The 89,701-nt window shown below is 68.2% G+C and carries 81 protein-coding genes and 1 riboswitch; of the genes, 31 read left to right on the plus strand and 50 right to left on the minus strand.

Annotated features, from left to right (window positions below):
- A partial coding sequence (locus D0C15_RS18865) for an adenosylhomocysteinase (RefSeq protein ID WP_162830148.1) occupies positions 1 to 571 on the minus strand: 571 nt, incomplete at its 3' end.
- A gap of 136 nt (positions 572 to 707) precedes the next feature.
- On the opposite strand from D0C15_RS18865, the gene D0C15_RS18870 reads away from it, so the two are divergent.
- Positions 708 to 3,098: a hypothetical protein gene (locus tag D0C15_RS18870; RefSeq protein ID WP_245975991.1), complete on the plus strand. Its 2,391-nt coding sequence runs from the start codon at positions 708 to 710 to the stop codon at positions 3,096 to 3,098.
- On the opposite strand, the gene D0C15_RS18875 is transcribed toward D0C15_RS18870, so the two are convergent.
- The 8 genes from D0C15_RS18875 to D0C15_RS18910 form a co-directional block, all read right to left on the minus strand.
- On the minus strand, positions 3,042 to 3,815 hold the full coding sequence (locus D0C15_RS18875; RefSeq protein WP_116047202.1) for an LPXTG cell wall anchor domain-containing protein: 774 nt from the start codon (positions 3,813 to 3,815) through the stop codon (positions 3,042 to 3,044). The genes D0C15_RS18870 and D0C15_RS18875 overlap by 57 nt on opposite strands.
- Positions 3,816 to 4,131: 316 nt before the next feature.
- Positions 4,132 to 5,703: an amino acid permease gene (locus tag D0C15_RS18880; RefSeq protein ID WP_116047205.1), complete on the minus strand. Its 1,572-nt coding sequence runs from the start codon at positions 5,701 to 5,703 to the stop codon at positions 4,132 to 4,134.
- A gap of 89 nt (positions 5,704 to 5,792) precedes the next feature.
- Positions 5,793 to 6,704 (minus strand): cation diffusion facilitator family transporter, encoded by a 912-nt coding sequence (locus D0C15_RS18885; RefSeq protein ID WP_116047208.1) that lies wholly within the window; start codon positions 6,702 to 6,704, stop codon positions 5,793 to 5,795.
- A 113-nt stretch (positions 6,705 to 6,817) separates the two neighbouring features.
- Positions 6,818 to 8,056: a mannose-6-phosphate isomerase, class I gene (manA, locus tag D0C15_RS18890; protein WP_116047210.1), complete on the minus strand. Its 1,239-nt coding sequence runs from the start codon at positions 8,054 to 8,056 to the stop codon at positions 6,818 to 6,820.
- 64 nt (positions 8,057 to 8,120) lie between these two features.
- A complete protein-coding gene (locus tag D0C15_RS18895; RefSeq protein WP_116047212.1) occupies positions 8,121 to 9,224 on the minus strand; it encodes a hypothetical protein in 1,104 nt (367 codons plus the stop codon).
- Complete coding sequence (locus tag D0C15_RS18900) at positions 9,199 to 9,432, minus strand: Trm112 family protein (protein ID WP_116047215.1); 234 nt, start codon at positions 9,430 to 9,432, stop codon at positions 9,199 to 9,201. Before D0C15_RS18900 ends, D0C15_RS18895 begins: the two co-directional genes overlap by 26 nt.
- Before the next feature lie 184 nt (positions 9,433 to 9,616).
- Complete coding sequence (locus D0C15_RS18905) at positions 9,617 to 10,975, minus strand: phosphomannomutase/phosphoglucomutase (RefSeq protein ID WP_116047217.1); 1,359 nt, start codon at positions 10,973 to 10,975, stop codon at positions 9,617 to 9,619.
- A 141-nt stretch (positions 10,976 to 11,116) separates the two neighbouring features.
- Positions 11,117 to 11,470 (minus strand): DUF3499 domain-containing protein, encoded by a 354-nt coding sequence (locus tag D0C15_RS18910; RefSeq protein WP_116047220.1) that lies wholly within the window; start codon positions 11,468 to 11,470, stop codon positions 11,117 to 11,119.
- 157 nt (positions 11,471 to 11,627) lie between these two features.
- Between D0C15_RS18910 and D0C15_RS18915 the strand changes: the two genes are divergently transcribed.
- On the plus strand, positions 11,628 to 12,092 hold the full coding sequence (locus tag D0C15_RS18915) for a metallopeptidase family protein (protein ID WP_116047375.1): 465 nt from the start codon (positions 11,628 to 11,630) through the stop codon (positions 12,090 to 12,092).
- Here D0C15_RS18915 and D0C15_RS18920 read toward each other — a convergent pair.
- Both D0C15_RS18920 and D0C15_RS18925 read right to left on the minus strand, forming a co-directional pair.
- Positions 12,053 to 15,493, minus strand: a complete 3,441-nt coding sequence (locus D0C15_RS18920) for a glycosyltransferase family 2 protein (protein WP_116047223.1) — start codon at positions 15,491 to 15,493, stop codon at positions 12,053 to 12,055. The genes D0C15_RS18915 and D0C15_RS18920 overlap by 40 nt on opposite strands.
- A gap of 173 nt (positions 15,494 to 15,666) precedes the next feature.
- Positions 15,667 to 15,951 (minus strand): WhiB family transcriptional regulator, encoded by a 285-nt coding sequence (locus D0C15_RS18925; RefSeq protein ID WP_162830149.1) that lies wholly within the window; start codon positions 15,949 to 15,951, stop codon positions 15,667 to 15,669.
- Positions 15,952 to 16,292: 341 nt separating this feature from the next.
- Here D0C15_RS18925 and D0C15_RS18930 point away from each other — a divergent pair, with 341 nt between their 5' ends.
- A complete protein-coding gene (locus D0C15_RS18930) occupies positions 16,293 to 17,066 on the plus strand; it encodes a site-2 protease family protein (protein WP_116047228.1) in 774 nt (257 codons plus the stop codon).
- Between the two features lie 338 nt (positions 17,067 to 17,404).
- Here D0C15_RS18930 and D0C15_RS18935 read toward each other — a convergent pair whose 3' ends face one another.
- Genes D0C15_RS18935 through mshB form a run of 3 tightly spaced genes read right to left on the minus strand, consistent with a single transcriptional unit; the run spans position 17,405 to position 19,489 of the window.
- On the minus strand, positions 17,405 to 18,220 hold the full coding sequence (locus tag D0C15_RS18935; RefSeq protein WP_116047231.1) for a hypothetical protein: 816 nt from the start codon (positions 18,218 to 18,220) through the stop codon (positions 17,405 to 17,407).
- Entirely contained in the window at positions 18,213 to 18,641 is a 429-nt protein-coding gene (locus D0C15_RS18940; RefSeq protein ID WP_116047378.1) for a hypothetical protein, read from the minus strand. Before D0C15_RS18940 ends, D0C15_RS18935 begins: the two co-directional genes overlap by 8 nt.
- 5 nt (positions 18,642 to 18,646) lie before the next feature.
- Positions 18,647 to 19,489 carry an N-acetyl-1-D-myo-inositol-2-amino-2-deoxy-alpha-D-glucopyranoside deacetylase gene (gene mshB / locus D0C15_RS18945; RefSeq protein ID WP_116047233.1) on the minus strand — a complete coding sequence of 281 codons (843 nt, stop codon included), beginning with the start codon at positions 19,487 to 19,489 and terminating at the stop codon, positions 18,647 to 18,649.
- Between the two features lie 110 nt (positions 19,490 to 19,599).
- Between mshB and D0C15_RS18950 the strand changes: the two genes are divergently transcribed.
- The gene (locus D0C15_RS18950; protein ID WP_116047236.1) at positions 19,600 to 21,375 is read left to right on the plus strand and encodes an ABC transporter ATP-binding protein; all 1,776 of its coding nucleotides are present in this window, start codon (positions 19,600 to 19,602) and stop codon (positions 21,373 to 21,375) included.
- A 101-nt stretch (positions 21,376 to 21,476) separates the two neighbouring features.
- Here D0C15_RS18950 and D0C15_RS18955 read toward each other — a convergent pair whose 3' ends face one another.
- The 7 genes from D0C15_RS18955 to typA all read right to left on the minus strand — a co-directional run bounded on the left by D0C15_RS18955 (position 21,477) and on the right by typA (position 32,178).
- Positions 21,477 to 21,983 (minus strand): hypothetical protein, encoded by a 507-nt coding sequence (locus tag D0C15_RS18955; protein WP_162830144.1) that lies wholly within the window; start codon positions 21,981 to 21,983, stop codon positions 21,477 to 21,479.
- Positions 21,984 to 22,175: 192 nt separating this feature from the next.
- Positions 22,176 to 23,096, minus strand: coding sequence for an ABC transporter permease (locus D0C15_RS18960; protein WP_162830150.1), 921 nt, complete (start codon positions 23,094 to 23,096; stop codon positions 22,176 to 22,178).
- A gap of 1 nt (position 23,097) precedes the next feature.
- On the minus strand, positions 23,098 to 24,114 hold the full coding sequence (locus D0C15_RS18965; RefSeq protein ID WP_116047243.1) for an ABC transporter permease: 1,017 nt from the start codon (positions 24,112 to 24,114) through the stop codon (positions 23,098 to 23,100).
- A 174-nt stretch (positions 24,115 to 24,288) separates the two neighbouring features.
- Positions 24,289 to 26,058 carry an ABC transporter family substrate-binding protein gene (locus D0C15_RS18970; RefSeq protein ID WP_116047245.1) on the minus strand — a complete coding sequence of 590 codons (1,770 nt, stop codon included), beginning with the start codon at positions 26,056 to 26,058 and terminating at the stop codon, positions 24,289 to 24,291.
- Positions 26,059 to 26,383: 325 nt separating this feature from the next.
- Positions 26,384 to 28,156 carry an ABC transporter family substrate-binding protein gene (locus tag D0C15_RS18975; protein ID WP_116047247.1) on the minus strand — a complete coding sequence of 591 codons (1,773 nt, stop codon included), beginning with the start codon at positions 28,154 to 28,156 and terminating at the stop codon, positions 26,384 to 26,386.
- Positions 28,157 to 28,301: 145 nt separating this feature from the next.
- A complete protein-coding gene (locus D0C15_RS18980; RefSeq protein ID WP_425455405.1) occupies positions 28,302 to 30,041 on the minus strand; it encodes an ABC transporter family substrate-binding protein in 1,740 nt (579 codons plus the stop codon).
- A gap of 193 nt (positions 30,042 to 30,234) precedes the next feature.
- Positions 30,235 to 32,178: a translational GTPase TypA gene (gene typA / locus D0C15_RS18985; RefSeq protein ID WP_211323259.1), complete on the minus strand. Its 1,944-nt coding sequence runs from the start codon at positions 32,176 to 32,178 to the stop codon at positions 30,235 to 30,237.
- Between the two features lie 203 nt (positions 32,179 to 32,381).
- Between typA and D0C15_RS34535 the strand changes: the two genes are divergently transcribed.
- Positions 32,382 to 32,534 (plus strand): hypothetical protein, encoded by a 153-nt coding sequence (locus tag D0C15_RS34535; RefSeq protein ID WP_170161347.1) that lies wholly within the window; start codon positions 32,382 to 32,384, stop codon positions 32,532 to 32,534.
- A 9-nt stretch (positions 32,535 to 32,543) separates the two neighbouring features.
- Here the strand turns inward: D0C15_RS34535 and D0C15_RS18990 are convergent, their stop codons facing one another.
- Positions 32,544 to 32,843 (minus strand): YciI family protein, encoded by a 300-nt coding sequence (locus tag D0C15_RS18990; protein WP_116047253.1) that lies wholly within the window; start codon positions 32,841 to 32,843, stop codon positions 32,544 to 32,546.
- A gap of 258 nt (positions 32,844 to 33,101) precedes the next feature.
- On the opposite strand from D0C15_RS18990, the gene trpS reads away from it, so the two are divergent.
- Positions 33,102 to 34,154, plus strand: a complete 1,053-nt coding sequence (gene trpS, locus D0C15_RS18995; RefSeq protein ID WP_116047255.1) for a tryptophan--tRNA ligase — start codon at positions 33,102 to 33,104, stop codon at positions 34,152 to 34,154.
- Here the strand turns inward: trpS and D0C15_RS19000 are convergent.
- The 3 genes from D0C15_RS19000 to D0C15_RS19010 are packed head-to-tail and all read right to left on the minus strand — an operon-like array spanning position 34,128 to position 36,632.
- A complete protein-coding gene (locus D0C15_RS19000) occupies positions 34,128 to 34,532 on the minus strand; it encodes a (deoxy)nucleoside triphosphate pyrophosphohydrolase (protein ID WP_170161348.1) in 405 nt (134 codons plus the stop codon). The genes trpS and D0C15_RS19000 overlap by 27 nt on opposite strands.
- Positions 34,533 to 34,590: 58 nt before the next feature.
- Positions 34,591 to 35,928: a sensor histidine kinase gene (locus D0C15_RS19005; protein WP_116047256.1), complete on the minus strand. Its 1,338-nt coding sequence runs from the start codon at positions 35,926 to 35,928 to the stop codon at positions 34,591 to 34,593.
- The gene (locus D0C15_RS19010; protein ID WP_245975994.1) at positions 35,925 to 36,632 is read right to left on the minus strand and encodes a response regulator transcription factor; all 708 of its coding nucleotides are present in this window, start codon (positions 36,630 to 36,632) and stop codon (positions 35,925 to 35,927) included. The genes D0C15_RS19005 and D0C15_RS19010 overlap by 4 nt, the downstream gene beginning before the upstream one ends.
- 206 nt (positions 36,633 to 36,838) lie before the next feature.
- On the opposite strand from D0C15_RS19010, the gene D0C15_RS19015 reads away from it, so the two are divergent.
- From D0C15_RS19015 to D0C15_RS19025, 3 genes are all read left to right on the plus strand, one after another.
- Positions 36,839 to 37,882 (plus strand): LolA family protein, encoded by a 1,044-nt coding sequence (locus D0C15_RS19015; RefSeq protein ID WP_116047261.1) that lies wholly within the window; start codon positions 36,839 to 36,841, stop codon positions 37,880 to 37,882.
- Between the two features lie 76 nt (positions 37,883 to 37,958).
- Complete coding sequence (locus D0C15_RS19020) at positions 37,959 to 38,954, plus strand: ABC transporter ATP-binding protein (RefSeq protein WP_116047263.1); 996 nt, start codon at positions 37,959 to 37,961, stop codon at positions 38,952 to 38,954.
- The gene (locus D0C15_RS19025) at positions 38,951 to 39,820 is read left to right on the plus strand and encodes an ABC transporter permease (RefSeq protein ID WP_116047265.1); all 870 of its coding nucleotides are present in this window, start codon (positions 38,951 to 38,953) and stop codon (positions 39,818 to 39,820) included. The genes D0C15_RS19020 and D0C15_RS19025 overlap by 4 nt, the downstream gene beginning before the upstream one ends.
- Here the strand turns inward: D0C15_RS19025 and D0C15_RS19030 are convergent.
- Genes D0C15_RS19030 through D0C15_RS19040 form a run of 3 tightly spaced genes read right to left on the minus strand, consistent with a single transcriptional unit; the run spans position 39,801 to position 43,512 of the window.
- Complete coding sequence (locus D0C15_RS19030; RefSeq protein WP_116047267.1) at positions 39,801 to 40,841, minus strand: ABC transporter ATP-binding protein; 1,041 nt, start codon at positions 40,839 to 40,841, stop codon at positions 39,801 to 39,803. The two genes, D0C15_RS19025 and D0C15_RS19030, sit on opposite strands and share 20 nt — an antisense overlap.
- Positions 40,841 to 42,472, minus strand: coding sequence for an ABC transporter permease (locus tag D0C15_RS19035; protein WP_425455406.1), 1,632 nt, complete (start codon positions 42,470 to 42,472; stop codon positions 40,841 to 40,843). The genes D0C15_RS19030 and D0C15_RS19035 overlap by 1 nt, the downstream gene beginning before the upstream one ends.
- Positions 42,451 to 43,512, minus strand: coding sequence for a thiamine ABC transporter substrate-binding protein (locus D0C15_RS19040; RefSeq protein ID WP_116047269.1), 1,062 nt, complete (start codon positions 43,510 to 43,512; stop codon positions 42,451 to 42,453). The genes D0C15_RS19035 and D0C15_RS19040 overlap by 22 nt, the downstream gene beginning before the upstream one ends.
- Positions 43,513 to 43,532: 20 nt before the next feature.
- Positions 43,533 to 43,644, minus strand: a riboswitch (TPP riboswitch).
- A gap of 32 nt (positions 43,645 to 43,676) precedes the next feature.
- Between D0C15_RS19040 and D0C15_RS19045 the strand changes: the two genes are divergently transcribed.
- Entirely contained in the window at positions 43,677 to 43,967 is a 291-nt protein-coding gene (locus D0C15_RS19045; protein ID WP_116047271.1) for a 4a-hydroxytetrahydrobiopterin dehydratase, read from the plus strand.
- Positions 43,968 to 44,156: 189 nt separating this feature from the next.
- Complete coding sequence (locus D0C15_RS19050) at positions 44,157 to 44,408, plus strand: hypothetical protein (protein WP_116047274.1); 252 nt, start codon at positions 44,157 to 44,159, stop codon at positions 44,406 to 44,408.
- A gap of 327 nt (positions 44,409 to 44,735) precedes the next feature.
- Here D0C15_RS19050 and D0C15_RS19055 read toward each other — a convergent pair whose 3' ends face one another.
- The 6 genes from D0C15_RS19055 to D0C15_RS19080 all read right to left on the minus strand — a co-directional run bounded on the left by D0C15_RS19055 (position 44,736) and on the right by D0C15_RS19080 (position 48,816).
- Complete coding sequence (locus D0C15_RS19055) at positions 44,736 to 45,581, minus strand: phosphoribosylaminoimidazolesuccinocarboxamide synthase (RefSeq protein ID WP_116047276.1); 846 nt, start codon at positions 45,579 to 45,581, stop codon at positions 44,736 to 44,738.
- Between the two features lie 197 nt (positions 45,582 to 45,778).
- The gene (locus D0C15_RS19060) at positions 45,779 to 46,138 is read right to left on the minus strand and encodes a type IV toxin-antitoxin system AbiEi family antitoxin domain-containing protein (protein WP_116047279.1); all 360 of its coding nucleotides are present in this window, start codon (positions 46,136 to 46,138) and stop codon (positions 45,779 to 45,781) included.
- A gap of 199 nt (positions 46,139 to 46,337) precedes the next feature.
- Positions 46,338 to 46,754 (minus strand): type II toxin-antitoxin system death-on-curing family toxin, encoded by a 417-nt coding sequence (locus tag D0C15_RS19065; RefSeq protein ID WP_116047281.1) that lies wholly within the window; start codon positions 46,752 to 46,754, stop codon positions 46,338 to 46,340.
- Entirely contained in the window at positions 46,751 to 46,954 is a 204-nt protein-coding gene (locus D0C15_RS19070; RefSeq protein ID WP_116047283.1) for a CopG family transcriptional regulator, read from the minus strand. The genes D0C15_RS19065 and D0C15_RS19070 overlap by 4 nt, the downstream gene beginning before the upstream one ends.
- Positions 46,955 to 47,475: 521 nt before the next feature.
- Positions 47,476 to 48,558 (minus strand): redox-regulated ATPase YchF, encoded by a 1,083-nt coding sequence (ychF, locus tag D0C15_RS19075; RefSeq protein WP_116047285.1) that lies wholly within the window; start codon positions 48,556 to 48,558, stop codon positions 47,476 to 47,478.
- Between the two features lie 36 nt (positions 48,559 to 48,594).
- Complete coding sequence (locus tag D0C15_RS19080; protein WP_116047287.1) at positions 48,595 to 48,816, minus strand: hypothetical protein; 222 nt, start codon at positions 48,814 to 48,816, stop codon at positions 48,595 to 48,597.
- A gap of 222 nt (positions 48,817 to 49,038) precedes the next feature.
- On the opposite strand from D0C15_RS19080, the gene D0C15_RS19085 reads away from it, so the two are divergent.
- Entirely contained in the window at positions 49,039 to 50,598 is a 1,560-nt protein-coding gene (locus D0C15_RS19085) for an AlkA N-terminal domain-containing protein (protein ID WP_116047389.1), read from the plus strand.
- A 40-nt stretch (positions 50,599 to 50,638) separates the two neighbouring features.
- Complete coding sequence (locus D0C15_RS19090) at positions 50,639 to 51,142, plus strand: methylated-DNA--[protein]-cysteine S-methyltransferase (protein WP_116047290.1); 504 nt, start codon at positions 50,639 to 50,641, stop codon at positions 51,140 to 51,142.
- Between the two features lie 12 nt (positions 51,143 to 51,154).
- On the opposite strand, the gene D0C15_RS19095 is transcribed toward D0C15_RS19090, so the two are convergent.
- Together D0C15_RS19095 and D0C15_RS19100 are read right to left on the minus strand one after the other, a co-directional pair.
- Complete coding sequence (locus D0C15_RS19095) at positions 51,155 to 54,136, minus strand: AAA family ATPase (RefSeq protein WP_116047293.1); 2,982 nt, start codon at positions 54,134 to 54,136, stop codon at positions 51,155 to 51,157.
- A gap of 150 nt (positions 54,137 to 54,286) precedes the next feature.
- Positions 54,287 to 55,444, minus strand: coding sequence for an exonuclease SbcCD subunit D (locus D0C15_RS19100; protein ID WP_162830145.1), 1,158 nt, complete (start codon positions 55,442 to 55,444; stop codon positions 54,287 to 54,289).
- A 182-nt stretch (positions 55,445 to 55,626) separates the two neighbouring features.
- Here D0C15_RS19100 and rmuC point away from each other — a divergent pair, with 182 nt between their 5' ends.
- Positions 55,627 to 56,544, plus strand: a complete 918-nt coding sequence (rmuC, locus tag D0C15_RS19105; RefSeq protein ID WP_116047304.1) for a DNA recombination protein RmuC — start codon at positions 55,627 to 55,629, stop codon at positions 56,542 to 56,544.
- 284 nt (positions 56,545 to 56,828) lie between these two features.
- Positions 56,829 to 57,827, plus strand: a complete 999-nt coding sequence (locus D0C15_RS19110; protein WP_245975996.1) for a DUF6542 domain-containing protein — start codon at positions 56,829 to 56,831, stop codon at positions 57,825 to 57,827.
- Between the two features lie 132 nt (positions 57,828 to 57,959).
- On the opposite strand, the gene D0C15_RS19115 is transcribed toward D0C15_RS19110, so the two are convergent.
- The gene (locus D0C15_RS19115) at positions 57,960 to 58,997 is read right to left on the minus strand and encodes a 4-hydroxy-3-methylbut-2-enyl diphosphate reductase (RefSeq protein ID WP_116047393.1); all 1,038 of its coding nucleotides are present in this window, start codon (positions 58,995 to 58,997) and stop codon (positions 57,960 to 57,962) included.
- Positions 58,998 to 59,137: 140 nt separating this feature from the next.
- Here D0C15_RS19115 and D0C15_RS19120 point away from each other — a divergent pair, with 140 nt between their 5' ends.
- The 6 genes from D0C15_RS19120 to D0C15_RS19145 all read left to right on the plus strand — a co-directional run bounded on the left by D0C15_RS19120 (position 59,138) and on the right by D0C15_RS19145 (position 63,936).
- Entirely contained in the window at positions 59,138 to 59,899 is a 762-nt protein-coding gene (locus D0C15_RS19120; protein ID WP_116047307.1) for a lipid droplet-associated protein, read from the plus strand.
- On the plus strand, positions 59,896 to 61,158 hold the full coding sequence (gene xseA / locus D0C15_RS19125; protein WP_116047309.1) for an exodeoxyribonuclease VII large subunit: 1,263 nt from the start codon (positions 59,896 to 59,898) through the stop codon (positions 61,156 to 61,158). The genes D0C15_RS19120 and xseA overlap by 4 nt, the downstream gene beginning before the upstream one ends.
- A 91-nt stretch (positions 61,159 to 61,249) precedes the next feature.
- The gene (locus D0C15_RS19130) at positions 61,250 to 61,711 is read left to right on the plus strand and encodes a hypothetical protein (RefSeq protein ID WP_116047311.1); all 462 of its coding nucleotides are present in this window, start codon (positions 61,250 to 61,252) and stop codon (positions 61,709 to 61,711) included.
- Positions 61,708 to 61,971 carry an exodeoxyribonuclease VII small subunit gene (locus D0C15_RS19135; protein WP_116047314.1) on the plus strand — a complete coding sequence of 88 codons (264 nt, stop codon included), beginning with the start codon at positions 61,708 to 61,710 and terminating at the stop codon, positions 61,969 to 61,971. The genes D0C15_RS19130 and D0C15_RS19135 overlap by 4 nt, the downstream gene beginning before the upstream one ends.
- 85 nt (positions 61,972 to 62,056) lie before the next feature.
- Positions 62,057 to 63,121 (plus strand): class II fructose-bisphosphatase, encoded by a 1,065-nt coding sequence (gene glpX, locus D0C15_RS19140; RefSeq protein ID WP_162830146.1) that lies wholly within the window; start codon positions 62,057 to 62,059, stop codon positions 63,119 to 63,121.
- Positions 63,121 to 63,936, plus strand: a complete 816-nt coding sequence (locus tag D0C15_RS19145; protein ID WP_116047316.1) for a S1 family peptidase — start codon at positions 63,121 to 63,123, stop codon at positions 63,934 to 63,936. Before glpX ends, D0C15_RS19145 begins: the two co-directional genes overlap by 1 nt.
- A 12-nt stretch (positions 63,937 to 63,948) precedes the next feature.
- Here D0C15_RS19145 and D0C15_RS19150 read toward each other — a convergent pair whose 3' ends face one another.
- Positions 63,949 to 64,938 carry an NAD(P)/FAD-dependent oxidoreductase gene (locus D0C15_RS19150; protein ID WP_116047318.1) on the minus strand — a complete coding sequence of 330 codons (990 nt, stop codon included), beginning with the start codon at positions 64,936 to 64,938 and terminating at the stop codon, positions 63,949 to 63,951.
- 128 nt (positions 64,939 to 65,066) lie between these two features.
- On the opposite strand from D0C15_RS19150, the gene D0C15_RS19155 reads away from it, so the two are divergent.
- Complete coding sequence (locus tag D0C15_RS19155; protein WP_116047321.1) at positions 65,067 to 66,464, plus strand: class II fumarate hydratase; 1,398 nt, start codon at positions 65,067 to 65,069, stop codon at positions 66,462 to 66,464.
- 72 nt (positions 66,465 to 66,536) lie between these two features.
- Here the strand turns inward: D0C15_RS19155 and D0C15_RS19160 are convergent, their stop codons facing one another.
- Complete coding sequence (locus tag D0C15_RS19160; RefSeq protein WP_425455407.1) at positions 66,537 to 67,106, minus strand: TetR/AcrR family transcriptional regulator; 570 nt, start codon at positions 67,104 to 67,106, stop codon at positions 66,537 to 66,539.
- A gap of 81 nt (positions 67,107 to 67,187) precedes the next feature.
- On the opposite strand from D0C15_RS19160, the gene D0C15_RS19165 reads away from it, so the two are divergent.
- The gene (locus D0C15_RS19165; protein WP_116047325.1) at positions 67,188 to 68,138 is read left to right on the plus strand and encodes a DMT family transporter; all 951 of its coding nucleotides are present in this window, start codon (positions 67,188 to 67,190) and stop codon (positions 68,136 to 68,138) included.
- 10 nt (positions 68,139 to 68,148) lie between these two features.
- Positions 68,149 to 69,660: an ATP-dependent DNA ligase gene (locus D0C15_RS19170; RefSeq protein WP_116047327.1), complete on the plus strand. Its 1,512-nt coding sequence runs from the start codon at positions 68,149 to 68,151 to the stop codon at positions 69,658 to 69,660.
- Positions 69,661 to 69,749: 89 nt separating this feature from the next.
- On the opposite strand, the gene D0C15_RS35085 is transcribed toward D0C15_RS19170, so the two are convergent.
- From D0C15_RS35085 to D0C15_RS19190, 4 genes are all read right to left on the minus strand, one after another.
- Positions 69,750 to 70,109 (minus strand): hypothetical protein, encoded by a 360-nt coding sequence (locus tag D0C15_RS35085; RefSeq protein WP_245975997.1) that lies wholly within the window; start codon positions 70,107 to 70,109, stop codon positions 69,750 to 69,752.
- Between the two features lie 29 nt (positions 70,110 to 70,138).
- A complete protein-coding gene (locus D0C15_RS19180) occupies positions 70,139 to 70,543 on the minus strand; it encodes a cupredoxin domain-containing protein (RefSeq protein ID WP_116047329.1) in 405 nt (134 codons plus the stop codon).
- Positions 70,544 to 70,726: 183 nt separating this feature from the next.
- The gene (locus D0C15_RS19185) at positions 70,727 to 71,608 is read right to left on the minus strand and encodes an NBR1-Ig-like domain-containing protein (protein ID WP_116047332.1); all 882 of its coding nucleotides are present in this window, start codon (positions 71,606 to 71,608) and stop codon (positions 70,727 to 70,729) included.
- A gap of 122 nt (positions 71,609 to 71,730) precedes the next feature.
- Entirely contained in the window at positions 71,731 to 72,945 is a 1,215-nt protein-coding gene (locus D0C15_RS19190; protein ID WP_245975999.1) for an NADH:flavin oxidoreductase/NADH oxidase family protein, read from the minus strand.
- A 136-nt stretch (positions 72,946 to 73,081) separates the two neighbouring features.
- Here D0C15_RS19190 and guaB1 point away from each other — a divergent pair, with 136 nt between their 5' ends.
- The 3 genes from guaB1 (at position 73,082) to D0C15_RS19205 (ending at position 76,389) form a co-directional block, all read left to right on the plus strand.
- The gene (guaB1, locus tag D0C15_RS19195; RefSeq protein ID WP_116047334.1) at positions 73,082 to 74,521 is read left to right on the plus strand and encodes a GMP reductase; all 1,440 of its coding nucleotides are present in this window, start codon (positions 73,082 to 73,084) and stop codon (positions 74,519 to 74,521) included.
- A gap of 72 nt (positions 74,522 to 74,593) precedes the next feature.
- On the plus strand, positions 74,594 to 75,574 hold the full coding sequence (locus D0C15_RS19200; protein ID WP_116047336.1) for an ABC transporter ATP-binding protein: 981 nt from the start codon (positions 74,594 to 74,596) through the stop codon (positions 75,572 to 75,574).
- On the plus strand, positions 75,571 to 76,389 hold the full coding sequence (locus D0C15_RS19205) for an ABC transporter permease (RefSeq protein WP_116047350.1): 819 nt from the start codon (positions 75,571 to 75,573) through the stop codon (positions 76,387 to 76,389). Before D0C15_RS19200 ends, D0C15_RS19205 begins: the two co-directional genes overlap by 4 nt.
- A gap of 148 nt (positions 76,390 to 76,537) precedes the next feature.
- On the opposite strand, the gene phoH2 is transcribed toward D0C15_RS19205, so the two are convergent.
- Positions 76,538 to 77,824 carry an RNA 5'-3' helicase PhoH2 gene (phoH2, locus tag D0C15_RS19210; protein WP_116047352.1) on the minus strand — a complete coding sequence of 429 codons (1,287 nt, stop codon included), beginning with the start codon at positions 77,822 to 77,824 and terminating at the stop codon, positions 76,538 to 76,540.
- Positions 77,825 to 78,643: 819 nt separating this feature from the next.
- On the opposite strand from phoH2, the gene D0C15_RS19215 reads away from it, so the two are divergent.
- Positions 78,644 to 78,973 carry a hypothetical protein gene (locus D0C15_RS19215; RefSeq protein ID WP_116047354.1) on the plus strand — a complete coding sequence of 110 codons (330 nt, stop codon included), beginning with the start codon at positions 78,644 to 78,646 and terminating at the stop codon, positions 78,971 to 78,973.
- 112 nt (positions 78,974 to 79,085) lie between these two features.
- On the opposite strand, the gene D0C15_RS19220 is transcribed toward D0C15_RS19215, so the two are convergent.
- Positions 79,086 to 79,862: an isoprenyl transferase gene (locus D0C15_RS19220; RefSeq protein WP_116047356.1), complete on the minus strand. Its 777-nt coding sequence runs from the start codon at positions 79,860 to 79,862 to the stop codon at positions 79,086 to 79,088.
- Between the two features lie 94 nt (positions 79,863 to 79,956).
- On the opposite strand from D0C15_RS19220, the gene trhA reads away from it, so the two are divergent.
- Positions 79,957 to 80,634 carry a PAQR family membrane homeostasis protein TrhA gene (gene trhA, locus D0C15_RS19225; RefSeq protein ID WP_116047358.1) on the plus strand — a complete coding sequence of 226 codons (678 nt, stop codon included), beginning with the start codon at positions 79,957 to 79,959 and terminating at the stop codon, positions 80,632 to 80,634.
- Here the strand turns inward: trhA and D0C15_RS19230 are convergent.
- Together D0C15_RS19230 and D0C15_RS19235 are read right to left on the minus strand one after the other, a co-directional pair.
- On the minus strand, positions 80,631 to 81,905 hold the full coding sequence (locus tag D0C15_RS19230; protein ID WP_245976005.1) for a tannase/feruloyl esterase family alpha/beta hydrolase: 1,275 nt from the start codon (positions 81,903 to 81,905) through the stop codon (positions 80,631 to 80,633). The genes trhA and D0C15_RS19230 overlap by 4 nt on opposite strands.
- Before the next feature lie 231 nt (positions 81,906 to 82,136).
- Positions 82,137 to 82,937 (minus strand): alpha/beta fold hydrolase, encoded by an 801-nt coding sequence (locus D0C15_RS19235; protein WP_245976000.1) that lies wholly within the window; start codon positions 82,935 to 82,937, stop codon positions 82,137 to 82,139.
- Positions 82,938 to 83,087: 150 nt separating this feature from the next.
- Between D0C15_RS19235 and D0C15_RS19240 the strand changes: the two genes are divergently transcribed.
- Both D0C15_RS19240 and D0C15_RS19245 read left to right on the plus strand, forming a co-directional pair.
- Positions 83,088 to 83,426: a YciI family protein gene (locus D0C15_RS19240; RefSeq protein WP_116047364.1), complete on the plus strand. Its 339-nt coding sequence runs from the start codon at positions 83,088 to 83,090 to the stop codon at positions 83,424 to 83,426.
- Positions 83,423 to 84,670: an RNA polymerase sigma factor gene (locus D0C15_RS19245; RefSeq protein ID WP_116047366.1), complete on the plus strand. Its 1,248-nt coding sequence runs from the start codon at positions 83,423 to 83,425 to the stop codon at positions 84,668 to 84,670. The genes D0C15_RS19240 and D0C15_RS19245 overlap by 4 nt, the downstream gene beginning before the upstream one ends.
- An 8-nt stretch (positions 84,671 to 84,678) precedes the next feature.
- Here D0C15_RS19245 and D0C15_RS19250 read toward each other — a convergent pair whose 3' ends face one another.
- From D0C15_RS19250 to D0C15_RS19260, 3 genes are all read right to left on the minus strand, one after another.
- On the minus strand, positions 84,679 to 86,604 hold the full coding sequence (locus tag D0C15_RS19250) for an acyl-CoA dehydrogenase family protein (RefSeq protein ID WP_116047368.1): 1,926 nt from the start codon (positions 86,602 to 86,604) through the stop codon (positions 84,679 to 84,681).
- 88 nt (positions 86,605 to 86,692) lie between these two features.
- Positions 86,693 to 87,253, minus strand: a complete 561-nt coding sequence (locus D0C15_RS19255; RefSeq protein ID WP_116047371.1) for a hypothetical protein — start codon at positions 87,251 to 87,253, stop codon at positions 86,693 to 86,695.
- A 169-nt stretch (positions 87,254 to 87,422) separates the two neighbouring features.
- The gene (locus D0C15_RS19260; protein ID WP_116047373.1) at positions 87,423 to 89,435 is read right to left on the minus strand and encodes a thioredoxin domain-containing protein; all 2,013 of its coding nucleotides are present in this window, start codon (positions 89,433 to 89,435) and stop codon (positions 87,423 to 87,425) included.
- Positions 89,436 to 89,701: the final 266 nt, after the last annotated feature.

Consider the following 89,701-nt stretch of genomic DNA (forward strand, 5'->3'; position numbering starts at 1 on the left):
ACAACTCCAGGAAAACCTGCCACTCCTCCGGATCATCGGACTCCGACGACGGCACCACCCCAGCACGCTCGAACTCCGCACCCTTGTGCACCAGCATCGTCGCGTCCCCACCATCATCAAGAATCATGTTCGGGCCCTCGCCCTCCCACGACAACATCCGCTCAGTGCACCACCAATACTCCGGCAGCGACTCACCCTTCCACGCGAACACCGGAACCCCCCTCGGCTCCTCCGGCGTCCCATGCGGACCCACCACCACCGCAGCCGCCGCATGATCCTGCGTCGAAAAAATATTGCACGACGCCCACCGCACCTCGGCACCCAACGACACCAACGTCTCGATCAACACCGCCGTCTGCACCGTCATATGCAACGACCCCGCCACCCGAGCACCCCGCAGCGGAAACACCTCCGCATACTCCCGCCGCAACGCCATCAACCCCGGCATCTCATGCTCAGCAAGCCGGATCTCCTTACGGCCGAACTCCGCCGCACCCAGATCCGCCACCGCGAACTCCACCCCATTACGGGTCTGATGCAGTTCACGGGTGTTTACGCTTTCGGGGGTCATAAGGGTTTTCCTCCAAGGATCGACGACAGTCAAACAGTACCGTTGTCCGTTCGACCTACGGTCCGTCATGTGAAACGGCGGACACCGGCGCCACCGCCGGAGCGGGTCTGCCAGATATTGTGAAGGAGATCACGTCGTGCCACTCCCCGGTCCCGACACCCGCGTCGTCGAACTGCGCGTACCCGGGTTGATCGGTACGAGCGGTGAGACGCTGCTCGACTCGGTGGGGGTCGTCGACGTCGCAGGCGACGGCATCGGACGGGTCATCCGCCCTTCGGACCGCCTGCGCAGGCCCGCGCCCGGCCCGGTACTCCAAGCTCTCGGCAGGGCGATCCCCCGAACGCTCGAGGGTTACCTGTGGAGCGGAATGACCTCGGGCGGGGCCGCCAAGGCCGCGTGGGCCCTGCTGTTCCCGTTCTCCCTGGCCAATGTCGCGTTCTGGATGCTGCCGCCGGCCGGCCCTTCGGGAACGGCACGCGGCAGGGCCGCCTCGATCTTCCGGGGCGCCTGCCGGGTCCTGCTCAGATTGGCCGCCCTGCTGCTGACCATGCTGCTGGTGAGTCAACTGGCCGTGGTCAGCCTCGACCTGCTCGCGACCCAATGCCTCGCGGCGGGGTCCGGCTGCCTTCCCTCAGCACCGTCCTGGCTGCGTGAACTCCCGCCCGCCCGGACGCTCGTCGGCGTGCTGCCGCTCCTGCTGCTGGTGTACGTCCTGTACCGGGTATCGCTCAAGGAATGGGCTGTGACGACCGAGGAAGGGCCGGCGAGGACCGGCTCCGCCCTGCCCGGCGACGAGCTGCGCAGTGACAGGGGCACACCAGTACTGCGCTGCCTGCACGTGGTGGGCGCGCTGGCGGTCATCGCCGTGCTGCTACTCGGCGGTCCGCTGCACGTTCCCGGAACGACGGCATCCGCCGTGGTCTGGTGGACGTCGCTGGCACTGGCGCTGACCGCGCTGGTCGCGGCGGCCATGCCGATGTACCGGCTGATCGGGCGAACAGTCCGGGGCGCGCTGCTCCTGCTCGCACTGGCCGCGGTGACGGTCGCCGCGGTACTCGTCACTCCGCTGCCGCCCACACTCGCCGGCACGGACGCGACCGTGGAAGGTATCGGCGCCGCGCTCGTGGTCGTCTGCGCGTTGTTCTTCGTCCTGCTGGCGCCGGCAGCACTACTGGCAAGGCCGAGCTGGAGCGGGCTGCCCAGGCGGTTGCGACCGTGGGCAGGCGGCTGGCTCGCCGCGCCCGTACTCGCCCTTGCGGGTCTGCTCGGCGGCGGTTTCGGCGCGGGGCTCGCGGTGGCCGGGCAGCATCTGGTCGGACAGGATCTGCGGCTGCCGGAGTCCTACGAACTGATCACCATGCTGTGGGGCGGCGGCCTCGCGGTGTCGGCGGTGCTCGGGCTGCTGGGTTTCGCGGTTGCCGTCCCGTTGCGCCGGATCCGCAGAGGAATCCCCGAGGTGGTGCGGATGCTGCAGCCCGACGAGCGCGACCAGGAAGCGGCGGCCACCGCCTGGGCGCGCTCCAGCTGGGAGCGCAGGCATCTGCACCGGATCGTGCTCGCGGTCGCACTGGCGATGTCCGCTGGAGCCGCCGCACTGGTGATCGTCAGGTACGGCTTCGGAGCGGTACCGTCGTGGCTCACTCCGCTGTCCGGGGTCGGGGTCCTGACCCTCGGCGCACTCGCCGCCGGACTGCTGCGCGTGGTGTACACGGCGGCGACGGGCCCGGAGCGCAGCAGGCACCTCGGCGCACTGGCCGATCTCGTGTCGTTCTGGCCCCGCGCGTCACACCCGGTGGTGCCGCCCTGTTACGCACTGAAGGTGATGCCGGAACTCGCCGCTCGGGCTCGCGAACACCTGGCCGAGCCGAATACGCGCGTGGTGCTGGCCGGGTACCACCTCGGTGGGCTGCTGGCCGTGATCGCGGCGGGCAGGCTCGCTGCGGACCTGACGGAGGCCGAGCGCGAACGTCTCGGGGTGCTCACCGCAGGCTCCCCGCTGCAGTGGGGGTACCAACGCGCGTTCCCCGCGGTGTTGCCGCACGAGACCCTCGCCGGCCTGTTCGGCAGGCTGGACGGCCGGTGGCGCGGACTGTGCCGCGGTACCGACACGTTCGGCGGTGGAGCCACCACCTGGCGCCACCAGGTGGCTGCGGGGCGGTTACTCGGTGTCGGTTACCAGGCTGATGGCGGGGTCGGGCCGCTGCCGCCCGCCGCTCAGGGGCCTACCGGTGCACTACTGCTCGGCGGTGATCACTGGCTTCCCGATCCCATGCGGGCACCGATCGTGGGACGCAGGTGGGTCGCCGGGGTTCGCAAGCACGCCGACTACGTCGCGGACCCGGAATGGGACCGGGCGGTGGCGATGGCCGCAGGACTGGAGACACCTGGCAAGCCGCCGAGGTCGCTGGCCGAGCAGGTGCCGTTGTTCGGCGACCTACCCGGCCAGGGGCGACCTCGGCGGCGTTCCGTGTCAGGCGTTGCGGCGGATGCGCAGCAGGACGAGAACGGCGGCGCCACCCAGCACTAGGAGCGCACCGACCCACAGCAGCCAGCTGCTGCCGAATCCGGTGGAGGCGAGGTCGTCGTTGTCGCTCGCGTTCTCCACGACCATCGGAGCCGAGGTCGTGGTCGTGTCGGTGCCGCCGGGGGTCGAGACACTGCTCGGCGCGGTGCTCTGCCCTGGGGTGCTGGGCTTGGACTCGGTCGGCTCTGTCGACTCGGTCGGCTCGGTGGAGCTGGTTTCCGGCGGCGCTGTCGTCGAGGAGTCGGTGGTCGGCGCCGTGCTGCTGGTGGAGGGGACCGTAACCGTGCCGCAGGCAAACCAGTGGCTGATGGCCGGGATTTCGCCGCCCGGGTTCAAGGGCGAACGAAGCTCCGTCCACGGCGGGACATCGGACAAGCCGTTCTCGCCGGGCACGTACACGTTGTAGGCGGGGCCGCCCTTGACCACGATGCCGCTCACGGTGACGCCTTCGCCGACCCCGGTGATGGTCAGGTATTGGTCCACGTTCTCTTGGCCACCGGTGAAGTCCAGGTCGTCTTCGTTCAGCGGCTCCCCAGCCAGACCCGCTCGCTCGCAGGCTTCCTTCTGCCCCGCGTCCACATTCTTCTCGCTCCCAATGGTGGCGCGAGGGTCTTCGTCATAGGTGGCGTGCGCGACGCCGGCGGTGCCGAGTGTGACGGCGAGAGCCATCGGGACCACGGCCAGAGCGGCACGGATCGAAGACTTCCGGGCAACGGGCATTCTTGGACTCCTGTGCAGGTGGGGACGAGAGATCGGGAACGCCGAAGCGCACCCCCAGTGGTGCGCGGCGCGCGAAGACTACCTCACACGGTCTACACAGCCACACTTTCTGTAGCCCTTGAGCCCGATCGACTCACAACGGTGATCTTTTCGAGTCCTGATCGGTCGTTTTTGGACACTGAGAGTGAGCATCCTTACTGGACGTACAGGGAGCGGCGTTTGGCGCGCAAACGTCGCCGCCTTCCGCTGCCGGGTTGGGCTGTTGGCAGCGGAAAGCGGCGACTTCGATCTTGCTTGGTGGTACTTGCAGACGCTCCTACTCCGGGGGCTGGGAGGTGCCTGGAGTGGATGCTGCGGGAGGCTCGGTGGAGTTTTCGTCGGTGGGATTGTGCTCGGCGGTGCGGTGGCGTTGGCCGAGCAGGGAGTGTCGCCTGCTGTACGCGAAGTAGACGACCACGCCGAGCACCATCCAGCCGAGGAAGCGCAGCCAGGTCAGCACCGTGAGGTTCAGCATCAGCCACGCACACGCGGCGATCGCCAGGATCGGGACGAGCGGCACCAGTGGAACGCGGAAGCCGCGCGGCAGGTCGGGCCGCTTCTTCCGCAGCACCATCACCCCCGCCGAGACCAGGATGAACGCGAACAGGGTGCCGACGTTCACCATCTCCTCGAGCTTGTCCGCCTCGAAGAAGGTGGCCGCGAGCGCGACCACGACGCCGACCAGGATGTTGACCCGCACCGGCGTGCCGTGGGTACCGGTCTTGGCCAGCGCCTTGGGCAGCAACCCGTCCCTGGACATGGCGAACAGCACGCGCTGCTGACCGAGCATCAGCACCATCACGACCGTGGTGAGCCCGGCGAGCGCACCCACCGAAATCACGTTCGCCGCCCAGTCCACGCCGTTCGCGGAGAAGGCCGTGGCCAGTGTCTTGCGCCCCTCCGGCTCCGCATCGGTGGCCAGGGATTCGAAGGGCACCATCCCGGACACCACCAGCGAGGTCGCCACGTACAGCACGGTGACGATCACCAGCGAGCCGAGGATGCCGCGCGGAACGTTGCGCTGCGGGTTCCTCGTCTCCTCCGCGGTGGTGGCGACGATGTCGAAGCCGATGAACGCGAAGAACACCAGCGAAGCGCCGGCCAGCAGGCCGAAACCGCCGTAGACACTGCCCTCGCTGCCGAACAGTGCGGAGAGCAGCGACTGCTCGACACCGCCGCCCGCGGCTGCACCCTCCGCGGCGGGCGGGATGAACGGGGTGTAGTTGTCGGGGTTGATGTAGGCGATCCCCAGCACGATCACGAAGAGCACGATCAGCACCTTGATCAGGGTGATGATCAGGCTGAATCGGGACGAGAGCTTGGTCCCCATGGTGAGGATCGTCGCGAGCACGATCACCAGTAGTAGTGCACCCCAGTCGGCGGTGAGCCAGCCGATCTCCACCCGCGTGCTGACGTCCTCGCCGAACACCGTCCGCAGAACCGTCTGCAGGTAGACAGACCAACCCTTGCCGACGGCCGCGGCCGCGACGGAGAACTCGAGAATTAGGTCCCAGCCGATGATCCAGGCCAAGAACTCGCCGAAGGTCGCGTAGGAGAACGTGTAAGCGCTACCGGCGACAGGGACCGTCGAGGCGAACTCCGCGTAACACAGTGCGGCCAACGCACAGGCGATGCCGGCGAAGACGAACGCAAGGGAAACTGACGGCCCGGCGAGATCTCCTGCCGTACGCGCCGTCAGGGTGAAGATCCCCGCACCGATCATCACCGCTACCCCGAAGACCGTGAGGTCCCAGGCGCTCAGATTTCGGCGTAACTTGGTATCCGGTTCGTCAGTGTCCGCTATGGACTGTTCGACCGATTTTGTCCGCCATATACCGGTTCCGGGCAACGCCGACCTCCTGGGTGTCCTGGATCTCAGGGTTGGAGGTCACCCTAACGGTTGACGGAAAGTTTCCCACGCCGGGACTGGCCGGCCAGTCACCGGCTGCGATCGAGGTCGGGTTCGAGGTAGATGAGCCTGGCGGCGGGCACCCTGGCGCGTACCCGACCCTCGACCTCATCGATGGCAGCGGCGATCTCCGCGGTCTGCATTCCAGGTGTCAGCGCGAGTTTCGCGGCGACCAGCAACTCGTCCGGGCCGAGGTACTGGGTGCGGATGTGAATGACGCGCTCCACGTTGCCGCCGGTCAACTCGTCGACGATCATTTCGTGCTCGCTCGGAGTGGCACCCTCACCGATCAGCAGGCTCTTCATCTCGATGATCAGGACGATCGCGATGACGCCGAGCAGGATGCCGATCATGATCGTGCCGATACCGTCCCAGATCGGCTCCCCGGTGATCACCGAGAGACCGACACCCATGAGCGCGAACACCAGGCCGAACAGCGCGCCCGCGTCCTCGAGGAGCACCACAGGCAACTCCGGCGTGCGGGACTGCCGGATGAATCCCCACCAGGTGGCATCGCCCTTGATCTTCTTCGACTCGACGATCGCCGTGCGGAAGCTGTAGGTCTCCAGGGCGATGGCGACCACCAGGATCACCACCGCGACGATTGCCGAACTCAGCTCCTCCGGATGCTGAACCTTGTGGATGCCCTCGTACAGCGCGAAAGCCGAGCCGAGCGTGAACAGCATCAGCGCGACGATGAACGAGTAGAAGTACCGGTCGCGACCGAACCCGAAGGGGTGTTGCTTGGTGGCCGCGCGCTTGGAGGTCTTCTGCCCCAGCAGCAGCAGTCCCTGGTTCGTCGTATCGGCCACCGAGTGCACGGACTCGGCGAGCATCGATGACGAGCCGGTGATCAGGAAGCCGACGAACTTGGCCACCGCGATACCGGCGTTGGCGAACAGTGCCGCCAGGATCGCTTTGGTCCCACCGTTTGCCGCCACATGTCCCCCTGGGAATCCGTGCCCACATCGTCCGCGTGCAGCCTAGAGGGAGGCGGCGATCGTCGCCGTGCGGGGCGGCGATTCGCCGGCGAGATTTCCCAAGGATCGGCGCGTCAGTCGGGACAGGTTCCCGGGGTCGCGCGGAACAATCGTGCGCCCGTGGCGGCCCGCTGCCGGACGGTCACCGCCGGATCCGCCGCGGAGAGCCACATCGACTGTCCCCTGTGCAGTTCGAACTCCGGCCCGTCGTCGGCGCTCACCAGCAGTTCACCCTGGGTGCAGAGCAGGATCTGCGGTCCGGTGCAGTCGAGTTCGATCGCGGCGCCGTCGTTGTCCGCCCACTCGATCCTGGCGAGTTCGAACTCCGGTGCGTCCGTGCGGTAGACGGCCATCCGCGCGTCCGGTTCGGTCGCCTCCCCGAGCAGCACCGGCATCTCGCCACAGGCGAAGTCCACGACGCGCAGCAGTTCCGGCACGTCCACGTGTTTCGGGGTCAGCCCGCAACGCAGGATGTTGTCCGAGTTGGCCAGGATCTCCACCGCGGTCCCATGGAGGTACAGGTGCAGGTTTCCGGCGGGAAGGTAGATCGCCTCGCCCGCGCTCAGCGTCAGCCGGTTCAGCAGCAGGGCGGCGAGCACACCCGCGTCGCGCGGGTGGGTCTCGCCGAGTTCCAGCACCGTCCTGCACTCCGTGTCGAATTCACCGTGGTCCTTCACGTGCAGGACACAGGCGTCCAGCACCTCGGGCAACAGATCGTCCAGTGCGGACTGGGGCAGCGTGATCCAGGTGGTGAACAGCGCGCGCAGCCCGTCGGGATCAGGCTGTCCCGCCAGCAGTTCCGTGTACTTGGTCAACCCCGGCGTATCGATGGCGCGGAGCAACGCGACCGTGCGGTGCGGATCACGGAATCCGGCCAGCGCGTGGAACTCGGTCAGCGCGCAGACGAGCTCCGGCTTCGCTGTGGGGTCCGGGTAGTTACGGTTCGGCGCGTCCCTGGGGATGCCTGCCGACTCCTCCCGGCGGTATCCCTCGGCCGCCTGCGCGGCGGAAGGATGTGCCTGCATGGACAGCGGCTCCTCGGCCGCGAGAATCTTCAGCAGGAACGGCAAGCGGCCGCCCCAGTGATTCGCGCAGCGTTCACCGAGCTGACCGACCGGATCCGCCTCGACGAGTTCGAGCAGGTTGCGTTCGGTTCCGGCGGAGTCGACGAGCCAGGACGGGTCACCGGGATGGGCTCCCATCCACAGCTCCGCCTCGGGGTGCGGTGCCGGAACCGGTCGGCCAAGCAGCTCGGGAATCGTCGTTCTCGATCCCCACGCGTACGGCCGCACGGCGCCTCGCAGCAGCTCCACTTCTCACCTCAACTCTTCGCCGGCAGCTCGCCGGCCCAGCACTGGTCTCGCCGGTCCGCCTCGGTCAGGCCGGGGCGTACCGGCCGGCCCCGCCGATGGTTCCCGCCGCGAGACCGAGGTAGACGGCGGCCAACTCGAAGCGCAGTGCGAGCACCGCTGCCCTGCCCGCCACATCGGCCTGGATCTGCTCCGCGGGGGCGATGACCTCCACGCCGGGCAGCACCTCCGCCATGCGGTGCCGAGCCGTGTCCGCCGCGGGCCCGGTCTGCACGGCCAGCAACAACACCCTCGGATCCAACCCCACCGAGCCGGACTCTTCGTCCGGATCGGCGAAAATGTTGTGCTCGGCACTACCTTCGACCGCGGTTCGCAACAGCGCGGGACGAGCCAGTGCCTGGTGGTAGTCCGCGACATCACAGGTTCGTGCGGCATGGGTGGCGAACGCGTGCGCCGCATGCTTCCCGACCGCGACGGCCACCTGGTCCAGGCCCCAGAGCAGCGGAGTTCGGTCGGCAAGGCGGAGCGCGAGCATCTTCGCGGGGTTCACGAAGGACTCGTGCGTGGGATGCCCGCGTTCGGCCTCGCCGTCGAGCTGATCGGCGAGCGATTCGACATCGGCGACCAGCAGGCCCAGGGTGTTCGCGGTGAGCAGTCCCGCGGTCAGCGCCCGGGGGAAACCCAGCTCGGGCGGCACCGGCAAGCGCGGCGCCAGCAGGAGTCCTCGCCCGGCCACCGACGAGGCAACGGGGCCCTCCGGCGGCGCGGAGAGCACGACCGTCGCACCGAACCTGGCTGCTCGTTCCAGGGACGCGGCCAGCTCGCGATCGTGCGGATCGTCGGTGTGGGCGAACACCACGTCCAGCGCCCCGATCCAGCTGGGCACGACGGGGCAGACCACCACGGGGACCGGACAGCCAGGACCGAGCAGGCTCGTGAGCAGGTCCACCGCCGGCTTGCCGACACCGGGGCGGGCCACCAGCACCAGTGCTCGTGGCCTGCCCAGATCCAGTCGATCGCTCAGTTCCAGCTCGGCTGCGGCCTCGACCGTCGCACGCACCTGCGCTCCAGCCATTGCGACCGCGCGCAACAGCCCGGCGACATCGGCCTCCGCGAGGCGGGCCGGGTCGTCGAGCAGCGAGTCGTCAAGCGCCGTCGACACTGGAGTCATCCTGCTTTCCCTCGGCGTCCGGCCCCGCCACGACCTCGTCCAGCAGCAGGACGGGGATGCCGTCGCGCACCGGGTAGACCCGGCCACAGGACGTACAGGTCAGGGCATCGGCCTGGGGATCGCCGGGCGCACCGACGCGCAGCGGGGCGTGATCCGGCGCGGGGCAAGCGAGGATCTCCAGCAACTGCTCGTCAAGAGTGACAGCCATGGTTCCTCCATACCATTGCTTCCAGCGCCGCAAACGCGTCGTTACGTGCATGAGACGCAAGGGCGCCGCTGTTCGTGGCCGTGTGATCGCTGCCCGTGTTCAGTTCCTGCGGGGAGACGCTTCGGGAGCGAACCCCACCGGCACAGGCCAGTTCGGTTCTCAGACGCACTGTCAGCATGAACGATCACGCACGGACGATCGCCAGCACTTCCTCCGTGAGTGCCCGCACCGCGTCCTCGGTTGGCGCCTCGGCGTTCAACCGGAGCAGCGGTTCGGTGTTGGATGGACGCAGGTTGAACCAGCGTCCGTCGCCGAGGTCGATCGTCAGTCCGTCGAGCTCGTCGATGCTGACACCGTCACGGCCGGCGAACGCGTCCTTGACCGCCAACTGGCGCGCGACCTGGTCGTCCACCATCGAGTTGATCTCGCCGGACGCCGCGTAACGCTGGTACTCGGCGGTCAGCTGGGACAACGGGCCATTCTGCTCGCCGAGCGCGGCCAGCACATGCAACGCGGCCAGCATTCCGGTGTCGGCGCGCCAGAAGTCGCGGAAGTAGTAGTGCGCGGAGTGCTCCCCGCCGAAGATCGCCCCGGTCTCGGCCATCTTCTCCTTGATGAAGGAGTGCCCGACGCGCGTCCGAACCGGTTTTCCGCCGTGCTCGGCGACGATCTCGGGCACCGACTTCGAGGTGATCAGGTTGTGGATGACCGCGCTGCCCGGCTCCTTGGCCAGTTCCCTGACCGCGACCAGCGCCGTGACCGCACTCGGCGAAACCGGGTCGCCGTTTTCGTCGACGACGAAACAACGATCCGCGTCGCCGTCGAAGGCAAGGCCGAGATCGGCCCCCACCTCGCGCACCTTGGCCTGCACATCCACCAGGTTGGCCGGATCGAGCGGGTTCGCCTCGTGGTTCGGGAAGTTGCCGTCGAGCTCGAAGTACATCGGCACGATCTCGATGGGACCGGTCGAGCCGAACACCTCGGGCACCGTGTGCCCGCCCATCCCGTTGCCCGCGTCGACGACGACCTTCAGTGGCCTGCTTCCGGAGAGGTCGACCAGGTTGCGCAGGTAGTCAGCGTAGTCGGCGAGGACGTCGCGTTCGGTGACCGTGCCGTGCTGGCCGGCGAACTCGGGCACGCCCTGCTCCACGGTGTCCCTGATCTCGGCGAGACCGGAGTCCTGGCCCACAGGCGAGGCACCGGAGCGGCACAGCTTGATTCCGTTGTACTTCGCCGGGTTGTGACTGGCGGTGAACATCGCACCGGGCATGTTCATCGAGCCGGACGCGAAGTAGAGCTCGTCCGTGCTTGCCAGGCCGATCGAGATGACGTCCAGCCCCTGCGAGGTGACACCCTCCGCGAAAGCGCTCGACAGCTCGGGGGACGAGTCCCGCATGTCGTGTCCGATCACCACCGACGGTGAGTCGGGCTTGATCAGCAGCGCGAACGCCGCGCCGAAGTCGCGGACCAGCTCCGCGTGCAACTGCTCACCGACGACACCGCGAATATCGTAGGCCTTGACGATCCCCGACAGGTCTGTCACGCCTTCTCCCCGCATTGTCCGTTACCGGCCCTTGTGAGCCGTTCTTTTGCGACGCCGGAAAGCCTACCGGCGAGGTACGACGAGCCGAGGACGCACGTCCGGTAACAGCCACGGGGCCAGGGAAGGCGCGCGGGAGTTCGGTCAGCTTCGGCCGGGCAGAACGCGCAGGTGACCACGGCGGCCGGACGGACCGTCCGGTTCGGCCTGTGGCGCCGGGCGATCGGAGCGTCCGGCCTCCCGAACCGCCTCGGCGAGCGCGGTCAACTCGTCGCTCGAGGGTTCGGGCGCGGAGAAGTCGCCCTCGTGTCGCACGACCTCCCAGCCCTTGGGCACGGTCAGCCGCAGCGCATGCTCCTCGCACAGGTCATAGGAGTGCGGCTCCGACGCCGTCGCCAACGGCCCGACCACAGCGGTCGAATCGCTGTAGGCGTAGGTCAGCGTGGCGACAGCGGGCTCGAGGCAGCCCGTCCGCGAACACTTCCGTACGCTCGGCACGGTTGATCACGATAGCCGCTCCCTGCGCAGGAGTGGCGCAGGCGCACCGGCGACACAGTATTTTTGATAAGTGTCCACGTTTGCCCGCCGTTCGGACCATCCCCGTCGCCCCGTGCAGGTTCCAGGCCACTCCCGCGTACCCTTTCCGTTCGTGGCGATGGCTCGTGGTTCTCGTGGCTCCCGGAAGCGGATGCGGCGGGACAGGCACGGGCGCGGACTCCGCGGCCCGCTGTACCCGGCCTCTCTGCCTGCCGCCTCCAGCAGGGCGGAGCGCTTCGACGCGCTGGTACTGGACGCGCTGGAACCGATCGAGGCCCGCTGGCGGCACGAACTCACCAAACTCGACGTCGCGGTGGACGACGTACCCGAGGTCCCGCGCGGCACACGACCGGTGCCTCCGGAAGGTGTGCTGCTCGACGGCCTGGTGCCCCTGTCGCGGCTGGTGCCCGCCGGGGTCGACCGGGCGGGACTGCCCACCATGGCGCGCATCGTGCTCTACCGGCGCCCGCTCGAGGCACGGGCGAAGGATCCCGCCGAGCTCGCCGAACTCGTCCACGAGGTGCTGGTCGAACAGGTCGCCGGTTACCTCGGGGTGGAACCGGACATCATCGAGGGCGGCTGAGAGCTCGCCGGCCACCGCTGGTCCCCGCGCCGAGCCGGGATCGCCGTCAGCAAGGTGAACAGCACGGCGGCCACCTGGCCGAGCAGCAACAGGTCCCGCAGGGCCGAAGGATGCTCGGCAACGACCTCGGCCTCCCGGGTCGGTACCGCCACCGCGACCTGATGACCCCATGCGCGAACGATCGGCACCGGTTCGGAGTCCACCGTTGCCTGCCAGCCGGGTTCCAGGTTCGCGGCGAGGACCAGCAATCTGCCCGCCGGGCCGTCGGAAACCAGTACCCGCACGACGGGCAGATCGGCCTCGACCGGAGCGACCGAAGCGCCGGTCATCAGCTCGTCGCTTGGTGCCTGGTCGCTGATCGCCCGTCGCGCCTGCTCCGGGGACACGAGTACGACCTGCCCGGCCGCCGGCGTGAGCCGGAGCACCTGCCTGCCGTCGGCCGCCGGTGGCGCTTCGGTGACCAGATCCCCTGCGGACTGCCGCAGCGCCGCCCCGTTCTCCCCCGGCGGGAGCACGACGAAGAGCACGCCCGAGGCTGCCGCGGAGGTCACGGCCGCCCGCGATCCCCCGAGGAGGTCACGCTGCCAGGTCGCGAGCCGTTCGGGAGTTCCGGCGACCGGCGCGAGCGCGTCGTCCCCGTAGTGCGGCATCCTGCCGCCGACCTGGCGTACCCGCTCGCCCGCAGGAGCGAGCACCAGTACGTACCTGCCGGTGTCGGCGATCTCGGCGGACAGGGAGGAGGCGAGTTCCAGACCGCCATCCGCGCGCAGCGGCCCCTGCCTGCCGAGCACCACATCGGTCGCGGCAAGCGCGAGCAGGCACACCACGCCGCCCGCGGCCAGCAAGCGCGGGATCAGCACGGGCACCGGGGCCGCATCCCGGCTGACAGGGCCGGCGACACAGGCCGAGAGCACGATCCAGAGCAGGCCCGTCCCGGCGAACAGCAGTGGCACGCCCGCGTATCCGGAAGCAGGCTGGCCGCCGGACAGGGGGGTGACCTCGAGCAGGCGCACGGTCACCACCCCGGCCACTCCGAGCGCGAGTACTCCGAGCCCGGCCACGGCCGCCTTCCTCGGCCTTGCCACCAGCGCGACGAGTGCGGCCACGACCACAACGGCACCGATCGGCCAGGCACCCGGTCCTCCGGGGTCGAGCCCGAGCAGTTCAGCCGCCGTGACCGGACCCCGATCGGGTCCTGCCAATCCGTGCAGCAGCAGGGCCGGGTGGGCGAACAGCGCGGGTAGCCACGGCAGCAGCAGGGCGAGCGGGAGCAGGACGACGATCGCGATCGACGAGACGCGACGTGCCGTCGTGCCGGTCGACGGCAGCAGCACGAAGCCGATGATCAGACCAGCCAGCGCCAGCGCGTGCGCCTGCGGCGCGAACGCCGCGATGACGGCGAGGGTCAGCGCCGTCAGCACCGCGGTGCTCAGCCAACGGACGCCGGTCCGGGTGAGGACCGCGAGCAGCCCGGCGATCAACGCGGGCAGCAGGATATGCGCCACCACGACGTCGAGCCGCCCCTGTACGGCACCCGCCACGCCCGCGGGCAGCAGGGCATACGCGGTGGCGACGCCGGCCCTGACCCACCGGCCGACCCGGATGCGGCGCGTCGCGGCGTAAGCGACCAACGCGGCCAGTGGCAACTGGCCGATCAGCAGCAGTGACACCAGAGCCGCGGGACCACCGATCGGTTCGACGAGGACGCCGAGCGCGCCGAGCACGGCCAGCGCGACCGGCGCGGGCGCGGCGGCGCCGCCGCCGACCGGGTGCCAGGTCGACAGGTACGTGGACCAGGTCTCACCGAGGCTGCCGACCGGGAGCAGCTCTCCGCCGGAGTGGTCGAGGCCGAGCCTGCCCGCGTGCAGCAGCAGACCGAGCCCGGTCAGCGCGAGGAACAGGACGACCGGCGGCGAGAACAGTGTCGCCGCGAGGATCCGGCGCCGGTCCACCTCGACGAAGACGAGGTCGTTCTCCCTGCCTCCGGCGTCGCCGCGGCGAACGGGCGAGGGTCTGGCAGAGCGCTCGTCGGAGGTGAGACTCTTCGCGTCAGCTGTGGCCTGCTCGTCCGGCAGCGCGACGGCGACGGTACGAATGCCGTGTCCCGGGCGGCGCAGTCCGGAACCGCGGGTCGCCCCAGCTCGCAACGCGCCCGCGGGCAGTGCATCCGGGCCGACAGGTCGCGGAAGTTGCTCGTCCAGCCCAGCCTGTGCCGACTCGGGCGGAATCCACGCCGAAGCACCTGACGTGCCCGCCACCGCGTCCGGCAGGCGCCCGAGTGCCGCCTCCCGCTCAACGCCACGCCGCACCAGGTGCACGACCCCACCGCGCAGCGCGTTGCGCAAACGGGTAACGCGGCTGGTGAACAGGCCGCGTACCGAGGCCGCCGCACCTGCGCGCCTGCTCCGGCGTTCGACACGCGCCGAACGCAATCCACCGCGCCCGCCGACGAGGTAGCCGATGGCGGCGAACTCGGCATGTGCGCGTGCACCATCGCGCACCACCGCGAAGGCCAGCCCCCGCAGCAGGCACAGCAGAACCAGCCGGGGCAGCCCGAACACGAACGAGAACCCGGAGCAGTTGACCAGGAAGGTCCGCAGGCCGTACGCACGATCGGCCGCCGCCAGCGAACCCGGCAACGCGGCACCGTGCCTGCGACCGGTGGTCAAGGCGCGGGCATGCCGGATGCGGGCCCTGGGTACGGAGAGCACGAGTGAGCCGGCGGCGTTGGCCCGCCAGCCGAAGTCCACGTCCTCGCGAAGCAGTGGCAGCTCCGGATCGAAACCGCCGACCGAGTCCCAGAGGTCGCGAGCGATGAGCGCTCCCGCACTCGGGACGGCGAGGACCTCGGTGCTCTGTTCCGGCGACTGTGCTTCGGCAGCCCCGCGCTCGCCGAACACGTGTTGCCGATGTCCGGAAGCATCCGTGGAAAGGCCTGCTTCCACGATCAGCCGTGGGTCCGCCCAGTCCACCGCCAGCGGTCCGAGCACACCGGCCGATGGTGCCGCGTCGGCGGCCCGCAGCAGTGTGTCGAGGCAGTCGGGTTCAGGGGCGGAGTCGTCGTGCAGGACCCAGAGCCAGGCACCGGGGTCGCCCCAGCGCTCGGTGGCGTGGCGCACGGCTTCGGCGACCGCGCCGGGGAAGCCGGTTCGCGCGTCCAGGGTGATCACCCCGGAGAGCACTGGATCCACACCCGCGCTCTCGTCACCTGCGGCCTCCGCGAGCAACGCGGCCGTGCGATCGGTAGATCCGGTGTCGACGGCGAGTACGTGTCTTGGCCGGATGGTGCTGCGGCGCAGAGCCGACAGGGTGAGGGGTAGCCACGCCTCACCGTTGTGACACACCAGGATCGCCAGGACGGGCGCGCTGCGCAGCGCCGGTGATGCGGGAGTGCGGGGCAAGAACCCCTCCGGTCAACGAGTCGGTCGGTGGATGACGATCACCCTACGACCTAGTAGGTCGGTACCGGGTGACCGACCAGACACACAACGAGGCCGCCTGATCGAGGCAGGCAGGTCCTGGGGCGCGGAAACGTCGAAACCAGCTGGTCCGCCCGCGCGCTCCCAGGTCCTCGTCAAACAGCGCGTTTCTTCAGCTTGCGACGCTCCCGTTCGGACAGTCCGCCCCAGATACCGAAGCGTTCGTCGTGCGCGAGGGCGTACTCGAGGCAGTCGTCCTTGACCTCACAGCCCTGGCAGATCCGCTTGGCCTCGCGGGTGGATCCGCCCTTCTCCGGGAAGAAGGCTTCCGGATCCGTCTGCGCGCACAGCGCACGGTCCTGCCACTCCTGCTCTTCCGGCTCGTCGAACAGATCGGTCAGAACACCCAGTTCCTGCTCCGGGCGCTCTCCCCAATCCATGACGTGCCCCCATTCCTTACCATCTGCTTCCAACCGCACGTCCGCCTCCTCGCTTCCACGCACTCCCCAGGCTGGCGGTGTTGAATCGGCACCGGAAAAATGGCGTTCTCCCGGTGCTGTGCAACACCTTCGGCGGGCCGCTTACGCGGAGTTCACGCCCTGCTCCCGCCTCCGGTGGTGCCACTCGACGCCCCCCTTCCGGCGACGAATGACATCAATGTGATTACACCCGTGTCATGGGGCTAGGTCAAGCGGAGTAGCAAGTTTGGGGGATACCTGAGGCCCGACACGCAAGCGGACACGCCGGGCAGTACCCAACCGGGATACGGAAGACTGGAGTCGTGCAACGTTCAGCAGTCCGCCCCAGCCCCCTGTTCTTCGCGATCCTGGCCGTCACCACGGCGGCAGGCGTGCTGGCAGCCTTCGTCGACCCGGTCACCCAGTCCTTCGAACGCGATCCCCTCGGCACCGCGGGGGTGTTCTTTCTCGTCATCGGCGGCTGGGCTTTGTCGCTGATACTGCACGAATTCGGTCACGCGATCGTGGCGTATCGGGGCGGCGACCACTCGGTCGCGGCCAAGGGCTATCTGACGATGGACATCCGCCGGTACACCGACCCGGTGCTCTCCCTCGTGCTACCGCTGCTGATCCTCGCAATCGGCGGTATCCCGCTGCCAGGTGGCGCGGTCTGGATCAACCGGGGGATGCTGCGCTCCCGCAACGTCTCGTCGTGGGTGTCACTGGCCGGGCCGCTGAGCAATCTGGCGCTCGGCATCGTGCTGACGATGGTGATCGCGTTCGTGCAGATGCCGGTCGGGCTCACCGTGGGACTGTCCTACCTGGCCTCGGTGCAGATCCTCGCCTTTGTGATCAACATCCTGCCCGTTCCCGGCCTCGACGGGTACGGAGCGATTGAGCCCTACCTGTCCCCACAGGCGCGCGAACTGGGCGCGAAGGCCCGGCCGTGGGCGCCCCTGGTGCTGTTCGCCGTGATCATCGGGATCCCCGGTATCGGCAGGCTGCTCTTCGACTTCACCGATACGGTCTTCGGCGCCATCGGCGGCGAGGCGGCGTACGCCGACCTCGGCCGCGCCGTCTTCATGTTCTGGCGCTGACCCCCAGGCCCCGAACCCCCTCCCGCACTTTCCCGGAAAAGCGCAGCTCCCCAAATCGCACTTTCCCGGGAAAGCGCGACACCCACGCACTCCCGCACCAGGTCACAGGGTTCCCCACCCGCACTTTCCCGGGAAAGCGCGACACCTCCACGCTCCCGCACCAGGTCACGGGGTTTCCCTTGCGCACTTTCCCGGAAAAGTGCGACGCCTGCGCGCTCGCGCACCAGGTCGCGGCGTTTCCCTCGCGCGCTTTCCCGGGAAAGTGCGAGGCCTGCGCGCTCGCGTACCAGGTCGCGGGGTTCCCCTCGCGCACTTTCCCGGGAAAGTGCGAGGTGCTTCTAGCGGGGGGCGGGTCGTCCGGGCTGCTGTTGTTCCAGCCACCTACGCGCCCTGCGGGCCACCCGCTTGAGTCCGGAACGTTCGCCGAAGTAGTCGGCCACCATGCCCACTACCGGCAGCATGCCGAAGAACCGGTGGTAGAGCCGCCCCCTCGGCCGCTTCTCCAACTCGCCGGGGAAAGCCAGCAGCGAGCGGCCGAGTCGCCAGAGCGTGCGTCCGCAGGCACGGATGGTCACCTTGCCGTGCTTACGGGATGACTCCGAGAGCTCCTCGGTCAACTCGTCGGCCTTGGCGTCCTCGGCGGCGGCGTCGTGTTCGCCGGTACGGCCGGCCGCCAGTTCCGGGTCCACATCGCGTTCGAACAGCACCCAGGCCAGCAGTCGCACCCGATCACCGACTTCGGTGACGCCGTGCTCGCCCGCTATCGCACAGAGCAGCAGCCCCTGCGCGGCCGCGCCGAGTGCGTCCTGGACCGGCAACCGGTCCGCGAGCGCCCCGCCGAGCCCGGGGATCGCGGTGAGCAACGACGTGAACCGGCCCACCCTGTTGATCCACCAGTTCGTGCGCTGATCCGGGCCCATGTCCGCCCATGCCGAGGTACCCGGCACCTTGACGGAGGTCAGCGCGTTGAGCAGCTTCTCCCTGGTGCCCGGATCGACCTTGTCCAGGTCCTCGTTGCCGTCGGCCTGGTGCGCCGCCCGTGCCCGCAGGCCGAGCGGGTCGGATTCGCGCAGGGCGTCGAGCAACGACCCTGTCGCCCGCACGAACGGTCGGAGGACGCCCACCACCTGGGCGTCGCTGATCGCCTCAGCCACCGCGCCCCGCTCCTCTCGTCCCAGCCTGTCCGCGTCCCACCGCACCACCGAGCACCATTGCCGCGGGCAAGGCTCCCCCGGCGAGCAACAGCAGTGTGCGCCAGTCTGGCAGGAGCACCCGGTCTCCGCCCGGTCCGAACACGCCGATCACGACGAGGGTGGCGATCCACACCACCAACGGCAGCATCGCTGCGCGCCGGTGCACCAGCCGCGCCGCGAGGAAGACCAGCAGGGGGGTCGTCACGGCGGCGAGCAGCACCGTCGCCGGGACGGGAGCATCCTCCAACCGGGGCAGGATGGTCCCGTCCAGGCGTAGTGGGAGGTAGAACAACTCAAGGGCGGCGAGCACGACGGTGTCCACGAGCAGCACCGCGAGCAGTAGTCCACGCCATACGACGCCCTCGTTCCCTGTTTCGACCACGCCGTTCACGCGTCGAGTCCGCCGAACAGGTCGTTCTCCGCGCCATCGCCACGGCCGTGGGCGAGCACGAAGTACTCGGTGCTCAGCAACGGCTGTGCGATGCCGTTGGACAGCGCGAAACAACGGGGGTCATCCAGCACGGTGACCTGCGTCGTATGTGCCCGCAGCGCGGCCACCTTCGCTCCGAGATGCCCCTCGACGTCGATGGCCGTACCGGCGTGCTCGTCGGGGACGGTGGGCAGCTCGCCGTCGTCGGGGATCCGGAAGGGGTTCTCGCCAGCCGCCCGCAACGCCGCGAGCCCGCGCCGGGTCGCCCCCTCGGGTGCCGCCGTGTGAAATATCCGCCGGACGGAGGCCGCCGAGGTGGCAGCGGCCATGGTGACCTCATGCGCCCTGATGTGATCCGGATGCCCGTAGCCGCCGGATGCGTCGTAGGTGACGACGACCTGGGGCCGCACCTCGTCGAGCACCATCGCGAGCTGGTCTGCCTGTTCACTCACCGATCCCCGGGTGAAAGCGCGTGGGTGCGCCGCCGAGGCGGTACCGGCCATGCCGGAGTCCCGCCAGCGGCCGATCCCGCCGAGGTAGTGGTGGCGCGTTACTCCCAGCTTCGCGCAGGCTGCCGCCAGTTCCCCAGACCGATAGCCGCCGAGCTGGTCGGCCGCCCAGGCGCCCAGCTGTTCCAGAGCCGGCGGGATGACCTCACCCTCCTCACCAAGCGTGCAGGTCACCAGCGTCACCTCCACCTCTTCGGCCGCGTACCTGGCCATCGTCGCGCCCGTCGTCAGGCTTTCGTCGTCGGGGTGCGCGTGGACAAGCAACAGCCTGCGAGTTTCTCCAGAGATCACGGGTTAAGATTAATTCTTTCGTCGCTGGTCACACCCGGCGGTGCCTCGGTTATCCTCGCGCGAGTCACGCTTACCTTCCGTGACATGTGTACCCCCACGAAGGGCAACTGGTGAGCACTGAAGCAAACACGACGATTCCCGTCGGCACGTCGAGTTCCGTCCTGTCCATCTCGGATCTGCGAATCTCCTTCCCAACGGAAGAAGGAACCGTCGACGCGGTCAAGGGAATCGGATTCGACGTCGCCCCCGGCGAGATCGTCGCCGTAGTCGGCGAATCCGGCTCGGGCAAGTCGGTGACCTCGATGTCCGTGCTCGGTCTGCTGCCGAAGACGAGCCGGATCAATGGTGACCGTAAGCTCGGCGACGTCAATCTCGGCGAACTCGCGGAGAAGGACATTCGCAAGATCCGCGGTAACGATATCGCGATGATCTTCCAGGAACCGATGACGGCACTCAACCCCGTCTACACCGTCGGCTGGCAGCTGCGTGAGTCACTGCGAACCCACCAGGATCTCGCCAGGAGCGCCGCGGACAAGCGGGCGATCGAACTGCTCGAGATGGTCGGCATTCCGAACCCTGCGGAGCGGTTCAAGCAGTACCCCCACCAGCTCTCCGGAGGGCTGCGGCAGCGTGTAGTCATCGCGATGGCGATCTCCTGCGACCCCAAGGTGATCATCGCCGATGAGCCGACCACGGCCCTCGACGTCACCGTCCAGGCCGAGATCCTCGGGCTGCTGCGCAAACTGCGGGACACGTTGAACACCGCGATCGTGCTGATCACGCACGACATGGGTGTCGTCGCCGACCTCGCCGACCGCGTCGTCGTGATGTACAACGGCGAGATCGTCGAACAGGCTCCGGTTCGTGAGCTCTTCGCCAATCCGCAGGAGGAGTACACGCAGAAGCTGCTGGCCGCGGTTCCGGTACTCGGGCACCGCCCCGAGGGGCAACGCCTGCTCGAGGAACCGGCACAGGACGAGTCGGAGGCAGCCAAGGCCGCGGAGGCCATCCGGCTCGCCGACAAGGAGCTGGAGTCCCAGATCGAGGCCGACGCGCCCGCGCTGGAGATCAAGAACCTGGTACTGGAGTTCCCCGGCCGTCGCGGACAGGCCAAGAACCGTGCGGTGGACGACGTCTCGCTGAGCATCCAGAGGGGAGAGATCCTCGGCCTGGTCGGCGAGTCGGGCTCGGGCAAGTCCACAGTGGGCCGTTGCGCGATTCGGCTGCTCAGTCCCACGGAGGGCACCGTCTCGATCGCGGGGCGTGACATCACCACGATGCCGGCGAAGGAACTGCGCCCACTGCGCCGCTACTTCTCGATCGTCTTCCAGGATCCGGCGTCCACGCTGGATCCCAAGATGACGATTGGTGAGTCGATCGGTGAACCGCTGATCCTGCACAAGGTGCTGGCCGGCAAGGAACTCGACGAGCGCGTCACCACGCTGCTGGACAAGGTGGAGCTATCCGGGCACTACCGCAACCGCTACCCGCACGAACTCTCGGGCGGCCAGCGGCAGCGGGTGTCCATCGCCCGTGCCCTCGCACTCGACCCGCAGCTGCTCATCGCGGACGAGCCGACCTCGGCCCTGGACGTGTCGGTGCAGGCGCGGGTGCTCGACCTGTTCCTCGACCTGCAGCAGACACTGCAGTTCGCCTGCCTGTTCATCAGCCACGACCTGGCCGTCGTCGACCTGCTGGCCGATCGAGTCGCGGTGATGCAGCACGGCAAGCTCGTCGAGGTCGGTACCCGCGACGAGGTGCTGCACTCGCCGAAGGAGGACTACACCCGCAGGCTGCTCTCGGCCGCTCCGGTAGCCGACCCGGTCCTGCAGGCGGCCCGCCGCAAGGCTTGGGAGCAGGGCAAACTCGCCCCAGTGGCGGACTGACGCCAGCGATAAGTGAACTGAGCTCAAAAAGAAGCCATACGGGGACCCGCTGCGAGTCCCCGTATGGCTTCTTTTACCGAACTACTGTCACCTGAACGACGCTAGCCGCGTGGCTTGATGAACCAGTCGTTCGACCCTTCCGCGCCGCACGCCGCGTTGCCGACCAAGATACCTTGAGCCCATTGCATGTTTTCGCCACCGAGGTGGCGATCAATCCGAAGTCTTGTACTTTGGTAGTTTTTGAGGCTTCGCGTAGGCAACTCCAGCCGGAAGTCCTTGTCATACATTCGGCTAAAGTGCTGGTAGAAGACATACCCAGGCGTTCTGTTCTCGATGAAGATGTCATGGATGTAAGCCTTGCGACCGACAGCCCAGGTGCCCCGAATAATATACGTCACGTAGCCACTCGGAATAGGTGCGCACTCGGCGTCGGAGTCGAGTATGATTGTCACCTTTGTCCAGCCTTCAGAATCCTTACCGTAAACTGAGGCGTCAAATACTTTCTGCCCACTGCCGGACTCGATTTCGGCAGATGCAGAAGTCATGGCCGACGATAGAAAAATAGCGCAAAAGACAACTGCGGCCAGGCCTCTCAGTACTCTTTTCATAACTCCCCCCTGGAAGTCCTATGATCAAGTAAGTTCCAGTAAGTTACCATGTGAATACTGTGCGTGCCTAGCAGTCGTTCGCCGCGCCGGTCCTCGCAGATCCGGCGGGAGGCAGGGCCAGTGCAAGCAAACGGCCCGTGGTTGTTCCGACAACAACCACGGGCCGATAGCGCTCAGTACGCTACTTTCTTATCACTTCATGCGCTTCTGCCTGGGATCGAATGCGTCCCGCAGACCGTCACCGATGAAGTTGATCGACAGCGAGATCAGTACCAGCACCACGAACGGTCCCCAGAACAACCAGGGCCGAGAGCCAAGTTCGGCATAGTTCTCGAAGATGACCCGGCCCAGCGAGGTGTCCGGCAACTGGACACCGAGACCGATGAACGACAGCGCTGCCTCGGCCAGTACGGCCTGCGCGACCGTGAGCGTCGCGTTCACCGTGATGCTGCCGACCATGTTGGGCACCAGGTGCTTGAACACGATGCGGCCTGTGCCCGCCCCCGAAGCCCGTGCGGACTCGATGAACTCCCGCTGGGACAACGACATCGACTCGGCACGAGTGATCCTGGCGATCTGCATCCAGCCGAATGCCGCGAGCACCAATGCCACGACGTACCAGCTACCGCTGAACACCTTGACCAGGATCGCTGCAGCGGCGATCTGCGGCACGATCAGGAAGAGGTCGGTCAGCCGGGAGATCGCTGAATCAGTGATCCCCTGCAAGTAACCTGCGACCGCACCGAACACCACGCCGAGGGCGGTGGCCACGATCGACACAGTCAGCGCAATGATCAGTGAGTACTGGGTACCCCGCAGGACCTGCGAGACCATGTCCTTGCCGACCTGGGTGGTACCAAGAGGGTGATCGGCGCTCGGTTCGAGGAAACCGCCGACCGTCTCGGTGTAGCTGTACGGCCAGAAGATCGGCATGAGCGTGACGATCAGCACGATCAGCAGAAGCACCGCCGTGCTCGCCATGGCCAGCTTGTGCCGGAGAAACTTGCGCAGAACAAGCTGGCCCTGGCTCCGAGGCTTCGGAAAGTGCTCAGGTTCCTGGTCGCCAGGCCCCGCAGGGTGGTCTGTACTGGCGCCAGCGAGTAATGAATTGATGTCAGCCAACGCGAATCCTCGGGTCCAGGATGCCGTACAGAAGGTCGGCGATCAGATTGAAGGCGACCACAGTCGTCGCGACGAGGACCATCCAGCCCATCATGACGTTCGGGTCGTTCTTGTTCACCGCTTCCACGAGCAGCGTGCCCATACCGTTCCAGCTGAACACTCGTTCGGTGATGATCGCGCCGGTCAGCACCAGCGCGAAGTTCAGTGAGAACAGCGTCGTGACCGGAATCAGGGCGTTTCGGAACGCATGCCGGAAGACGACCCGCGAGGAGGAGAGGCCCTTCGCTCGTGCCGTGCGCACGTAGTCCGAGTTCAGCGTGTCCAACATCGACGCACGCTGGAACCGGCTGTAGGCGGCGAAACTGATCGCGGCGATGGAAAGCGTGGGCAGCAGGAACGCGCCTGTGTAGTCGACGACGAAGTCACCGAAGCCATCGAACTTCAGGTTCTCCGGACTCGTCGTCCGCAGCCAGGGGTTACCCAGCCAGTCGCTCAATCCGAGGTCACGGACCACGGCGTTCAGCTCGATCGCGTACTGCTTGAGCACGATCGCGACGCAGAAGATCGGCATCGAGAACATCAGGAAGGCCAGCGTCGTCGCCACGTAGTCCACGATGGAGTACTGCTTGACCGCGGCCAGCACGCCGACCACGACACCAAGGACAATCGCGACGAACTCGGCGCCGATGACCAGCTTGATGGTCACCTCGTAGGCGCTGATGACCTTGGGAAACACTTCCTCCCGGGCAGAGCCCTGCGCGATGGAAATTCCCCAGTCGCCGGTCAGAAAGCTACCGAGCCAGTCGAAGTATCTCGGCACCAGTGGCTTGTCGAGGCCCAGTTCGCTCGCCGTGGCCGCGATGGCCTCCGGGCTCACGCCGGGCAATGAGTACAGCTGCGCAAGTGGGTCGCCCGCGCCGGCGACCATCAGGAAAACGCCGAAGGTACCGATCAGCAAAATTGGAATTGAGATCGCCACACGGCGTAGTACGTACAAAACCAGATTCAACGGAGTGCTCCTCGTCCAGGCCGGAGCTGGATTTCACGCCCACGCCCGGTTGTCCACCGTAGTGGCGGTCGGCCCACGGTCAACAGCTACTTCCGGAGGGGATCGAAACCAGGCTGTTGGCCCGGTTCCGATCCCCTCCGGAACATTCAGTCAGCAGAAGCGGACAGGAAGTGACTACTCAGTCTTTTCCCACTCGCCGACGTTCCACAGCGCACCGTTGTACGACTGCATGTACACCCGGTCGATACCGCGGAAGGCCCACATGGACGGGGTCGCGAACAGCGGCACCGTCGCGTAGGACTCGGCGAGCGCGGCGTCGGCGGCCTGGTAGGCCTCCAGCGCGACCTGCTCATCCGTGGCCGACACGGCGGTTTCATAGGCAGCGTCGATGTCCGGGTTGGACAGACCCTGCCAGTTCTGGTTGCCTCCGGTGGTGTAGATCGCCTTGCTCTCGGCGTGGAACGGTGCCGAGGACCAGCCGAAGAGCGCGACGTCGTAGTCGCCCTTGTCGACGCGACCCTTCAGGAAGTTGGCGTCGGTGTCGTCCTTGACCTCGATGCCCGCTGCCTTCATCTGCGGAATGAGGATCTCCACGGTCTGGCTACGACGGGCGTTCTCGTTGTGCGAGATCTCGACCGACAGGCGCTTGCCGTCCTTGACGTAGATACCGTCCTCGCCCAGCTTCCAGCCGCCCTCCTCGAGGGTCTTCTTGGCTGCCTCGGCGCCCTGGTTGGTCTTGTCGCTGTAGACGTCCTTCGCGCCCGGCTCACCCTCGAAGAAGATGACGTTGTTCTTCGGCTCGGCATCGGCCTGGACCGGCTTGATCAGCTTGTCCACGATCTCCTGCCGGTTGATCGCCTGGAAGAACGCCTTGCGGGCGGCGTCGTCGGCGAAGATCCGGTTGAAGTTCAGGTCGAAGTGCTCATAGGTGAGCTGCGGGGCCGAACCGTAGACAACGCCCTGCGAGGACAGACCCTTGAGCGTCGAGGCAGCGGTGGCGTCCGGCTGGGTCGAAGCGGCGACGTCGATCTCGCCGTTCTGCAGCGCGGTGGCCATCGCCTTGGTGTCCGGGATCGCCCGGACGGTGATCTTGTCCGGACCACCCTTGGCGCCGATCCACTCGGGGTTGCGCTCCAGGACGATCTGCTCGGTGTTCGCGTCGAAGGACGCGATCTTGTACGGGCCCGAACCCGGCATGGTCTCGGCGTTGAAGCCGCCCCACTCCTTGGTCCAGAAGTCACCAGCGGCCTTGAGCTTGGCGGCGTCGCCACCCGGCTTCAGGGCGGTGATGTCCTCGACGCCTGCCTGCTTCTCCACGATGTGGGCGGGCAGCAGCATCTGGTCGCTGAACATGCCCTTGTAGTCCAGGTACGGCTCGCTGTACTTGGTCTCGAAGGTCAGGTCGTCCTTGCAGGTGACGTCCATGAGCTCGTAGCCGGTGGTCGAGGCCGAGGTGAAAGATTCGACCTTGCCACTGTGCGAGAGCCAGCCGAGGTAGAAGTCGTCGCAGTCCCAAGCCTCGCCGTCGGACCACTTGACGCCCGGCTTGATCTTGTACTCGACGACCTGCGGATCCTGGGAGGTGACCTCCACCGACTCCATCACGTCGGCGTTGAGCAGGACCTTGTTGTTGCCGTCCAGGACGAACGGGCCGGTGATCGCAGCGGTCAGCACGTAGTTGTTGTACGAGCTGTTCGCATCCGGCGTCTTGTTGTTGTACGCCGAGAAGCCGTCATCGATCGCGACAATGGCCTCGTCGAACGGCTCCGCCTCGGCCAGCTTGAACTGGTCGCCGTCCTGTGCCTTGCCCGTAGCCATGCTTTTGACATCGCTGGTCGAGCCGTTGTTCGAGTCGCCGCCGTCGTCGCCGCCACCACAAGCGCTCAGAACGAGCGCAGAGGCCGCGACGATCGATGCAGCGGAGACAACCTTGGATCTCCTCATGTACGTGTGCCCTCCTAGCACTGGGCCCTGACATCGGACCATGGACCCACAAGGCTCCGGTTAGATGAGCCGGAGCCTACGACACGCCAACCGACACTCATTTGGCGCACTGATCGAGCACGCTAGAAACCTTCAGCACTATCAGTCACCATTTCCAGCGCGATCGTGACCAAAGGGTGACATCTGGCTTGCTTCTGGAAATGCGCCGGTTACCTGCTGGAATCACCCAGACGCCTGACCGACCGAACGTTCAGGTCCCGATCACCCCAGCATGTCCGCTTCGGTAGCGTCGAACGCCACCGAAGCGGACATGGCACCGCCATTCCTAGCTCGTTTTCTCCCATTCCCCGAGGTTCCACATGGGGCCGTAGTAAGACTGCATGTAAACCCGGTCAATACCCCGGAATCCCCACATCGAGGGAGTCTGGAACAACGGAATCGAGGCGTACTGCTCGGCGAGCGCCTTGTCCGCCGCCTGGTAGGCCTGGATGGCCGCGGCCTCGTCAGTCGCCGACACGGCCGCCCCGAAGGACTTGTCGATCGTCGGATCCGCCAGTCCCTGCCAGTTCTGACTGCCGTCGGAGGTGTAGATCGGCTGTTGCGAGGACTTGAACGGGGTGGAGGACCAGCCGAACAAGGCGACGTCGTAGTCACCCTTGTCGACCCGGCCCTTCAGGAAGTTGGCGTCGGTGTCGTCCTTGACCTCGATACCGGCCGCCTTCGCCTGTGCGATGATGATCTCCACCGTCTGGCTGCGGCGGGCGTTGTCGTTATGCGAGATCTCGAACGACAGCCGTTTGCCGTCCTTGGCATAGATGCCGTCCGATCCCTTGGTCCAGCCACCGTCTTCCAGGGTCTTCATGGCCGCCTCGGCGCCCTGACCGGCCTTGTCGCCGTAGAGGTCGACGAAGCCTTCCTCGCCCGGGAAGAAGATGATGCTGTTCAGCGGGATCGCGTCGGCCTGGACCGGCTTGATCAACTTGTCCACGATCTCCTGCCGGCCGACCACCTGGAAGAACGCCTTGCGCGCGGCGTCGTCGGCGAAAATCCGGTCGTAGTTCAGATCGAGATGCTCGAACGAAAGGCGCGGGGCCGACCCGTACGTCACGCCCTGAGAGGACAGACTCTGCAACGTGGCCGCGGCGGTCGCGTCCGGCTGCACCGAGCCGATTACATCCACCTCGCCGTTCTGCAGGGCCGTCGCCATGGCCTTGGTGTCGGGGATCGCCCGCACGATGACCTTGTTCGGTCCGCCCTTCGCACCGGCCCACTCCGGGTTCTTCTCCAGCGTCACCTGGTCGGAGTTCTGGTCGAACGCGGTCAACATGTACGGACCCGAACCCGGCATCGTGGCCGGGTCGAAGGCCTTCCACTCATTGCTCCAGAACTCACCGGCGGTCTGCAACTGGCCGGCGTCGCCGCCCGGCTTCAAAGTCGTGATGTCGGCGATTCCGGTCTTCTGCTCCAGAATGTGCGCCGGCATGATCGCGGTCGGCTGGAACAGGTCCTTGTAGTCGAGGTACGGCTCGGCGTACTTCGTTTCGAACGTGAGGTCGTCCTTGCAGGTTCCGTCGGCGATCAACTCGTAGCCCGCCGTCTGCGCCGCGGTGAACGACTCGACCTTGGCGGTATGCGACAACCACGCGAGGTGGAAGTCGTCGCAGTCCCAGGCCTGCCCGTCCGACCACTTCACGTCCGGCTTGATCTTGTACTCGACGATCTGCGGATCCTGGGAGGTGACCTCCACCGACTCCATCACATCGCCGTTGAGCAGGACCTTGTTGTTGCCGTCGAGGACGAAGGCACCGGCCAGCACCGGGACGAGAACGAACGTGTTGTAGGACGTGTTCGTATCCGGGGTGTCGTTGTTGTACCCCGAATAGCCCTGGTCGATCGCCACAATGGCCTGGTCGAACGCGGCGGCCGCACCGACCTTGAACGTATCGCCCTGTTGCCCCTTGCTCGTCGCCATGCTCTTCACGTCGGTATCGATCCCGGCGCTCGAATCGCCGCCCTCGTCATCCCCTCCGCACGCGCTGAGCACCAAGGCCGAAACAGCCGCCAGCGACAAGACGGAGAATGCTCTGGATCTCCTCATGGACCTGTGCCCTCCTGACACCGAAAGAACACGCCAGAGATTGTGGCCTGGCGTGTTGCGGGGCAACGCTAGGAACTACCTGTGTGCCCGGTCACTCTTCTGGAGGCAATCGTGACCAAAGGGTGACGCACAGGTAGCGGACCTACTACTTGGCGCCGCGAGTCCAGTTGACCGCTGCTCCGAACGGACCAGCCAGCGGTGGTCCAGGTGCGACACCGATGACACCGTCTCCCACAGCCAGCGTGTCGGCCAGTTGGAAGAGTGGGATGACAACGTTCTGCCGCCAAAGTTCCGGTTCCAGCTCGGCGAGTGCCTCGGCGGGCTCGGTCGCACCGGTGAGCGCGGCCTCGATCGAGGGTTGCAGGCTTTCGACGCAGAACGCGGCCGGGTTCGCCGGCATGTCCGGGGCGTTCTCCGTCTGCTCTTCCCGGTCAAGCCCGCAACCGAACAGCGACGCCAGCGTGGAAGCGGGGTCACCACCGGTCGGTTGCGGCACCACGGCGATATCCACCCCGACATTGCCAGTGTTGGTCGCATTGCCCTGACCGGACTCCACGGGCATCGCGAGTTGGCTCGCGAACAGTTCCCGCGCGGGTGGGGTCACCAGCCGCACCTCCACCCCGGCTGCGACCAGCTGGCGCTGCAGTTCCTGGGCGATGGTGGTGTAGGGCCGCTCTTCCCGCGGCGCTGCCAGCACGACGGACAGTGTCTCACCGTCCCGGCTCCAGGTGCCGGCCTCGCGCTCGTAACCGGCCGCGGTGAGCAGTCGCTCCGCCTCGGTGGAGTTCGCCTCGGCGATGGGCGCTCCGTCGTCACCGGTCGGCAGTGTCGGGGTGTATGCGGGATCCGACGGGGGCGTCACCTGAGCGTCCGCCCGCAGTGTGGCCGAGGGGCCACCGTCGATCCCTTCCTCGATCAGCTTTGTCCTGTCGATGAGGGCGGCGATACCGGCCCTGACCTGGTCGTCGGTCAGGGCGCCGACCGGCCGAAGCAGCAACGAAGCCGTCCTGGGCCTGGCGATCCGATGCAGGTCGATCTCCTGCCCCAGTTCACCGAACAGGTTGAGGCCGGTGGCGTCGGTACGGGCTATCGCGAACTGGTCGTTGCCACTGCGCAGCGCCGCGGCCATCCCAGCCTGGTCCGCACTGCGCAGCACCAGCCGATCGACCGCCGCGGGCTTCTCCCAGTACCGCTCGTTGCGTTCCAGGATGATCTCGCCGCGACCCTTGTCCAGCGTCTTGATCGAGAACGGGCCACCGTAGGCTGGGAAGCTTTCGGCGAGGGCGCCCCGCCAGCCGCCGGGGGCGTCCTTGAGCAGGTGTGCGGGCAGCAGGTTGTCGAACAGCGTGCGCCAGCCCGGGTACGCCTCGGCGAAGGTGACCTCGACCCGCTTGCCACCCTCCCTGGACTCGATGCCGGAGATCAGCCGGTAACCCGCGGGCTGCACCACACCTGGCTCGGTGCGCATCGCATCGGCGAGATAGATGAAGTCCTCGGCGGCGATCGGCGCCCCATCCGACCAGGAGGCATCGGGACGGATCTCGTACGCGACCGTGAACGGGGATCGGCTGGTGACCTCGGCCGAGACCATCAACGTCTCGTCCAGAGCGAGGCTGCCGTCGTCCTCCGGCCGGAACACCGAAGGGAGCAACAGCTGTGACAGCGCCGAGGTCACGGTGGAACCGTCCGCGATGTTGTGCGGGTTGTACCCACCGCTGATGTCGTTCACGCCGACGACGATCTGCGACGCGGTCTCCTCCGGTGCGGGAGACGATTCGGCGACGGGGGTGGTCACCACCGGCGGAGGCGGAGCGTTGGTGCAGCCGGTAAGTGCGGCCAGACCCAGGGCAAGGCCCAGTCCCGCACGTGACAATCTCGTCCGCACCGAGTCGTCCCTCCTCGCCTCACTTGCCGGCGGGGACCCGTCCTGCTCCACGCGGATCTCCTGCCAGCGGTACCGAGAGTGCCAGACAGGCATACGCTCCGGCTTTCGGTACCGCTAACTGGCGGACGTTTCACACCCCGTCCAGGTTCCCTTCACCGTGAGTTCGCGCCTTGGGAGACCGCATCACAGCAGGTCAGGAAGCGTTGTCGCGGCTCTTCGCGCGCGAGCGCTCCTTGGCCCTGGTGTTGACGTCCAACGTCACCTTGCGCACCCGGACGACCTCGGGCGCCACCTCGACGCATTCGTCGACCGAGCAGAACTCCAGCGCCTCTTCCAGACCGAGCTTGCGCGGCCTGGCCAGCCGCTCCAGCTCGTCACCTGTGGAGGAACGCATGTTCGTGAGCTTCTTCTCCTTGGTGATGTTGATGTCGAGGTCCTCGGCGCGCGGGTTCTCCCCCACGACCATGCCCTCGTACACCTCGGCACCAGGCTCGACGAAGAAGGTGCCGCGGTCGGCGAGCTGGATCATCGCGTAGGCGGTGATCGGGCCCGACCGGTCGGCGACCAGCGAGCCGCTGTGCCTGGTGCGAATCTCGCCCGCCCAGGGGAAGTAGCCCTCGAACACGTGGTTCGCGATTCCGGTGCCGCGGGTCTCGGTGAGGAAGTCCGTGCGGAATCCGATCAGTCCGCGTGCGGGCAGGACGTACTCCAGCTTGATCCGGCCGGTGCCGTGCCCGCCCATGTGCCCCATCTTGCCCTTGCGGGCGGCGAGGAGCTGGGTGATCGCGCCGAGGTACTCCTCGGGCGAGTCGATGTAGAGGCGCTCGTACGGCTCGTGCAGCTTGCCGTCGATGGTCTTGGTGACCACCTGCGGCTTGCCGACGGTGAGCTCGAAGCCCTCCCGGCGCATCTGCTCGACGAGGATGGCCAGCGCCAGCTCACCTCGGCCCTGCACCTCCCAGGTGTCCGGGCGCTCGGTGGGCAGCACGCGGATGCTGACGTTACCGATGAGCTCCTGGTCGAGACGGGCCTTGACCAGCCGGGCGGTGACCTTGTCGCCGCCACCGCGGCCCGCGAGGGGCGAGGTGTTGACGCCGATGGTCATCGAGATCGCCGGCTCGTCCACGGTGATCCGCGGCAACGCCTCGGGGTCCTCCGGGTCGGCCAGCGTGTCGCCGATGGTGATGTCGGGGATACCCGCGATCGCCACGAGGTCGCCAGCGGAGGCCTCCTGAGCGGGCACGCGAGTGAGGGCCTCGGTGACCAGCAGCTCGGAGATGCGGACGGACTGGATCGTGCCGTCCTCCCGCATCCAGGCCACGTTCTGCCCCTTGCGCAGTTTGCCGGAGTGGATGCGGATGAGCGCGATGCGGCCGAGAAAGTTGGACGCGTCAAGGTTCGTCACCAGCGCGCGCAGCGGGCCTTCGGGATCGGCCACCGGCTCGGGGACGTGCTCGAGCAGGGTCTCGAACAGCGGGTCGAGGTTCTCGCTGTCGGGCTGGCCACCGTCGGCGGGCTGGGTCAGGCTCGCCCTGCCGTCGCGGGCCGCGGCGTAGACCACCGGCAGCGTCAGCAGCGCGTCGAGCGCGTCGTCGTCGATGCCCTCGATGTCACCCGCCAGGTCCAGCAGCAGGTCGTGGGTTTCGTCGACCACCTCGGAGATACGAGCGTCGGGACGGTCGACCTTGTTCACCACGAGCATCACCGGGAGGCTCGCCTCCAGTGCCTTACGCAGCACGAACCGTGTCTGCGGCAGCGGGCCCTCGCTGGCGTCCACCAGCAGCACGACACCGTCGACCATGGCCAGACCGCGCTCCACCTCGCCACCGAAGTCAGCGTGGCCAGGAGTGTCGATCACGTTGATCGTGATCGGGCCGTCAGCGGTCTGCCTGCGGATGGCCGTGTTCTTCGCGAGAATCGTGATGCCCTTTTCCCGCTCCAGCTCACCGGAGTCCATCACGCGGTCAACGAGTTCGGCCCGCTCCGCGAAGGCGCCGGACTGGCGGAGCATCGCGTCGACGAGCGTGGTCTTGCCGTGGTCGACGTGCGCCACGATCGCGACGTTGCGCAGATCGGGTCGGGTCCTGCCGGACGTCGACTCCTCGGCGCGTGCTGCGGTTACGCTGGCTGCGGGCACGAATGAGCTCCTGAGACTGGGTATCGGGTAGTCGATCGCGACAAGCACTTGAAGCCCGGTGACCGACTCTGGTCACACGCGATCTCGTACCAGGATACCTGGTGCCCGGCTGTGACGAGGCCCACGCCCAAAAGTCGGTTAGCCTCACCTAACGTGGGAACCCGTCCCGGACAGCGGGGAGACGCCTAGATCAGGAGTGTGGCGTGGGTAAGAAGCACGACGGCGACGACCCACAGGCAGTGGTGCGCAAACTGGTCAAGTCCGGCAAGGTCAAGAAGAAGTGCTGCAAGTCGAAGCCGCGCTGCAAGAAATGTCCGGTGCTCGCCCTGAAGAAGGCGAAGGCCAAGGCGGCCTGATCTGCGCCGCTAGTGCGCGACCGCCTCGTTGAGGGCGTGCAGTTCGTGGGCCGTTCTGGTCGCCACGAACTCGATCACCTCGTAGTGCACCAGGTGCCCCACCACGAACGGATCCGTGGCGAGGATGGCGTCCAGCTTGCCCCGTGACATCGGCTTGGCGATGATCACCCCGCCGGTCCGCGGCTCGCGCCTGCCCGAGGCCAGGAAGTTGCCGCGCTCGTACTGTTTCGCCAGCCACTCCGCGTGATCTGGCAGAACCAGGTCGATCTCCTCGACGGGCGCGATATGAGTCAGCAGTACGACGAACATGCCCTATACCATAAACCTTCTGCGCCTGGATTCGGGCCTCGAGAACAACACGATCGCTCATCAACGGCCAGCGATTCATCGCCGGGACCGCCCGCGGCTACACTCCGACCCGTGCACACCTGTCTCGCCCAGTGGTGGCCGCCAGCAGGCGGCAACCGAACTGTGCACTGACACAACAGATGGCCGCCCAGGAGGGCGGCCGTCTCGGTAGCGAAACGAAGCCCTTTCCCGGGCGGCACGACCAGGGAAAGGCATTCGATGACCAGGCTCTCCGGCATCACCCCGTCCGGCCGTGTTCAGCTCGGGAACTACCTCGGCGCGATCCGGCACTGGGCTGAGCGGTCGTCTGAGAACGGCGACCTGCGCGCCCACGGTGATCCGAGTTCTCGGACAAGCCCCGGCAACGGCGACGATCTGTACTTCGTCTCGGACCTGCACGCGATGACGACGCCACACAACCCCGCTCGACTGCGCTCACTCACCGCGGAACAACTGGCGGTGCTGATCGCCGCCGGAATCCCGGTGGACTCGGTCTTCGTTCAGTCGGATCTGACCCGGGAACTGGGCGCGCTCGCCTGGATCCTGGAATGCACCTGCACGTACGGGGAAGCGGCCCGGATGATCCAGTTCAAGGAGAAGGCTCGGGCCAAATCGAGCAAAGGGCGGACGGGCGCACGGCTGAGCCTGCTCACATACCCGGTGCTGATGGCCGCCGACATCCTGCTGCAGGGCGCTTCGGAGGTACCGGTCGGCGAGGACCAGCGCCAGCACGTCGAACTGGCCAGGGCACTGGCCAGGAGGTTCAACGCCACCTACGGGGAGGTCTTCACGGTCCCCCGCGCGGTTCTGCCGCCGGTCGCGGCGCGGGTACGGGACCTGAGCGACCCTTCGCGCAAGATGTCGAAATCCGCCCACGACTCGGCGGGCGTCGTCTTCGTGCTCGACGAACCCGATCTGGTCCGCCGCAAGATCCGCCGCGCGATCACCGACGGCGGCACCGCGACCGAGACGATCGGTGTCTCCAGCGATCCGGCTCACGCCGGGGTGACGAACCTGGTCGAGATCCTCGCCGCCTGCACTGCCACCGCGCCGGAAACCGCGGCGGACGGGATCGGCTCGTACCGGGAACTCAAGGAGACGGTGACCGAAGCCGTGCTCGAAACCCTGCGACCGGTGCGCGAGTCCGCGCTGGCCCTGCTCGCCGATCCCGCCGAACTCGGCAGGGTGCGCAAGGGCGGAGCGGTACGCGCTGCGGAACGGGGCGAGCACCGGCTGAACGCCGCGCTACGACTGGCCGGCGCCGGCCAGTAGCGCGCCAAGATCGGGAAGTAACACCCGGTCGGCCGGTAGCCACTCCACGGTGTCCAGTTCGGCGGCGGTGAGCCAGCGCAGTGCCCGGTGCTCCACCGGATGCGGCTCACCGTCGCCGGCCATCTCGGCCGCGTAGATCCGCAGCACGGAGCCCCCTGGCAGGTCGACCTCCGGCCCGACCCGGCTGCCCACCCGCACGGTCACGCCGAGTTCCTCCGCGCACTCCCTGCGCAGCGCGAGCGCATCGGACTCACCGGGTTCGACCCGCCCGCCTGGCAGTTCCCACAGACCCGCGGCCTCGGCCGGGTAGGAACGTTGCTGAGCGAGCACCGAACCGGAGCGCACGATCGCGGCTCCGACGATCACACGAGTCGTCACGAGCACGGCACCCTACCTGGGCCCGGCGACCAGCACTTCGACGCCGAACACAGAATGCTCAGACCCGCACGGCCGGCCAGATCACCTGGAACCGGGCGCCACCTTCCGGGGACTCACCGACCACCACCCTGCCGCCCCTTCGCCGTACCGCCTCCGCGACCATCGCCAGCCCCAACCCGGCACCACCGGACGAACGGGCTCGGTCGTCGCCGACCCGATAGAAGCGGTCGAAGACGCGGTCGCGATGCTCCGGCGGGATTCCGGGGCCGTCGTCGTCGACCACGACCCGAACCGTGGAGCGGGAGGCGAGCACCGAGAGCACGATCTGGCCCTCGGCGTAGCGGCAGGCGTTGCGCAGCAGGTTGTTCAGCACCAGCTCGACCTCCGCATGGGTGGCCCGAGCCCACGCGCGGGGCACCACACCGCTGACTCGTGCGTCCGGCGAGCCCTGCGGAAGCCTGGCCACGGCAGCATGCGCCTCGGAGATCAACTCCACCGGCTCGGCAGGCGGCAGCTCACCCGCATCGGCCCGAGCCAGTGCGAGCAGCCCGTCGAGCAGGGCGGACAGCCGTTCGGACTCCTCCAGGATGTCGGCCAGCGTCTCCTGCGCCAGTTCCGGATCCGGCGCCGCGACAGCCACCTCTGCCTGCACCCGGATCGACGCGACCGGCGAGCGCAGCTCGTGCGCCGCGTCCCCGGTGAACCGGCGCAGCCGCTCGCTCACCTCCTCGTGCCTGGCGAGCAAGCCGTTGAAATCCACCGCCAGTGCGCGCAACTCGTCGCGCGCCTCGGGCACCGGCAACCGCCCTCCCTGTGGCAGTCCGCGCACCGATCGCCGCATCCGGCCGACCGGCCGCAGCGCCGAGCCGACACCGAACCAGGTGGCCAGCCCCGCGGCCAGGGCACTGACCAACGCGACCAGCAACAGCCAGCGCGAGCCGTCGACGACAGCCGTGGTGAACCCCACCAGCGGCGTTCCGGCGATCACCAACCGCGGTGCGCCGTCCGGCGCGGGTACGACCTCGCCACGCCACCGCCAGCTGACACCCTCAGCGGATTCACTGTGCGCGGGAAGACCCGACTTCAGATTCCGGACAGCGTCCTCGCCGAGATCGGTGGGCGGCCCACCGTCCAGGGGCGTTCCGGCGGTGTCGACCACTCGCACCAGTGCCGAAGCGATCTCGGCAGGCTGCGCGCCCGCCGAGATCGCGGCCGTGGCGGGTGCCAGGGCGGCGTCGAGTTCCTCGTCCACCGAGTCGACGAGCAGGGGTCCGAGCAGTTTCCCGGCCAGCAGCGCGAGCCCGACCAGGAAACCAAGGGTGATCGTGGCCGCGATCAGGGTGATCCGGAACCGGAGGCTCCGGCCGCGCCACCACTGGCGTGGCGAGCGGGTCACCCTGCCCCGGTCCCGGTGGCCGCGGTGTTGTCGGAAGCGAGGTAACCGTGTCCCCGGACGGTGCGCAGCAGCGCACCCGCACCTGCCGCGTCGAGCTTGCGCCGGACGTAACCCACGTACACCTCGACGACGTTGCGGGTAGCGGCCTGTTCGTCGCCCCAGACCGCCCGCAGCAGCTCGTCCTTGGTCACCACGGTGCCGGCCCTGCCGACCAGCACCTCCAACAGCGCGAACTCGCGGGGGCTCAGCGCTATCCGCTCTTCGCGCCACCGGACGTCCCTGGTCGCCCTGTCCACGACGAGCCCACCGAGGCGTAGCGGCCCGCGGACGCCTTTCACCGCCGCCCTGCGCAGTACCGCGCGGACCTGCGCGACCAGCACCACGAACGAGAACGGCTTCACCAGATATCCGTCGGCGCCGAGGTCGAGTCCGTCGGCCTGGTCCACCTCGCCGTCCTTGGCGGAGATCAGCAGCACCGGGGTGCTGATCCCGTCGGCGCGCAGGTGCTGCAGGACGCGGTACCCGGAGAGGCCGGGCAGCATGATGTCGAGCAGCAGCACGTCGAACGAGCCGGTGCGCGCCAGTCGCAGCGCCGTTGGTCCGTCCGCGGCGGTGACGACGTCCATGCCCTCCGAGCGCAGGCCGCGATCCAGCGCCTTACGCACTCCGGGCTCGTCGTCCACGACGAGTACTCGAGGTTTCACGTTCTCAGCATGCCGTCTCCGCCGTTTTCGCGCGCCCACTCTCAGCGCACTCTCAGCCCCGCCCGGCCCCCGACCTCGCACTTTCCCGGGAAAGTGCGAGGTTCGGCGCGGGCGCCGCGGCGTTCTCAGGGTCATCTCAGGACGAGGGGAGCAGCCTCAGAGGTGGGAAACACGCACACTGGTTGCGTCGACACAGGGAGAGAATCGTGAATCCGAAGAAGAGAGCGATCACCGTGGCCGTAGCGGGGACGGCCGCAGGAGCCCTCGGGCTCGGCCTGATCGCGATGCCCGCGGGGGCGGGCGACGATCCGCAGCTTCCCGCCATCACCGCCGAGGAACTCGTCGAGTCCACGCTGCGGGCGGAAACGCCTGAGCTGGCGGGCACGGTCGAGGTGGACAACGGTCTCGGCATTCCTTCGGTACCGGGGGTACCCGCGCTGGACCTCGACTCGGCGAAGGTCTTCAGCGACGGCGAGGGACGCAGCAAGCTCATGCTGCGACAGGGCAACAGTGACCACACGATCGTGCAGGACGGGGCGACGATCTGGTCCTACGACTCCGCGGACAACGCCGCGACGCGGATGCGGCTCGCAAAGGATGGACAGCGTCCCGAGTCCGCGCGGCAGAGCGCCGATCCGGCCGCGATCGCCGCGGAAGTACTCGGCGCGATCCGGGAGAGCAGCACGGTTTCCGTCGACGGGACAGCCACGGTCGCGGGCCGCGCCGCCTACGAGCTCGTGCTCACTCCCAACCCCGACGAGCGCACGCTGCTGCGCGAGGTTCGCGTCGCGGTGGACTCGGGTACACGGCTGCCGCTGCGCCTCGATGTCATGGTCAACGGCACGACCGAGCCAGTGCTCGGCGTCGGCTTCAGCGAGATCACCTTCGGCGACCAGCCGGAGGAGCTGTTCCGCTTCACCCCGCCACCGGGCGCGACCGTGACCGAGAAGAGCACCGGGACCGATCCGGAGCAGCGGCGTGCCGCAGGCGCGGCAGCGGAGAACACCCGATTCGTCGGCGACGGCTGGGACACGGTGCTCGTGACCGAACTCCCGGCAGGCGTCACCGAGTCCGAGGCAGGGGAAACCGACGTGCGCGGCCTCCTCGACCAGATCGGCAGGCCGGTCTCCGGTCCGTTCGGCAGCGGCCACGTGATCAGCACGAACGCTGTCACCGCGCTGGTCACCGCGGACGGCAGGGTCGCCGCGGGTGCGGTTCCGGAGCAGGTGCTCATGGAGGCATTGACGTAATGAGCGACCGGCACCGTGACCGAGTCGGGTACGGCACTGAGCGATGTGCGGCCCGCCTGCGAATGAGGCAAGAGACATGAGCACCACCCTCGGCACTCCGGGCGCGGGCGTTCTCCAGGGGGAGACGCCCGCGTCCGGGGTCGCACCAGGCGCACTCGCCGCCCGAACCAGGGGCCTGCGCAAGACCTACGGCGAGACGGTCGCGGTCGACAACGTCGACCTCGACGTCCCGACCGGCGCGGTCCTCGGCATGCTCGGCCCTAACGGTTCGGGCAAGACGACCACCATCCGAATGCTGCTCGGCCTCGTGCGCCCCACCGGCGGCGAGGTCGAACTCCTCGGACACTCGATGCCCGATGGTGCGGGCAAGGCGCTGCCGGAGGTGGGCGCGCTGGTGGAGGGGCCAGGATTCCATCCGTTCCTGTCCGGCAGGGAGAACCTGCTCCGGCTCGGGGCCGCCGAACCGGGACTCTCGGGCACCGGCATCGCCGACGCGGTGAGCACGGCCCTGGAGCGCGTGGGGCTCAGCGAGGCCGCCCACCGTCGTTACCGCGGCTACTCACTCGGCATGAAACAACGACTCGGACTGGCCGGTGCGCTGCTCGCCCCGCGCAGGATGGTCGTGCTCGACGAACCGACCAACGGCCTCGACCCGGCGGGCACTCGGGAGGTACGGCGGATCATCGCCGAGCTGCACACTGCGGGCGTCACCGTTCTGGTCTCCTCACACCTGCTCGCCGAGGTGGAGGCCACCTGCACGCACGTGGCTGTGCTGAACGCAGGAAGCGTGGTCGCCCAGGGCGAGCTCGGTGAGCTGCTGGAGTCCGGCTCCCCCGCCCTGCTTGTGTCCACACCGGACGGCGAGGATGCGGTGAACGCACTGCGGGAGAAGAGGATCCCCAGCCGCTTGACCCCTGCGGGCGTGCGGGTGGACCTGAGCGCCACCACCGCGCCCGAGGTGCTCGCGGCGCTCGTGCACGCCGAAGTTCCGGTGTACGAGGCGAATCGGGCCCGGACCGGGCTCGAGGACCTGTTCGCCAGGCTGACACAGAACGGCGAGGAGCAGCCATGACTCAGAGGGTTTCGGAGAGCGCGCCGCCTTCCAGGACGACGGTTCCGCTGGTCCGGCTGCTGCGCGCGGAGCTGCGCTGGGTGTTCCGCAGGCCGCGCACGCTGATCGTGCTCGGGCTGATCGCGGCACTGCCGATCGCGATCGGTGTCGGGCTGACACTGGTCGACTCGTCCGGGCCCGGTCCGAACAGCGACCGCGAAGGTGCGGCGCTGCTCGCCGCCGCGGCAGGTAACGCGTTCGTGCTGCCCATCGCGGCACTCACGTTCAGCATGGGACTACTGCTGCCGTTGGCGGCCGCCATGGCAGGCGGGGACGCAATCGCGGGCGAACTGTCACACGGCACGCTGCGCGGCTGGATGCTGGCACCGGTGAGCCGCGGCAGGTTGCTCGTGGTGAAGGCCTTCGGTGTCGCGGTGGTGACGTTGACGGCGGTGGCCGCACTGGCGACGACAGGTGTGCTGACCGGCCTGGTGATCAACGGCACGGATGCCCTTTTCACCCTGTCCGGGACCAGCCTTTCCCTGCTGGACACGCTCGGCAGGGTCGCGGTGGCCGTGGGCTGGGTGAGCTTGCACGTCTGGGCGATCGGGGCAGTCGCACTGGCGATCTCCGCGTGTACGGAACACCCCATGCTCGTGGTGGCATCGGTGCTGGGCGGGACCGTCGTCTTCTCGGTACTCGGCCTGCTCGAGGCACTGAGCTGGCTGCACCCGTTCCTGCTCACCGAGTCTTACCCGGCGCTCGCCGACATCCTGCGTGACCCGATACCCGGCGCCGAACTGTCCGAGGGCGCGCTGCGTGCGGCCTGCTACGTCGTCATCGGACTCTCGCTGGCCTACGCCAGGATCACGACGCGGGACGGCTGAGCACCGCGACTCCGTCCGGGTCCAGCGCGAGCCGGACGTGGTCACCGCCGCGCAGGTCGGCGGCAACGGGGGCGATGGCGTCCAACGTGTCCACAGTGTCCATACCGGACACGTTCAGCGGTCGTACGCGCAGCCGCGCGTGGTCGCGGCGGTGCACGCTCGACAACACCTCCGCGGGCACGCCGGTATCGCGCACCCGGACCCCGGACGGGCGCAGCCCGAGGCGCACCGGTCCGTCGGGGTGACCGGCGAGCGGCACCTCGCCGAGCGCCGAGCGGGCGATGCCACCACTGACCTCCGCGTCCAGCACCGTGGTGACGCCGAGGAACCGGGCCACGCCCTCGTCGACCGGCCGCGTCCACACCTCGTGCACACTGCCCACCTGGCGAATGCGGCCACCGTCCAGCACCGCGACGCGGTCGGCGAGCGTGAACGCCTCCTCCTGGTCGTGCGTGACCAGCAGCGTGGTGATCTTCGCGGTGCGCAGCAGGTCGGCGAGGTCGATGGCGAGCTGTTCCCGCAGCCCGGCGTCGAGCCCGGACAGCGGCTCGTCCAGCAGCAGCAGGCGCGGCTCCGGCGCCAGGGCCCTGGCCAGCGCGACACGCTGAGCCTCACCACCGGACAGGCCGGTCACCCGCCTGCGCTCGTAGCCGGAAAGACCCACCAGCCCGAGGAGTTCGGTGGTCCGGCTGGCCCGCCGTTCGGCGGCGACGCCGTGCATCCGCAGCCCGAAGGCGATGTTCCCGGCGACGTCTCGGTGCGGGAACAACTGGCCGTCCTGGAACACCAGGCCGAAGCCACGCCGGTGCACCGGGACCGCCGAGAGGTCGGCGCCGTCCCACCGGACCGCGCCCGCCGTCAACGGCTCCAGACCGGTGATCGCGCGCAGCAGCGTGGATTTGCCGGACCCCGAGGGGCCAAGCAGGGCGAGCACCTCGGCGTCGGCGATCTCCAGCCGCACGTCCTCGACGGCGGTGAAGGCGCCGTACCGCACGGTCGCCCCGTCAACGAGCAGCGACATCAGAACTCCCCCAGTGTCGAACCGGCTCGCAACCGGTCGATGACCGCCACGACGAGCGCGGTGACCACCATCAGCATTGCGCAGGCCGCGTAGGCCATCTGGTTGTTGAGGATCCCCGGCCTGCTGATCAGCGTGGCGATGGCGACCGGCAGTGTCGGCGCGTCCGGCCTGGCCAGAAAGCTGGTCGCGCCGAACTCGCCGAGCGCGACGACGTATCCGAACGCCGCGGCGGCCACGACCGACCTGGCCGTGAGCGGCAGGTCGATCTCCCGCCACACCCGGAGTGGGCGCGCGCCGAGCGTGGCAGCGGCCTGGCGCAACCGTTCGTCCACCGAACGCAGGACGGGTAGCACCATCCGAACTATGAGCGGAATGATCACCAGCGCCTGCGCGAACGGGACCAGCAGCGGCGAGGTGCGCAGATCCCCTGGCAGCGCGTCGAGGCTGATCAGATACCCGAACCCGACCGTCACCGCGGAGACCCCGAGCGGGAGCATCAGTGCCGCGTCCAGCGTCTCCCCGGCGGCTCTGGCCGACCTGGCCGGGGTGCGGCGCAGCGAGACGAGCACCACGCAGGCCAGCAGGCCGACGGTCATCGCGAGCACGGTGGCGTCGGATGCGGTGCGCAACGAGTTCAGCGTGGCGTCCCAGCCGGAGACCGCGAGCGCACCGTTCTCGCCGGTGCCCGAGAGGGCGCGGTACCCGTCAAGACTCCAGCCCTCCGGACCGCTCACGGATCTCAGCAGTAGCGCGACGATGGGTGTCAGCAGCAGTACGAGAACGACCACGCCCGCGCCTGCCGCCCACCGTTCGGCACCCTCCGGTCTGCGCGCGGTCTCGACCCTGGCCCGCAGGCGAACCGCGCTCTCCCTGCGCTTGCGGGCCATCGCCCCAACGACCAGCGCGGCCACCACGGCGGCGAACTGGACCAGGGAGAGCGCCGCCGCACCGGAGAGGTCGAGCAGGTTGACCGTGCGCAGGTAGATCTCGGTCTCCAGGGTCCGGTACCTGGAACCGCCGAGCATCAGCACGACACCGAAGCTGGTGGCACTGAAGAGAAAGACCACGGCGGCCGAGGAGGTGAGCGCCGGAACCAGCGCGGGCAGGGTGACCGTGCGGAACGCCCGCCACGGCGAGGCACCCAGTGCCCGGGCCGCGTCCTCGGTCCGGCGATCGGTATGCGCCCACAGACCGGCGACCGTGCGGGCGACCACGGCCACGTTGAAGAACGCGTTCGCGAGCACGATCGAGAAGACCCCGCCGTCCGGGATCAGCGCGCGAAACGCGAGCCCGACCACCACCGTCGGGAGGACGAACGGAACGAGGATCAGGATGCGGACGGCGGCGACGCCGCGCAGCCGCACCCTGGCCAACAGGAACGCCACCGGCATCCCGGCGACGACCGCGACCGCGGTGGAGGCGGCGGCCTGCGCGACGGTGAAACCGGCCAACTCCCAGGTCTGCGCCTCGGCGAGGGTCTCCGCGACACCGCCGCTGGAGAAGCCGAGTCCGACGATGGCGACCACCGGCCAGGCGAAGAAGACGGCCAGAAATCCGACCGGGAGCAGGGCCAGCAGCGCAAGGCCCGCGACACGCCGCCGAGTGCCGGTCAGATACCCAGCGCGCGCCACTGTTCGATCCAGCCTTCCCGGCCCGCTTCTACCCGCTCACCGGGCAGCGCGGCGGGATCCTGCGGCAGCGGGGCCACCTCGGCCCAGCCGGCAGGCAGGTCGACGCCCTCCCGGGCCGGGTAGACGTACATGTTCTCCGCGACCGTCGCCTGGAACTGCTGGGACAGCAGGAAGTCGATGACCCGTCCTGCTTCCTCCTTCTGATCGCTGCCCTCGAGGACGCCGGCGTACTCCACCTGCCGATAACAGGTGTCGAGCAGTGCGCTCGTGCGTGGCTTGCCGTCCTCGCCGATCTCGGCGGCGGGTGAGGAGGCGTAGGAGACCACGATCGGCCGTGGCCCCGCACCGGACGAGCCGGAGAACTCCTGCGTGTACGCCTCGGTCCAGCCGCTGACGGACTTGACGCCGTTGTCCTTGAGTTCGGCCCAGTACTTCTGCCAGCCGTCCGCGCCGTACTCGGTAACGGTCGCCAGCAGGAACGCGAGCCCCGGCGACGAGGTGGCGGGGTTCTCCACGACGAGCAGGTCGCGATAGCGCGGGTCAGTGAGGTCCTCGAAGGTCTCCGGTTCCGGAATGTCCTGCTCGGCGAACCAGGTGGTGTCGATGTTCACGCAGACGTCGCCGAGGTCGACGGCGGAGAGCCGGTGTTCGGAGTCGATCGCATAGCGCTGTGGGCCGCGGTCGGCCTCGGGGCTGGTGTACGAAGCGAAGACGCCTTCGGCCAGCGCGCGCGAGGCGAACGTCGAGTCGACGCCATAGGCCACGTCGGCGATCGGGTTGGCCTTCGTGAGTACGAGCTTGTTGGTCAACTCGCCCGCGTCGCCCTCCTGGCGGACGACGAGGTCGATGCCGGACTGCTGCTCGAAGGCCTCGAGCACCTCCGGCGGGACAGCCCAGGACTGGTGCGTCACCAGGGTGACCTTGGTCGGCCCCCCTGGCTGCTCGTCGTCCCCGGCGAACAACGTACAGCCAGTGGCGAGCACTCCGGTGAGTGCGACCGCGACGGCGGCACGTGTCCTGCGCAGCGAGGTGTGAATCATGACGCTCCTTGTTCCCGCCGAGGCCAAGGAGGGGGCCCTCCCTGCGCCGGCATGATCCGGATCAGGTGCGAACGGTCGCGGGCTGGCGCCCGCCTCTCAGCCCGGCACTGCCGGACTCCCGTGGCGAATGTGCAGCGTACCTGTGTAGGTACCACCATGGGGACATGGCCGAATTACTGAGCGAGGACGCGATCAACGAAGCGCTCGAGCACCTCCCCGAATGGACGCGGGAGGGGGAAGTACTGGAACGCACCGCGAAGCTCGACAGCTTCCCGCAGGCGATCCAGGTGGTGAATCGCATCGCCGAGATCGCCGAGAACGAAAACCACCACCCCGACATCGACATCCGTTGGCGCACCTTGATCTTTCGGTTGAGCACCCACTCCGAGGGTGGCCTCACCGGCAAGGACACGGCGATGGCCGCGGAGATCGACGGAGTCATCTCCGCCGTGTGATCTCGCCGACCCGAGGCAACACTGCTAGGGGGCTCACGCGTTTCGCGTATGGGAGACACGCGAGGAGGGAGCGCTATGAGCGACCGGCACTGTGAGCGAGTCGGGTACGGCACTGAGCGATGTGCAGCCCGCTGGCGAGTGAGGCAAGAGGCGAGCAACAGTGTGCACAGGGGGCACCGATCGAGTGCGGTGGCCGTTCAGCGGGTTACCTCGTTCGTGGCGGCAGCGGGCATGGTGCTCGCGGTGCTGCTCGGATCGGTACCGCAGGCGGCAGCGTCACCTGCGGATCAGCAGCGCGAACGCGCCGCCGTGCAGCAGAGCGGCGAGACGCAGGCGTTCGTCGTCGGCGGCCTCGCCTTCGTGCTGATGGTCGGTGCCGCGGGGGCGGTGCTGTGGTTCACCGCGAAGGGCCGCAACCACTCGAGCCACGGACACAACTGATCGCACTTTCCCGGGAAAGCGCGGGTCCCCGATTCGCACTTTCCCGGGAAAGCGCTCGCAGGAAAACTCTCGTCCCAGGTCACCGGCCTTGCCCCTCGCACTTTCCCGGGAAAGTGCGAGGAAGGTGATCTTGATCACAAGTGGCCGGGGATGCTAACGACGGTCATGATCGTGGCGTTGTTTCCGTCGACAGACCTCGACGACCTGCAGGGAACCCGCCGCCATGAACCGCACCGCACCCGCTCTCACCCCCATCCAACAGGCCTGGGTCGCGGTCCTCGCGGCGACCGTGACACTCGTGCTGGTGTTCCTGCTGGGCGCCGTGGCCTAGTCGGTGCTCGGCTGCCAGGTGTTGCCGGTGATCCGCTCGTAGACCTCGGCGTAGCGCTGCCTGGTCGCCTGGACGATCTCCTCCGGCACCTCCGGGCCCGGCGCGGTCTTGTCCCAACCGGTGCCTGCCGCCCAGTCGCGCACGTACTGCTTGTCGAAGGCGTACTGCGGACGGCCGGGCTCCCACTGGTCCGCGGGCCAGAAGCGGGAGGAATCGGAAGTCAGCACCTCGTCGCCCAGATTGAGCACGCCGTCGGCGTCCCGGCCGAACTCGAACTTCGTGTCGGCGACGATGATGCCCTTGCTCGCGGCGTGCTCCGCGCCCCTGCTGTAGATCTCCAGGGTGAGGTCCCGCAGCCGCTCCGCCGTCTCCCGGCCCTCCTGGTCGACGACGTCCTGGAAGGTGATGAACTCGTCGTGCCCGGTGTCGGATTCCTTCGTCGTCGGCGTGAAGATCGGCTCGGGCAGCCTGCTCCCCTCGACCAGCCCGGGCGGGAGCGCGACGCCGGACACTGTGCCGTACTTCTGGTACTCGCGAAGGCCGAGACCGGCCAGATAGCCGCGGGCGATGCATTCGACCTTGACCATCTCGAGCTGCTTGCACCGGATCGCCCGCCCGGCGAAGTCCGCGGGCACGTCAGTGGCCGACAGGAGGTGGTTGGGCACGACGCCGGCGAACTGCTCGAACCACCACACGGACAGCTGCGTCAGGAGCGCGCCCTTGTCCGGGATCGGTGTCGGCAGGGAGACGTCGTAGACCGAGACCCGATCCGACGCCACGAGCAGGATGTCGCCCCTGTCCTCGTAAAGGTCGCGCACCTTGCCCGCGTGGATGTGCTTCATCGCCCGCCCTCCATCATGTCCTCGCCGCGCTCAACGTGACCTCGCTACCAGCGCGAACGTTCGCCTGAAGCCGCACTGTAACCAGCGGGACGGCACGCCGGTGCCTCGGGTGGGAGTCGCCCGTGAGCAGCAGCCGAGCGAGTAGGGAAACGTAACGCCCCAGGCGCTGCCTGCCGTGGTCGCGCGGGAAACAGGTGTCATAGAAGAACCTCCAAGGCATGACGCAGCGCGGGCGCACCCTTGCGGAACTGGGTGGCCATCCGCAGCAGGGTTGATGGTTGTCCACCCCTGCGCAGCCAGCGGCGCAGCGCCTCGTTACCCATTTCTGGCCCCTCGTGTTCACGGAACCGGAAGGCGTCGATGATCGACCGTTCAGGGTTGTAGGTCCCGATGCTCGTCGCCTCATCCAGGTCAATGACTCCCCTGCCGATGTCGAAAGTGTCTGGATCGAACTGATGCCAGGCAACGGGGGCTGCGGTGTCAGCAGGGCGGGTTCCGCGCGGCAACGCGACGTCAAGCTGTGCGGGTATGTCGTCGATCAGGTCGTGCCGCGCCAACGCGGTACGCAGGCAGAGTGTGGCGCGAGGTCGTTGAGCCGCGATCTCGATTAGATCCTCGTCGCCAGCTGCACCGGCCTTGCGTTCGCCTATGCAGCCCAATGAGCAGCAGCCGAGCGAGCCTCAGAGCAGCCCGTCCGTATCGACGGGACCCGTTGCGGGCTCTGCGCTGACTGCCCCTGGGCCCGAACGCGCCAGACTAGACGTTGAAGCGGAACTCGACCGGGTTCCGTGGTTGGGCAACTTCAGCGCGAGTCCACCCAGAAAGGCATTCGGCGACTTCCCGGTAGGCCATCGCCCCGGTTGTTGTCGCGATCACCAGGTCATACGCGTCGTCCTCCGGCGCCTCCAGATCTACGTCATTGAGACCGTAGAAGACGAAGACCGCCATCCAGCCCAGCCGCTTGTTACCGTCGACGAGGGAATGATTGCGGACGATCGATTCCAGGAGAACCGCGGCTTTCTCATGCAGGCTCGGATAAGCGTCCTGCCCCATCAGCGAAAACTGTGGCCGGTGCACCGCCGCGTCGAGCAAACCCAGGTCCCGCACTCGGGAAACACCCAGATCGGTCGCAAGAGTGAGCAAGTCGTCCAGCGTCAGGTACTCGATCTTCACTGCGCCAGCCGGTCGAGCAACGACGCGTACCGTTCGCGACCATCCCGCGACAGGGCACGAACCCGATCGTCACGGACCGAGCGGGCAGCGGCCTCGGTGATCGCCCGCACAACCGCTTCGTGCTTGCTCACTCCTTCGGCCTCGGCGAGCATGGCGAGGGCACGCTCCTGCTCCGCGTTCAACCTCAACGTCATCGCCATGAGCCCATGATACCACTTCGGTATCATGATCGATCGCGAGAACCGGACCCGCGTGAACGCGCTCCGCCAGTGCACGGCCGGGGTCGGCGAGGAGCTAAGGAACACGCGACGGACCGCGTTCGTGACTTGTCAATGCCAACTGCCATGCTTATGTCGTGCCCGAGGATGCCCCGCAGAAGACGGACAACCGCCATTCGCTGAGCCGATTCGGCTCGTCGGTGGGCATGTCAGCGCCCCGGTCTCGATTGATGCCGTGTTGCGCGATGCCGTGTTGCGCGAGGACCTGCTAGGGATCGACCTCGTCGCCCGAGTCCCGAAAGGGATCCCCAAACACGAGTGGTCGCTTGACCTCGGCGATGCCCTCCACAACCTCCGAAGCGCGTTCGATGCTGTGGCCTGGGGCATGGCGCACTTCAACGACGTCACCGCCGTTTGGTCGCTGCGTGTGAGACTCGGCCGTCTGCCACCCGGCAGCAATACGAATCCGTGCGCCACACGAATCACTTCTTGCCGCTGCCAGATCAGACGTTGAAGCGGAACTCCACCACGTCGCCGTCGTGCATGACGTAGTCCTTGCCCTCGATTCGCACCTTGCCCGCGGACTTGGCGGTCGCCATCGAACCCGCCTCGATCAGGTCGTCGTAGGAGACCACCTCGGCCTTGATGAAGCCGCGCTCGAAGTCGGTGTGGATGACGCCGGCGGCCTGTGGCGCCGTCGCGCCCTTCGACACGGTCCACGCGCGGGCCTCCTTCGGGCCCGCCGTGAGGTACGTCTGCAGTCCGAGGGTGTGGAATCCGGCCCTGGCCAGCGCGTGCAGGCCCGGCTCCTCCTGCCCGACGGACTCCAGCAGCTCGCGGACCGACTCCTCGTCGTCCAGTTCCAGCAGCTCGGACTCGACCTTGGCGTCGAGGAAGACGGCATCGGCGGGGGCGACCATCTTGACCAGCTCCGCGCGGCGAGCCTCGTCGGTCAGCACGCCCTCGTCGGCGTTGAACACGTACAGGAACGGCTTGGTGGTGAGCAGACTCAGCTCGCGCAGCACCTCGCCGTCGATCTCCTTCTGTGCGGAGAACAGCGTCCGGCCCTCGTCCAGAATCTCCTTGGCCCGCTGGGCGTTCTCCAGCGCGGGCCGGTTCTCCTTCTTGGTCCTGGCTTCCTTCTCCATCCGCGGCAGCGCCTTCTCCAGCGTCTGCAGGTCGGCCAGGATGAGCTCGGTGTTGATCGTCTCGATGTCGGACATCGGATCGATCCGGCCGTCGACGTGCACCACGTCCGGGTCGTCGAAGACCCGGATCACCTGGCAGATCGCGTTGGCCTCGCGGATGTTCGCCAGGAACTTGTTACCGAGCCCGGCCCCCTCGGAAGCACCTTTGACAATGCCCGCGATGTCCACGAAGGACACGACGGCGGGCACGGTCTTGGCCGACGCGAACAGCTCGGCGAGCTTGTCGAGGCGAGGATCCGGCAGTGGGACCACACCTACGTTGGGCTCGATCGTGGCGAACGGGTAGTTCGCCGCGAGGGCGTCGTTCCGGGTCAGCGCGTTGAACAACGTGGACTTGCCGACATTGGGCAGGCCGACGATACCGAGGGTGAGGCTCACGGCCGCGCAGTCTACGTGGCCGCGCCGGCGGCTCGATCAGCCGTCGTCCTCGCCGCCGTCTCCGCCGTAGCCGCCACCTTCACCCTCTTCGCCGCCACCCTCCTCGTCCTGCTGTTCGCCACCGCCGTCCTCCTGCTGGGTACCACCGTCCTCACCAGGGGACGTCTCGTCGCAGGCGGCAAGAAAACCGATGGATCCGGCCGCCGCCAGTGCGGCCGCGAACAGACGGACAGATCGGGAACGCGCAGTAGACCTCATACCGGAAACGGTAGTGACAATCCCGGCTCCCCGCAGCGCGTCGCACTTTCCCGGGAAAGCGCGAAGGGCTCCGAGGTGGCGGGGGTACCGACTCGCACTTTCCCGGGAAAGTGCGACATCTTGTGGGTGATGGAGGTGCGCGGCGGCGACCGGATCCGGGCATGGACGGTCGCGGCGGATTTCCGCCAGTCGACGTCCTCACCTGGTGGCAGTATCGAGGGCATGGCACAGGCGAGCACGGCACTGAACCCGGTGGACCGCATCGGCACCAAGGGCATCTGGCGGGACACCGAACGGTGCTACCGGGCCGTCATGTCCCGTGACTCCAGGTTCGACGGTCAGTTCATCACCGCGGTGCGCACCACCGGCATCTACTGCCGTCCGTCCTGCCCTGCCCTGACTCCCAAGCCGCAGAACGTGCGGTTCTTCCCGACCTCGGCGGCCGCACAGGCCGGTGGCTACCGAGCCTGCCGCCGCTGCCTGCCCGACGCCGTGCCCGGATCGCCGGAGTGGAACGTCCGCGCCGATCTCGCCGCTCGCGCGATGCGGCTGATCTCCGACGGTGTCGTCGAACGCGATGGCGTTCCCGGCCTCGCAAGGCAGCTCGGCTACTCCGAGCGCCAGCTCGGCAGGGTGCTGACGGCGGAACTCGGTGCGGGCCCGCTCGCACTGGCCAGGGCCCATCGGGCGCATTCGGCACGGCTGCTCATCGAACGCTCCGCCCTGCCCCTGACCGACGTCGCATTCGCGGCGGGTTTCGCCAGCGTCCGGCAGTTCAACGACACGATCCGCGAGGTGTTCGCCACCACCCCGTCGCAGCTGCGCGCCGGAACCCGCAGGGCAACCGGCGGCGGGATCGAGAACGGCACCGGTGAGGACGCCCACCGAGGCACTCGGCTCACCCTGCGCCTGCCCTTCCGGCCGCCGTTCGACGCCGCGGGCACGCTCGAGTTCCTCGCGACACGCGCGGTGTCCGGAGTCGAGCAGATCGAGCGGGACGAACAGACCGGCCAGATCAACGCCTACCTCCGCACACTGCGCCTGCCCCAGGGCATCGGCGCCGTCCGGCTCACCCCCGCCGATCGGCACGTCCAGTGCGATCTACGGCTCACCGACGTCCGTGATCTCGGCAGCGCGGTATCCAGGGTGCGCAGGCTGCTGGACCTCGACGCCGACCCAGCCGCCGTCGTGGCGACGTTGAACACCGACCCCCTGCTGGCACCGCTGGTCGCAAAGACGCCGGGCATCCGCGTTCCGGGCGCGGTCGACGGCGCGGAACTCGTCCTGCGAGCCATGCTGGGACAGCAGGTGTCGGTGGCCGCGGCGCGCACGGCCGCGGGCAGGCTCACCGCCGCACTGGGCGAACACGTCGCGATGGCCGACGAGGACGCTCCACACCTGCTTTTCCCGTCCGCACAGGCCGTCGCCGAGGGCGGGATGGATGTGCTCCGCGGCCCGCGCAAGCGGTCCGAGGCCATCACACAGGTGGCAACCATGCTGGCCGACGGCAGCCTGGACCTGCATGTCGGCCGGGACGCTTCCGAGTTGCGGGCCGATCTGCTCGCGACCCCCGGCATCGGGCCGTGGACCGCCGACTACGTGCTGATGCGCCTGCTCGGCGACCCCGATGTGCTCCTCGACGGCGACCTGGTCCTGCGCAAGGGTGCTGCCGCCCTCGGCATCCCCGCCGACCGCCTCACCGGTCACTCCCAGTCGTGGCGGCCATGGCGCACCTACGCGGGGATGTATCTATGGCGTGCCGCCGAACACGCCACCCCCTGACCCCGTCCTGCCAACCCGAAAACCTCAGGAGAAGCGAACGATGAGTACCGCGCACTGGTCCACTCAGCAGACCCCGATCGGGCCGTTCACCGCGGTCGTCGCCACGGACGGCGCCGTACTGGGCTCCGGCTGGACCGACGATCCGCACCTGCTGACCGCGGTGATGTCGCCGTCACTGCGCCCTGGCGAGCTGTCCCACAAGCGGGATCTGGGTGCGGTCACCGCCGCCGTCCGCCGTTATCACCAGGGCGAACTCGGTGCCGTGGACGAGATCGTGGTGCGGCAACGCTCGGGTGAGTTCATGCAGCAGGCCTGGGAAGTGCTGCGCACGGTGCCCGCCGGAAAGCCGGTGACCTACAGCGACTACGCCGCGCTCGCCGGCAGGCCCGCCGCCGTCCGTGCCGCGGCGGCCGCCTGCGCCCGCAACGCGGCGGCACTCTTCGTCCCTTGCCATCGGGTGCTGCGCATCGGCGGGGCACTCGGCGGCTTCCGCTGGGGGCTGCAGACAAAACGTTGGCTGCTCGACCACGAGACGGCAGCCTGAGCTGCGAAAATCTCAGGCCAGGAGTTCGAGGGTGGACCCGGCCCGGGCCTTGCGGACACGCAACCGGGTCGGGATCCGCTGCCGGAGTTCCTCGACGTGGGAGACCAGGCCGACGACACGGCCACCCGCCCGCAGCTCGTCCAGCACGTCCATCACGATGTCGAGCGTCTCGGCGTCGAGGGTGCCGAACCCCTCGTCGACGAACAGCGTGTCCAGCAGTGCTCCACCGGTCTCCGCCGCGACGACGTCAGCGAGGCCGAGCGCCAGCGCCAGTGACGCCAGGAAGCTCTCGCCGCCGGAGAGCGTCTTGGCCGGGCGCACCGACCCGGAGTAGTCGTCGAGGACGTCGAGCCCGAGACCACCCCTGGTGCCCCGCGAGCCCGCGGCGTCGGAGTGGACGAACGAGTAACGGCCCTGGCTCATCGTCCTGAGCCGGGCGGTCGCCGCCACGGCGACCTCCTCGAGCCGGGCGGCCAGCACGTACGAACGCAATGACATCTTTCGGCTGTTCTGGCCCCTGCCGTTGACCACGTCGGTCAGGGCGTCCAGTTCCGCGTACTCCGCCTCGGCGGGCCCGAGTTCGGCATCCACGACGGCGTAATGCCCCGCCAACTCGGCCACGTTCCGTTCCCGATAGGCAGCCGCCCGGTGTGCCGATACCGCGGATTCCGCCTCGGCCCGCGCCCGGTTGACCTCCGCGATCGCCGCATCGAGGTCGACCTCGGTGTCCGGCGAGATCGAAGCCAGTTCCGGTTCGGCCAGCACAGCCCGCGCCGCGGCCTCGGCAGTACGCGCCTCGGTGAGCCTGCGCTCCAGCTCCGTCCGCACGGAGTTCGGCCGCGCGGCCTCCCGCGCCGACTCCACCGAGTCGAACTCGGCCGACACCAGGGCCTCCCGAAGAGCCGCGCGCTGTTCCGCCAACCGGTCCTCGACACCGATCCGAGCCGACCTCGCCTCAGCCAGCGCCTCGAGCGCCTCCAGCACGGACACGAGGTGTGCGCGCCGGGCGGCGACGTCCTGGTGTTCGCCCCTGGCCTCGGTGAGCCTGCGCCGCCGCTCCTCGATCTGCGCGGCCAGCGAAGTGCGCTCGGCGTGCGCCGCCGCTGCCCGCTGCTCGGCCTCCGCCCTCCGGGTGTGCAACTCCTCGGCCTCGGCCTCGGCAGCTGCCACCGCCCGCTCCAGCTGTGGCTTGCGCTCTGCCGTCTCTGCCAGGCCCGCGATCTCGGCCCGGACCTCCGCGAGCAGGCGGTCGAGTTCCTCGGCCGTGCGCCCCGCGAGCCGTTCCCGCACGGCTGCCAGCGCGGCGTCGGCCTCGTGCCGGAGCGCGACCGCCTGCTGCCTGCGGCGGTCCGCGGACTGTTCCGATTCGGTGGCCGCACGCTCGTCCTGCTCACCAACGGAGTCAGCCACCGGTTCCGCCGGGACCGGGTGCTCGGCAGAGCCGCACACCGGGCACGGCGACCCACTGTCCAGTCGCGCGGCGAGTTCCGCGGCCATCCCGTTGAGCCTGCGCTCGCGCAGGTCGAGCAGCTGTTGCCGGATGCGCTGATGCTCGTCGACGGCTGCCCGCTCGCCCTCGGCCGCCCGCTCCAGCTCGCCGATGAGGCCGGGCAGCCGGTTCGCCTCCACCAGCAACGCGGCCAATTCCCGCTCCCTCGGCCGGAGACCGCCGAGAGCCACCTCCGCCTCGGCTGCGGAGTCCCGATCGGCGCGCAGCCGGCGTATCCGCTCCGGCAGCGCGTCGCGTTCCGCCGCGAGCGCCGACGCTCGGGCGGTGGCCTCCTCGGCCGTGGTGGCCAGCTCGGCCACGCGCAACTCGTCACGGTCCTGTTGCTCCGCCTCTGCGACGAGGCCGGCCAGCGCTCCGGCTTCCTCACGCAGCACGCCAGCCCTGGCACGCAGGGCGGGCACACCAGTCGTCGTGAGTTCGAGATCGTCGGGATCGCCCGCCCTTGCCGTCGCCCTGACCAGCTCGAGCCGGTCCGCTTCCGAGGCCAGAGCGTGGCGGAGCCGCTCCGCGAGCCGGTCGGTCTCGGTGGCCACGTCCGTCACCGTCCCGGCACGGCGCGCGGCGGCCAGTTCGCTTTCCCACCTGGCTCGGTCGTCGGCCTGCTCGGCCACCTCGGCAAGGCGTGCGTGTGCCGAACGCACGCGGCGGACCCGCTCGGCCAGAGTGCGGCGTTCCTGCAGGTCCCGATCCGCACGTTCCCGGGACTCGTTGGCCACCAGCTCGGCCTTCTCCGCCTCGGCGAGGGCTCCGCTGACCCGCGACCGCAGCTCGGTCAACCACTCCTGCCCCGGTTCCTCGGGGGGCTCCTCTCCCGCCGCCTGCGCCAGGCGTGCGGCCAGCTCCCGAACCCCCTGCCTGGCCGTCTCGACCTCCCTGCCCCTGCGCACCCGGAGGTCGCGGAACCAGCGCTCGACTTCGCCGAAACGCCGGGTGCCGAAAAGCCGCTCCAGCAGCTGTTCCCGCTCGGCCGTGTCGGCTCGGAGGAAGCGGGCGAACTCACCCTGTGGCAACAGCACGACCTGGAAGAACTGCTCCGCGCTCATGCCGAGCAGTCGCTGCACGGTCCGGGCGACCTCGTCGATCCTGGTCAGCCCGTCCGGCGGCTGGCCCTGCGGTGGCGGCCCGATCCAGGTCAACGATGCCTTCGCCTGCTGGGTGGTGGTGCCATCGCCCCTGCGCTTCGGGCGTTGATACTCGGGGCTGCGCACGAGCCGCAGCCGCTGTCCCTGGACAGTGAGCTCGAGCACGACCTCGGTGACCGCATCAGCGCCCGCGAGATCGCAGCGCAGGCGCTTCACCTGCCCGCGAGCCCCCGGTACGGCTCCGAACAGCGCGAACGCGATCGCGTCGAGCAGGGTGGTCTTCCCAGCGCCGGTGTCGCCGTGCAGCAGGAAGAGACCGTCGGCTCCCAGCGCGTCGAAATCGACGGTCTCGCGCCGCACGTACGGACCGAAGGCCTCGACCTCAAGACTGTGCAGTCTCATATCTCCTGCCTCACTCGCCGACAGGCTGCACATCGCTCAGTGCCGTCCCCAACTCGCACCCGGCGCCAGTCGCTCATATCTCCTGCCTCACTCGCCGGCAGGCTGCACATCGCTCAGTGCCGTCCCCGACTCGCACCCGGCGCCAGTCGCTCATATCTCCTGCCTCGCGTCGGCCTTGCCCGCGGACTCCAGTGCCAGTGCGAGCATCGCGAACTCGCCTTCGGTGGGCGCCGACCCCCTGCAGTCGTCCAGGAACCGCTCGGCGATCTCGGCATCGCTGCGGCCCCTGACCGCCTCCGCGTATCGCAACTCGGCGCCGGAACCGCCCTCCGGTTGCCAGTCGAGCCGCACCGCGTACGGGAAGCGCTCGCGCAGCTTGCGCATGGCGTCGACCGGACGCACGCGGTCGACCAGCGTCACCGACAGATAGCAGTCGACGAGATCCGCGAACCGCTCGCCGCAGAGGAGGTCCTCGAGGTAGCCCTCCGCGGTCGCCAGTCGGCGGGGCACCGGAAGCTCCACCCGTGTGACGTCCGAGAGCCCGTCCGCGTCGAGATCGACCAACCAGGCGGACTTGCGCTGGGTGGCCTCGGAGAAGGAGTACGCGAGCGGGCTGCCCGAGTACCGCAGGTGCGGGGCCAGTGTTTGCGGGCCGTGGAGGTGGCCGAGCGCCACGTAATCCACCCCGTCGAAGACCGTGCCGGGCACCTGTTCGACGCCGCCGACGGCGATAGTGCGTTCGGAGTCACTTCCGGCACCACCGGTGACGAAGGCGTGCGCGAGCACCACGGAACGCGTTCCGGCCGGTTGCTCAGCCAGATCGGCGCGGATCCGGCGCATCGCCTCGGTGAGTACGCCGGTGTGCCCTCTCGCCTCGGGGACGCCGAGGGCGTGCCGAGCCGGATCCGGCTCGAGGTAAGGGATCCCGTAGAGGGCCACCGGGCCGTGTTCGTCCTCCAACAGCGCCGGTTCCCTTAGCCCGTCGATCGTCGTGCGCAGGTGCAGTCCACCCGCGGCGGCGAATTCGGCGAACGCGCCGAGCCGGGCGGCGGAATCGTGGTTTCCCGAGGTCAGCACAAGTTGTGCCCCCGCGTCCCTGAGCCGGGACAGCGCGGCGGTCGCGACGCGGACGGCCTCGGCAGAGGGCACCGCGCGGTCGTAGATGTCACCTGCGACGGCCACCACGTCGACGCGCTGCGCCGTAACGACCTCCGCGAGGTGCGCGAGCACCGCGTCCTGCTCGGCGAGCAGGTCCGCGCCGTGGAACGTCCGTCCCACGTGCCAGTCGGAGGTGTGCAGAATTCTCACGTGCCCCAAGTTAAGGGGCAGCGCCGACGAAACGGCGCAGACACCCCGACAGATTAGCTCGAACGTGTGTTCGAGATCATGGATCTGGGTTTTCTGTCGGTGCCGTCGGCCATGATGCGCGGAGGCGATCGACCACGAGCCGGATCAGGCCACGATCAGCACGAGCAGAAGGGAGCGCACTGGTGGGTTCGACGGTGCTCAGCACGGCAGCGGTGGTGGTGGCGTTGCTGCTGGCGGCCGCGGTCTTCCTGTTGTGGCGGTTGTACACCGACAGCGTGCGACGGGCCGATGCCGCGGCGAGGCAGGTCGACCTCGAGCGCTCCAGGGTGGATGAGCAGCAGGCCGCGTTGCGCCGGTACGAGGTGGCGTTCGCCTCGATCAGCGGCCGGGGCGAACTCGGCGAACAGGTACTCGTGGAGACGGCTCGAGCACTGGGACTGCGGGAGGGCCTGCACTTCACGGTGCAGACCGACCTGGCCGGTGGCGGTGCGGCCAAGCCCGACATGGTGCTGCGGGTGGGCGGCGATCGCAGCGTTCCGGTCGACGCCAAGGCGAGCATGGCCTGCTGGGCCGAGGCTGTGGAGACCGACGACGCGGCAGAACGGCTGGACGCGCTCCGGGTACACGTACGGAACCTGCGCTCGCGGGCGACCGAGTTGGCGGCCAAGGGATACCAGCGCTGGGCCGACGCGATCTACGGCACGATCATGTTCGTCCCTTCGGACGCGGCGGTGGTCGCGGCATTGGACACCGACCCGGAACTCCTGCGGTGGATGCTCGATCGCCGGGTGTTCCTGTGCGGCCCCACCGGTTTCGCGGTGATCGCATCGGGCGCGTTGTTCGCGGCGAGTGAGCGCGCACTCGTCGAGGACGTGGAGAACGTGCGCAACCGCGCCGCGTCCGCGCACCGGGCAGCCGGTAACGCGGTGGACGCCCTCAACCTGTCCACCACACACCTGCAGCGGTTCCTGTCCGCTCGGCGCAGGGAACTGGACGCGCTGGAGAGCTTCCGCGCCTCTGTCGCCCCGCTGACGGAGGCGTCGGGCAGTCCGTCCGCACTCACCACCATCAGGAAGGGAGACGAGATAGCCGCCAGCTGACGCTCCGGGAGCGAGTTTTTCCAGGTCAACGCCAGAACTGGCCGAGTGCCCGTTGCACGCTTCCGGGTGCGAAATCGGACAGCTTGCGGAGTGGCACCCGCACACGGGTCCGAACCGGATACGGTGACGCCTATGTGCACGTCCGCTTGCCCCAGCAGATCAGGTCCGAGAACCGGCCGAGAGTTCCCGTCGACCGGGCCTCGTCCACATGGTTCTCGTGGGGTCAGCGCGACCACCGCACGAGTTCCAGCGGGTTGGTGTCCGTCCGGCTCCGGCGAGATGTCGTGACCGACGTTCGCAACAGGCCGGACGACAAGGAAGCCGACGACACCGAGGTGCCGTGGGACGAGCTGCCCATCTACGGCGACAGGCGCGGCCTGCCCTGGTGGGGAGCCGTACTGCTGGCGTTCGGTCTCGCCATTCTCGGCGCGGGGATGAACCTGCAGATGCAGGACACGCTGGGCATCCTGTTCCAGGGCTGCTACTTCGTCGGCTCGGTGGTCGCCGTCGCCGCGGTCCGCAGGCGCAACCTGTTCGGGCCGATGGTGCAGCCACCGCTCGTCCTCGGATTCACCGTCCCCGCCGTGGTACTTCTCGGATCTGGTCTGCCGGAGAACAGCGACACCCTGGCCAAGGCGCTGGCGATCGGTACGCCGTTGATCAACGGCTTTCCGACCATGGCGATCACGACCGGGGTGACACTGGCCATCGGCATCTTCCGCCTCTACCGGGAGCGAGACCCGGACGCCCCGGTGAAGGTGCGTTCGAGTGGGAAACGCGCGAGCAAACCGGAACCCAAGGCCGCGAAGGGGCCGAGAGAGCCGAAGCCGCGAGCGGAAGCGGCAGGCAGGGCCGCCGGCGCGGCAGCCGGAAAACCGGCCAAGACCTCGAAAGAACCTCCACGCAAAGGCGGGCGCACCCCAGCGGACAGCCGTCCGGACGCGCCGAAACGCGGCGAGGTCAGGGGACGCCCGGGCGCCGGGGAACCCGCGCGCCGGCCTCGCCAGGAGGACCAGTCACGACGCGGTGGCCCCACGGAGCGGGACCCAGGCGCCCGCGGCCCGCGCCAGCCGCGTCAACCCAGCGGCGAGCGGCGGCCACGAGGCGAAGGCACCCCTGACTCTCCGGGTGCGGGCCGGCCACGCAGGACCCCACCCCCGCCACGAGGTGACGTTCCGAGGGGCGGGCGCCCGGACGCGCCACGACGTGGTCCCGCGCCAGGTGGGCGTCCAGCCAGAAAAAGGCCGTGGAACGACGAGCCACCACCAAGGTCCACCCGATAACCCAAAGCCGTCACCCGGCGAAGGCCGGTGCGGAACATGTCCCCAATGTGGCATTCGGGAACCTGAAGTTCCCCAATGTGGCATTCGGGAACTTCAACGTCCCCAATGTGGCATTGGGGACATCCGCGGGGCTCAGCGGACGCTGCTGCGGGCACCGCCCTCGGCCGTGCGGAGTTCCCTCGGCAGGGCGAAGGCGATCTTCTCGTTGGCGGTGGTGACCTCCTCGACGTCGGCCCAGCCGCGTTCGGCGAGCCACTCGAGCAGTTCCATCACCAGGATGTCGGGGACCGAAGCACCGCTGGTGACGCCGACCGTTTGCACTCCGTCCAACCACTTCTCGTCGACCTCGCGGGCGAAGTCGATCAGGTGCGCGTCCCGCGCTCCCGCCTTCAACGCCACCTCGACAAGGCGTTTGGAGTTCGAGGAGTTGGTCGAGCCGACGACAAGCACCAGATCACACTCTGCCGCCATCGCCTTGACCGCGACCTGGCGGTTGGTGGTCGCATAACAAATGTCGTCACTCGGCGGATCGGAGATCTGCGGGAACCGTTCCTTCAGCTGGTCCACCCGCTCCATCGTCTCGTCGACGCTCAGTGTCGTCTGTGACAGCCAGATGACCTTCGACGGATCGCGGACGTCGACCTTGCCCACGTCCTCGGCCGTGTCCACCAGTTGCACGCGGTCGGGGGCCTCTCCGGCCGTACCCTCGACCTCCTCGTGGCCCTCGTGGCCGATCAACAGGATGTCGTAGTCGTCCTTGGCGAACCGGGTGACCTCCTTGTGCACCTTCGTCACCAGGGGGCAGGTCGCGTCGATGGTGCGCAGGTTGCGCTGCTCGGCCTCGGTGTGCACAGCCGGGGAGACACCATGCGCGGAGAAGACGACAAGCGCGCCCTCCGGCACCTCGTCGGTTTCCTCGACGAAGATCACCCCGCGCTCCCGCAACGTGTCCACGACATGCCGGTTGTGCACGATCTCCTTGCGCACGTACACCGGCGGGCCGTACAGCTCCAGTGCCTTTTCGACCGCGATCACGGCACGATCCACGCCCGCGCAGTAGCCGCGTGGCTTCGCCAGCAGCACGCGCTTTCCCTCCGCCGCTGATCCGTCCGGGCTCCCACCGATCGACACGTCGGTGGCCGGCTCGATTCCGGGGCTCGCTGCACTCATACCGTCCAGGGTACGGGCCGAGTCGAGACGCGAGCCTCGTGTACGCAGCCCGTTATGGCGGTTGTGCGGCGGGTCACCATCCGCCGCCACCTCGCCTCATCGGTTGGGCAGGATGGGGTATGTACGGCAGGCTAGGGGCCATGAAGTCACTCCCGTTCCCGCTTCGGGTCGCCGCGGGCCTCGCCGTCACCACCGCAGAACGGGTTCGCGAGCTGCCGAAGCATGTCGCCGGGTTCCCCGTGACGGTCGCGAGCCAGGTACTACAGGCGTCGATGCGGGTGCAACAGCACATCACCGAACTGGCCATCAAGGGCGACGACGCACTCTCCGTTCTGCGCCCTGTCGAGGAGACACCCAGCTGGGCCACCTTCGACGAGGAACTGGACGACCTGACGCCACCCCCGGCGGCGCCGGACGTGCAGAACGTCACTCCGCTCGGCCGCCCACCGGTGGGGGTGAGTCCCGTTGACGGCACCACGGAGAACAACGGGCATCGACCCACCGGCGCGGCCGAACTCGATGCCGAGCGACTGGGTTCCGAGCAGGACGAGGACCCGTGGGCCCGGGAGGAACGCGCACTGGCGCAGGAGCACACCGACGGCGATTTCGACAGCGCCCCGGCCGAGCCGCAGGAGGCAGAGCCACAACAGCCAGAGCCGCAGGCCGCGAGTTCCGGCGGTCCCGCGGGGCTGAACAACTACGACGAGCTGACCCTGCCCCAGGTCAGGGCCCGGTTGCGCCATCTGAGCCTGGCGCAGCTCGAGGAGTTGCTGGCCTATGAGCGCGCGCACGCCGACCGCCCCTCGTTCGTCGGGATGCTGGCACGGCGGATCGGCAACGTTCGCGGCAAGGACAGCAGCGGCGAGGGCGGCACCGGAGCCGAGGGCTCGACGCAGCGGTGAGCAGCGGAACAGAGCAGTCGGCACGCGAGAACACCGGACAGAGCGCGGAGAACCCCTGGCCGGTCCGCACGGTGGCCAGAAAGATCGCGGACTGGATTCATCGGCTGGGCGCGGTCTGGGTGGAGGGCCAGCTGACCCAGATCTCGGCCCGGCAGGGAACGCAGACGGCGTTTCTCACCCTGCGCGACCCATCGGCGGACGTCTCGATGACGGTGACCTGCCCGATGCGGATCCTGCGTTCGGTCGAGCCGCCGTTGCGCGAGGGCGCAAGCGTCGTCGTGCACGCCAAGCCGACGTTCTTCCTCGGCAGGGGGACACTGAGCCTGCGGGCGAACGAGATCCGCGCCGTAGGCGTCGGTGAACTGCTCGCCAGGATCGAACGGTTGCGCAAGCTGCTGGCAGCCGAGGGCCTGTTCGCGACGGAACGCAAGCGCAAGCTGCCGTTCCTGCCGCGCGGCATAGGTCTGATCACCGGCCGCGCGTCGGCAGCCGAGCGAGATGTACTGGTGAACACCAGCACCCGCTGGCCCGCCGCCAGGTTCCAGGTCATCAACACGGCCGTACAAGGCGCACAGGCAGTCCCGCAGATACTCAAAGCACTGTCCAAACTGGATGCCGACCCGGATATCGACGTGATCGTCATCGCCAGGGGCGGGGGCAGCGTCGAGGACCTGCTGCCGTTCTCCGACGAGGCTCTGTGCCGGGCCGTCTCCTCGGCGCGCACGCCCGTGGTGAGCGCGATCGGCCACGAGCCCGACACGCCATTGCTGGATCACGTCGCCGATCTGCGCTGCTCCACTCCCACCGATGCGGGCAAACGGATCGTGCCCGACGTCAAGGAGGAAACCGAGCGCGTGCACCAGATGCGCGACCGCGGCCGACGCGCGCTGCACGGTTGGGTCGACACCCAGTGCAGACTGCTCGACCAGTTGCGCAGCAGGCCTGCGCTGGCGGATCCGCTCGGCCCGGTCGAACGCCGCGCCGACGAGGTCGCACTGCAGGTGCAGCGCGGGCGCAGGGCCATGATGACGGTGCTGACCAGGGAACAGGCCGCGCTGACCTCGGCGCGGGCCCGGCTGGCCGCGCTGGGCCCCGCCGCGACCCTGGCCAGGGGCTACGCGATCGTGCAGTATTCCGACCCCCAGGGCAACCTCCGGGTGCTCCGGTCAGTCTCTGAAGTCACGGAAGGAACTCCGCTTCGTGTTCGCGTTGCCGATGGCGTCACTCACGCCGTCGGAAACGGCGAGACCGGCGAATGAGACCAGTCCACGGCAGGAGGGAGAGGCGTTGCCCCCGAAGCACAGACGGCACGGCAGGTCCTCGTCGCACACACCGCTCACGACACACTCCGTGCCATCGGCGCCTTCCCCCGCACCCACGACAACGTTCCTCCCACTGACGACAGAAGCGGCCCTGCGGCTGTCGCGCACCGGCCCGGAGCACAACCGCGCCCTGGTGCTGCGCCATCGGGTGGCGGAGGCCGATGCCGCGGCGAGCAGGTGCTGGACCGCGCTGCTCGCGGGCTGCGATTCCACCGCGCGGCGGAGTCTCGGGCCGCGGCTGCGCCAGCTGTCCGAGGCGACCTCGCTCTACGTCGGCACCCGCTGGTGGTTCAACGACGGCTCGGCCCACCGGCGCCGGGTAGCGCAGTCGCAGGTGCACATCGAGGACGCGATCGCGGACGGGGACGGGCAGGAGTTCGCGATGGCCTTCATCGGGTACGACCATGCGATGGCCAGCGCGGTAGTGTGCGGAGTTCGCCCACTCGACGAGATCCACCCACCACAGCACACTCGGAGTCCGACACAGTGACCGAAAGCGCACCCGAAGGCGAGACCGCGGAACTCGGCTACGAGCAGGCCCGCGACCAGCTCATCGAGGTCGTGCGCGGCCTCGAGGCGGGCGGGCTGTCACTCGAGGAGTCGCTCGCGCTCTGGGAACGGGGTGAGGAGCTGGCCAAGCTCTGCGAACGGCACCTAGATGGTGCGCGCGAGCGGATCGAAGCCGCTCTGGCCTCTGTGGAGGACACCGAGGGCGCAGACGGTTCCGGAGCGGCCACGAACGCGGGGTGACCCTTGCCATGCTCGCGCAAACGTGCACCCGGCGCTCTTTCTGAGAGAATCAGTGCACTCCGAGCACCGCACAACGGGAGGCACCATGTCCACCGCAGGACAGTCCAGCAGCACGCCCCGACGCAGGGAGGCGCCGGACCGGAACCTGGCGATGGAACTGGTTCGGGTCACCGAAGCGGCTTCGATGGCCGCCGGAAGGTGGGTCGGCAAGGGCGACAAGATCGGCGGAGACGGCGCGGCCGTGGACGCGATGCGCCAGCTGGTCAGCACGGTGTCGATGCGCGGAGTCGTGGTGATCGGCGAGGGTGAGAAGGACGAAGCACCCATGCTGTTCAACGGCGAGGAGGTCGGCAACGGCGACGGCCCTGACTGCGATGTGGCGGTCGACCCGGTCGACGGAACCACGTTGATGGCCAAGGGCATGCCCAACGCACTTGCGGTGCTGGCCGTCACCGAGCGCGGCGCCATGTTCGACCCGTCCGCCGTGTTCTACATGGAGAAACTGGCCGTTGGCCCCGAGGCCGCGGGCATGGTGGATCTGTCCGCACCGATCGCGGAGAACATCCGCAGGGTCGCCAGGGCCAAGCACAGCGGTGTCTCCGACGTCACCGTCTGCATCCTGGATCGCCCTCGGCACGAACAGATCGTCAAGGAGGTCCGCGAGGCGGGCGCCCGCATCCGGTTCATCTCCGACGGTGACGTGGCCGGCGCGATCGCGGCAGCGCGGCCGACCACCGGTGTGGACATGTTGCTCGGGATCGGTGGCACACCGGAGGGCATCATCGCGGCGTGCGCCATGAAGTGCCTCGGCGGTGAGCTGCAGGGCAGGTTGTGGCCGAAGGACGAGGCCGAACGGGAGAAGGCACTCGCCGCTGGGCACGACCTGGACCGCGTGCTGAACACCGATGACCTGGTTCGCGGGGACAACATCTTCTTCTGCGCCACCGGCGTGACCGACGGCGATCTGCTGCGCGGAGTGCACTATCGGGCAGGCGGGGCCACCACCCAGTCGATCGTCATGCGCTCCAAGTCCGGCACCGTACGGCTGATCGACGGTTACCACAGACTGAACAAGCTCCGCTCGTACTCGTCGGTGGATTTCGACGGCAGCCTCGACGAGGACGGCAACGTCGTCCCGCCGCTGCCCTGATGAGGTACGGGCGCGGCGGTGCCGCTACCGTGCTGGCGCTGACCCTGACGCTGCTCGCCGCCGGTGTCCAGCAGGCGTCCGCGGCGCAGCCGCTGATCGTCGGCGGGACCGATGCCGACGAGCCGTATCCGTTCATGGTGTCCTTACAGGACCGCTCCGAGCAGCACTTCTGTGGCGGCTCGCTCCTGTCACCCAGCTGGATACTCACAGCGGCGCACTGCGTGGAGGGCAGGCAACCGCGAGCTGTGAACGCACGAATCGGCAGTGCGGACCGGACGCAGGGCGGGGAACTGCGCGCGGCGGCGGAGATCGTCGTGCACCCGGCCTATGACCCCAATGGGGCGGGCGGTGATCTGGCTATGGTGCGACTGACCGAACCCGCGAAGGCCGCGCCGGTACCCGTAGCCGCGACGACAGAGGTGGGCATGCCCGCCCGCATTCTCGGCTGGGGCCAGACCTGCCCGACCGAGGGCTGTGGGGACAGTCCGGTGCAGTTGCAGCAGCTGGACACCTCCCTCGTGGAGGGCAAGCTCTGCACCGCCCCGTTCGACGATGCGGCGGAGTTGTGCGTCGACAATCCTGGCGGTGATGCCGGTTCGTGCTACGGCGACTCCGGCGGTCCTGCGCTCCGGAAGGTGGAGGAGGGCCGGTGGGAGGTGCTCGCCGTGACCAGCCGGCCGGGCAACGGCGACCGCACCTGCGCGACAGGGCCCTCGATCTACACTTCGGCCACCGCCTACTCGTCCTGGATCACCGAGCAGATGGCACCGCCACCGGAGCCGGAACCCAAGCCGGGCAACCCGCCTGCCCGGTAGCGCGGCGCCGGGTCACTCCACATTGCTCGAATGCCCGGGGAACAGGTGGGCGTCGGGATTCAGCAGTACCGCGATGTTGTTCACCGCCGTGGCCGCTTCACCGAAGCCAGTGGCGATGAGCTTGACCTTGCCGGGATAGGCGGCGACGTCGCCAGCGGCGTAGACGCGCTCCCGAGCCGTGGCCATGGTGGAGTCGACGGCGATGGAGCGGTGGTCGATCTCCAGTCCCCAGTTCTCGATCGGCCCGAGGTCGGCGGTGAAGCCGAGCGCCGCGACAACGGACTGCGCAGGCAGCACCTCCCGTTGTCCGCCCTTGATCTCCAGTTCCACCTCGGCCAGCGCGCCTCCGGTGTTCTCCCGCAACTCGATCACCTCGGCGTCGGTGATGATCGTGATACCGAGGTCCCGTGCCTCCCGGACGATCGACTCGGCGGCACGAAAGCGAGCTCGGCGGTGCACGAGAGTGACGCTCGACGCGATCGGGTGCAGGGCAAGGGCCCAGTCGAACGCGGAGTCCCCACCCCCGACGACCACGACGTGCTGTCCTCGGTGAGCGTCCAGCGCGGGCACGAAATGCACCATGCCGCGCCCGAGCCAGCCGTCTCCGGCGGGCAACGGGCGAGGAGTGAACTCGCCGATCCCCGCGGTGACGAGCACGGCGCCGGCCCGCACCCGCTGCCCGCCGTCGAGCGTGAGTTCGACACCGTCGTCCACCTGGCTCAGCCCCTCCGCCTTGCGCCCGAGCAGGTAGGTGGGTTTCCATGGCGCGACCTGCTCGAAGAGCCCCTTGACCAGGTCGCGACCGCGGATCGCAGGAAAGCCGCCCACGTCGTAGATCATTTTTTCCGGGTACATGGCGGTCACCTGCCCGCCTGTCTCCGGCAGTGAGTCCACAATGGCCATTGTCAGGCCGCGAAAGCCCGCGTAGTAACCGGCGAAAAGACCGGTCGGCCCTGCTCCGACGATGACGATGTCGACGGACAGATCCTCGGGTGTGCTCATTCGGTGGTCCTTCCGCCTGTGGTGGGGTGGCAGTCGTCACACACAACACTAGTGTCGCTGATCCCGCTGGTGGGCCGAGTGCTCAAGACCACCGGGCGACCGCAAGTCGGTTGGGCCAGACTGGCGGCATGGCTGAACAGGAATTCCGGATCGAACACGACACGATGGGTGAGGTGCGAGTTCCCGCCCAGGCGCTCTACCGCGCGCAGACCCAGCGGGCCGTGGAGAACTTCCCGATCTCCGGCCGCGGTCTTGAACGCGCCCAGATTCGTGCGCTCGGCCTGCTCAAAGCCGCGGCCGCGCGGGTGAACGCACGACTCGGCGTGCTCGACGGTGAGGTGGCCGCGGCCATCGCGAGCGCGGCCGACGAGGTGGCCGAGGGCAGGCACGACGAGCACTTCCCGATCGACGTCTTCCAGACCGGGTCCGGCACCTCGTCCAACATGAACGCGAACGAGGTCATCGCGACGCTGGCGAGCCGGGCACTGGGCCGCGACGTGCACCCCAACGACGACGTCAACGCATCGCAGTCGTCCAACGACACGTTTCCCACCACCATTCACGTCGCCGCGACCGAGGCGGTGCTGACGGATCTGATCCCGGCACTGGAGCACCTGGCCAAGACGATCGAGGGACGGGCCGCGGAGTGGGCCGACGTGGTGAAGTCGGGGCGCACGCACCTGATGGACGCGGTGCCCATCACCCTGGGACAGGAGGCTGGCGCATGGGCGGCGCAGGTCCGTTTCGGCATGGAACGGCTACGCGGCTGCCTGCCGAGGCTCGGTGAACTGCCGATCGGTGGTACAGCGGTCGGCTCCGGCCTCAACGCGCCCGACGGTTTCGGCAACGCGGTGGCAGGCGAGCTGGCGAAGGTGACGAACCTGCCGCTGACCGAGGCACGCGACCACTTCGAGGCGCAGGCCGCCCAGGACGGCGTCGTCGAGGCATCCGGGCAGCTGCGCACCGTCGCGGTTTCGCTGAACAAGATCGCCAACGACCTGCGCTGGCTGGGTTCGGGGCCGCGCACCGGTCTCGGCGAGCTGGCACTGCCGGACCTGCAGCCGGGTTCGTCGATCATGCCGGGCAAGGTCAACCCGGTCATCCCCGAGGCCACGCTGCAGGTGGTCGCCCAGGTCATCGGCAACGACGCCGCCGTGGCCTTCGCGGGCGCGCAGGGCAACTTCCAGCTCAATGTCAATCTGCCGGTGATCGCCCGCAACGTGCTGGAGTCCACCCGGCTGCTCGCGGCGGTGTCCCGGTTGCTGGCGGACAAGGTCTTCGCCGGTGTGCAGGCCAATGTGGAGCAGGCGCGGGAGTACGCGGAGGGCTCGCCGTCCATCGTGACGCCGCTGAACTCCTACATCGGCTACGAGGAGGCGGCCGCCGTCGCGAAACAGGCGCTGAAGGAGCGCAGGACGATCCGGGAGGTAGTGCTCGAACGCGGCCACGTGGCGGATGGCAAGCTCACCGAGACCCAGCTCGACGAGGCACTCGACGTCCTGCGGATGGCACGCGGCGGCAAGTAGGCACGCCTTCACCGTCGTTCCGGTCCTGGGGACGTGATGTCCGCAGCGGCCGGAACGGCGTGCTGCGCCCTCTCAGTGCTCGATCAACTGCCGGGCGATCTCCTTGGCGTTGCCGATCGCTCCAGGGACCACCCCGAAGGACGCCGTGACCGTGGCACCCTCCAGTAGCACCAGCAAGGACGTGGCTACCCTGCGTGGATTGCGTAGCCGGGCATCCTTGGCGAGCGTGCGCAGGTAGTCAAGCATCCACAGCTTCTGCTCCCGGATGACCTCGCGGCCGGGATGTGCCGCATCGGTCAACTCGGCCTGCGCGTTCACGAAGGCACACCCACGTGGGTTCTCCGTGGACATCCACTCTTCGAGCGCGTCGAACACGAGTAGCAATCTGCGGGCGGGCGGCACCCTGGTGCCGCGCTCGACCACGCTGACGACATGCTCGCGCCAGCGCTCGTCCCGGCGTGCGAGATAGTGCCCGACCAGGGTGTCCTTCGAGCCGAACCGGTCGTACAGGGTCTTCTTGGTCACCCCGGCCTCGGTCGCGATCGACTCGACGCCGACCGCGTGGATGCCGTTCTCGTAGAACAGGCGCCCGGCGACCTCGAGTACCCGCTCCGCGGCCGGAGTCATCGTCAGTTCGTCCATCACCCCTTGACAGTATACCGATCGGTCTAGTTAGTCTAGTAACCATACCGGGCGGTATACCTCAACCGGAAAGGACGTCCGATGAGGACAGAAGTCGTTCCAGCCGTTGGTTTCGTACTGATGTGGAGTTCCGGGTTCATCGGCGCCACTCTCGGCACCCAGCACGCTGGATCGAGCACCTTGTTGATGTGGCGTTTTCTCGCGGCCACGGCACTCATCGGGCTCTGGTGGTCGCTGCATCGCAGGCGAAGGTTCACCGCACGGGAGATCGGGGTACACGCGGGAGTGGGCCTGTTGTCGCAGGGCGGATACCTCTACGGAGTCGTCATGTCGGCCGAACTCGGCGTCCCTGCCGGTGTCGCGGCACTGGTCGCGGCTCTGCAGCCGATCGTCGCGGCGACGCTCAGCGGCCCGCTGCTCGGCGAGCACACAAGCCGGCTGCAATGGATCGGTCTCGCCGTGGGACTCGCCGGGGTGGCGCTGGTGGTCGGCGGGGATCTGAATGGCGGTACCGGTGCGCCGGCCCTCGCCTACGCTCTCCCGTTCGGGGCCATGCTCGCGCTGGTCACGGCGACCTTCGTCGAACGAAAAGCGGCGACCGAGCTCCCACTCGGCGATTCGCTGATGATCCAGTGCGCTGGTAGTGCCGTGTTGTTCACCGGCCTGGCCTTGGCGACCGGTGACGCGGCCCCGCCAACGTCGGGATCGTTCTGGCTGGCAGTGGCATGGGTGGTCGTGCTGTCCACCTTCGGCGGCTACGGCTTCTACTGGCTCAACGTGCGGCGCGGCTCGGTCACCCGGGTCTCCAGCCTGCTCTACCTGACCCCACCCACCACGATGCTGCTGGCACTGGCGATGTTCGGCCAGCGGATTACGGCACTCGGCCTGCTCGGACTGGCCGTTTGCCTCGGCGCCGTGCTGCTCGTCCTGCGCGCCCCAAGTCGCCAGCGTGCCGACCGGGAGGACTCCGTCCGTGATCTGCCACGCCCGGAGACCACGGTTCCGGCAGCGGAATGTCGGACCGCCGGGTGATGATGGAGCCATGCTGCTCGACACCGTCGTCACTGCCTCCGCCGGCCTCTCGGCCACTCGCTCGCGTAAGGCGAAGATCGCGATCCTGGCTGAGACGTTGCGCGCGGTCCCGGTAAGTGAACTGGCTCCGGCCGTCGCCTTCCTCACGGGCGCGCCTACCCAGGGACGCATCGGCACCGGCTGGCGAACGCTGGTCGATCTCGACATCCCGCCCGCGAACACGCCGTCGTTGAGCCTGGGCGACGTGGATGCCGCACTGGGCACGGTCGCGGCGGCGGGCGGAGCGGGTTCGGTGGCCCGACGGTCCACGGCGCTCACCGAACTTTTCAGCAGGGCCACGAAGGACGAGCAGCGATTTCTGGTTCGGCTGCTCACGGGAGAACTACGCCAGGGCGCACTGGAAGGTGTGATGGTCGACGCGGTCGCCGCAGCGGCCGAGGTCAAGGCGGACACCGTACGAAGGGCCTTGATGCTGTCCGGTTCACTGACCGCGACGGCGAGCGCGGCGATGGCGGGCGGCACGACGGCCCTCGAACAGTTCCGGATACAGCTGGGCAGACCGGTCCGGCCGATGCTCGCTTCCCCGGCCGAGTCCCTCGCCGGTGCGGTGACCGAACTCGGCTCGGCCATCGTGGAGTACAAGATGGACGGTGCGCGGATCCAGGTACACCGGGACGGCGAAGAGGTGCACGTCTACACCAGGACCCTGCGGGAGATCACCGGACAGGTCGCCGAACTGGTGGAACTGGTGCGAGCGATGCCGTGCGAATCGGTCGTCCTGGACGGGGAGACGCTCGCGCTCACCGACGAGGGCAGGCCGCGGCCGTTCCAGGAGACGATGGCCCGGTTCGGCAGCACACGGGAGGAACAGGTGCGGGCACTGCTGTTGCGGCCGTACTTCTTCGACTGCCTGCATCTCGACGGCGTGGACCTGCTCGACGTCCCGCTGCGCGAGCGCAACGAGGCGCTGCGCAGGGTGGCGGGCGAGCACGTCATCCCCGGCGAGATCGACCCCGGGGACGCGTCCGCCCTGCTCGACAGCGCACTCACCGCTGGGCACGAGGGGGTCATGGTCAAGGCGCTGGACTCGGTGTACGCGGCGGGCAGGCGCGGCCGGGCCTGGCTGAAGGTCAAGCCGGTGCACACGCTCGACCTGGTCGTGCTGGCCGCGGAGTGGGGGCACGGCAGGCGCACCGGTTACCTGTCGAACCTGCACCTCGGCGTCCGAGACCCGGACGGTGGTCCGCCGATCATGGTCGGCAAGACGTTCAAGGGGCTCACAGACGAACTCCTCACCTGGCAGACCGAGCGGCTGCAACAGATCGAGCGGACGCGTTCGGACTGGGTCGTGCACGTGCGGCCCGAACTCGTGGTGGAGATCGAACTCGACGGCGCCCAGACCAGCACCCGCTACCCCGGCGGAGCGGCGCTGCGCTTCGCCAGGGTCCTGCGGTACCGCCCGGACAAGGACCCCGCCGACGCCGACACGATCGAGGCAGTACGGGCGCTGCTCCACGGCTGATCCGGCGTCGGCAGGATGTCCCCAATGTGGCTTTGGGGAACTTGAACGTCCCGAATGCCACATTGGGGAACATCCACTCGCGGCGTGTGCTAGCGGGCGACGGTCTTCACCACTCCGCCGTAGTACGGGAAGTTCACGCCGGTCGGCGCGCACTCGATCTTCTGGCCCTCCTTGAAGTAGACCGTGATCGAGCCCACGCACTCGAAGGCCTTGAAGCCGCCCCAGGTCCGAGTGCCGGGCCGCAGGCACAACGCGTCCTTGCCGAACCGCCTGATGTACCCCGAGTAGCCCTTACCGCAGGTCTTGATGATGTCCGACACGGCGACCTCGGCGGCGGGTGCCGCCATCGCTTGCTGCGGCTGTGCTGTGGCCACCGTGGCGGTGAGCGGAAGCACCGCCGTCGCGAAGGTGAGTCCGGCGACGGTCGCCGCCCTGGTGATCGAACGCATGTCTGTCCCCTGTTTCGGTGAGCGTGGAATCAGTAGCAGCGGGCTGAGGAAATGGCGTACGTGTAGTTGTTCGAGGCGTTCGACTGCACGTCGAAGGCGATCTTGTAGCTGATCGGTGGCTCGCCGAACACGTCGGTACTGACCTTCTTCTCCTTGCCGGGTGCGATACCGCCCTTCCACAGGACCTTGTCCCACCGCACGTCGCGAATGGTCACGAGCATGCCGCGGAAGTCGTGGTTGTGGACCTTGATGGTGATCTTCTGGTCCGCAAGCGTGGACGCCACCGTTGTCTTCCCGCCCATCAGCGGGCCGCCCGCGCAGACCTGCTGCACGGCGGATGCCTGCGGCGCGAGCAGCAACGGCACGATGACCGCGATCGGCAGGACCGCGCCTGCCCTGCGTGCCCACCTGGACCGAATCTGTGCATCTCCCATGGAGGTTTCCCGTTCCCTTCGGCGATCGGACGTCGGCGATTTGGACGTCGTCGAGATTCGAAGCTAGGGAGGAGCTCAGAGCAGCGGAAGACGCTGACCGGCCACGGGATGGCTTGCGGTCGAAAGCCGACGTTTACCCAGGTCAACGATTTGACCATCGCGTCGGTTGGTCAAATTCCGCCGCTATTCCACTACCTTCACGAGGAAGAACAGGGCCCGGCTGCCGGGCAGCAACAGCCGCCCTCGGTCGTCCACCATCTTCCAGTAGACCTGGCAGTAGCCGGATGTGTCGGGTGCCCGCACGTCCACCGAGATCCGCACGGACTCCCCGGGCCGCGTGGCCGGGATCGGCACCTGCTGGGCCGTTTCGCACTCGGTGGGATTGCCGAACGAGCCGTCCCGGCGCAGAAAGCGGTCGGCCCAGGGCACAGTCCCCGCGTTGCGGATCTCCCAGGTCTTGACGAAATGCGTTCCGGTGAGCACTTCTGTTCCGTCCGGGATCGTCACATCGCCGACCCATTCGGACCGGTCCCCGTCGATGAGGGCGGCGGGCGCGGCCACTTCTGCCTCGCGCTCCGGCGGTTGCGGGTCCGCGCCGACGTCCTGAATCAGCATGACCGTGCCGATCGACAGCAGGGTGGCGACCGCGACTGCGGCCACCGCTGTCCACTGCCTGCGACGCTGCGGACGTTCGGGCGCTGGCTCGGGAGCAGCATCGATCGGCTCGGCCGCTCCCGCCCGCGCCCGCTCCCATCTGGCCCGCCACTCGGTTCGCGCCGTATCCGGGCACTCGCCGAGGATGTCCACCGCGAGCACGCGGACGAACTCCCAGGCGGTGTCCCAGGACGGCAGCTGCTTGCCGCGCGCGGCTGCGGACAACGCCGACTTGGAGGCCAAGGCCCCGTACTCGCCGCGCATCCGGTCGTAGGAAGGGTCGCCTGCGGCCCGCTTCAGTTCCCAGAGCCGGTGCGCGAACTCCGCGACCGGCCCGGCGGACGGGTCAGGGCAACGCGCGACCCGTCCCCTTCGTCCCTGCTTCTCGTCCAGGACTCCGTCCTTCTCCATCGAGCTCCACCTCGACGGGAGGATATTGCGCCGTACGGGCGAGCGGCCCGAAGGCAGGCGAACTTCCTCCGAAGGAGGACGGTGTCGCTCAACCGCGGACCCGGCGAAACGCGTTGAGCGGGTCACTGACCCCCGCGACGACGAGCGAGCGGACGGCACCGCGGCGGCGGTCCACCGGCTTGCCGGAGGCGACGCGATGCATCTGCTGGGTGTGCCACTGGATCTCCAGCCAGCTGTCGGCCAGCCGGATACCGGTCTTCGGGCACAGTCGCTCGGCCTCGACGTCCTCCCCTGCGAGCAGCCGCGCGGGCAGGTCGGGGGGTGACGGTGACCGGACGGCCGAGCCCGATGACGTCGAGCGCGCCTGAGCGCAGTGCGGCGCCCATTCCCTCTACGGTCCGGAAGCCGCCGGTGACCATCAACGCGACATCGCTGATCTGGCGGGCTTTGGTCGCGTAGTCGAGGAAGTAGGCCTCCCTGTTGCGTGTGCTGCTCCTGGTCTCGCTGGTCAGCCCCATCATCGCGGCACGCTCGTAGGTCCCACCGGAGATCTCCAGCAGATCGATCCCCGCCTCCCCGAGTTCGCGGACGACTTCGAGGGATTCCTCCTCCGTGAACCCGCCGCGCTGGAAGTCCGCGCTGTTCAGCTTCACCGACAGCGCGGCGGTTGCGCCGATCTCGGCCCTGACCCTGCGTACGAGTTCGAGCAGGAACCGCCTGCGGCGCACCGCGTCCCCGCCCCAGGCGTCCGTACGCCGGTTCGTCAACGGCGAGAGGAACTGGGAGATGAGGTAACCGTGCGCACCGTGCAGCTGGATGCCGCGAAACCCGGCCTCGAGCACCGTGCGCGCCGACAAGGCGAACCGATCGATGATCGCCTCGATCTCGGCCCCGGTCAGTGCGCGGGGTGTGGCGAAGACCGAGCGGACGCCACGGTCGTCGAAGGGCACAGCAGATGGGGCGACGGGCTGGCGGGACAGGAAGCGGGGACTTTGCCGTCCGGGGTGGTTGAGCTGCACCCACAGCTGGGCCTCGGTCCCCGCCGAGGCCGCGGCCCACTCGCGGAACACCGCCGGGTCGGGCCGGGCGGGCACGGCTACGTTGCGCGGCTCGCCGAGCGCGGCCGGGTCCACCATGACATTGCCCGTGACCAACATCCCCGCACCGCCCCGCGACCAGGTGCGGTACAGCTCGACCAGCTCCTGACCGGGCCGATTGCGCCGGTCTCCGAGCTGCTCGCTCAGCGCCGACTTCGCCAACCGGTGCGGAAGGACGGCGCCGCAACGCAACGTCAGGGGCTCGGCCAGCAGCTCGACCGCAGCTTTCGTCGTCGGCATCGACCCTCCAGTTCCGCGCACCACCTGTTTCTTACCGGCAGTAACTTACCTGAAAGTAGATACCGTTGGTAGGTCAAAGTAGCTCACCAGACGGATCGTGCTGCCCTCGCCGTGCAGCGGTGTAACCTGGGTTCTCGTGCGCTTTCTGGATGGCCACGGGCCCGCCCACGACCTGACCTACGACGACGTCTACCTGCTGCCGAACCGATCGGCGGTCGAGTCGCGTTTCGACGTCGACCTGTCCACGGTGGACGGCACGGGTACCACGATTCCCATCGTCGTCGCGAATATGACCGCCGTCGCGGGCAGGCGTATGGCGGAGACCGTCGCCCGCAGGGGTGGTCTCGTCGTGCTCCCGCAGGACGTGGACCCGGCCGCCGTGGCGGACATCACAAGCTGGGTGAAGCGCCGCGACACGGTGTGGGACACCCCGCTGGTACTGACCCCGGGTGACGCCGTCGCCGACGCGCTGAACCTGCTTGGCAAGCGCGCCCACGGCGCGGTGGTGCTGGTGGACGGCGCGGGCAGGCCGGTGGGCGTGGTGGACGAGACCGCGTGTTCCGGAGTGGACAGGTTCGCCCGGCTCGGCGAGGTGGCCGACACCGGCGTGCTCTCGTTCCCGCTGGACACCGAGCCACGCGAGGTCTTCGAGAAGCTGCACGCCCAAGGCGGCAGGCTGGCTGTAGGTGTGGACACCGACGGCAAGCTGGCAGGCGTCCTCACCCAGGTGGCGGCGCTGCGGGCCGGGATCTACACCCCCGCCGTCGACGCGAACGGCAGCCTGCGGGTCGCGGCAGCCGTCGGCGTGAACGGCGACGTCGCCGCCAAGGCCGAAGCCGTACTGCGGGCGGGGGTGGACGTGCTCGTGGTGGATACGGCGCACGGGCACCAGGAGAAGATGTTCTCGGCGTTACGGGCCGTGCGCTCGGTATCGCCTTCGGTCCCGATCGTTGCGGGCAACGTGGTGACCGCGGAAGGTACGCGCGACCTCATCGAGGCGGGCGCGGACGTGGTGAAGGTCGGCGTCGGCCCGGGCGCGATGTGCACCACCCGGATGATGACCGGCGTCGGCCGCCCGCAGTTCTCCGCCGTGGCGGACTGCGCCGCCGCCGCCCGCGAACTCGGTAAGCACGTATGGGCCGACGGCGGGGTACGCCACCCCCGCGACGTGGCACTGGCACTGGCGGCCGGTGCCTCGGCCGCGATGGTCGGGTCCTGGTTCGCCGGCACCCACGAATCCCCGGGCGACCTCCGCTACGACGAGCACGGCAGGCCGTACAAGGAGTCGTTCGGAATGGCGTCCAAGCGCGCGGTGGGCGCCCGCACCCGCACGGACAACGCGTTCGACCGGGCCCGTAAGGCACTGTTCGAGGAGGGGATCTCCTCGTCGAGGATGGCGCTGGATCCGGCCCGTCCGGGGGTCGAGGACCTGCTGGACTCGATCGGCTCGGGAGTCCGCTCGGCCTGCACCTACGCGGGCGCCCGCAGCATCGAGGAGCTGCACGAGCGAGCGGTGATCGGCGTGCAGTCAGCGGCCGGGTTCGCGGAAGGGCGCCCCCTGCCCGCGGGCTGGTGACAGGCCCAGAGGTTCACCAGGAGCGGACGCGGATCCGGTAAAGCCGTTTGCCTTTCGGCATAACCTGAAGGCGTGTCTGCGAACGTTGCGGTGGAAGTAGCCGACCTCGTCAAGCGGTACCGCAGGAACAGCCCGGCAGCGGTGGACGGGCTGAGTTTCTCGGTTCCGCCCGGCGAGGTGTTCGGCCTGCTGGGACCGAACGGCGCGGGGAAAACGACCACTGTCGGCGTGCTCACGACGCGCGTGCGGCCAACCTCCGGTCGTGCGTTCGTGTACGGAGTGGACGTCGTGCGCAGGCCTGGCCCTGCGCGGCAACTGCTGGCCGTGGTGCCTCAGCGCAACAACCTGGACCGCTCGCTCAACATCCGGCAGAACCTGATCTTCCACGCGATCTACCACGGAGTCGGCAGGGCCGAACGTAACCGGCGCGCGGACGAGATCCTGGAGCGGATGGGCCTCGCCGACCAGGCGAAGGCGCGTATCGACTTCGTCTCGGGTGGACAGTCGCAGCGAGTGATGATCGCCAGGGCGCTGATGCACCGACCGAGGGTGCTGTTTCTGGACGAGCCCTCCACGGGTTTGGACCCGCAGGCGCGCCTGTTCGTGCACGAGCGGGTGGCCGAGCTGCGCACTGAGGGTGTGACGGTGGTGCTGACGACCCACGACATGGACGAGGCCGCGAAACTCTGCGATCGCGTCGGCATCGTGGACCACGGCAAACTGCTCGCACTGGACAGTCCGGTGGCACTCACCCGCTCACTACCCGGCAGCACCACGCTCAGCGTCACCGTGAACGTCAACGGGCAGGACCCCGAACGGGTCGCGGAGGAGCTGTCTACTGTGGATGGAGTCGAGCGAGCGGAACGGATCTCTTCGTCCACAGCGGACGGCACAGCACAGTTCCGGCTCTACACCGAATATGAACCACCGGTCGTGCTGCCACAGGTACTCAAAGCCACCGGTGCCGCGGGTTGCGAGGTCAGCGACCTCTCCATCGGAACTCCCAGCCTCGAAGACGTATTCATTCACCTCACGGGACGGGATTTGCGATGACCACGACCAGATCCGCGGCCGACAGCGCGGCACACGGCATCGGTGTCTCCCTGCGCACCTTCCTCGCCGTGCTCTGGCGGGATGTGTTCGTGACCGGAAGGGAACTCGGCCCGTTCCTGGCCCAGGTCGTGATCCAGCCGTTCTTCATGCTGTTCATCTTCGGCAAGGTCCTCACCGGCATCGGCTATGTCGACGACAGTTTCGTGCAGATCCTGTTGCCGGGAATCGTGGCGCTGAACGGTTTCGTCGTCGCGCTGCAGAACACCACGATGCCGTTGGTGATGGACTTCTCCTGGACGAGGGAGATCGAGGACCGGCTACTCGCACCGATGCCGATTCCGTTGGTCGCCATAGAGAAGATGCTTTTCGGCGCGATCCGCGGGACCGTGGCGGCGCTGCTGATGATCCCGGTCGGCTTTCTCATGCTGGAGGGCATTCACTGGCCTGCCTCTGCCTGGCCGGGCATCGTCGGCATGATCGTGCTCGGTTCGCTCGCGGGTGCGGCGATCGGCATGACGATCGGCACGCTGATCAACCCCCGCCGGATCAACATCATGTTCGCGGTGATCCTGATCCCGCTGATGTTCACCGGCTCCACGCAGTTCCCCTGGCACGCACTCGAGCACCTTCGATGGTTCCAGGTGGTGTGCGCGATCAACCCGTTGACCTACGTCAGTGAAGGCATGCGGGACCTGCTGATCGGCGACGAGGTGAAGTCCATTCCACTGTGGCTGGACATCCCGATCATCCTGGTCGCGCTGGCGATCTTCGGCGCGATCGGCATCAAGGGGTTCATGCGGCGCGCCCTCGACTGACACCGACTCACGTCCCTGTCGCATTTTCCCGGGAAAGTGCGATAGGTGCGTGCGCAACTACCGCGCTTTCCCGGGAAAGTGCGAGGCTTACTGCGGGGATGCCACGGCCTGCGCAGGGCCTGCGCAGGCCGTGACGTCCCCGCTCGGCTCAGCCGTGATCCTCCAGCATCTCGGTCACGAGGGCGGCGATGGGCGACCGCTCGGACCGGGTGAGCGTCACGTGGGCGAACAACGGATGCCCCTTCAGCTTCTCGATCACCGCGGAGACGCCGTCGTGCCGCCCGACCCGCAGGTTGTCCCGCTGCGCGACGTCGTGCGTGAGCACCACCCTGGAGGCGGTACCGAGCCGGGAGAGCACCGTGAGCAACACGTTGCGTTCCAGCGACTGGGCCTCGTCCACGATCACGAACGCGTCATGCAGCGATCGGCCGCGAATGTGCGTCAGCGGGAGAACCTCCAGCATCCCGCGGTCGAACACCTCGTCGAGCACGTCCTGACTGACCAGCGCGCCGAGGGTGTCGAACACGGCCTGTGCCCACGGCTGCATCTTCTCGCTCTCGGAGCCGGGAAGATAGCCGAGATCCTGGCCACCGACGGCGTAGACGGGACGGAAGACCACCACCTTGCGGTGTGCCCTGCGTTCCATCACCGCCTCCAGTCCGGCACACAGGGCCAGCGCCGACTTGCCGGTGCCTGCCCTGCCGCCCATCGAGACGATCCCGACCTCGGAGTCCAGCAGCAGGTCGAGCGCGATCCGCTGTTCAGCCGACCGCCCGTGCAGGCCGAAGGCCTCGCGGTCCCCCCGCACCAGGCGCACCCGTTTGTCGGCGGTGATCCGGCCCAGCGCGCTTCCACTACCGGCTAGCAACCGCAGGCCGGTGTGACAGGGCAGCTCCCCGACCTCCGGGAGACCGAAGTCGGCCAGATCCGCCGACCCTTCGCCGAACAGCGCGTCCAGTGCCTCCTTGGGCACGTCGACGTCCGACATTCCCGTCCAACCGGAAGGGGCGACGTCCTGCCCCCGGTACTCGTCGGCGTCCAGACCGACGGCCCCGGCCTTGACCCGCAGGGGAATGTCCTTGGTGACCAGCGTGACCTCATGTCGTTCGACAGCGAGGTTCAGCGCGCACGCCAGGATGCGGTGGTCGTTGGAATCGGTCCGGAACCCCGGAGGGAGCACCGTCGGGTCCGAGTGGTTCAACTCGACATGCAGTGTCCCGCCGTCCTCGCCGATCGGAATCGGCGCGTCGAGACGGCCGTGTGCGCGCCTGAGATCGTCGAGCATGCGCAGCGCCTCGCGGGCGAACCAGCCCAACTCGGGGTGATGCCGCTTCGCTTCGAGCTCACTGATCACGACCAACGGCAACACCACTGCGTGCTCGGCGAACCGGGTCAGTGCCCAGGGGTCGGACAACAACACCGAGGTGTCGAGCACATAGGTGCGGGTCTGGAGCTCGGGGTGAGATGAGATCGAGGCTTTCCCAGTGCGGTCGGCACTGCTCGAAGGGCCTGCAGCCATTTGAGGCGAACGCTGCGCAGTCACGGCTTCTCCCTCGTGGGCGCGACACCACGCCCGCACTCGCTGGGCCGGGCACCACCCTGGCTGACCTGCTCTCACCGACGCTCGCGCGTCAGCTCCTGCGGCCACGAGGGCCGGGTGCCGGCCCCCTCGTGCGTCTCGTGAACGGATCCACCGTTCCCTCAACCACAGCCACGACCAGGGCCTCCCGCAACGACCCGCATGGGTGCGCGAGCCGTCACTTCGGAAGTTACCTGCGCTGAGCCGATCATGCAGGCAGCCACACAGGTGATTCGCCGACTCGTCACTTCAACGTCACTTCGAGCCGGGCAGTATTGCTACCCGGCGGTAGCAAGCAAAATGTGCGCTGACCTGGAAATATCACACGTTTGGGTGCTGTAACGGTGAAGGAATTTTCACTGTCTGCGAGCACTTCTCCCACCTGCCGAATGAGCAGAAGTACGAGCAACTACGGAGGGTTACTGCTCTGAGCGTATCGCGACCGTTACCGATCAGAGGCAAACCCGTGATTAGCTGCACTGATACGCGCGACGGCCGCAAGCAGACGCCCGGTTCCCCATGCAAGGATTTTTAAACATCGTCATCCTTCCGGTTTACCCGCACCGTTTCTTGCTAAATGTGTGGCTAACGAGTTGGGGATGTACCTTCGTGCCACCGGCAGGCAAAGTTCACTGTCGAAGCTCAATCCGTGATTGATTACTAGGGAGTTTCCACGTGCTGAAGAAAGCTGCAATCGTCGCCGCTACAACTGGCGCATTGATGCTGGCCGGTTCGCCCGCTTTCGCCACTGGCGGCGGCGGAATCGACGGCAATGACGACAACAACCACACGGGTCAGGTCGGCCTCGTCAACGTCAACGACGTGCTGAACGACAACAACGTGGGCCTCTGCGACCTCAACGCCAACGTGCTGGCCGTGCAGGTTCGCGACGTGCTGAACGACCTCGGCGTCGCCGTTCCGGTGCTGTCCCCCGCGTCCCCGGCCGCCAACGAGACCGTTGCCCCGGATGTCTGCGTTGCGGAGACCGACGTAGACGGCCACTGAGGTTCCGCGCTCCGCATTACGTATCTCCGGCCAGCCCAGGTCGTGCGGAGCCAGGAATAACGAAGCCGGCTGTGGGGAATGTTCGCATTCCCCACAGCCGGCTTTCGTGTTTTCAGGAGCCGAAACGGCGATGCCGGACGGCGTAGTCACGCATGGCGCGAAGAAAATCAACCCGACGGAATGCCGGCCAGTAGGCCTCGGTGAACCAGAACTCCGAGTGCGCCGATTGCCAGAGGAGAAAACCGGACAAACGTTGCTCTCCGGACGTTCGAATGATCAAATCGGGATCCGGCTGTCCAGAGGTGTACATATGTTCGGAGATATGATCCACATCCAGGATCTTCGCCAGCTCACGGATCGGCGTGCCCTCGTCCGCGTGCTGGAGCAGCAGTTTCTTGACGGCGTCCGCGATTTCCTGCCTGCCGCCGTACCCGACCGCGACGTTGACCGACATGCCGTTACGGCCGTCCGTACGCAGTGCCGCGGCCGTGAGCCGGGCGGCGGTCTCCGTCGGCAGCAGATCGAGCGCGCCCACGATTCGTAACCGCCAGGGATTGTCCGGTTTGGCCAGCTCGTCCACGACGTCCGGAATTATTTCCAGCAGCGCCTCGACCTCCTCGGAGGCTCTGCGCAGGTTGTCGGTAGAGAGCAACCAGAGCGTGACGACCTCGACCTCCGCCTCGCGGCACCAGACGAGGAAGTCGGAGATCTTCTTCGCGCCCGCGCGGTGACCGTGACTGACGTCGGCGAACCCTGCTTCGCGGGCCCATCTCCGGTTACCGTCGAGCATGATGGCGATGTGGCGGGGGTGGCGTCCGCCTGCTTGCTGGATCAGTCGCCTCGCGTAGACGCTGTAGACGATGTCCGAAAGGAAGGACCGAAGACTCACGTGTCAGGAGCGTACGCAGTGACCCACGGGCTATGCACACCACACTTCCTGGCCGCCAAACCTACGGCAACGTAACCTGGGAGCCGTGAGCTCAATGACCGAAACCCCACCGGCTTCACCGCCACCCGGACCGGAGTCGCGCCCACGCCTGCGCGGGCACATCCATTTCTGGTCGTTCTTCGGTGCAGTGGCCGCTGCGGCGACGCTCATCGCTCTTGCGAGTGCCACGGTGTCCGGAATCGCCGCACTGGCAACCTCCATCTACGGCCTGACCGTGCTCGGCGTCTTCGGCGTGAGCGCGCTGTACCACCGGCGTATCTGGAGCCCGAGGGCTTACAAGTGGATGAAACGCGCCGACCACTCGATGATCTTCCTGTTCATCGCGGGCACCTACACCCCGTTCACCTTGTTGGCAATGAGCCAACCAACGGGATACATCGTGCTGGGCGTGGTCTGGGGTGGCGCCATCGCCGGTGTTTCCCTCAAGCTCCTCTGGCCGAACGCACCTCGCTGGCTCGGCGTACCGATCTACATCGCCCTGGGCTGGGTGGCCGTCTTCGTGCTGCCCGAACTACTGGCCAACGCCGGAGTTGCCGCGCTGGTTCTGTTGGTGGTCGGTGGCCTGTTCTACACCGCGGGCGCCGTGTTCTACGGCGTACGCTGGCCCAACTTCTGGCCGGAGACCTTCGGCTACCACGAGTTCTTCCACGCCTGCACGGTGCTCGCGGCAGCCTCGCACTACATCGCGATCTGGCTCGCCCTGTACTCCTAGCCGCCTAGCTCGCAGCGGGTGACCAGATCGGCTGGTGTCGCGTCCGCCGGCCGCCGCACCGTGGCCGATGGCGGTGGCTGGACATCCGTGGCCAGCCAGGACTCCAGCGCCAAGAATGCGCTGCGGTGGCATGGGGTAAGCGCGCGCAGCCGGTCCGGGAAGACGTCCACCAGTGCGTCGGTATGGGTTCCGCCCTCGATCCGGTAGTACCGGTGCAACGGGCCTCGGCCCTGCTCGCGCACCATGCCGGCATACACGTCGGAGTCACGGGCGATCGGCAGCAGCACGTCCATGGTTCCGTGCAGCGTCAGCAACGGCTTCCCGATACGCCCGGTAAGTCCGATCCGGCGCACCGCATCGTGCACCTCAGCGGGCCGGCTCGCATAGTCGTAGTCCGCGTCGCATTCGGGGCTACCCGGCTCGCAGTACGGCGTTCCAGCCTCGGTCGCACCGTCGAACCCTGGATCGATCTCCTCGCGATAGATTCGCTGGGTGAGATCCCAGTAGTACTGGTGGTGAAACGGCCACAGGAACTCCGAACCCGCGGGGAAGCCGGCCTGGACCATCCGCGCGTGCGCCTCGGCCGCGTCCGGCCCCCCATCGGCATAACGCGGGTACGCGGTCAGGGCAGTGGGCAGGAAGTCCATGAGGTTCGGCCCTTCCTCCGTCCACAGAGTCCCTTCCCAGTCGACTCCGCCGTCGTAGAGTTCGGGACGGTTCTCCAATTGCCAGCGCACCAGATAGCCGCCGTTGGACAGCCCGGTCATCAGTGTGCGGCTCGGCGGCCGGTGGTATCGCTGTGCCACAACGGCTCTCGCCGCCCGCGTCAGTTCGGTGACTCGCTGGTTCCACTCGGCGATCGCCTCGCCTGGCCGGTCGCCGTCGGTGAAGAACCGGAGCCCGGTGTTGCCCTTGTCCGTGGCCGCGAACGCGTAGCCACGGGCGAGCACCCAGTCCGAGATGACCCGGTCGTTCGCATACTGCTCCCGGTTTCCTGGCGAGCCGCTGACGACGAGGCCACCGTTCCAACTCTCGGGCAGTCGTAACACGAACTGTGCATCGTGCTGCCAACCGTTGTTGGTGTTCGTCGCCGAGTCATCGCGGAAGTAGCCATCCACCTGAACTCCGGGCACCGGGGCTGGAGCCGGGAGGGCCTCCTGGGTCAGCCCCGCCCAGTCCGCCGGATCCGTATGTCCACTCCGGATGGTGCCGGTAGTGGTGAGATCGGTGAGACAGGCGACTACCCGGTGCTCGGCCCGGGGCACGTGCAGCCGCTCGGCGCTCGCGCACCCTCCGGTCTCTCGTGCCCAACCCGCCTGTGGTTGCCACCCCGCTGTCAGGAGAAGCACCGACAACGTCACCGCGACCAGCTTGCGCACCGCGACCTCCCAGGATCACCTCACCCGATCTGGATGACGGTAGAAAGCCCTACCCGGCAGGGGAATGGGGCGCGGTCCCACGAAACGTCAGCGGTGTGTGTCGGCCGGACACATACCGCTCGGCTACGCGCGGAAGAACGCGTCCAGCGCCTTGGCCGTTGCCTCGGCAGGAATGCCGTGGTCCGCCCCGCCGGGAACGTCGACGTACCGAGCATTGGCCAGGTACTCCGGCAATGCCTTTGCGGCCTCCCGCAGCCGGGGCCACGACTCGCCACTGCTGAGCACTAGCGTCTCGATGTCGAGCCGCGCCATCCGCGGGGTCGGGACGTTCGGCGACCGGGTGATCATCGCGTCGTACACCACGGTCTGGGCTACCGCTTCGAGCTGGGGAAACATGGGCGACTGCCGGATCTGCTCAACCAGCTCGGCGGGCAGTCCGATGCCCTCGGTCTGCATCACCCCTACCGCTTCACCCCGCCTGCCGTCCGCGATGAGCGCGGCCAGCCGTTCTGGCAGGTCGTCCTGGTTGGAGCGCGCGAGCCCACCGATGGCGAACGGTGGCTCGTACAACGCCAGCCGGGTGATCCGCGATCCGGCGACCCCGGCCCGCAGCGCCAGGATCGCGCCAGAGGAGAAGCCGAACACCAGGGCCTCGCCACCCTCTGCCGCGATGACCGCGTCGAGGTCCTCGATCTCTCGTTGCACGGTGTAGGTCGCCGCCTCGGCCGGAGCGATCGCGTCGCCACTGTGGCCGCGCCCGCGCCGGTCCGGGCAGACCACCGTGTAGCGACCCTGCAGCTGCTCCGCCAGCGGGGCACACGTCGCGGCGTCGTTGAAGGCGCCGGGTACGAACACAACGGTGGGGCCGCTGCCGGCCCGGTTGTACGCGATGGTCGTGCCATCCGCCGAGCTCACTGTATGCATGAATGACTCCTTCGCCGATGGGCTGTCGTTCAGTCGACGTACGAGACAGCCGATGATGGACAGACTCCGCGAGAGATTCTTCCTGAAGCAGCTGTCCATCGACCGCGATCCCGGACGTCGATCAGATGAGACGACACGAAGGAGACACACATGCGCTACCTGTTGATGATCAGTGCGGACGAGACCCAGGTCGACGAGGAGGTGAACGAAGAGGGCATGCGGGCCTTCACCGCCTGGATGGACGACCTCGTTGCGCGCGATGTGCTCCGAGCGCATGAGGGATTGCGGCCGAGCCGTACCGCGACGACCGTGCGTGTGCGCGGCGAAGAGGTGCTGCTGACCGACGGACCGTACATCGAGGCCAAGGACCAGATCGGCGGCTTCGCCCTGATCGAGGTGGACGATCTGGACCAGGCCGTGGAGATCGCCGCGGGGCATCCGGCCTGCTCGGTCGGGCAGGTGGAGATCCGGCCCCTGCGCGAGCCGTGAACGATGTCACCGAGGCCGTCACCGCCGCCTTCCACGAGGAGTGGGGGCGGCTGGTCGCGACGCTCATCGGCTTCACCGGCGACTGGGACCTGGCCGAGGAGTGCGCGCAGGAGGCCTTCACTCTGGCCTGGCGAACGTGGCCACGCGACGGTGTCCCGGACCGGCCCGGCGCGTGGCTGCTCACCGCGGCTCGCCGCAGGGCGCTGGATCGGTTACGTCGTGCCCGCCTGGGTGAGGCCAAGCTCCAGCAGTTCGCCGTGATCGAGGGCAGCGGTCCCGCGGAATCGGACCCGGGCGCCATCGACAGCGGTATCGCGGACGAACGCCTGCGGTTGATCTTCACCTGCTGCCATCCGGCGCTCGCGTTCGAGGCACAGGTGGCGCTCGCGTTGCGGACGCTCACCGGACTGTCGACGGCCGAGATAGCCAGGGCGTTCGGCGCTCCCGAGGCGACGATGGCCAAGCGCCTTGTCCGCGCGAAACGCAAGATCCGCGAGGCCGGCATTCCTTACCGGGTTCCGCCCGCGCATCTGCTGCCGGAACGGACCCGTGCGGTACTCGGAGTGGTGTACCTGCTCTTCAACGAGGGCTACGTCGCGAGTGCGGGTGCGCGCCTGCACCGTCCTGTGCTGGCGCAGGAAGCGCTTCGGCTGGCCGCGTTGCTGGTGGAGCTGATGCCGGATGATCCGGAGGCGGGGGGCCTGAACGCACTGATCCTGCTCCAGCACTCGCGGTCGGCCACACGCATGTCCTCCGGGGGTGTGCTCGTGCCGCTGGAGGAGCAGGACCGGACGCGGTGGGACCACGCCCTGATCGCCGCGGGCCTCACGGCCCTGCGACGCGCCGCACGCAGGGAGCGCCTCGGCCCGTACCAGCTACAGGCCATGATCGCGGCCTGTCATGTGACCTCCCCATCGGTCGAGGAGACCGACTGGGCGCGGATCGTCGAGCTGTACGACGTGCTGCTGAGCCAAGTGCCTTCGCCGACTGTGGCACTGAACCGTGCCGTGGCGGTGGCGATGCGGTCAGGGCCGGAGGCCGGCCTGGACCTGCTGGACGACCTCGTGCGGGACGGCGGGCTAGGGCACAGTCACCTGCTGCCTGCCGCCCGGGCCGACCTGTTGCGGCGGCTGGGACGGCAGGCTTGCGCCGCCCAGGCGTACCAGGCAGCGCTGGAACGTACCTCGAACGAGGCGGAACGCGCCTATTTGCAGCGCAGGCTCGACGAACTCGCAGGGACCTGAGCAGGCACTCAACCGGTGAGCATCGGTGCGGCCAGGAACTGCTCCGGGATCGCGAAGGCGTCCACCAGGGTGCGGGCGTGCGGGCGCAGCAACGCGCACAGCTCGTTCACCGCTGTGACGACGGCTTTCGCGCGGGTCGAGCTGATCCGGCCGTGCTCCAGGAACCACGCTCGGTCCGCCTCGATGTTCGACAGCACGTACAGATCGCACAACCGCTCCAGGACCGTCCTCGCATCAGGGTCCGCGCAGCGCTCGATAGCCGCGACGAACGCCTCCAGCACCACCCGATCGACGTGCACTCGTCCCGCCTGCAGGACGTGGTCCTGGGCGTCGTTGAACACCTCGAACGGGTCCGCGTCGTCGGCTCCGGCGCGGCGCAACCTGCGCGCGACGCCGTCGAGCACGTGTTCCTCACGGTCCTCGAACAGTTTCAGCTGCCAGCCCCGGTCGAACAGGGAGTCCTCGTCGTCGCGTCGCGGGCTCGCATCGATCAGCCGCTCGATGGCCTGGCGCGCGGCGGTGCGCTCGATCACCGCACCCAGCAACTGCTCGGCGGCGAACTTCACCGTGCCCATCGCGCTCAGGTCCTGGAAGTCCTCCTTGTAGCTGGTCAGCAGGCCCTTCGCGACGAGTTGCAGCAGGACGGTGTTGTCCCCCTCGAACGTGGTGAAGACGTCGGTATCTGCCTTGAGCGAGGGCAGGAGGTTCTCCGAGAGGTACCCGGCACCACCGCACGCCTCCCTGGCGGTCTGGATGGTGGCCGTCGCGTGCCAGGTGGCCACCGCCTTAACTCCGGCCGCCCGAGACTCCAACTCCCGTTGGGCGCGCTCGTCGGTGTCCGTACCGCCCTGGATGTCGTGCAGGGCCCTGACCAACTCCTCCTGTGCGAAGTGCAGGGCATAGGAGGTGGCCAGCGCGGGTAGCAGCTTCCGCTGGTGGGCTCGGTAGTCCAGGATCACTACCTCCTCGCCGTCACCGGGGCGCTCGAACTGCCTGCGCATCTCGCCGTAGCGCACGGCGAGTGCCAGTGCCCGCTTGGTCGCGCTGCCCGCACTGCCCGCGACGCTGACCCGTCCCCGGATCAGCGTTCCGAGCATGGTGAAGAACCGGCGCCCGTCACTCTCGATCGGACTGGAGTAGGTGCCGTCCTCCGCGACGTCGGCGTAGCGGTTCAGCAACGCCTCGCGAGGCACGCGCACCTGGGTGAACGCCAGCCTGCCGTTGTCCACCCCGTTCAGTCCGGCCTTCGGTCCACAGTCCTCGATCCGAACCCCGGTCGCCGCATCGCCGTTGTCGTCCCGGATCGGTACCAGGAACGCGTGCACGCCGCGTCCTGACCCGCCGGTGATCAACTGGGCGAACACCACCGCCATCCGGCCGTCCCTGGCGGCGTTGCCGATGTAGGTCTTGTGCGCGGAACGGTCCGGGGTGTTGATCACGAACTCCCGGGTGGCCGGGTCGTACTCGGCCGTGGTGTTCAGGTGCTGTACGTCCGAACCGTGTCCGGTCTCGGTCATCGCGAAGCAGCCGAGCAGGTCGAGATCCATGATCGGGCGCAGATACCGCTCATGGTGTCGTTCGGTGCCGAGCAGTTGCACGGCACCGCCGAACAGCCCCCACTGCACACCGGCCTTCACCATCAGCGAGAGGTCGCCGAAACCGAGCATCTCGAACGACATCACCGAACCACCGATGTCGTCGGCACCGCCGTACTCCCGAGCGAAGCCGAGCCGTGGCCGGTCCGTCTTGGCCAGTTCGCGCATCTGCTCGAGTACCTGCACACGATGGCTCTCGGTGTCCAGGTCGAATGATTCGCGAAACTGGTTCTCCGCCATCTGTGTACGAACCTGGTGCCGGAGTTCGGCCCAGTGCCCGTCCAGTACCGAGGTGAGCGCGGCAGCGTCCACTTTGGCCGGGATCGATGGCAGGTCCATATCTCCTCCGAGGGGTGCGGCAGACCCGATTTCGGGACTGTTCCAGCCTGCCGCACCTACCCCGGAGTCGCAGGACGAGCCGCCGGTCCTAGCCCAGGTCAGGTCCCTTCGCGCGCAGATCGTCCACCGTCGACATCGCCTCGCGAAGCTCCGCGAGCCAGGTGTCGGCGTGTTCGCCGACCAGCCGGACCGCCCACGCCAGCGCCTCGGAGCGCGAACGGGCCACACCGGCGTCCACGAGCGTGTCCAGCACCATCCGCTCCGGTTGCCGCAGCCGGGTCATCACCGGGGCGGACAGGGTGGTGAACAACTCCACCGTGTCGCCGAGTCGTGCGCCCCAGGCGACCTTGCGCTGGTAGCGGTGCTCTGCCTGGCGAGCGATCTCGATCCGCTCGTCCCTGGTCTCCTCACGGAACCGGCTGATCCGGCCCGCCTCCGCCGCGGCACTGGCGGCCTCGTCGGCGTACTCCTCCTGCAAGGCGGGAAGTTCGCCGACCACGACGATCTCCTCGCGATCCACGGTCACCTCTGGGGCTCCGGTGAACCAGCCCTCGGGCAGCCTGCCGCCGAACCAGGCTCCCGCGTCCTCGGCGCTCGGCGCCTCACCCGGCTGCCAGCCACCACGTCCGCGCCATCCTCGTGCACCCATGTGTCCCGCAATCCGCACGCGTGTATGCATGCTCGCCTCCGCTGATTACACGATTACAACACTGCTGACAGTACGCCGAAATCGCGGAAACCAGGCGTCCGTTCACCCCCAGCGGAACACGCCCTCGCACTTTCCCGGGAAAGTGCGAGGGGCGAGGGGGTGCGCGGGGTCAGCGGGTGAGGGCGGCGGTCAGGTCCTCGGCCGTGGTGACCGGCCGGTCACAGACGTAGCCGCGGCAGACGTAGGCCGCGGCGGCGTCCTCGATCAGGGTCCGGCCCGCGAGCAGGGGGACGCCTGCGGCTTCCGGCGCCCCGGCGAGTACGACGGCGCCGCCGTGCGCGACGCGAGCGGCCTCGGCCAGCAGTTCGCCGCGAGCCGCGGCATCGGGTCCGACCACGGCGACCTGCACCGGCCCTGAGTGCAGCGCTTCGGCCACTGAAAGCCAGTTTCCCGCGAACCGGGGCACCTTCGCGGCGAGGGCTCCCGCCCTGCTCAGCGCCTGCTCAGCCGCGAGCCGGTAGGCATCGGCCCGCTCGTGCCCGGCCAGCGCGGACGCCGTCAGCAAGGCCGCGGCCAGCGAAGAGGCCCCAGCCGGGCTGGCGTTGTCGGTGGGGTCCGAAGGCCGGTGCACGAGCGTCTCGGCGTCGTCGGCGGTGTCGTAGAAGACGCCCTCCTGCTCCGGGTCCGCGAAGCGCGCGAGGGCCGTGTCCAGCAACGCCGTGGACTCGGTCAGCCAGCTCGGATCGGCGGTCGCCTGATGCAGCGCGAGCAGTCCTTCGGCGAGGCACGAGTAGTCCTCAAGTACACCGGCCGCAGCACCCACCTCGCCACCTCGGGAACTGCGGCGGAGGCGACCGTCGATGCGGTGCGTGTCGAGCAGCAGGCGGGCTGCTTCGACAGCCGAGTCGACCCACTCCGGATGCCCCAGTGCGGTACCCGCCTCCGTGAGCGCGGTGATGGCGAGCCCGTTCCACGCGGCGATCACCTTGTCGTCGCGGGCGGGCTGGGGACGCTGCGTCCTGGCCGCGAGCAGCTTCTCCCTGACCCGTTCCCATCGTTCGGGGTCGGCCGGGTCCTGCGGCAACTGCAGAGTGGACGAGCCCTGCTCGAACGTGCCTGACTCCGTGACCTCGAAGAGCGTCGCGGCCCATGCCCCGTCGTCGGGACCGAGTACCTCGGTCAACTGAGCAGGGGTCCACACGTAGGTCAGACCCTCGACCCCGTCGGTGTCGGCGTCCAGCGAGGCGGCGAATCCTCCCTCCGGCGTGCGCAGCTCCCGGAGCAGGAACCCCGCGGTTTCGGCGGCGACCCGCTGCGCCAGCGGGGACCCGGTACGACGAGCGAGGTGTGCGTAGGCCCGCAGCAGCAGTGCGTTGTCGTACAGCATCTTCTCGAAATGCGGCACCACCCAGGCGGCATCGACGGAGTAGCGGGCGAACCCGCCGGCGAGTTGGTCATAGATGCCACCCCTGGCCATCGCCTCCGCGCAGGCCTCGGTCAGCGACAGCGCCTCTGCCGAGCCGGTCCGCTCGTGATGGCGCAGGAGGAACTCCAGCACCATGGACGGCGGGAACTTCGGCGCGCCACCGAATCCGCCGTGCTGCGGATCCGCATCCGTCCGCAGTTTGGCCACCGCACCACGGAGGGCGTCGTCGTCCACTACGGACTGTTGGAGCGGACCTGTCTGCTCGGCCAGGTGGGCGGCGATCTGGCCGGCGCCCTCACGCAGCTCGCCCGGCCGTTCGGTCCACGCCTGGGCGACCGCGACGAGCAGATGCTGGAACGAGGGCATTCCCGGCCTGGGCGCCGGGGGGTAGTAGGTCCCGCAGTGGAAGGGCTCACCTTCCGGGGTGAGGAAGCAGGTCATCGGCCAGCCCCCATGGCCGGTCATTGCCTGGGTGGCGGTCATGTAGACGGCGTCGATGTCCGGGCGTTCCTCGCGATCGACCTTGATGTTGACGTAGTTCGCGTTCATCAGCGCCGCGGTCTCCTCGTCCTCGAAGGACTCGTGCGCCATCACGTGACACCAGTGGCACGCGGCATAGCCGATGGACAGCAGGATCGGCACGTTCCGGCGCCGCGCCTCGGCCAGCGCCTCAGGACCCCACGGCCACCACTCGACCGGGTTCTCGGCGTGTTGGAGCAGGTAGGGACTGGTAGCGCTGGCAAGACGATTCGACATACCCCAAGGGTGTCACCGATGCGCGCCCCTCACCGGGATGGGGCGTCTGCAAGTACCACCAAGCAAGATCGACATGTGCGTCAACTACCACCAAGTGGCGCCGACGTCCGGAGCACTTGGTGGTAGTTATTTACGAAGATGATCTTGCTTGGGCGTACTTGCAGACGTACCAAGACCAGGTCGGGGACGGCTCTCAGGTGCGGCCGTTCGCCGTCTTTCCGTCGGAGGAATCCCGGTCGGGGGAATCTCGGTCGGGGGGTTGGGTG

This window comes from Amycolatopsis palatopharyngis (assembly GCF_003385185.1).
GTDB lineage: Bacteria > Actinomycetota > Actinomycetes > Mycobacteriales > Pseudonocardiaceae > Amycolatopsis > Amycolatopsis palatopharyngis.

Excerpts from the sequence above, each read along its gene's own strand:
- D0C15_RS18875 (WP_116047202.1), bottom strand. The coding sequence starts at position 3,815 with ATGCCCGTTGCCCGGAAGTCTTCGATCCGTGCCGCTCTGGCCGTGGTC.
- D0C15_RS18895 (WP_116047212.1), bottom strand. The coding sequence starts at position 9,224 with ATGACTCCAGTGTCGACGGCGCTTGACGACTCGCTGCTCGACGACCCG.
- D0C15_RS18900 (WP_116047215.1), bottom strand. The coding sequence starts at position 9,432 with ATGGCTGTCACTCTTGACGAGCAGTTGCTGGAGATCCTCGCTTGCCCC.
- D0C15_RS18915 (WP_116047375.1), top strand. The coding sequence starts at position 11,628 with ATGGCTCGTGGTTCTCGTGGCTCCCGGAAGCGGATGCGGCGGGACAGG.
- D0C15_RS18925 (WP_162830149.1), bottom strand. The coding sequence starts at position 15,951 with ATGGATTGGGGAGAGCGCCCGGAGCAGGAACTGGGTGTTCTGACCGAT.
- D0C15_RS18955 (WP_162830144.1), bottom strand. The coding sequence starts at position 21,983 with ATGAAAAGAGTACTGAGAGGCCTGGCCGCAGTTGTCTTTTGCGCTATT.
- D0C15_RS18970 (WP_116047245.1), bottom strand. The coding sequence starts at position 26,058 with ATGAGGAGATCCAAGGTTGTCTCCGCTGCATCGATCGTCGCGGCCTCT.
- D0C15_RS18975 (WP_116047247.1), bottom strand. The coding sequence starts at position 28,156 with ATGAGGAGATCCAGAGCATTCTCCGTCTTGTCGCTGGCGGCTGTTTCG.
- D0C15_RS18990 (WP_116047253.1), bottom strand. The coding sequence starts at position 32,843 with ATGTTCGTCGTACTGCTGACTCATATCGCGCCCGTCGAGGAGATCGAC.
- trpS (WP_116047255.1), top strand. The coding sequence starts at position 33,102 with ATGACCAGGCTCTCCGGCATCACCCCGTCCGGCCGTGTTCAGCTCGGG.
- D0C15_RS19020 (WP_116047263.1), top strand. The coding sequence starts at position 37,959 with ATGAGCACCACCCTCGGCACTCCGGGCGCGGGCGTTCTCCAGGGGGAG.
- D0C15_RS19025 (WP_116047265.1), top strand. The coding sequence starts at position 38,951 with ATGACTCAGAGGGTTTCGGAGAGCGCGCCGCCTTCCAGGACGACGGTT.
- D0C15_RS19030 (WP_116047267.1), bottom strand. The coding sequence starts at position 40,841 with ATGTCGCTGCTCGTTGACGGGGCGACCGTGCGGTACGGCGCCTTCACC.
- D0C15_RS19040 (WP_116047269.1), bottom strand. The coding sequence starts at position 43,512 with ATGATTCACACCTCGCTGCGCAGGACACGTGCCGCCGTCGCGGTCGCA.
- D0C15_RS19045 (WP_116047271.1), top strand. The coding sequence starts at position 43,677 with ATGGCCGAATTACTGAGCGAGGACGCGATCAACGAAGCGCTCGAGCAC.
- D0C15_RS19055 (WP_116047276.1), bottom strand. The coding sequence starts at position 45,581 with ATGAAGCACATCCACGCGGGCAAGGTGCGCGACCTTTACGAGGACAGG.
- D0C15_RS19070 (WP_116047283.1), bottom strand. The coding sequence starts at position 46,954 with ATGGCGATGACGTTGAGGTTGAACGCGGAGCAGGAGCGTGCCCTCGCC.
- D0C15_RS19080 (WP_116047287.1), bottom strand. The coding sequence starts at position 48,816 with ATGAGGTCTACTGCGCGTTCCCGATCTGTCCGTCTGTTCGCGGCCGCA.
- D0C15_RS19085 (WP_116047389.1), top strand. The coding sequence starts at position 49,039 with ATGGCACAGGCGAGCACGGCACTGAACCCGGTGGACCGCATCGGCACC.
- D0C15_RS19090 (WP_116047290.1), top strand. The coding sequence starts at position 50,639 with ATGAGTACCGCGCACTGGTCCACTCAGCAGACCCCGATCGGGCCGTTC.
- D0C15_RS19095 (WP_116047293.1), bottom strand. The coding sequence starts at position 54,136 with ATGAGACTGCACAGTCTTGAGGTCGAGGCCTTCGGTCCGTACGTGCGG.
- D0C15_RS19115 (WP_116047393.1), bottom strand. The coding sequence starts at position 58,997 with ATGAGTGCAGCGAGCCCCGGAATCGAGCCGGCCACCGACGTGTCGATC.
- D0C15_RS19120 (WP_116047307.1), top strand. The coding sequence starts at position 59,138 with ATGAAGTCACTCCCGTTCCCGCTTCGGGTCGCCGCGGGCCTCGCCGTC.
- glpX (WP_162830146.1), top strand. The coding sequence starts at position 62,057 with ATGTCCACCGCAGGACAGTCCAGCAGCACGCCCCGACGCAGGGAGGCG.
- D0C15_RS19145 (WP_116047316.1), top strand. The coding sequence starts at position 63,121 with ATGAGGTACGGGCGCGGCGGTGCCGCTACCGTGCTGGCGCTGACCCTG.
- D0C15_RS19150 (WP_116047318.1), bottom strand. The coding sequence starts at position 64,938 with ATGAGCACACCCGAGGATCTGTCCGTCGACATCGTCATCGTCGGAGCA.
- D0C15_RS19155 (WP_116047321.1), top strand. The coding sequence starts at position 65,067 with ATGGCTGAACAGGAATTCCGGATCGAACACGACACGATGGGTGAGGTG.
- D0C15_RS19160 (WP_425455407.1), bottom strand. The coding sequence starts at position 67,106 with ATGGACGAACTGACGATGACTCCGGCCGCGGAGCGGGTACTCGAGGTC.
- D0C15_RS19165 (WP_116047325.1), top strand. The coding sequence starts at position 67,188 with ATGAGGACAGAAGTCGTTCCAGCCGTTGGTTTCGTACTGATGTGGAGT.
- D0C15_RS19170 (WP_116047327.1), top strand. The coding sequence starts at position 68,149 with ATGCTGCTCGACACCGTCGTCACTGCCTCCGCCGGCCTCTCGGCCACT.
- D0C15_RS35085 (WP_245975997.1), bottom strand. The coding sequence starts at position 70,109 with ATGCGTTCGATCACCAGGGCGGCGACCGTCGCCGGACTCACCTTCGCG.
- D0C15_RS19180 (WP_116047329.1), bottom strand. The coding sequence starts at position 70,543 with ATGGGAGATGCACAGATTCGGTCCAGGTGGGCACGCAGGGCAGGCGCG.
- D0C15_RS19185 (WP_116047332.1), bottom strand. The coding sequence starts at position 71,608 with ATGGAGAAGGACGGAGTCCTGGACGAGAAGCAGGGACGAAGGGGACGG.
- D0C15_RS19190 (WP_245975999.1), bottom strand. The coding sequence starts at position 72,945 with ATGCCGACGACGAAAGCTGCGGTCGAGCTGCTGGCCGAGCCCCTGACG.
- D0C15_RS19205 (WP_116047350.1), top strand. The coding sequence starts at position 75,571 with ATGACCACGACCAGATCCGCGGCCGACAGCGCGGCACACGGCATCGGT.
- trhA (WP_116047358.1), top strand. The coding sequence starts at position 79,957 with ATGACCGAAACCCCACCGGCTTCACCGCCACCCGGACCGGAGTCGCGC.
- D0C15_RS19235 (WP_245976000.1), bottom strand. The coding sequence starts at position 82,937 with ATGCATACAGTGAGCTCGGCGGATGGCACGACCATCGCGTACAACCGG.
- D0C15_RS19240 (WP_116047364.1), top strand. The coding sequence starts at position 83,088 with ATGCGCTACCTGTTGATGATCAGTGCGGACGAGACCCAGGTCGACGAG.
- D0C15_RS19250 (WP_116047368.1), bottom strand. The coding sequence starts at position 86,604 with ATGGACCTGCCATCGATCCCGGCCAAAGTGGACGCTGCCGCGCTCACC.
- D0C15_RS19255 (WP_116047371.1), bottom strand. The coding sequence starts at position 87,253 with ATGGGTGCACGAGGATGGCGCGGACGTGGTGGCTGGCAGCCGGGTGAG.
- D0C15_RS19260 (WP_116047373.1), bottom strand. The coding sequence starts at position 89,435 with ATGTCGAATCGTCTTGCCAGCGCTACCAGTCCCTACCTGCTCCAACAC.